This window comes from Streptosporangium sp. CA-115845 (genome assembly GCF_050943795.1).
Classification (GTDB): domain Bacteria; phylum Actinomycetota; class Actinomycetes; order Streptosporangiales; family Streptosporangiaceae; genus Streptosporangium.
In genome coordinates this window covers 8,208,950-8,321,979 of record NZ_CP191988.1, presented here as the reverse complement: position 1 = coordinate 8,321,979, position 113,030 = coordinate 8,208,950, and the positions used below count along the sequence as shown (strand labels likewise).

Genomic DNA, 113,030 nt, shown 5'->3' with positions numbered 1-113,030 from the left:
CGGGGTCTCGACGCGGGCCCTCCAGACGTAGGAGACAGACAGTTGACATCCTTCCCATGCTCACATCCGGTGCTCCGCACGCCGGAGGGATCCAGATGACCGTCGGCCCCGTCGTGCGGCTCGCCGAGGTGACCCGTACGCACGGTGAAGGTCCGCAGGCCGTGACGGCACTGTGCGGGGTGAGCCTCGACGTCGAGGCCGGAGAGCTGGTCGCGGTGATGGGCCCCTCCGGGTCGGGCAAGTCCACCCTGCTCAACCTCGCCGGCGGCCTCGACCTCCCCACCTCCGGATCGGTGACCGTCGAGGGCACGCCGCTGGCGAGCCTGTCGGTACGGGAGCTCGCCGGGCTCCGGCGCAGGCACGTGGGCTACGTCTTCCAGGACCTCAACCTGATCCCCTCGCTCACCGCGCTGGAGAACGTGACCCTCCCCCGAGAGCTGGACGGGGTCGCCTTCAAGGTCGCCCGCCGAGAGGCGCTGGAGGTGCTCGCCGAGGTCGGCGTCGGCGAGGTCGCCGACCGCTTCCCCGACGAGATCTCCGGCGGCCAGCGCCAGCGGGTCGCCATCGCCCGCGCGCTGGTCGGGGAGCGGCGACTGCTGCTGGCCGACGAGCCCACCGGCGCGCTGGACACCCCGACCGGCGACGACATCCTCCGGCTGCTGCGCACCCGCTGCGACGCGGGAGCCGCCGTGCTGCTCGTCACCCACGAACCCCGCTACGCCGCCTGGGCCGACCGGGTGGTCTTCCTGCGCGACGGCGAGATCGCCGACTCCACCGCCGTCCCCCTGGAGAGTGCCCGATGAGCGCGCGGACGGACACCCGGCCGCGAGGCGGGAGGAACACGTGAGCGCCCTGCTCGCCGCGTTACGGATCTCCCGCAGGGACGCCCTGCGGGCCGGCGGCCGCAGCGCGCTGATCATGCTGATGATCGGCCTGCCCGTCCTCGTCATCACGGGTTTCCTGACCCTGGCCGAGACCGCCGACATCAACCCTCGCGAGGGCCTCACCGCGAATCTCGGCACGGCCGATGCCCGGATCTGGGCCACCGGGCTACAGGGGGAGGTGAGGCAGGACATTAGAGGCCGGATGTGGTCGACAGACGGCGAGCTCAATGGCCGTGCGCGGTCCTGGACGCAGGCCGAGCTAGGAAAGCTCCTCGGGCCCGGGGGCCGGTTCCTCCCGGCGAACGAGGGCAGCGTCGACTACCTGGCCGCCGACGGCCGCGACCACGTGAGCGCGCGCGAGGTGGACCTGCGAGACCCGCTGACGACGGGAATGTACCGCCTGGTCGAGGGCCGGTTCCCGGCCTCCGCCCAGGAGATCGCGGTGACCCCGGAGCTACTGGGGCGGGGGGCTCGCCTCGGCGCGACGTTGGAGGTCACCCGGGGCAGGAAACCGATGAGGGTCGTCGGTGTGCTCGAGCACCCGCACCGGACCCGTGCCACGGAGATCGTCGGGCTCCCCGGCACCCTGCTCTTCGCCCAACCCGGCACCCAGGGCACCAACTGGCTGGTCGACACCCCGGGACCGGTCACCGGGGCCGTCGTCCAGCGGTTGAACGCGGTCGGACTCCTGGTCCAGTCCCGCGCCGTCATCGAGAACCCGCCCGACCGCGACTGGTTCACGCCTTCGGGCAATGAGGACCAGCAAGTGGCGATCGGACTCGCCGGGGTCATGATCGTGCTGGAGGTGGTGCTGCTGGCCGGCCCCGCCTTCGCGGTCGGCCTCCGGCGCCGCCGCAGGGAACTCGCGCTGATCGCCGCCCAGGGCGGCTCGCCGAGGCACCTGCGCCTGATCGTCCTCGCCGACGGCGTCGTTCTCGGCGGCGGGGCCGCGGCGCTCGCCCTGGTCCTCGGCGTGGGCCTGGCGTCGCTCTCGGCCGCGCTGGAGGCGGGCCGGCTGATCGGCGCGATCGGTCCCCTGGAGATCCCCTGGCTGCCGATCGCGGGCATCACCCTGCTCGGCGCGGGAAGCGGGCTGGTCGCCGCCCTGGTGCCCGCCGTGCAGGCGGCCCGTCAGGACGTGGCGGCGGTGCTCGGCGAGCGCCGGAGCATGGTGCGCGACCGGGTGGGCCGCCCGGTGCCGGGCCTGATCCTCCTCGCGGCCGGAGCCGCGGCGACCGTCCTGTCCATCAGGTACAACGTGGTCTGGGTCTTCGCCGCCGCGGTCCTCACCCAGTTCGGGCTGGTCGCGCTGGCGCCTAGGCTGGTCAGGAGTGCCGCCGCCCTGGCCGCCCGGCTCCCGCTGCCCTTCCGGCTGGCCGCCCGCGACGCCTCCCGCCACCGGGGCCGCACCGCGTCCGCCGTCGCGGCGGTGATGGCCGCCACGGCCACGGTCGTCGCGGTCGGCATCGCGGTGAACAGTGGCTTCGCCCAGAACCGGGACGCCTTCCAGGCGGCCGTTCCGGCAGGAACCACGACGATCGAGAGCAGCGACCTCGACGATGACCGCTGGGCCAAGGTGAGGGCCGCCGTCGAGCGGAGGCTGCCGGGGGTGCCCCTGATCGAGGGCGTCAAGGTCCGGGGCGCTGGAGACCTGACCCTTTGGGAGACCGGCGAGAGGCGGAGGGCGCCCTTCTACGGAAACCTCCCCGTCGGGGACGAGCGGCTGCTGCTCCTCGTGCAGGGACGGCGGGATCCGGTGGCCTCGGCCGCGTTCGCCTCGGGAAAGGCGGTGGTGTTCGACCCGGAGCTGGTGCGGGACGGGAAGCTCGTCATGAGCCTGTACACGTACCGAGACCAGGCCACGGAGCTCCGCGAGATCACGGTCCCCGCCGTCGTGGCCAAGGCCGCCGATCCCCGGCACGCCGTCGCGGTGCTGCCGATCGCCGCCGTACGGAACGCCGGGCTGAAGACCGAGCCCCGCGCCCTGTACGTCGACCCGGCCGAAAACCGGCTCACCGAACGGCAGGGAGTGGTGCTCGAATGGGAACTCGCGGACGTGGTTCCCGGGGCCAACCTCAACGTCGTGGTCGAGCACGGATTCCTGGGCGACGTCACCTCCCCGATGTGGCTGCTCCTGGGCGCGGCGGTCATCCTGGTGCTGGGCGGCACGTTCGTCGCCACCGGGCTCGCGGCGGCGGACATGCGGCCCGACCTCACCACGATGGCCGCCGTCGGGGCACCGCCAGGCACGCGCAGGCTGGTCGTCGCCGGGCAGGCCGGATTCATCGCGGGGCTCGGCGTGCTGATCGGCGCGGTGGCCGGTGCCGTGACGGGAGTCGCCGCGACCTGGCCCCTGACGGCTCGGACATACGGGGTCTTCCTATCGCGGGCCGGTGAGATCTCACTCCTCCCACCGGGGGTGCCGACGGTCGAGATCCCCTGGCTTCTCCTCGCGGCCGTGGTGATCGGCCTGCCGGTGCTGGCGGCTCTGCTGGCGGGGGCGTTCACCCGTACCGGGGTGACCCTGACCCGCAGGACCGGTTAGCGCCCGCGGCGGTCTCCTTCCGGTCCCGCAGGACCGGAAGGAGACCGCGCGTCTCGCGGCCCCGGCATCAGTCGGTGACGTCGGCGCAGACCACGTGCGCGCCCAACTCGACCATCCGCTGCTCGCTGCGGGCGTCGGCGACCCTGGCCATCAGGATCGGCGCCTCGCTCGCGGCGAGCTGTGGCAACCGGGCGCGCACCCCGCGATGGATGTCCCTGACCACGTCCTCGGCCGCCGACATGTGCACCTTCACGTGCAGCATGATTCCCGGGGCGCCGGAGGAGGTGCTGGCCTGGGAGATCCACACGTGATGGACGAGCGGGTAGTCGACGAGCAGGTGCGAGATCGCGGCGCGCAGCGCGGGCAGGATCGGGTGTTCGCACCGCCGGTAGCCGGGATCCACCATCTGCATCGGCCCCGACAGATGGGGCCGGGGCGCGGGGATCCACGGCTGGGCGGGCGCGGCGGGCACCGGCGTTCGCTGCGGGCGCACCGGCGCGGGACGCGAGACCGTGGCCATCGCCCCGGTCGCGTACGCCGTCGGCGTCGCACTCGACAGCACGGACGCGGAGCCGCTGCGCTTCGAGAGCAGGTAGCGCTGGAGATCCTCGATCGGCACGGCCGCGGCCGCGGGGCCCGCCGCGTCGATCACTATCTCCCGCACGCCGGTGACCCGCTGGATGTCGAGGACCGTGTCGGCGTCGCACGCCGACAGCGAGTGGCCGCCACGGTGCCGCGCGTAGGTGTCCGCCGAGGTGTACCCGAGCAGGACACGCTCACCGGCCTGCGTCGTGCCGAGCACGACGGATCGGTCAGGTCGCACGGCGACCAGGAGTCCCCATTCGGCAAGCGCCGCCAGCAGCCGGTGCGGCTCGCCGTGCTGCGCGAGTACGTTGCCGAGAGCGGGGTTCCCGATGCTCATATGAGGAACGATAGGTAGTGACCCACGGCTTATCAGGGTAATCGCGAAGTTTTCTTAGGATCAAGACCAACTTGAATTTTGGCGCATGGGATGTGTCAGGGGCGGGTACCGGCGTACTGGATCATGGAGGCGGTCGCGTCTCGCATCTCGGGACACTCGTGAATACGTTCACAAGCGCCGATAGACTACGTGAGGTCCGTGCACCCTCACCGCCTAGTAAGGATCCAGCCTGTGAACAAGCCCGTCGTACTGGTCGCCGAGGAACTTTCCGAGGCCGGTCTCGCGGTCCTGGGCGCGGACTTCGAAGTCCGCCACGCCGACGGCGCCGACCGTGCCCAGTTCCTGCCCGCGCTCGCCGACGTGGACGCGCTCATCGTGCGCAGCGCCACGCAGGTCGACGCCGAGGCGATCGCCCACGCGCCCAAGCTCCGCGTCGTCGCCCGCGCCGGTGTCGGTCTGGACAACGTCGACGTGGAGGCCGCCACCAAGGCAGGCGTCATGGTCGTCAACGCGCCGACCTCCAACATCACCAGCGCCGCCGAGCACACCGTCGCGCTGATCCTCGCCTCCGCCCGCAACGTCGCCCAGGCGCACTCCGCGCTCAAGGGCGGCGAGTGGAAGCGCTCGAAGTACACCGGCGTGGAGCTCGACGAGAAGGTCGTCGCCATCCTCGGTCTCGGCAAGATCGGCCAGCTGGTCGCGCAGCGCCTCCAGCCGTTCGGCGTCGAGCTGATCGCCTACGACCCCTACCTGCAGCCGGCCCGCGCCGCGCAGATGGGCGTCCGCCTGGTCACGCTGGAGGAGGCCCTGCGCGAGGCCGACTTCATCACGGTGCACCTGCCCAAGTCCAAGGAGACCATCGGCCTCATCGGCGACCGGGAACTGCACGCGGTCAAGCCGAACGTCCGCCTCGTCAACGTCGCCCGCGGCGGCATCATCGACGAGAACGCCCTCTACTCCGCGATCAAGGAGGGCCGCGTCGCCGGGGCCGGCATCGACGTGTTCCCGAAGGAGCCGGTCACCGACAGCCCGCTCTTCGAGCTCGACCAGGTGGTCGTCACCCCGCACCTGGGCGCCTCCACCCACGAGGCCCAGGAGAAGGCCGGCACCCAGGTGGCGCGTAGCGTGAAGCTCGCCCTGGCCGGGGAGTTCGTGCCCGACGCGGTCAACGTCCAGGGCGGCGCCGTCGCCGAGGACGTCAAGCCGGGTCTGCCGCTGGCCGAGAAGCTCGGCCGGGTGTTCACGGCTCTCGCGGGCGAGGTCGCCACCAAGCTGGACGTCGAGGTGCGCGGCGAGATCGCCGCCCACGACGTCCGCGTGCTGGAGCTGGCCGCGCTCAAGGGGGTCTTCACGGACGTGGTCGAGGACTCCGTCACCTACGTCAACGCCCCGCTGCTGGCCAAGGACCGTGGCGTCTCGGTCGAGCTGGTCACCAGCGCCGAGAGCCCCGACTGGCGCAACGTCGTGACGGTCCGCGGCGTCCTCGCCGACGGCCGCGCGGTCTCGGTCTCCGGCACCCTGTCGGGTCCCCGGCAGGTCACGAAGATCGTCGAGGTCAACGGCTACCAGATGGAGATCGAGCCGACCGACCACCTGTCGTTCTTCACCTACACCGACCGCCCCGGCGTCGTCGGCGTGGTCGGCCGCATCCTCGGCGACCACTCGATCAACATCGCCTCGATGCAGGTGGCCCGGGACGTCAAGGGCGGCAAGGCCCTCATCGCGCTCACCGTCGACACCGCCATCCCGGCCGACGTGATCGACCAGATCGGCGCGGAGATCGGCGCCGACAGCGGCCGCTCGGTCGACCTGGCCGACTAGGCCCTGTCCCGCGGATCTTGCCGTGGCGAGGATCGGCCAGGCGGTGTCTCGCAAGGCGGAGGAGGGAGCCGCAGCCGTGCTGCGGTGACCGACGACAACGCGGCGAGGCGCCGCCTGGCCGTAGTGGGCAAAAGATCCAAGGGACAGGGCCTAGGAGGCTGGTGTTTTTCGCGCGAAGTAATCTTGGTCCCTCCACCAAGCCGTCAAAAACGGTGAGGATCGGGAGCACACACTCCACTTGGAGGCCGAATCTGCCTCCGGAACGGACGCTCTGTGGGTGTGACGCTCCACCATGATCGCTAAGCGGCCGTTTAACACCAGCCTCCTAGGCCCGGTAGGCAAAGGATCCACCGAGGTGGCCGCCGCCCCGCACCGTGGGGCGGCGGCCACCTTTCGTCTCGGTATGTGAGAAGTGTGTACGCCGGGCGAGACGGCGTTCCGGCCGCCAGGTAGCCTGAGATGAAGTGCGCCAGGTCCAAGCCTGCCGCGACGGGGCCTGACAGGGGTGGGCCGGCAATTCTCCGGCGCCACGCCCCAGATCGCCGGTCCGTGATCCGGACCCGTGACACCAGGCCTGGTCGGAGCCCTGATCGGAGTCTCGACCACTGCCCCTGCTCGCATGCGACCGAGACGAGATTCGCCATGTACGACATGTATCCCTGGAACCACGCGGAAGAGGTCAAGGACGAGGCCGCCGAGGCGCTCCAGACCGCCCTGGACCGCCGGGACAACGGTGGTTCTCCCATCCGCTGAACCCGTTCCCGGTGCCGGCGGGGTTCCCGCGGCCGATCAGCCGGCGTGTCTCATCCGCCGGTCGCGATCTCGATCTGCTCGGTCAGCTTGACCCCCTGCGGATCGGGGCGCACCGCGCCGACGAAGGAGGACCGGCGCCAGGCGCTGAGCTTCTCCTCCTTGACCACGTCGCCGCTCCGCGGGGCGTGGACCATGTAACCGGGTCTGGTGATCATGCCGACATGGCCGAGGCCGCTGAAGAAGGCCAGGTCACCGGCCTTGAGGTCCTTCCAGGCGATCTTCTTGGAGAAGGCGGCGTACTGGTCGTTGGTGACGCGGGGCAGCTTGATCCCGGCGGCGCCGTAGGCGCGGAGCATCAGGCCTGAGCAGTCGAAACCGCCGTTGCCGGTGCCACCCCAGACGTAGGGCGTGCCGCGCTTGGACATCGCCCACTTCACGGCCTTCTGCCAGGCGGGCCTGGGGGTCGCGCTCTTCAGTGCGGCCTTCAGCCTGACGGTGCCGAGCGGGGGAGCTTCGGGGGAGGGGAGAGGGGAGGCGGCCAGTGCCGCCGTCGGCGCCATGGCCGAGGCCGCGAACACCGCGGCGCCTGAGACGAGGATGGACAGGACACGGGAGTACATCTTGCCGGACAGGATGATTCCTTCCATAAGGCCGGCCGGGTGAGCTGTCGGGCTCGGGCGTGGAGGCCGCCCTACGGCGCGAGAGCACGCCGATTCGCCCCAAGGAATCCCGTGATGGCGGCCGGGAGCGCGCTCCGGGGCGGAGCGAGGTTCCCGGGGGGCCCGGTGGATTCCGGAAAAAGTGGTTCCCCGGCTCCGTACGGGCCGGTAAGGGGATGGTCCGTACGGATTAGGCATCAATGTGAATGGGGAGGACGATAACGAAACCTCACGAAACGGTCAATAGGGAGCAAAAAAGGACAAAGTGATCACATGGGCGGACGCGCGGACACGTCCGAAGAGTGAGACCGGTGTTCGATCACCGAGACGGACAGGTAAGGTGCCTGCATGGATTCGCGTAACATTCGCCTGGCGGTCATCCCCGGGGACGGGATCGGAGCCGAGGTCGTCACCGAGGGTCTGAAGGTCCTCGAAGCGGTCGGCACCAAGGTGGAGACCACCACGTACGACCTCGGGGCCAAGCGCTACCGCGAGACCGGCGAGACCCTGCCCGACCCGCTGCTCGACGAGCTACGCGGATACGACGCGATCCTGCTCGGCGCGGTCGGCGACCCCAGCGTGCCCCCGGGCATCCTGGAGCGCGACCTGCTGCTCAAGCTCCGCTTCCAGCTCGACCACTATGTGAACCTCCGCCCGGTCAAGCTCTTCCCCGGCGTCGAGACGCCGCTGGGCAAGGCCCGCCCCGAGGACATCGACATGATCGTCATCCGGGAGGGCACCGAGGGCCCCTACGCCGGTGCCGGAGGCGCCATGCGCCGCGGCACGCCGCACGAGATCGCCACCCAGGAGTCGCTGAACACCGCCTACGGTGTCGAGCGTGTGGTGCGCTACGCCTTCGAGAAGGCGGTGACCCGCCCCCGCAAGAAGCTGACGCTGGTCCACAAGACCAACGTGCTCACCTACGCCGGTGACCTCTGGGCCCGTACGTTCGACCGGGTCAGCGTGGAGTACCCCGAGGTTCAGACCGACTACTGCCACGTCGACGCGGCCTCGATGTTCTTCGTCAGCCAGCCGGAGCGCTTCGACGTGATCGTCACCGACAACCTCTTCGGTGACATCCTCACCGACATCGGCGCGGCGATCGCCGGTGGCATCGGCCTGGCGGCCAGCGGCAACGTCAACCCCGACCGCACCGCGCCGAGCATGTTCGAGCCGGTCCACGGCAGCGCCCCCGACATCGCGGGCCAGGGCAAGGCCGACCCGACCGCCACCATCCTGTCGGTCGCCATGCTCCTGGACCACCTGGGGCTGGCCGGCGAGGCGGCCCGGGTCGAGCAGGCCGTCGCCGACGACCTGCTTGAGCGGCTGGCCGGCTGGGCCGGCCGGACCACCCAGGAGATCGGTGACGACATCACCGCACGAGTAGCCGGCTGAGGAAGCCGCCCCCTCGATCCTGACGCGCCTGGCGGCTCCTACGAGCCGCCGGGCGCGTTTTGTTTCCCGCGCACTGCCGGTTTTCGGCATGGATGCAGTAGTTTCCCGTTACCCGGTCCAACGCAGAATGGACCCGAGGGTAAGCCAGACATCAAGATAAGGATCCGCGTCATGACCACCGCTCAGAAGCTCAGCTTCGACGTGCAGCTCTCCGACCACGCTCGCACCGCGGCCGAGCGCGAGCAGGTAATGGTGGCTCCGGGGTTCGGCCAGGTCTTCACCGATCACATGATCTCGATCGACTACACCGAGGGCGAGGGCTGGCGCGACGCCCGGCTCATGCCGTACGGCCCGCTCAGCCTCGACCCCGCGACCGCGGTCTTCCACTACGCGCAGGAGCTCTTCGAGGGCATGAAGGCGTACCGCCAGCAGAACGGCGCGATCGTGACGTTCCGCCCGGAGGCCAACGCCGCCCGCTTCAACACCTCCGCGCTGCGGATGGCCATGCCCGAGTTGCCCGAGGAGACGTTCGTCGAGTCGCTGGAACTGCTCGTCCAGACCGACCGCGAGTGGGTGCCGACCACGCCCGGACACAGCCTCTACCTGCGCCCTTTCATGATCGCCACGCAGCCTGCGCTCGGGGTCAACTACCCCTCCAGGACCTACAAGTACATGGTGATCGCCTCTCCGGCGGCGGCCTACTTCGGCGGCGGGCGGGCGGTCAGCGTCTGGCTCTCCACCGAGTACACCCGCGCGGCCCCCGGCGGCACCGGCTTCGCCAAGTGCGGCGGCAACTACGCGGCGGCCTTCGTGGCCCAGCGCCAGGCCGTCGAGCAGGGCTGTGACCAGGTGGTCTGGCTGGACGCGGGCGAGCACCGCTACGTCGAGGAGATGGGCGGGATGAACCTGTTCTTCGTCTACGGCGACCGCCTGCTGACCCCGGCGCTCACCGGTACGCTGCTGCCGGGCATCACCCGCGACTCGATCCTCGCCCTGGCCGGCGACCTCGGCCTGCGGGCGGAGGAGGGGCGGCTGTCGATCGAGGAGTGGCAGCGGGGCTGCGAGTCGGGCGAGCTCACCGAGGTCTTCGCCTGCGGCACCGCCGCGGTCGTCACCCCGGTCGGCTCGGTCAAGGGCGCCGACCGCGCCTGGACGATCGGCGACGGCACCCAGGGGCCGGTCACCGGGCGGATCCGTGAGGAACTCGTGGGCATCCAGTACGGTTCCCGCCCGGACCCGCACAACTGGGTCCACAAGATCTGCTAGCCCCGCGTTTCGCGTGCGGCCCCGATTGACCCGGGGCGGTTACCTACGGTGTTGGCTCTTACGCGGCATCTGACCCGGGATGATGCCCCACATGCGCGAAGTGGGGCAGCGCGGCGACAGGTGCCGCCAAGGGGCGCGAGGAGACCTGGCCAACACGTCTACGGTCGGTTACCTCGGTGGCAGCCGGAGGAGGCCGGGTCTCCGCCTGGCAGGGCCTCCTCCGTGAGCGGGTCTATCCTTCGATCAGCTTGCCGGTGTCGACCGTGAGGTTCCACGGCGCGGGCAACTCAAGAGGCTTGCCGATCGACTCGGTGATCTCGTCGGCGTAACCCTCCGGGCCCGGTCGGCTGAGCAGCCTGAAACGGTTCGCGAAGGTGTCGATCACCAGGTAGAGCGGGACTCCCGCGAGTGCGCAGGCCCGCGGCTTGACCACATGGTCATCGTGAACGCTGCTCGGGGAGACGACCTCTGCGACCAGCAGCGTGGCGTTCGCGTACACATGGCTGGGATCCCAGAGGCGAGGGTTCGGGGGAACGACGATGAGGTCGGGTTCGAAGCGGTCCGCCTGCACCTGAAGGAGTAGCTTGGCTTCCGGGTAGACGCGCCATCCTTTCTCCATGGAGAACGGTATGAGCTGGGCCATGAGCTGGTAAACGACGTCGGCGTGAGCGATCGTGGGCATCTCCCTCACCACGATCCGGCCATTGATGATTTCGATTCGATGCTTCTCGAACCGCTCGACGAGCTCCAGGTAGAGTTGCTCGAGCTCGCTCTGATCGGTGATCTGGTAGGCGATCGATCTTTCCATGAGTAGTCCCACAGGGTCATCCTTCCCTCCGTGCGGGTGGGCGCAACGTGTTCTGCACATCACTTAAAGTAATCGAAAAGGTTTGCGCCCGTCCCGGATTCGGAAAAGTTCTCGTCAGTGCTTTCGAATCATGGTGAGGCCGTCGGCGATGGGGAGCATGATCGAGGTGACCCGCCCGTCGGCGCTGACCATGTCGTTGAACTCGCGGATGTGCCTGACCGTCTCGTCGTCCCTGCCGGGGTCGGCGACGTGGCCGCTCCACAGCGTGTTGTCGACGAGGATCACCCCGCCGGAGACCAGTCGCGACATCAGGATCTCGTAGTAGACGGGGTAGTTGACCTTGTCGGCGTCGATGAACGCCAGATCCACCCCGGGATGGTCGGGGAGCTCGCGCAGCCGCTCGGCCGCCGGGCCGATCCTCAGCTCGATGCGGTCGGAGACCCGCGTCTTCTCCCAGTATCTCCGGGCCACCGCCGTCCACTCCTCGCTCACGTCGAAGCAGGTGAGCCGGCCGCCGGGGGCGAGCCCGCGGGCGAGGCAGATGGAGGAGTAGCCGGTGAAGGTGCCCACCTCCACCGCGTTCCCGGCGCCGCCGATCTGGGCGATCATGGTGAGGAACCGCCCCTGGTCGGGGGAGATCTGCATTCCCGCGCTGTCGCCGGTCAGCTCGCGGGTCTCGACGGCGAGCGCGTCGAGGACGTCGTCGGGCAGGGTGGTGTGCGCGAGCAGATACTGCCCCACGGCGGGGTCGAGGTAGGTCGCCTTCATGGGCCTCATTCTGGTCGGTACGAGGTGGTCGCGGAGGGTGAACCCGAGCCGTGTCGGCGGGTCGCCGGTCTCAAATCCTAAGATCGATGTGTCAGATGCTGTCAGCGTGTGGCAGACTCCAAAGCATCATGTTCTACGGTCTGCTCATTATCGGCAGGCGCGCTGGCTGAAAAGGGACACCGCCAGCGCGCAGACCTCTCACGTCCGTGAGGGGTCTTTTTGTTTCTCGGAGCCGAATGAGCGCGCGGCGAATCATCGAACCGCGAAGGAGAACGACATGGCCGACGACCGCTTCCACGTGTACGACACGACCCTCCGTGACGGAGCCCAGCAGGAGGGGCTCAACCTCACGGTGGCCGACAAGCTGGCCATCGCGCGCCACCTGGACGGCCTGGGCGTCGGTTTCATCGAGGGTGGCTGGCCGGGGGCCAATCCCAAGGACACAGAGTTCTTCAGGCGAGCTCAAACAGAGCTCGACCTGAAGCACGCGCAGCTCGCCGCGTTCGGCGCGACCCGCCGGGCAGGTGTGAAGGCAGCCGACGACCCGTTGGTGGCCGCGCTGCGCGAATCCGGCGCGCCGGTCGTGACCCTTGTCGCCAAGAGTCACGACCGGCACGTGGAGCTGGCCCTCCGCACGACCCTGGAGGAGAACCTCGCGATGATCCGCGACACGGTCTCCCACCTGCGCGCGGAGGGACAGCGGGTCTTCCTCGACGCCGAGCACTTCTTCGACGGCTACAAGTCCAACCCGGCGTACGCGCTGGAGGTGCTGCGCACCGCCGCCGAGGCGGGAGCCTCGGTCATCGCGCTCTGCGACACCAACGGGGGCATGCTCCCCGACGAGCTGGCCGAGGTCGTGCAGGCCGCCGTCGGCACGTCCGCCAGGATCGGCATCCACTGCCACGACGACACCGGCTGCGCGGTCGCCAACTCCCTGGCCGCGGTGAAGGCGGGCGCGACCCACGTGCAGGGCTGCGCCAACGGTTACGGGGAGCGCTCGGGCAACGCCAACCTGTTCACGGTCGTGGCCAACCTGCAGCTCAAGCGGGGATTCGATCTGGTGCCGAGGGAGGCGCTGGCCGACATGACCAGGATCGCCCATGCGATCACCGAGGTCACCAACGTCACCCCCAACTCCCATGCCCCCTACGTCGGGGTCTCCGCCTTCGCGCACAAGGCCGGGCTGCACGCCAGCGCGATCAAGGTCGATCCCAACCTCTACCAGCACATCGACCCCGCCGAGGTCGGCAACGACATGCGCATGCTCGTCTCCGACATGGCCGGGCGCGCCTCGGTCGAGCTCAAGGGCCGCGAGCTGGGCTACGAGCTGGCCCCCGACACCTCGCGGGAGCTGGTGACGCGGGTCAAGGAGATGGAGTCGAAGGGCTACACCTTCGAGGCCGCCGACGCCTCCTTCGAGCTGCTGCTCCGCGACACCGTCGCGGGCGAGCGCAGGCGTCACTTCCAGGTCGAGTCCTGGCGAGTGATCGTCGAGCGGACCCGCGGTGGCGAGCTGGTCAGCGAGGCCACCGTGAAGCTGCACGCCAAGGGCGAGCGGATCGTCGCCACCGGCGAGGGCAACGGTCCGGTCAACGCCCTCGACCGGGCCGTACGGCAGGGACTTGAGCGGCTCTATCCCGAGCTGGCGGGGGTCGAACTGATCGACTTCAAGGTGCGCATCCTGGAGGGCACGCACGGCACCGACGCCGTCACGCGCGTGCTGATCACCTCCAGCGACGCGGCCGGGGAGTGGTCCACCGTCGGTGTCGACGAGAACATCATCGAGGCGTCCTGGCAGGCGCTGGAGCAGGCCGTCACCTACGGCCTGCTGCGCGCCGGCCACACCGGCTGAGACGACCCCCGAGGGCGCGCACGGAAACGCTCCGGAGGGCGTGGCCGGGCGGCTCGGGAACCGGCAGGGGCAGGTTCGGGGGTCGCCCGGCAGGGCCGCCCCCCTGACCCGGCGGGCGCGAGCGGCCCAGAGCGCCCCCGGCCGGGTCGGTCCTGCCGGGGGCGAGGCCGTCAGGAGAGGTCGGCGCCGCCGACGCGGAAGCTCACCGGGCCCTCGGAGGTCTCCACACTGACCTTGCCCCCTGCGCAGGAGAGCGACGGCGTGCCGGTGCCGGGCACCAGCACGGTCAGCACCGAGTTGCCCGAGGCGGGGGCGACGACCGCGGGCGCGGGGTGCCTCTGCAGGTAGGCGGAGGAGACCCAGCCCTGGTAGGGGTTCTTCTGGCCGCGGATCACCTTGAGCCCGCCGACCGGCTTGCAGGAGGGCATCGAGACCTGCACGAGCGTCGCCTTCCAGCCCGCCTTGTCCTTCACCACGACCTGGCCGCCGCTGTTCGAGACGGTGGACAGTTCGCGGGAGAAGTGCCAGATGTTGCGGACCGAGGAGCCCTTGGGGACCGTGTCCAGCACGGCCATCAGGTCCCGCTCGTGGTTGACGAGCACCGAGCGGGTCCTGGGCACGCCGTAGGCCCTGTCGGTCAGCCGGTAGCTCTGCCGCTCGGACCCGATCGAGGATCTGCTCAGGCTGGTGGCGGTCTTGCCGCGGAACCTGGCCCCGGACACGATCGAGGTGTTGTGCGCCTCGGCCGACATCGTCCAGTGCCGGTAGCCGCTGTTCTCGTACGAGTCGAAGCCGACGTCGACCAGGACGTCGCGGCCCTGGGCGTAGTAGGTCACGCCCAGGTGGTCCTCATGGCCGTGGTACTTCATGCCGGGTCCGAAGCGGATGGAGTAGAACGCCGACTCGGGCTTGTCCCAGGCGGTGCGCCCGTAGACGTAGCCGTTACCGAACACCCGCACCGTCTTCTTCGGGTGGGAGTAGCCGACAGGCCGCACGTCCGCGCCGCCGTCGCCGATCGGGACCATGAACCCGTCGGGCTGGGTGGAGTGGGAGATGAAGTCCTCCATCGACTCCCAGCGGCGTGAGATGTCGGCGGGCACCTTCCGCCCGCACGACGTGATGTTGTCCATCGCGACCTTCAGCCGCTCGTAGACGTAGATCGCGTAGCGGGGGGCCTGCTCGCGCAGCGCGCCCTGGGAGTCGACGTCGAGCTTCACGGTCTCGGTGAGCCGCCTGATCGCGAGGCTGGACCACTGATCCCGGCCATAGCGGCAGCCGATGCCGAGCAGTGCGATGTCCTGGTCGATGCCGTGGTTGTGACCCTTCTCATACAGCTTCGGGTCCGACAGCATCTTGGCGTGCTCGGCCAGGCTGCGGGAGAGCCACGACTCGTTGACGTGCTTGCTGAGGCAGACCAGCGCGGGGGCGCGCAGCGCGATCGGGTGCTCCTGCCAGGCGTACGGGCTGGCCCCCGCGCCGCCGCGGGGGTTGTCGGCCACCCAGTCCTTGGCGATCTCGACGGCCCGCGCCAGGTACGCCTCGTTGCCGTTCGTCTCGTAGTCGGCGACGAGGCGGCCCATCCAGCGCAGCGAGTGGAAGACCATGCTCCAGGAGCGGTTCCGGTAGGGGTCGGTGCGCCAGTCGACGTTCTTGCCGATCTTCACCGGGGCCAGGTCGAGGAAGGCGACCTCGCCGTTCATGATGTCCGCCGCCGTCGGCGTGGCGGGCAACCAGTCACCCTGGCACTCAGCGGTGCGTTTTACCTCCCGCGCCTCCGCGGTACCGGCCGTGGCGCCGCAGGTCGTCAGGAGGACAAGGGAGAGAGCGAGTGCTTGTGTGCGGCGGCGCACGCCAGTTCCTTCCGGGCCGAGCGAGGGGAATGGATCATGCTGTCCGAATCCCACCAAATCGGTCAAGTCGGGATGGGTGCTTCCGGGACATCGTTAGCAACTAGATGCGGGTTTCCCAGGTTTCCCGGCGCGGGTGGCCTGATCCTGCCGGTCGATGTCCCCGCGGCCACTCGCGGGCGTAACCGCGTTTCGGCAGGCTGGGCGACATGAGACTCGCAGACATCGTGATCCCCGACACACCGGCCGCCCGCGGCGCGCTGGAGGTGGCGACCGCCTACTGCTCGCCCGCCCTGCTCAACCACTCCGTGCGCGCCTACCTGTGGGCGGCGGCCTACGGTGCGATGAACGACATCGCCTTCGACGCCGAGCTGCTCTACGTCGCGTCGATGATGCACGACATCGGCCTGGTCAAGGAGTTCGACAGCCACACCGTGCCGTTCGAGGAGGCGGGAGGCCACGTCGCATGGGTCTTCGCCGCCGGGGCCGGATGGCCCGTCGAGCGCCGCGTGCGCGCGTCGGAGATCGTGGTACGCCACATGTGGGACGGCGTGGACCCCGGGTGGGATCCCGAGGGGCACCTGCTCGAACTGTCCACCGGTCTGGACATCTCCGGGCGGCGGTCGGAGGACTTCCCCGCCGGGCTCCGGGCCGAGGTGCTTGAACGTTACCCCAGGCTGGGGATCGGCCCGGAGTTCGCCGGGTGCTTCGCGGACCAGGCCGCGCGCAAGCCGGACAGCCTGGCCGGGCGGTTCGTCCGCTCGGGGATCGCCGAGCAGATCGCCGCCAACCCCCTGGACCGCTGAGCGGGTAGGCCCCGCTCCCGGAAGCGAGGGGAGCGGGGCCTACCCGCTCGGTGCGGACTCGGACGGGATCGTCCGATCGTCTCGGAACCCGGCCGGAGCCGGTCGGGCGCCCTCGGCGAGCGATCAGGCTCCAGGCGCGGGCCCGGTGCTCTGTACGACTTCAAACGACCACAGCTCGGCCCCGGAGGCCGCCGGGCCCTGCCCGTGCCCGTGCCCGTGACCCTGGCCCTGACCGGCCTCGGCGGCGGCCTGGGCGTGGCCCCGCTGGAAGGCCTGGCTCTCGGTCCAGCGCTTGAAGTCCTCATCGGAACGCCAGCGGGTGTAGACCAGGTAGCGGTCGGTGCCGTCCACCGGGCGGAGCAGTTCGAACCACTCGAACCCGTCCGCGGACTCGACCACTCCCGCCCGTCCCGAGAAGCGGCGCTCCAGCTCCTCGCGCATCTCCGCGGACACTGTCAGCACGTTTATCTTCACGACCGAAGGCACATCGTCTCCTCGAAGCGTTGGTTTCCCTGATCACCCTATGATCGGCGCTTCGTCAGGTGACGGTCCTGCGGGGGTGCGGCGCGTCCCCCAGGCTCACCCGGGCGACCGCGGGTATGCGCTCGGTCTCCAGGGTCTGGCGTATGTGCGGGATGACCACCCCGCTCAGCTGCTCGCGGACCGCGCTCATCGGCGCGTCCTCGGCGACCGCCACCCGCATCCGTACGGCGGGGTGCTCGCTCGTGCCGACCATCGCGGCGGTGGCGCCGATGATCGAGGGATGCGAGCCCGCCTCGGCGGCCGCCGCGTCGGTCACGCTGTGCGCGTCCACCTCGGTGATCCCGGCGGGACCGCCGTCCAGGCGGATGCCGCTCAGCCTCCGGCGGCGTCCCTGGACCAGCAGCCAGCGCAGGCCGAACAGCGCGAGCACGATCGCCGCCGCGGCGACCACCCACCACAGCCACGGGTCGTAGCGGGCGAACGCCGCACGCGTCTGGGCGTCCACGAGCGGTCCGTGGGCGGGCGCCACGGCCGGGGAGAACGCCCCCGCGCCGCGCGCCATCGCCAGGGCGCTCAGGGCCATCAGCGCCAGTCCCACGAGCAGCAGCCCCAGCCGGTTGCCCCGGGCGGTCTTGTCGTCCATGGCGCTCACTTCCCTCGCAGGTGCACGTGGACGGGATGGTTCCAGACGGGGGAGAGCGCGGCGATCCGCATGGTCACCGCCTCCCGTACGGCGTCGGCCAGTCCGGTGGTGTCCCGGACGCCGCTGCGGGCGTTCACGCGCACGGTCTTTCCCACCAGCCGTACCTTGGCCTGCTCCACCCCCCGCACCCGCTCGGCCGTGTGGGCCAGCGACCGGGTGAAGCCCCGGCGCTGCATGCCGATGACCAGGTCCTTGTCGCCCGTCCGCACCGGGATCAGCGTGGGCCGCCCCGGGATGAGCGCGAACAGCACCAGCAGCAGGCCCAGCAGGCCGACCAGGCCCGCGCCCGCCATCACCTGCCGGTCGTTCCACGGCGTCGACGACGCCCAGGCGAGCATCCGGTCATAGGGCAGCAGGCGCAGCGGGTGGCCGGCCAGGGCGGAGATGACCTCCAACGCCACCAGGACGCCGATCGCCGTCATCACCACGGCGGTGATGACGGCGGGGACCACCCGGCGCGGGCGGAAGGCCCTGACCGCCGCGCGGTCCGCGGAGGCGTTCCTCGCCACCTCGCCGGGTGCCCGCGGCGCGGACGGCTCCACGAACGCCGCGCCGGGTGCGGCCGGAATCTCCTCGGTCGGCCCCGTCTCGGAGACATGCTCGGAGAAGGGCTCGGCCGGGCCGGGAGTCTGGGAGGTCATTGCCCTTCCTCCCGCGACGGGACGTCGGTCCCGTGGGTCGTCGCGTCCGGTGTCCGGAAGTCGGGCCGGTTCCCGCCCTCGGCCGGCGAGGTCTCATCCGAGGTCTCCCGCGAGACCTCGTAGGAGGTCTCGGGCGGGCTCTCCGGAGCGCGGATCACGTTGGTGACGTCGATGTCGATGTAGCCGACGTCCATGCCGGTCAGCGTCATGACCCGTTCGGCGACGTGGCGCCGGACCTCGTCGGCCACCTCGCGGATCGGGGCCGGATACTCCATGGTCACGTCCAGCTGGAGCGTCGCGAGCGTGCCGTCGACGGCGGCGCGGGTGCCTCCGCGGAAGGACAGCGGCCCCCGCTCGCCGACCTTCCGCACCCGTGCCACCTCCCTGGCCGCACCGGCCGCGATGCGCGACACCACCCGGTTGGATATGTCGGTTCTGCCGCGTAGTTCGGCCGGTACGGCCTGCTGTGACGGCTGGGCGGGTACGGCGGGCGGCGCGGACCGCCCGGTCTCGGCCAGGGCGGAGCCCGTCCGGCCGGCGGGGAGGTCACCCGGGGGCGCGGCCGCTCCCGAGGAGGCGGCGTGGTGCTCGACGGGGGTACTCATCGCCGTCTCGCCGAGATCCGGGACAGGTTGACCTCGCCGACCTCCGCGAAGTGGCCGAGGAGGAATCCGACGGCGCCGAGCACGAGCACCAGCAGGAATGCCCAGAAGCCGCCGAAGGCTCCGGCGAAGCCCAGCAGAACGCCGACGATCGTGCCGAGCACAGACCACACTGGGAACTTGTTCATGTCAAACCTCCGATATGGACATTCACCGGCAGGTCATCCGCCAGCGGGGCGACCGCCGCACGTACCTCGTCGGCGATCTCCGGCAGCGGGCGCCCCAGCCTGACGACCACCGAGATCTCGATCCCGTCCTCATGCAGCGCGACGCCGGGCACCCTCTCGCCGGGCAGGTAGGTCGCCACCGTCCCGAACGGGCCGCCCGACAGGTCGACGACATCGGGGCAGCGCCGTACGGCGTCGGCTATCCCGTGCGCGAGACCCGCCTCCCGGCCGGCCGGTTCCCGCTCAGCGGCCGCGGCCGGTTCCTCCCGAGGCGGACCCGCCGTCTCGCCCGGTGTGGAGGCCGTCGTGCGAGCCGGGGCCCGTGGTCGCTGGGCGGGTACGGCCCCCGCCGGGGCCTGAGTGGCGGGCGGGTGGACCGGGTGCTCCGGCTTGTGCGCGGGCATGGCGGTCGCCGGGGTCGGATGCTCCGGTCCGTGCGCCGGGGTGGGCGGCCGGTGGGCCGGGTCACCCGGGTTGTTCGCGGGCGCGGCCGTCCGGCGGCCGGATCCCGCCGTCACCGGACGCGTCCTCTCCTCGCGGGCCGGGTCCTCAGGCCCGCGCACCGGATCGCTCACTGGACGCGCGGCCCCGGCTCGGACGACTCCTCCGAGGAGTCCTTGTCCTGGCCGGGCATGTGGACGTCGGAGACCTTGATGTTGACCTCGGTGACCTCGAGCCCGCACATGCGCTCGATCGCCGTGATCACGTTGCGGCGTACGGCGGCGGCCAGGTCGGGAATGGCCATGCCGTACTCGACGACCACTTCGAGGTCGGCGGCGGCCTGACGCTCGCCCACCTCGACGGAGACCCCCTGGGTGATGTTCTGGTCGACGCCGACCATGCCGCGTACCGCGCCCAGGGCTCGCGCGGTGCTCGCGCCCATGTTGTGCACGCCGGGAATCTCCCTGGCCGCCAGGCCCGCGATCTTCGCTACGACGCCGCTCTCGATGGTGGTGGTTCCCTTGGGAGTGACCAGGCCACCCTGGGATCCGGGACTGTCGGTGCGCGCCCGGGGCACGGATACCTCGTCACCCTTGGGCCTGTTCACCGTGCTGGCTTCAGTCACGTCCATTCCTTCCCCCGAGGGAAGACCTTCTGGCTCCCCGATGCTGACAGAAACGGTCATACCCCCCACATGAACAGCAATCAGGACATACTTATTTTTAACTCAATCGTGGTCGTATCGGGAAAATAGGTTTTATGGGTATTTTTAGGTGCATATAGCCCAGATGGCTCGGTGATGTGATGGAGGAGGCCGGAGGGGCGGGGGCACGAACCTCCCGGAGACGCGGGCGCGGTCAGCCGAGACCCGGAGCCCGACTAGCCTTGTCGTGTGCGTATAGCGAGGTTCTCCACAGGAGACGGTGTCGGGTTCGGGGTGGTCGAGGGTGGCCCAGGGGAGGAGTTCATCTCCGCGATCTCCGGTCATCCGTTCGGGCCGATCCAGTTCACCGGTGAGCGTCACTCGCTCTCCCAGGTCAAGCTGGTCGCGCCCATGCTGCCCAGCAAGGTCGTCGCGATCGGCAAGAACTACGCCGACCACGCCCACGAGATGGGCGGTGAGGTCCCCGACGAGCCACTGGTCTTCCTCAAGCCGTCGACCTCGGTGATCGGCTCGGGTGAGGCCATCGCCTACCCGACGACCCTCTCCCAGCGGGTCGACTACGAGGGGGAGCTGGCGGTGGTGATCGGCAGGCTCTGCCGGGAGGTGCCCCGAGAACGGGCCCACGAGGTCATCTTCGGCTACACCTGCGCCAACGACGTCACGGCGCGGGATCTGCAGAAGAAGGACGTCCAGTTCACCCGGGCCAAGGGCTTCGACACGTTCTGCCCGCTCGGCCCGTGGATCCAGACCGAGCTCGACCCGGGCGACGTCGGCATCGTCACGTCCGTGAACGGCGAGGTCAAGCAGAGCTCGCGCACCTCCAAGCTCATGTACGACATCCCCGCGCTGATCGCCCACGTGAGCGCGGTCATGACCCTGATCCCCGGCGACGTCATCCTCACCGGGACGCCGGAAGGGGTCGGCCCGCTCAGCGTCGGCGACGAGGTCAGCGTCTTCATCGAAGGAATCGGCACTCTCAGCAACCGGGTGGTCTCCCGTGATTAGGGTTCGTTTCGCCCCCTCGCCGACCGGCATGTTCCATGTCGGCGGCGCTCGCTCCGCGCTGTTCAACTGGGCCCTGGCCGAGAGGTCCGGCGGAAGGTTCGTGCTCCGCATCGAGGACACCGACGCCGCGCGCAACCGGCCGGAATGGACCGAGGGCATCATCTCGGCGCTCGCCTGGATCGGGATCAACGACGGCGCCCCGGCCTTCGAGGGACCCTACTTCCAGTCCTCGTACGAGAAGCAGCACCGCGAGGCCGCGGCCAGGCTGCTGGCCGAGGGCCGGGCCTACCACTGCACGTGCACCCGCGACGAGGTCAAGGCCCGCACCGGGTCCGAGCACCAGGGCTACGACGGCTTCTGCCGCGACCGAGGTCTGACCGAGGGCGCGGTCCGCTTCCGTACCCCCGACGAGGGCGTCACCGTGATCTCCGACCTGGTCCGCGGCACCGTCGAGTTCCCCAACAACGCGATGGAGGACTTCGTCATCGCGCGCGGCGACGGCTCCCCGCTCTTCGTGCTGGCCAACGTCGTCGACGACGTCGAGATGCGGATCAGCCACGTGGTCCGCGCCGAGGAGCACCTGTCCAACACCCCCAAGCAGCAGCTGCTCTGGGAGGCGCTCGGCGTCGCCCCGCCCACCTGGGCGCACGTGCCGGTCATCGTCAACGAGAAGCGCCAGAAGCTGTCCAAGCGCCGGGACAAGGTCGCCCTGGAGTCCTACCGCGAGGAGGGCTACCTGGCCGAGGCGATGGTCAACTACCTGATGCTGCTCGGCTGGGGCCCCGGCGACGACCGGGAGATCATGCCCTGGTCGGAGATGGTGCCGCTGTTCAGGCTGGAGGACGTCAACCCCTCCCCGGCGTTCTTCGACGAGAAGAAACTCCGCGCGTTCAACGGCGAGTACATCAGGGCACTGCCCCTGGCGGAGTTCATCATCCGCTGCGAGCCGTGGCTGGACCCAAGCTGGGACCGCGAGACCTTCGCCAAGGTCGCCGAGCTCGCCCAGACCCGTATCGCGGTCCTGTCCGAGATCACCGCGAACGTGGACTTCCTCTTCCTGGACGAGCCCGTCTTCGACCAGGCGTCGTGGGACAAGGCCATGAAGAGCTCCGCCGTGGAGATCCTCACCGGCTACCTCGACCGGCTTGAGAAGGTCGAGATGGACCCCGAGTCGCTCAAGACGGCGCTGGAGGAGGTCGGCGCCTCCTACGGCCTCAAGCTCGGCAAGGCCCAGGCGCCGGTCCGGGTGGCCGTCACCGGCCGCACCGTCGGCCTGCCGCTGTTCGAGTCGATCGAGGTCCTCGGCCGCGAGCGCTCCATCGAGCGTCTCCGCGCCGCTCTCGCGAGGCTTCAGGCCTGACCCTTCACCCGGACCGCGGCGAGGTTTCAGCCCGACGGCCCGTCCCCGGGTCTCCGCCCGGGGACGGGCCGTCGGTGCGTGTCAGGACGGGGAGCCGGGCCCCGCCCCCGGTCCGGCAAGCTCGTCCCAGAAGGCGAGACGGTGAGCCGCGGCCCGGTCGAACGGCGCGACACCGCCTCGCCCCGGGGCCAGCCCCTGCACGTACGGCGTGCCGTCGGTGGGACGCACCTGCCTCCAGATGGGCAGGCCCGGCCGGTTCGGGTCGCCGACGGCGGCGAACCTGGACCAGTAGTCGATCATCGTGTCGCCGAGCCGCCACTGCTCGGGGGTGAGCGGGGCGGACTGCCAGCCGATGTCGAACAGGAACGACAGCTCAGACCCGTGCGAGGCGAGCGGTCTGACCTCGCTGGGCAGCGGGAAGAGCTGGGGCGCCGTCCGGTCGGTGAACTCGTAGGAGAAGGTCGGCACGTACCGGGCGAACAGCAGGTCCGTGTCGCGCGCCGGCCAGGCCCAGTCCAGGTCGCTCATGACGGCCGCCACCGCCTGAAGGGGTGAGCCGCCGTGGGCGTCCGGCGGATACTCGGCCAGCACGTCCGGTCCCGCGGCGCCGAACTTCTCGTTGACCGCGGACTCGTACTCCTCGGCCGTCATCGGCGGGAACAGCAGCGACGTGAACAGCGTGCCCTCGTCCCTGGTGATGCCCGTCAGGATGGGCACGCGGTGGAAGCGGCCCTCCTCGAACACCTTCGAGGGATCCTCGGGCAGCACCGCGTTACCGTACGCGGGCAACGGGAGCGGCTGCTGGGCCAGCAGGTCGGCCACCGGCTTGTCCCGCAGGCAGGTGAGCGCGGTCTCCGGGTCCGCGCACCCCAGCGCGGTGGCCAGGACCTGTCCGTAGCCGTCGTGGGCGGCCCGGGGCACCCAGAGGGGGATGTCCATGACCGGCCGCAGCGGGGTGCCCTCGAAGGTCCCGGCCCAGCACGGGGTGCTCTGGGCGATCGCCCGGTGGAACAGACCCGCCGCGGAGGGGGAGGCGAGCTGCGCGCACACCGAGTGCGACCCCGCGGACTCGCCGAACAGGGTGACGTTGCGCGGGTCGCCGCCGAACGCCGCCGCGTTGCGCCGCACCCAGCGCAGAGCCGCCTGCTGGTCCTCGATCCCGAACGCTCCCGCGTTCTCCAGCCCGGGATACCCGAAGAACCCGAAGACGCCCAGCCGGTAGTTGACCGTCACCACCACGACATCGCCCCGTACCGCCAGCCTGCGGGCGTCGTAGTCGCTGCCGGCCCCCTTCGTGAGGCTTCCGCCGTGCAGCCACACCATGACCGGCCTGGGCCGCTTCTTGCCCGCCGGAGCGGTCACGTTGAGGTAGAGACAGTCTTCCGCCTCGCTCCCCGGCAGGCCCCAGATGTCGGCGGTCTGCGCGCACCGGCTGCCCGGCGCGGTGGCGTCGCGCACCCCCTGCCACGGGGTGACGGCCCGCGGCGGCCGCCAGCGTAACTCCCCGACAGGTGGCGCGGCGTACGGGATGCCCTGGAAGAGCAGGTGATCCTTACCGGCCCTGCCCCTCACCCAACCGGAGTCGGTACGTACCGTCGCGCCCGCGCCGTCCGTGGCGGCCGTGGCGGCCGGGGTCGTGGCCCCCGGCGGCACGGTGCCGATACGTGCCGTCGTGTCCCCGCCGCCCGCGGCCGCCGGGGCCGCCGTCATCAGCGGCAGGGCGCAGGCCAGGGCGGCGACGAGCACGGCGCTCGCCTTGTTCCATGGTCGTTTCATGGCCTCCATCGTGTTTGAGGGCCGGGTGGAGCGCATTGGGGCCGGGTCCCCATCCGGGGTGTGGTTTCCCGTACCCCGGATGGGGACGGAGGGCTACGCCTCCAGGCCGCGGCGCTTCAGCAGGGGCTCGATGCGCGGGTCGCGGCCGCGGAAGTCGCGGAAGGCGTCCATCACGTCCCGCGAGCCGCCGACCGACAGCAGGGTGGAGCGGAAGTGGTCACCGTTGCCGCGGGTCAGGCCGCCGTTCTCCTCGAACCAGTCGACGCTCTCGGCGTCCAGCACCTCGCTCCAGATGTAGGAGTAGTAGCCGGCGCTGTAGCCGCCCACCCCGCTGACGAAGATGTGCGCGAAGTAGTTGGTCCGATAGCGGGGGCGGACCAGGTCGTAGGCGATCCCGGCGCGTTCCAGGGCCGCGTTCTCGAACGCCTCGGCGTCCTCGACGGTCTCACCCCCGGCCAGCTTGTGCCAGGCCCAGTCCAGCAGTGCCGCCGCGAGATACTCGACGGTGTCGAAGCCCTGGTTGAACTTCTCCGCGGCCCTCATCTTCTCCAGGAGCTCCGCGGGCACCGGCTCGCCGGTCTCGTGGTGCCTGGCGAAGCCCGCGAGGATCGAGGGCCAGGTGGCCCACATCTCGTTGACCTGCGAGGGGTACTCCACGAAGTCGCGCGGCACGTCGGTGCCGGAGACCCGGGGGAAGCGCACGTCGGAGAAGAGGCCGTGCAGGGCGTGGCCGAACTCGTGGAAGGCGGTGTTGACCTCCTCGAACGTCAGGAGCGTCGGTCCCTCGGAGGGCTTGGTGATGTTGAGGTTGTTCATCACCACGGGCAGCTCGCCGAACAGGTGCGACTGGGTGACCAGGTTGTTCATCCAGGCGCCGCCGCGCTTGGTCGGCCGGGCGTACGGGTCGAACAGGAACAGGCCGAGCGGCGAGCCGTCCGCGTCGGACACCTCGAAGACCCGGACGTCCGGGTGGTACCCGGCCAGGTCGTCCCGGTCGGCGAAGGTGATCCCGTACAGCTCGCCGGCGGCGTGGAAGACACCGTCCCGCAGCACCCGGTCCAGCTCGAAGTAGGGGCGGAGGTCGGCGGCGTCGAATTCGTAGCGGGCCTTGCGCACCCGCTCGGCGTAGAAGGACCAGTCCCACGGCTCCAGGGGGAAGCCGGCCTGCTCGCTCAGCGCCTCGGCCTCCCGGCGGGCGTTGGCCACCGCGGGGCCCACCAGCTTGCCGAGCATCTCCTCGACGGCGTCGGTGGTCTTGGCGGTCTGGTCGGCGACGGAGTAGGCGGCGTGGTCGGGAAAGCCGAGCAGGGCCGCCCGCTCGGCGCGGAGCGCCGCCATCCTGGCCGCCAGCTCGAAGTTCTCCGGCGCCCGGCCGACGGACAGCTCGTACAGCCTCCTGCGGGTCTCCCGGTCGGTCAGCTCGGCCAGCGCGGGCTGGTTGGTGTAGTTGAGCAGCGGCAGGACGTACCTGCCGTCCTGCTCGATCGCCTTGATCGTGCTCTCGGCGAGCCCGTCCAGCAGCTTGACGTCCTCGACGACCAGCGCGGAGGCCGTGGAGGCCGTGAGCAGGTTCTGGGAGAAGGTCGTGGCGAGCCTGGTCAGTTCCTCGTTGAGCGCCCTGAGGTGGTCCTGGTCGCCTTCGGACAGGTCCGCGCCGGCCCTGACGAAGTCGACGCGGTACTTCTGCAGCAGCCACGCCTCCTCGGGGTCGTCGGTGGTCACCTGTTCGATCCGGGCGTACAGGGCGCGGTTCAGGCGGATGGAGTCGGCGTGCTGGGTCAGCCTGGGGGAGACCTGGGTCTCGATCTCCTGGATGCCGTCGGTCGTGTCGGAGGCGGAGATGCTGCTGAAGACGGTCACGGTCCGCTTGAGAATCCGGCCCGAGCGCTCCAGGGCCTCGATCGTGTTGGCGAACGTCGCGGGCTCCGGGTTGCCGGCGATCTCCCGCACCTCGCGCAGCTGGTCGGCCATGCCCCGCTCGAAGGCGGGAAGGTAGTGCTCCTCCCTGATCAGGGCGAACGGCGGCAGCCCGTACGGCAGCGTGCTGGGTTCGAAGAACGGGTTCTCGGCCAAGGCTGGAACTCCTCTCAGATGGACGGATCCCTCAGCAGGGTCGCACAGCGGACCTTCGTTGCGGCAGCCCGGTGATACCGCGATTCGGCCGCCGGCAATCGTTTTGGTCTTGACCCCCAACCTGGGCTATTCTTTCGGAGGCGCCAGCGAGTCCCGAAAGGGAGTCCAGCGCGGTGGGGTATGGTGTAATTGGCAACACGGCTGATTCTGGTTCAGTTGTTCTAGGTTCGAGTCCTGGTACCCCAGCTGCATCTTCTTAGGAAGATGCCGCAGATTCGGCTCCCTCCGAATCTGATGACAGTGTGTAGGGTCCCGTCGTCTAGTGGCCCAGGACGCCGCCCTCTCAAGGCGGTAGCGCCGGTTCGAATCCGGTCGGGACTACCACTGTCTCTCGCAAGGCTCCGTCGTCTAGTGGCCTAGGACGCCGCCCTCTCAAGGCGGTAGCGCCGGTTCGAATCCGGTCGGGGCTACCAGTGCGAAACCCCCGGGAGCAACGGTTCCCGGGGGTTCTTGTCGTTTCAGGGGCGGGTGAAGCCCCACCCGGCACGGATCTCTCAGATCGCCTTCCCGCTCGGCGCCGCGGCCGGACGCTCTCTCCCGATCCAGGGGACCAGGCAGGCCGGACGCATGCCTGATCGAGAAGGAACCCCCGCCGTCACCCGATGTACGGCCAGGTGGCCTCTGAACGCTCCCTGCCATGGCGGAACCGGAAAGGGACGGGGCGCCGCCCCGTCCCTTTCCGGTTCCGTTCCTAGTTCTGCCCCGAGCGGGCCTTGAACAGGGCACGCTTGGCGGCCTTGCCCACCTGCTTGTCCGGATGCGCCTTGCCGATCGCCTCCAGCAGCTCCTCCAGGTGCGGGTGCGGCACCTTCCAGATCACTTCGAGCAGGCTGACCAGGTTCGGCACGTTGCCGATGTCGTCCAGGCTGCTGACGAACTCGGGACGGCCCAGGCCGGCGGAGATGGTCAGCATGTCGAGGATCAGCCAGTGGGTGTCGGCCTGGGTGGGCGTGGGAGCGTCCTCGACGCCCAGCTGGGCCAGGTGGGTGGCCGCGTACGGGCGCAGGGACGGCTCGTCGAGGGCCTCCCGCCAGGCGGGTATGGCCACCTCACCGAGCGAGCCGACCATGCTGGCCGCCTGGACCCGGATCAGCGCGTTCGCGTCGTCCTCGGCCGCGGCCTCCAGCAGGTCCCTGGCGGCCTGCTCGGGGGCGCGCAGCTCCATCCAGGCCTCGAACTCGGCGTCCGCCTCCTCCTCGGGCAGCTCGGAGCCGAAGGAGAGCAGGTCCAGGGCCGTCATCGCGTCGATGGCGGGCCGGGCGTCCAGCTCGATGTCGGCCTCGTCCACGAGGTGGACCACGCCCTCCATGCCGAGCGGGGTCAGCCGCACCTGGTCGTGCTCGACCTCGACCATGCCGTACCCGGCCAGCCAGTCGAGCACCGGGTTGAGCGGGTCGCCGTACTGCGCGGTGGCGGCGGCCCAGGCCTCCGTGCCCAGGTCGTCGTACTCGGCGGCGGCCTCGGCCAGCTCGGTGCGGAGCTCGGCCAGCGGCTTGGAACCGGTCGCCAGCAGCACCCGGACCAGCAGCGCCCTGGTCAGCCCGGACAGGGCGATCGTGGCCTCCTCGTCCGCCAGCTCCGGGTCGCCGTAGTCGATGGAGTGCAGACCGGCCATCCACGCGTCGAGGGCGTCGTCGTCCTCCTCGAAGGGCCACTCCGCGGTGTCGGCGTCGATGCTGACCGTGTCCTCCCCCTCGGGCTGGAGGAAGTCGAGGTCGATCGCGAGGTTCCAGATGTTCCAGAGCGCGGGGACGGAGTCGGCCAGCGACTTGTCGCCCCTCTCGGGAAGCGGGATGCCGAGGACGGCCAGGGCCTCGGTGATCTCGGTGTCGTCGAGCAGGTTCGTCTCGCCCACCCGGCGCTCCGAGCCGACCCAGATCGCGAGGTCGCGGGCCTTGGAGATCAGGGGGGTCCTGCGGGTGGCCTCGGCCAGCTCGGAGTCCGGGCGGAGCCTGATCGTCGGCAGCTCGGAGAGCTCGTCGGCGAACGGCTCGAAGTCACCGAGCCCCTCGGACTCCTCCTCGTCGTACTCGTCGTCCTCGTCCTCCTCGACGACGAGATCCTCCATGGCGTCGACGAAGTCGTCCTCAAGGCGGTCGAGCTCGGCGAGCAGGTCCCCCAGCGGGGCGGAGCCCTTGGCCAGGCGGTCGGACTCCGACAGGAAGGTCAGATAGGCGCGGACCGCGGGCACCATGCCGTCGGCGGCGGCGTCCGGGTCCTCGACGACCTGGGGCATCCGATCGAGGAGAACCGTGCGCAGGTCGGACTGCCTCCACCGGCCGACGTCGTCGGAGGCGATCAGCCGGTGCCACAGCGCGACAGAGCCGACCAGGTTGGAATCGCTGCCGGGCGCGTTCTCACGCGCCCACAGGATGAAGTTCTGGAGCAGGGGACGCAGTTCAGCCGCGGCTGCCTCGATGCGATCTGTCACCTGCCCAGCCTAGGGGGCTGCTGGGGTGCTCGCCTCCTCATATCGCCCACAGGTCGATCGGTGTCAGCCGCCGCGGAGGTCAGCTGGCGCGGCGCATCGACTCGGTGATCCGCTCGGCGGCGGTGACCACGGGGGCGGCGTGCAGCCTGCCGGGGGTGCGGGTCAGACGCTCGATCGGGCCGGAGACCGACACCGCGGCGACCACCTTGCCGCCCGCGCCCCTGATCGGCGCCGAGACGCTGGCCACGCCCTGCTCACGCTCGCCGACGCTGTGCGCCCAGCCCCTGCGCCGCACGCTCGCGAGCGTGGCCGCGGTGAACTTGGCCCCGCGCAGGCCCCGGTGCAGGCGGTCGGGCTCCTCCCAGGCGAGCAGGATCTGCGCCGCGGACCCCGCGAGCATCGGCAGGGCCGAGCCGACCGGCACGGTGTCACGCAGTCCGCTGGCACGCTCGGCGGCGGCCACGCAGACCCGCTCGTCACCCTGGCGCCGGTAGAGTTGCGCGCTCTCCCCGGTCAGGTCCCTCAGCTGGGTGAGGACCGGTGAGGCGACGGCCAGCAGCCTGTCCTCGCCGGCGGCGGTGGACAGCTCGGACAGGCGGGGGCCCAGGACGAAACGGCCCTGGGTGTCGCGGGAGACGATGCGATGGTGCTCCAGAGCGACGGCCAGCCGGTGGGCGGTGGGGCGGGCCAGGCCGGTGGCGTGGACGAGCTGTGCGAGGGACGCCGGGCCGGCTTCAAGGGCGTTGAGCACGAGGACGGCCTTGTCCAGTACGCCGACTCCGCTAGAGTTGTCCATACACCGATACTGCCGTCTCGACATATGAGAAAGCAAGTGGGTGCGGGATAGCCGATCGCAAGGAGGCGACATGGGCCGCACGCTCGCGGAGAAGGTCTGGGAGCAGCACGTCGTGCGACGTGCGGAGGGAGAACCCGACCTGCTCTACATCGACCTTCACCTCATTCACGAGGTCACGAGCCCGCAGGCGTTCGACGGTCTGCGCATGGCGGGTCGCCCCATCAGGCGGCCCGACCTCACCATCGCCACCGAGGACCACAACGTCCCGACCGTACGCGGTCCGATCAACGACCTGGTGTCGCGGACGCAGGTGGAGACGCTGCGTAAGAACTGTGCGGAGTTCGGCGTCCGGCTGCACCCGATGGGTGACGCGGGGCAGGGCGTGGTCCACATCATCGGCCCGCAGTTCGGCCTGACCCAGCCCGGCATGACGATCGTGTGTGGTGATTCTCACACCTCCACCCACGGCGCCTTCGGTGGCATCGCGTTCGGCATCGGCACCTCCGAGGTGGAGCACGTGCTGGCCACCCAGACGCTGCCCGCCTACCGGCCGAAGACCATGGCCATCGAGGTCTCCGGCGAGCTGCCCCCCGGCGTCACCGCCAAGGACCTGATCCTGGCGATCATCGCCAAGATCGGCACCGGCGGCGGTCAGGGCTACATCGTCGAGTACCGGGGCGAGGCCATCCGCAAGCTCTCCATGGAGGGCCGGATGACGGTCTGCAACATGTCCATCGAGGCGGGTGCCCGTGCGGGCATGATCGCCCCGGACGAGACCACCTTCGAATATCTCAAGGGCCGTCCCCACGCGCCGTCCGGCGCCGCCTGGGACGCCGCGGTCGAGTACTGGAAGTCGCTGGTCAGCGACGAGGACGCGGTCTTCGACACCATCGTGGAGATCGACGCCACGACGCTGACCCCGTTCGTCACCTGGGGCACCAACCCGGGCCAGGGCGCCCCGCTGGGCACGTCCGTGCCCCGTCCCGAGGACACCGGCGACCCGGCCGCCGCCGCGCGTGCCCTGGAGTACATGGGCCTGACCGCGGGCACCCCGCTCCGCGAGGTCAAGGTCGACACGGTCTTCGTGGGCTCCTGCACCAACGGCAGGCTGGAGGACCTGCGCGCCGCGGCCGAGGTGCTGCGCGGGCGCCAGGTCGTGACGCGCACGCTGATCGTGCCCGGTTCGATGCTGGTCAAGCTCCAGGCCGAGCAGGAGGGGCTGCACGAGGTCTTCAAGGCCGCGGGCGCCGAATGGCGCGAGGCCGGCTGTTCCATGTGCCTGGGGATGAACCCCGACACCCTCGCCCCCGGCGAGCGCAGCGCCTCGACCTCCAACCGCAACTTCGAGGGGCGGCAGGGCAAGGGTGGCCGTACCCACCTCGTGTCCCCGCAGGTCGCCGCCGCGACCGCCGTCACCGGCAAACTCACCGCGCCCGCCGACCTGTAAGGAGTCCTCGCGATGGAAGCGTTCACCACCCACACCGGCCGGGCCGTGCCGCTGCGCCGCAGCAATGTGGACACCGACCAGATCATCCCCGCCGTCTGGCTCAAGCAGGTCAGCAGGACCGGGTTCGAGAAGGGCCTGTTCTCCGCCTGGCGCGAGGACCCCGGCTTCGTCCTGAACAACCCCGTTCACGAGGGCGCCACGATCCTGCTGGCCGGCCCCGACTTCGGCACCGGCTCCTCCCGCGAGCACGCGGTCTGGGCCCTGCAGCAGTACGGCTTCCGCGTCGTGATCGCGGCCCGTTTCGGAGACATCTTCCGTAATAATTCCACCAAGATGGGCCTGCTCCCGGTCGTCCTGCCGGGCGGGATCGTCGAGGCGCTGCAGGCCGCGGTCGAGGCGGACCCGACCCTTGAGATCACCGTTGACCTGGCGGGACGCCAGGTCCGCTGGGGCGCGGAGGCCGTCGTCTTCGAGATCGACGACTACACGCGCTGGCGGCTGATGGAGGGCCTGGACGACATCGGGCTGACCCTGCGCAACGCCGATGCCATCGGGACATACGAGAATGGTCGGCAGCCATGGCTGCCGACGACCGTCTGACGAGTTCAGAGAGCGAGCTGGCGTGGCGGTTGCGCGAGGCGCACCGCCGCGTCCGGTCCCTGCATGTCTCCGTCGAGGAGAGAAAACGTCTCACCAGACGCCTGCTGGCCATCTGCGATATGGCCAAACGCGACCTCGATCACGCCACAGGGCGTCTTGATTTGTTCCTTCTCAGTATTGATGTCTTGGTTTCAGATACGCCGAGCACTGGAAACATTGCGGAAGGTGATTGAGTCATACGGCTCCGTCCCCTAATTTCAAGCGAGCAGGGGGTTTCTCATCGTGATCGTTGATGAGATCTGTGATGAGACCCCTCGCCGTGACAAATCGGGTGAGACGGGTTTTCTGCCCCGTGACCCACTCCCGGACATCGGTAAGCAGGGGGAGCAACCTTATGAACAAAAAGGAACTCGTCGACGCCATCGCGGATCGGGTGGGCGACAAGAAGACGGCCACCGAAGCCGTGAACGCGGTGCTCGACACGATCCAGGCCACCGTCGCGAGTGGCGACAAGGTCTCGATCACGGGGTTCGGTGCCTTTGAGATGGTGCACAAGCCGGCCCGCACCGCCCGCAACCCCTCGACGGGTGCCGAGATCCACGTCGCCGAGAGTTGGGGGCCGAAATTCCGGCCCGGTTCCGACTTCAAGGAACTCGTCAACAACGGCGGCAAGAAGGCATCGAAGAAGAAATAGGCCTCGGCGTAGGCGCCCGGACTCCCGAAGCGGGGGCCCGGGCGTCCGGCTTCCCGACCGGCGCCGCCGGATTCCGATCCCCGGCCGGGGCCACCGAAAGTGCCCTGTGCGGTGTTCGGCCACGTTCACCGGATTCGTCGGCGCGGGCGCCGCGGAGATGATTTCGGCTCGGACCGTCAGGGAAGCCGGTCTCCCGGCCGCCTCACCGGCCGGGTACGGGGAAAGTCGAGAGGGTGATGTAGGAGACGTCGTCGCCGTCCATGACGATGTTGACCCGCTGACCCGCCCTGAGCAGCCGGAGCGGCCCCGCGTCGAACGCCGCCGCGCCGAACGGGATCTCGGTCCCGTCGTCCAGGAAGACCGACCCCGACCGGGTCGCCTCCTCGAAGCTCCGCACCGTCGCCTGCACACGCCCAGGGTAGCCCCCGGACGGGAATCCCGCCCGAATCGGGGCTATCGCTCCCTGTCGCGTTCCTCCGGCTGCGCAGACCCGCCGGACAGCGTGATCCTTTCCACCATGGCCAGCGTGCGGGGGCCGACGCCCAGGATCAGCGCCCGGCGGAGATCGTCCGGGGTGTCCACGTCATGGCGGACCGACCCCACCCCCGCCACGCAGAGCTCCTTGGCACCGCGCCGCAGGTGCCGGTCCCGCGACTCGCCGCCGAACCCCGGTGTGAACGGCATGCCGGGCCGTACGCCGTAGAAGGTCGTGCCGATCTCGGCGGCGTCGGGCAGGAACATCTGGTCGAACTCCGCGGCGGCGGTCAGCACGCGGGCCAGTTCCGCGGAGCGGAGGGCGGGGAGGTCGGCCTGGAGGGCGCCGACGGCGTCGCCGGGCGCCAGCCGTACCGCCTCCAGGGCGCCGTGCCGCAGGGCGGCGTTCAGCCCCGCCTCCGGGTCGCCGACCACGTGCGCGCCGACCCCGCCGAGTGCCTCGGCGGCCACGGGGTCACCCGTCACCACGACCACCCGCGTGACGAGCGCGCACCTCAGCGCCGCCTCGACGGTGTCGCAGGCGATCGCCACGGCCAGCGCGGCCCGGTGTGGGCCCGCCGCCGCGGACAGACGGGTCTTGGCGGCGACCAGCGTTTTGACCGGGACGACAAGGGTCCAGGCGGAACTTTCCTGAGCAGCCATAGCGTTAAGCATCCCGCCTCGACATCCCGGGGAGCCAACCGGGAGACTTGGTGCGCAAACCGCTCATACGGAGGAGCCCATGAGACGCCCCGGCTGGCCCTCGCGATTCTGGGTCGCCTTCGCCGTCGCGATCGTCAAGCCGATCTCATGGCTCCTGGTCAGGAAGGACTGGCGGCGCAGCGACCGGTTGCCCAGGACGGGCGGGATCATCGTGGCGACCAACCACCTGTCGTGGCTGGATCCGATCCTCATCTCGCACTTCCTCTACAACAACGGCCGCTGGCCGGTGATCCTGGCCAAGTCGGGTCTCTTCTCGGTGCCGCTGCTCGGTCCCCTGCTGAGGGCGCTCCAGGTCATTCCCGTCTACCGGGGGAGTTCTGACGCGGGGCGTTCGCTGGAGGAGTCACGGCACCGGTTCGCCGCCGGGGCGTGCGTGATGTTCTATCCGGAGGGCACCTGCACCCGCGACCCGGACCTCTGGCCGATGGAGGGCAAGACCGGCGCGGCCAGGCTGGCTCTGGAGACCGGCGCGACGGTGATCCCCGTCGCGCACTGGGGGGCTCAGGAGATCCTGCCGTACGGTGCCAGAAGGCCCCGCCTGCTGCCACGCAAGACCTTCCGCGTGCTGACCGGGCCACCGGTCGACCTGTCGAAGTACCAGGGGCAGCCGCTCCAGGCCGACGTGCTGCGCTCCGCGACCGCCGACATCATGTCGGCGATCACGGCCCAGCTGGCCGAACTCCGCGGGGAGAAGGCGCCCAAGGCGCCGTTCAAGCGACCTTCCGACAACTGACTTCGGCGTACGGTGTTGACATCCTCCCCTCCCCGAAGGGAGGGGATTCCCACGGTCGCCCGTGAGAGTTCCTGATTCACCACCGGTCGCCCGCCAGGAGAAATCCCTTGAGGTCCTACACCAGCTGCACAGGCGTTTCACCTCTCCGCCAGCCCGGCGGTGAGGACCCAGCCGGTCACACTCGTAGTGGCTTGGTTGTCGCCACCGCCGGACACGGTACCGAACCGTACGGCATCGCGCCGCGTTTTCTCCCCCGCCCGGAGGCGGAGGTTTCCACGCCCAAGGAGAACCGATGACCAAGGCGGCTGTATTCGGCACGGGTTCGTGGGGAACGACCTTCGGCATGATCCTCGCGGGGGCGGGCACCCGGACGATCCTGTGGGGCCGCAGCGCGGAGATCGTCGAGGCGATCGACCGGCGGCACGAGAACCCCGTCTACCTGCCGGGCGCGGTGCTGCCCGAGACGCTGCGCGCCACGACCGACCCGGCCGAGGCTCTCGACGGCGCCGACTTCGTGGTGCTCGCGGTGCCCTCCCAGACCCTGAGGGAGAACCTGACCCGCTGGAAGCCGGACCTGCCGCCGGAGGCGGTGCTGGTCAGCCTGATGAAGGGCATCGAGCTGGGCACCACCAAGCGGATGAGCGAGGTGATCTGCGAGGTCGCCGGGGTGCCCCAGGAGCGGGTCGCGGTGGTGTCGGGGCCCAACCTGGCCGGGGAGATCGTCCGGGGCCAGCCCGCCGCCACCGTGGTCGCCTGCACCGACGAGCGGGCGATGGAGCGCCTCCAGGAGGCCTGCTACCTGCCGCCCTGGTTCCGCCCCTACACCAACCCCGACGTCGTGGGGGTCGAACTCGGCGGGGCGGTCAAGAACGTGATCGCCCTCGCGGTCGGCATCTCGGCGGGGATGGGGCTGGGCGACAACGTCGGGGCGATGCTGATGACGCGCGGGCTGGCCGAGATCTCCAGGCTGGGCACGGCACTCGGCGCGGACCCGCACACCTTCGCGGGGCTGGCGGGCATGGGCGATCTGGTGGCGACCTGTATATCCCCATTGTCGCGGAACCGTACTTTCGGGGAGAATCTGGGGCGGGGTATGACCCTGGCCGAGGTCATCGCCGCCACGAAACAGACCGCCGAGGGGGTCAAATCCTGCGAGTCGGTGCTCGAACTGGCCAGAAAGCACGACGTGGAGATGCCGATCACCGAAGTGGTGGTGGCCGTCGTCCATGACGCAATGCCTCCCAGCGAGGCCGCGGTGCTCCTGATGTCGCGGACTCCCAAGCCGGAACGGTACGGCCTGTGAAGACACGGTGTGGCCCATGAACAGACGGATGCGCAGGCGCAGGGGGGAGAACACCCGGTCGGTGCACCTGCCGGCTCCCGAACCGCCCCCGCAAAGACCCCTCGGCCTTCCCGTGTGGCGCAGCTCCGCCTGGGGTTTCGGCGACTCCGCCGAGTACGCCGAGGTGTTGGAGGTGAAGGGGTCCGGCCACGTCTACGGCCGGATCGACAACCCCACCACCGCCGCGTTCGCCTCGGCGGTGGCCTCCCTGGAGGGGGCCGCGGCGCCCGAGGACGTGGCCGGGCAGGCGTTCGCCTCGGGGATGGCCGCCGTCAACGCCGTCCTGATGGCGTTCCTGCGCGCGGGCGCGCACCTGGTGGCACCCACCCCGCTGTACGGCGGGACCCACTCGCTGATCACCAACGTGCTGTCCAGGTTCGGGGTCGGCGCGGACTTCGTCGGCTACGACGACCTGACCAGGGTGCAGGCGGCGATCAAGCCCAACACGAAGATCATCTATGCGGAGACGCTCTCCAACCCGACCATGGCGGTCTCCGACATCCGCGGCCTCTACCGGATCGCCCGCGCCGCGGGGGCGCTGCTGGTGGTCGACTCCACCTTCGCCACCCCGATCGTGTGCCGTCCCCTGGAACACGGCGCCGACCTGGTGATCCACTCCGCGACCACGTACCTCGGCGGCCATGACGACTGCGCCGGGGGCGTCGCGGTGGGCCGTCCCGGCCTGATCGCCCAGCTGCGCGAGGTCAGGATCGACACCGGGGGCACGCTCTCCCCGGACGACGCCTTCCTGCTCCGCCGGGGGCTCGCGACCCTGCCGCTGCGGGTCCGCCGGATGTGCTCCACCGCGATGGTCTTCGCCGCGGCCGTGGCCAAGCACCCCGCCGTGCGCCGGGTCGACTACCCGGGGCTGCCGGAACACCCCGGACACCAGCTCGCCAGGCACCTGTTCGACTCGGGGCCCGAGGGCACCAGGTACGGCGCCTGTGTGACGATCACTCCGCGCGGCGGCTACGACGCCGGCGTGGCCCTGGCCGACGCCCTCAGGCTCGCCTCGATCGCCCCCTCCGCCGGAGGAATCCATACCAAGGCCGCGCATGTGGCCTCGACCGGCCACCGGCGGCTCGGCGAGGCGGCGGGGATCGATGAGGCGGCCGTCCGGTTCTCCATCGGGCTTGAAGACGCGGAAGATCTCATCATGGATGTGACCAAGGCACTCGACTCACTACCCGCATCGAGTAGATAGGCGCGTCTAACAGCCGGATTGCCCCCTAACAGGGGGTAGATTCGGTCATCATGAGTGAGCAGCACGAACCTCTACCGAGGGTCGCCGTCGTCTTCGGCGGTCGAAATTCCGAGCACGCCGTCTCCGTTCTCGGAGCGGGAAGCGTGCTGGAGGCCATCGACAGGTCCAAGTACGAGGTGGTCCCGATCGGGATCGCCCAGGACGGCCGGTGGGTGCTCGCCTCCGGGGAGCAGCGATACGGGATCGAGAGCGGCGAGCTGCCCGCCGTCGACGCGGCGAGCGCGACGCTGGCGCTGACATCCGGTAGTGGCTCGCTGGTGGCGTACGACCCCGGCAGCATTCCCGTCGAGCTCGGCCACGTCGACGTCGTCTTCCCGGTGATGCACGGCCCCTTCGCCGAGGACGGCACCATCCAGGGGCTGCTGGAGATGGCCGGGGTCCGCTATGTCGGCTCCGGGGTGCTGGCCAGTTCCGTCGGCATGGACAAGGCGTACATGAAGATGGTCCTCGCCGCCTCGGGCCTGCCCGTCGGGCCGTATGTCGCGATCCGCGACCGCGACTGGCGGACCGACCGCGGCCGGGTGCTCAAGGAGGTCCAGGAGCTCGGCTGGCCGGTCTTCGTCAAGCCCGCCCGCGCCGGGTCCAGCCAGGGCATCTCCAAGGCCGCCGACCTGGAGGAGCTTGAGCGGGCCATCGAGCTCGCCCGCGAGCACGACCCCAAGGTGCTGGTCGAGGCCGCGATCACCGGCCGCGAGATCGAGTGCGCCGTGCTGGAGTCGCCGGGCGACGAGGCGCCCCGCGCAAGCGTGCCCGGCGAGGTACTGGTCCACGGAGACCACGAGTTCTTCGACTTCGAGGCCAAGTACATCGGGAACGACATGTCCCTGTCGGTGCCCGCGGACATCCCCGAGGAGACGGCCGAGCAACTGCGGGCGATGGCCGTGCGCGCCTTCGAGGCGCTGGGCTGCGAGGGCCTGTCGCGGGTCGACTTCTTCTACACCACCGACGGGCGACTGGTCGTCAACGAGATCAACACCATGCCCGGCTTCACCGCGATGTCGGTCGCGCCGCAGCTCTGGGCCGCCACCGGGGTGCCCTACCCGGAGCTGGTCGACCGGCTGATCCAGCTCGCGCTGCGCCGCTCACCCGGTCTGCGGTAGTGCCGCCTTGATCGGTGCCGCGAGATCGACCAGCACGCTCTGCGGGGTGTGCTCCCGCGCGACCGTCACCTCGACGTAGGCCGCCCTGCCGATCGACGTGAACAGCGTCGGTCGGGCCGGGTCGGCGTACCACGCCACTTCGTTGATCTCGGGCACCTGGTCGGTGGGCGACATCGTCACCGGCCGTGGCACCCCGCAGCGCAGGGCGATGCGGCCCTGCCCCCACACGGCGACGTAGGGGGAGGCGGGGGTGGACTCGACCCGGTCCGCGCCGTCGAGTCTCCGTGGCAGCCGCTCGGCGAGCGCCTGGCACGCGGCGGCGGCGGGCCCCTCGGGGACGGGCGGCTCGACCCGGACGGCGCCGCCGCATCCCGCCAGGATCAGCAGGGCGCAGGCGCACCCCGCCAGGCGGGTGAACCGCAGTGGCATGTCACGTTCCCGACGGTCAGATACGGACTCAGATGTGGACGATGGGACACGTCAGTGTACGCGTGATCCCCTCCACCGCCTGAATCTGCGCCACCACGAGCTTTCCCAGCTCATCGACGTTGCGGGCCTCCGCCCGCACTATCACGTCGTAGGGCCCGGTGACGTCCTCGGCCTGGGTGACACCAGGGATACCGGAGATCTCCGAGGCCACGTTCGCGGCCTTGCCGACCTCGGTCTGAATAAGGATGTAGGCCTGCACCACAACGACCTCCGGGGCGATTGGATCAGTGCCGAAGGGCCACCGTACCCTGTGATGAACGGGAGGTGTGCCATCACAGTCGGAGATCTCGGCGAATTCGGGGTTGTTGCACGTATTGCCGGACGCTTGCCACAGGGAAGGACCGTATTGCTCGGTCCCGGGGACGACGCCGCGGTGGTGAGCGCTCCCGATGGGCGGGTCGTCGTGACGACTGACCTGTTACTTGAGGGTAGGCACTTCCGCCGTGATTGGTCCAGCGGCTACGACATCGGGCGCAAGGCCGCGGCGCAGAATCTGTCGGATGTCGTGGCGATGGGAGCCGACCCCACCGGCCTCGTGGTCGGCCTCGGGCTGCCCGCCGACGCCGCCACCGGCTGGCTGGACGACCTCACGGACGGCTTCCGCGACGAGTGCGACCTCGTCGGCGCCAGCGTGGTGGGCGGCGACATCACCCGCTGCGACCTCGTCGTGATCGCCGTCACCGCCCTCGGCGACCTGGGCGGCCGGGCGCCGGTCACCAGATCGGGGGCCCGGCCCGGTGACGTGGTCGCGGTCGCGGGCCGCCTCGGGTACGCCGCCGCGGGCCTCGCGCTGCTCCGTGCGGGGCTGGCCGGGCCGGTGGAGCTGATCGACGCCCACCGCCGCCCGTGCCCGCCCTACCCGCGCGGCCCCGAGGCCGCCGCACTGGGTGCCACCGCCATGCTCGACGTGAGCGACGGCCTGCTCCAGGATCTCGGCCACGTGGCGGCCGCGGCCGGAACCGCGCTCGTGCTCGACCCGGAGGCGTTCGACGTCCCGCCGGTGATGCGGGAGGCCGCCCGGCTGCTCGGCACGGACCCGCTGGAGTGGGTGCTCTCCGGCGGCGACGACCACGCCCTCGCCGCGACCTTCCCGGACCGGGTACGGCTCCCGGAGGGCTGGAACGTGCTGGGTCATGTCATCGAGGGTGCGGGAGTGCAGGTCAAAGGCCTGTTGCTGGACCGTGGAGGCTGGGACCACTTCCGGGAGTGACCTTTACCACTCGTTGTTACATCTGCGAAAATTGCGACAAACGGTTATTGAACTGGTATGAAGTTTGGCGGTCGAGATTCCCTCCGAGAAAGGGGCGATATGGGCCGCCATGGTGGAAACGGGGAAGCGGCTTCCCCGGACCGGGGGAAACGCCGGCCGGAGCCCGCTCCGGCACCCGGGTACGGGGACGAGCCGATCGGGCGCCGGCTCCGTCCCGAGGAGTCGATGATCACCGAGACCCAGACGGGTTTCCTGGGTTCGGGATGGACGTCGGAGTCCGAGCCGTCCGTCACGTGGCCCGAGGACGAGGAGAGGTCCGGCGGACGGCTCAAGACGACCTTGCTGATCGTCGCCGCGGTGGCGGTGGTGCTCGGCGGGACCGTGTTCGGGATCCGGGCGCTGACCGGCTCCGAGGGGTCCGCCGCCGACTGCCCGCCCGCCGGTTGTGTCACGGCGGCGTCGAACCAGCCGGAACCGCGGCCCGACCCCGTCGGTGGGACCGAGCTCACCGAGGAACCCGTACCGGCCGACGAGCCCGAGGAGACGGGTGACGAGACGGCGGAGGCCACGCCCACCCCGACTCCCACCTCCACCCGCACGGGAGGCGGGGTCACCTCCACCCCCAAGCCCACCGCGACGAGAAAGGCCACCCGCGCGCCCCTGGCCTCCGACGAGCCGTCGCCCACCGACGAGCCGGAGCCCACGCCCACCTCCGAGCCCCTCATCGTCGGTGACCACCGAACACCCACCCCCGAGCAGTCCCCGAGCACCACGGCGCCCGCCCCCGTGCCCACCGGCACCTTCGAGGCGCCCGTGCCCGCCGCGGGGGGCGCCATGATCATGGTAGGCGCCGCCCTCGTGCGGAGCAGGGCACAGTCGTACACGGTCGAGCTCGTGGTCGCCGCGGACGAGAGCGTCGAGAACCTGAAGGTGAGCGTGCCGGTCAACGGGACGGTCTCCTCGGTGAGCGGAGCCGACTGGGAGCAACTCGACGACAGCCTGGTGATCGACTCGCCGGAGGGCCTGGAGGCAGGTGAGGAGCTCGTCGTCGTCTTCACCGCGAGCGGTGACGCGGAGGTTCCGGAGACCTGTCAGAGCGACAGGGGGGAGTGCGCCGTCGTCTGACCCGGCGCGGCGTCCCGGACCGAGCGGGTTGGCGCGGGGCTGGTTGGATGGGGGCATGACCGTTCTGGCTCCCCCTCGCGTGCTGACCGTCGCCGGCTCCGACTCCGGAGGCGGTGCGGGCATCCAGGCCGACCTGAAGACCATGCTGGCCCTCGGCGTCCACGGCATGAGCGTGATCGCCGCGGTGACCGCCCAGAACTCGGTGGGCGTGCAGGGCTACTGGGAGCTTCCCCCCCAGGCGGTCCGTGCCCAGCTCGACTCGGTACTCGGTGACATCGGTGCCCAGGCGGTCAAGACCGGCATGCTCGCCTCGCCCGTACTGGTGGAGACGGTCGCCGAGGTGCTGGCAGGGCTGGATGTGCCCGTCGTGGTCGATCCGGTGGGAGTCTCCAAGCACGGTGACACGCTCCTCGCCGCCGAGGCGGTGGAGACGGTCAAGTCGAGCCTGCTGCGCACGGCCACGGTGGTCACCCCCAACCTGTGGGAGGTTCTCCAGCTCACCGGAGTGAAGGTCACCGACGAAGCCGACCTGCGCCGGGCCGCCGACGCGGTCCTGGCGCTCGGGCCCGAGTGGGCGCTCATCAAGGGCGGCCACCTTCCTGGAGCTCCCGTCGACCTGCTGACCGACGGCACGCGGGAGTTCCGCTTCACCGCCGAGCGCCACGACAACCGGCACACCCACGGCACGGGCTGCACCCTGGCCTCCGCGATAGCCTCCCACCTGGCCCTCGGCGAGGACGTCCCCGCCGCCGTGGAGAAGGCGAAGGCGTACGTCACCGGCGCGATCGAGCACGGCTTCCCGCTGGGGGCCGGCATCGGCCCGGTGGACCACGCCTGGCGCCTGCGCCCCCGCTGAACGCGGCGGAGCCGTCCTTGGCGGGCCCCGCCAAGGACGGCTCCGCCCGTTGGGAACGGCGAAGCCCGCCGCCCCGTCGAGGGGACGGCGGGCTTCGCCGAAGTCCGACTAGCGGGTGACCTTGCCGGCCTTGATGCAGGAGGTGCAAACGTTCAGCCGCTTCGGCGTGCCGTTCACCACTGCGCGCACGGGCTGGATGTTCGGGTTCCAGCGGCGACGGGTGCGGCGGTGCGAGTGGGAGACGTTGTTGCCGAAGGTCGGCTTCTTAGCGCAAACGTCGCAGACGGAAGCCACGGTTCGCTCCTTAGATCAGTCGAGAGGCTCGATCCGCCGCACTGGCGGGCGGTCATCGGGCATGCCGGGACGACCGGCTGGCCACACGAGGATACCCGATGTTCGGCCCTACAGGCGAACGTGAGCCGCCGTGAACGGTCGAACGGGGATAATCTCCGGAGGCAACCGTAGCGCATCCCGGGACGCGCCATGGCGGGTCGCGTCCGGCGGGCGACGATCAGCCGGTGAGATCGGGACCGGCCGGGCTGTGCGGACGGGGAGCCACCGGTGGCGGCGTGCCGGCCGCGGCGCCGGGACCTGCCCGGGAGATCGACGAGCGCGCCCGGCGGGCGCGAGCAGGAGCAGGAGGGCAGGAATGCTGCAGGTTCTCGACCCGCCCTCGGTGCGGAGGTGGTCGCGGCTGGCCGCGGAGACGCTGGGGAAGGCACGCGAGGAGATCGACGCGCTCAACGTCTTCCCGGTGCCCGACGGCGACACCGGCACCAACCTGCACCTGACCATGCTCTCCGCGGCCGAGGCGCTCGACGGGCTGCCCGCGGACGCGGGGACGGCGGCCACCTGGCAGGCGCTCGCGCAGGGAGCGCTGCTCGGCGCGCGGGGCAACTCCGGGGTGATCGTCAGCCAGGTGCTGCGCGGCCTCGCCGAGGTGTTCAGGGAGGCCGAGGGGCGCGGCACGGACCTCTGCCGTGGCCTGGTCAGAGCCGCCGAGCTGGCCCGTGCCGCGGTGGCCAGGCCGGTCGAGGGCACGATCCTGAGCGTCCTGGCCGCGGTGGCCGCGGCGGTGCGCGACGGCCGGGGAGATCTCGTCTCGATCGCGAGAAGGGCGGCCGAGGAGGCGCGCTCCGCGCTCCGCCGTACCCCCGGGCAGCTCGACGTGCTGGCCCGCAACGGGGTGGTCGACGCGGGCGGCGCGGGCCTGACGATCATTCTGGAGAGCCTCGCCGCGATCGTCACCGACTCCTACACCGAGCGGGTGGACATTCCCGCCCCGGTCCACCGGATCGGCGCGGAGGTCGCGGAGGAGAGCGCGGACGGGCCCGGCTACGAGGTCATGTATCTCCTGGAAGCCGGGGCGGCACAGGTCGCGGCGCTCCGTGCGGAACTCGACGCGCTCGGCGAGTCGCTGGTGATCGTGGGTGGGGACGACCTGTGGAACGTGCACGTCCATGTGGACGACGCGGGTGCGGCGATCGAGGCGGCGGTCCGGCTGGGGCGGCCCCACCGGATCAGGGTGACGTATCTGGTCGGCTCGGGCAGGACCCACCCGGCCGCGCGGGGCAGGGGAGTGGTGGCCGTGGCGGCGGGACCCGCGCTGGCCGCGCTGTTCGAGGAGTCGGGGGCCGTGGTCGTCCGCCGCGAGCCGGGCTCCAGCCCGCCGCTGGCGGCGGTGCTCGCCGCCATTCGCGAGGCCGGCTCGGAGGTCGTGGTCCTGCCCAACGACAGCGGGACGCGTGAGGTCGCCGCCGCCGCCGCGGAGATGGCCAGGGAGGAGGGCCTGGTGGTCGGCGTGATCCCGACCAGGGCCTCGGTGCAGGGCCTGTCGGCGCTGGCCGTGCACGATCGGCTGCGCCGCTTCGACGACGACGTGGTGGCCATGACCGAGGCCGCCGCGCACACCCGCCACGGGCACCTCTGGGTGGCCGACCGCGAGGTCATGACGAGCGCGGGCCTGGCCGGGCCCGGTGACGTCCTGGGAGTGGTCGACGGGGACGCCGCGCTGATCGGCAGGGACCTCGGGGCCACCGCCCTGGAGGTCGTGGGCCGCATGGTGTCCTCCAGCAGCGAGTTGGTGACCGTTCTGGAGGGCGTCAACGCCCCCGAAGGGCTCGCGCGCGCGGTGCTGGACCATCTGGCCGAGACCAGGCCGGACATCGAGGTGGTTCTGTACGAGGGCGGCCAGGGCGGCTACCCGCTGCTCATCGGCGTCGAATGAGCCGGTGGAATGAGGGCGTCGCGGGGTCCGGTGTCAGGCGCGCCCGTCGGTGACGTTCGCGGGCGACGCGGGTGAACCGTTCCGCGGGCCGGGCGATTTCTGTCTCCCGCACACGGTAGAAAGCTGGGGTGACGAGCTTCGACGAGCCGCTGGCGAAGGCACTGGACCCCAAAACCGCCAGGTTGCTGGAGAGCGTTCTCGACCTGCGCACCGTCGGCGACCTGCTGCGGCACTACCCGCGGCGCTACGCCGAGCGGGGTGAGCTGACCGACCTCGACGACCTGCGGGTCGACGAGCACGTCACGGTGGTGGGCGAGGTCACCAGGGCGATGCGCAGGCCGATGCGGAACAAGGGCGGCACCTGGCTGGAGGTCGAGGTCGTCGACGCCCGCCGCAGCAAGATCTACCTGTCGTTCTTCGGGAAGGCGTCCCACATCGCGGAGACGCGGCTGCGGCCGGGCAGGCGCGGCATGTTCGCCGGGAAGGTCGGCGCCTTCGGCCAGGGCGAGAAGCGCAAGTGGCAGCTCTCCCACCCCGAGTTCGAGATGATCGAGGAGAACGAGACGGGGGCCGAGGAGTTCGCCGCCGCGCTCGTGCCGATCTACCCGGCGGGCAAGGACGTGACGCCCTGGGCCATCCGCAGGGCGCTGGGCGTCGTCCTCGACACGATGGGCGAGCTCGACGACCCGCTTCCCGAGGAGTTGCGCGCCCGGCACCGGCTCCCCGGTCTGTCGGACGCGCTGCTGACCGTTCACCGGCCGCGCGACCACGCCGACGTGGCCAGGGCGCGCAAACGGCTCAGGTTCGACGAGGCGTTCCTGCTCCAGGCGGTGCTGCTGCAGCGCCGGATGGCCGCGGCCTCCTGGCCCGCCACCCCCAGGCCCGCGATCCCCGACGGGCTGCTCGCCGACTTCGACAAGCGGCTGCCGTTCGAGCTGACCGAGGGGCAGCGCGAGGTGGGCGAGGAGGTCGCGGCCGATCTGGCCATGGCCCACCCCATGCACCGGCTGCTCCAGGGCGAGGTCGGGGCGGGCAAGACCGTCGTCGCGCTGCGGGCGATGCTCCAGGTGGTCGACGCCGGGGGGCAGGCCGTGCTGCTGGCGCCCACCGAGGTGCTCGCCCAGCAGCACCACCGGTCGATCTCGGCCATGCTCGGCGACCTGGCAGGCGGCGGCATGTTCGGCGGCACCGCGGTCGCCCTGCTGACCGGCTCGCTGGGCGCCGCGGCCCGTCGCTCGGCCATGCTCGACGCGGCCTCGGGCACGGCGGGCATCGTCGTCGGCACCCACGCGGTCCTGCAGGAGCGGGTCCAGTTCGCCGATCTCGGCCTGGTCGTGGTCGACGAGCAGCACAGGTTCGGCGTCGAGCAGCGCGACGCGCTCCGCGAGAAGGCCGGGGGCGGCCGCCCGCACGTGCTCGTCATGACCGCCACCCCCATCCCCCGCACGGTCGCCATGACGGTCTTCGGCGACCTCACGGTCTCCACGCTCTCCCAGCTGCCCTCCGGGCGTGCCCCGATCACCACGCACGTGGTTCCCGCCGCGGAGAAGCCGCACTTCCTCGACCGCGCCTGGACCCGGCTGCGCGAGGAGATCGGGCTGGGCCGCCAGGCCTACGTCGTGTGCCCGCGCATCGGCGACCTGGAGGGCGACGAGGGCGACATGTCGAAGGCCGACGACGAGCGCAGGCCGCCGCTGGCGGTGCTCGACGTGGCCGAGACGCTCTCGCGGGGGCCGCTGCTGGGGCTCCGCACGGAGGTGCTCCACGGCAAGCTCCCTCCCGAGGAGAAGGACGCGGTGATGAAGGCGTTCACCAGGGGAGAGATCGACGTGCTGGTGGCGACCACGGTCATCGAGGTCGGCGTCGACGTCCCCAACTCCTCGGTCATGGTCATCATGGACGCCGACAGGTTCGGCGTCTCGCAGCTCCACCAGCTCCGCGGCCGGGTCGGCCGCGGCGGGCTGCCCGGTCTCTGCCTGCTGGTGAGCGACTCCCCCGGCGGTACGCCCGCCAGGGCGCGGCTCGACGCCGTGGCGGCCACCCTGGACGGCTTTGAGCTGTCCCGTGTCGACCTGGAACAGCGCAGGGAGGGTGATGTGCTCGGGGTGGCCCAGTCGGGGCGCAGGTCGTCGCTGAAGATGCTCAGGCTCCTCCGCGACGAGGACGTCATCCACGCCGCGCGCCTGGACGCCGAGGCGATGCTGGAGGCCGACCCCGAGTTGGCGGGGCACCCCGTGCTCCGCGCGGAGATCGACAGACTCCTGGCGGACGAGCGCGCCGAGTACCTGGAGAAGACCTGACGACCGGCGGAGGCGATGCGCCGCGAGGTTTCGCGGCTCTGGCCGGCGGCCGCGCTGTGCCCAACTGCGGGGACGGCCTCCCCCCGAATGCCGTCCCCGCCTGGGCCCACTCCCGGGTCAGGTGCCGAGAGCACCGGCGTGCGGAAGGGCTCACGATCACGCCGGTCGGCCTCCCCCTGGGTCACTTGGAGGCCGCAGGAATCATCATGCAAGGGACCGGCAGCTGACGGAACGACCCTTACGCTTTCGTCGCCACTCCTTGCCCACTCTTGACCTAGATCACCTACCAGGACCCTTTTGACCTGCGGTTATGTGATGCGTCGCGACACGCCGTGCTGAGCCTGGCGCACCTGGGCGCCTCCGGGGACCGGCGTCGGAACCGGTGTCGGGGACGGGGCGGGCGGTGGCCGACGGCACCGGGCGGCGGCACTGAGAGGATGGCCGGGTGAGCCGAGTCATCGCGGGAAGCGCAGGGGGACGGCGGCTGGCAGTGCCGCCGGGGCGGGGGACCCGCCCCACGAGCGACAGGGCCAGGGAGGGGATCTTCTCCACGGTGGGGTCGCTGATCGGCCCGCTGGAGGGGTGCCGGGTGCTCGACCTCTACGCGGGTTCGGGTGCGCTCGGGCTTGAGGCGCTCTCCCGGGGGGCCGCCCGGGTGCTTCTCGTGGAGTCGGACGCCAGGGCGATCCGGACGATCAGGCAGAACGTCACCTCGCTGGGGCTGCCCGGGGCCGAGGTCGCCGCGGACCGGGTCGAGCGGCTGCTGGCCAGGGGGATCGGGGACACCGGGAAGCCGTACGACCTCGTCCTCGCCGACCCGCCGTACGTGCTGGGCGACGAGGAGGTGGGGACGGTGCTCGAACTGCTGCGCGACCGAGGCTGGCTGGCCGAGGACGCGCTCGTCGCGGTGGAACGGGAGAGCAGGGGAGGAGACCTCCGCTGGCCCGCGGGGTACGAAGAGGAGAGGGTCCGTCGTTACGGTGAAGCGGCCGTTTGGTACGGTCGCGCCGCCGGGAATCCTTAAGAGCAGGGAGTCCACCTTGCGTCGCGTTGTCTGTCCGGGATCCTTCGATCCCGTCACGAACGGTCATCTGGACATCATCGGCCGGGCTTCCCGGCAGTACGACGAGGTCGTCGTAGCCGTACTGATCAACATCGAGAAGAAGAGCCTCTTCACGGTGGACGAACGTATCCAGACCCTTCAGACGGTCACCAAGGAGTACGGGAACGTCCGCGTGGACAAGTTCCACGGCCTCCTGGTCGACTACTGCAGGCAGCAGGAGATCCCCGCCATCGTGAAGGGCCTGCGCGCGATCAGTGATTTCGACTACGAGCTCCAGATGGCGCAGCTCAACTACCGGATGTCAGGGGTGGAGACCCTGTTCATGGCCACCGGGCCCGAGGTCTCCTTCCTGTCCTCCAGCCGCATCAAGGAGATCGTCAAGTATGGTGGGAGTGTGGCCGGGCTAGTGCCCGATCTTGTCCAGGAACTCCTGGTCGAACGGCTCAGGGGCTAGGCCCTGCTATTCTCTTGTTTCGGCCTTGCACGATGGCGATGATGCGCCATGCCTAACGAGAGCGAAATGACTCATCCCAACCTTGACCCCCGAGCCCCATGGGTGATCTCTACCCATGACCTGGGGCGACGACCAGGGTCGATGCGGCGGATGGACCTCGTTCTCCCGGCACCGGCGGACATCGGCGTCGACATGATCGGCGTTCCCAAGGACGCCGAAGTCGAGCTGGACATCCGGCTTGAGGCGGTCATGGAGGGTGTGCTCGTCACGGGCACTGCGCAAGCCCCGCTGCGGGGGGAGTGCGCACGCTGCCTGGAGCCGGTCATCTCGCAAGCCGAGGTGGGCTTCCAGGAGCTGTTCTTCTACTCGGCAGAGGATGCTGCCGAGGGTGACTCGCTTCTCGACGGTGAACTTCTCGACCTCGAACCCGCGTTTCGCGACGCGGTGGTGCTCACACTGCCGTTGAGCCCGGTCTGCAGTGAGGACTGCGCCGGACTCTGCGTGGAGTGCGGGGTCAGGCTGGCAGACGCCGAGCCTGATCACGGCCACGAGGTGATCGACGCCCGCTGGGCGAAGCTGCAGGGTCTGATTCCGGAACATAACAACGATCAGGAGAGCTGACGTGGCTGTCCCCAAGCGCAAGATGTCGCGGAGCAACACTCGCTCCCGCAGGTCGCAGTGGAAGGCCGCCGCGGTTTCGCTCGTGAGCTGCCCCCAGTGCCGCTCGCCGAAGCGTCCGCACGTGGCGTGCCCGACCTGCGGCACCTACAACCGCCGTCAGGTGATCGAGCCCTCCGCCTGATCGCAGTCTGACAGACGGATGCCGACCGGGTCCTTTTGACCCGGTCGGCGTCATCGTCCGCCCACCCTGCGATGGCGGTCCGCCCGCGGTTGTGGTGGACGCCGGGGTTCGCGGTAGAACGCGTGCCCTCCCGGCGCCCACCACGTCTTCGGGCATCTCTCGTTTCTTCGCCATCGCGCATTCGATGAGAGAGCCTGCGAGGAGAAGCCGTGGGTACGAGTGTCAAACCGGTCGCCGTCGAGTTCGTCAGGGACGAGCTTGAGCGCCTTCTATCGGTGCGTCTGGACGTCGCCATCCTGGAGCGTGCGCTGACGCACCGCTCCTACGCGTACGAGAACGGCGGCCTGCCGACCAACGAGCGCCTGGAGTTCCTGGGCGACTCGGTGCTGGGCCTGGTCGTCACCGACACCCTCTACCGTAACCACCCCGACCTGCCCGAGGGGCAGCTGGCCAAGCTCAGGGCCGCGGTGGTGAACATGCGCGCCCTCGCCGACGTGGCCCGCTCGCTGGGCCTGGGCCGCTTCCTGCGGCTCGGCCGGGGTGAGGAGGGCACCGGGGGGCGCGACAAGTCCTCGATCCTCGCGGACACCCTTGAGGCGCTCATTGGCGCGATCTACGTGAACAGGGGCCTGGACGAGGCGTTCCGTGTCGTCCACCTGCTCTTCGACCCCCTCATCACCCGCTCCGCCTCGCTCGGCGCCGGGCTCGACTGGAAGACCTCCCTGCAGGAGCTCACCGCGTCCGAGTCGCTCGGCGTGCCCGAATACCATGTCGAGGAGAGCGGCCCCGACCACGCCAAGTCCTTCACCGCGGTCGTTCGCGTCGGCGGAGAGGGGTACGGTTCGGGATCCGGCCGCTCGAAGAAGGAAGCCGAGCAGCAGGCCGCAGAGGCGGCCTGGAACAGGATCCGCCAGGACCGCGACAGACGCGAGGCCGGCTGACCCGTCGCCCAAGGAGGGGTGCATGCCCGAACTGCCCGAGGTCGAGGTGGTACGCCGTGGCCTGGAGCGGTGGGTTTCCGGCAGGGTCGTCGCCCACGCCGAGGTGCTCCACCCGAGGGCGATCAGACGGCACCTTCCCGGAGCGGAGGAGTTCTCCACCCGGTTGAAGGGCCGCACCGTCGGTGCGGCGGAGCGCAGGGGTAAGTACCTCTGGCTGCCGCTGGACGGCCCCGACGCCATCCTGGCGCATCTCGGGATGAGCGGCCAGCTGCTGGTCGTGGAGCCGGACACGGCGCCGGAGAGGCACCTGCGCGTCCGGATCGGTTTCACCGACGGTGGCCCGGAGCTGCGCTTCGTCGACCAGCGGACCTTCGGCCACGTGCTGGTGACCGCCATGATCCGGGCCGGCGGCCGGACGGTGCCCGAGCCGATCGCGCATATCGCGGCCGACCCGTTCGAGGGGCATTTCGACGACGAGGCCTTCGCCCGCCGGCTGCGTGCCCGGCAGACCGAGGTCAAGCGCGCGCTGCTGGACCAGTCGCTGATCAGCGGTGTCGGCAACATCTACGCCGACGAGGCTCTCTGGCGGGCCAGGCTGCACGGCACCCGGCCCACCGGAGCGCTGACCAAGCCGAAGATCGCCGAGTTGCTGGGCGCCGCCAGGGCGGTGATGTCCGCCGCACTGGCCGAGGGCGGCACATCTTTCGACAGTCTTTACGTGAATGTCAATGGTGAGAGCGGTTACTTCGACCGTTCCCTCGCGGTCTACGGCAGGCGCGACGAGCCCTGCCCGCGGTGCGGTGCCCCGATCGTTCGCGAGTCGTTCATGAACCGTTCCTCCTACAGCTGCCCGCGCTGCCAGCCCAGGCCGAGGAGGGCCGCGGCGTGACGGACGTGCGACTGACCGCCTGGGTCAGGGGCCATGTGCAGGGTGTGGGTTTTCGCTGGTGGACGCGGTCCAGGGCGCTGGGGCTCGGCCTGGCCGGCTGGGCGCGCAACACGGCCGACGGCCGGGTCGAGGTGGTCGCGCAGGGGCCCGAGAGGTCGTGCGCGATGCTGCTTGAGCTGCTCAGGGGCGGTGAGACGCCCGGCAGGGTGGACGGGGTCGTCGAACGTTGGAGCGAGGCCAAAGGCGGTCTTGAGGGTTTTGTCGAGCGCTGACCACTTTCCTAAACCGCCCAAAATACGGTATAGTTGACTGTCGAGAGTGCCTACTGGTGCATCCATTCGGAGCGTTCAGCTTGACCGTCTCCCTCACCGGTGCGACTCTTGACAAAGAACCACGCGCACCCCTCCCGCGGCAAAGAAGTGCGCGAACCAGTCTGGTCACTCAGCGTGGAGGACCCTTTACTATGGCGAAGGCTCTACTAGGCCACGTCGGCGGTCCCGACCCTCGTATGGTCTCGGAAATGCGTCGTCTCCAGCAGCGCATCCGTGATCTCGAGGGAGAGCTCACCCGGCTCCAGGCCCAGAACGACGAACTCGCGGCAAGTGCCCGCGACGAGGAGTTCAACCGTCTGCAGGATCGCGAGCCGGCTCTCACCTAACGGGGTCGGGGCGGAAACACACTGTCCGGGGACGCCTCACCGGGGCGTCCCTTGTCATATATGTTATTTACGTCCTATATGTCCTATGTGTCATATATGTCGTGCGAGGAAGGCCAGCTGCTCGGGTAACACCCTGCGGCGATAGGCCGTGTCCTGGCATCCTTCGCTGATCCCTCCCTCGGCAGTGGCACCCAGTGCCTTCAGTGCCTTCAGCATGGTCTGGGTCTGCCGTGCCCACGCGTCGCGCTCCCCGCACCCCAGCCAGACCGGGATGTTCACCAGTTCGCGCAGCGGCGCCTGCGCCGCGCTCACCGCCGGCGACGCCGCGACGACCGCCCCCACCTGCGCGGGACCCAGCTCCGCGGCCAGCCTCAGCGCCCCCGCGCCGCCCGCCGACCAGCCCATCAGCCCGATCTTCGCGGTGTCCATCCCGTTCATGCTCAGGTAGGGCAGCAGGCTGCCCGGGATGTCGGCGGAGGGCCAGTCGTCGATGGAGGCCAGCGCGAAGCGCCCGCCCCCGGCGGCCAGGTAGCGGTCGATCGCGTAGACGTCGAACGGCGTGCGCGCGTCACCCGCGGCCCCGTGAAGCATGATCACCACAGGCAGCCCGTCCGTCGCCCCCGGCGGCATCCCGACGATGACCCGGTGCCGGTCGACCTGGCTGCGCTGGAGCGTTCCAGGAGAGGTCACCGGGGGCGCGGGGACCGCGCCGCAGACGATCTGGGCGTACGCCCCCCTGATGCCGTCCGGACCGGCCGCCAGCGCGGCGCCGCCGAGGCCCAGCGCGGTCAGCCCGCCGCCCACCAGGAATGCACGCCGCCCGAGACGACCCCTGCCGCTCGATGGGCGTGACGGAGCTCCGTCAGCACCGCGTTCCGCGTTCATGCAGGGCACCATAGGCGGTGTGCGGGCGGGTGCGGGTGAAGAACGGTAGTCTTCCCGCGTTGGCGAAGCCGTGGGGTGACAGGGAAGACGCGTTCATCGGCGCCCGGGGCACGGCGCGGGACACGCGGGCCGGCGCGGTCACACCGTGAATGGGGGGCTCTCTTTGTATCTCAAGACCCTTACCCTGCGCGGTTTCAAGTCCTTCGCCTCGGCCACCACGCTCCGCTTCGAGCCGGGCATCACCGCGGTCGTCGGCCCCAACGGATCCGGAAAGTCCAACGTGGTCGACGCCCTGGCCTGGGTCATGGGGGAGCACAGCGCCAAGTCGTTGCGCGGCGGCAAGATGGAGGACGTCATCTTCGCCGGCACCTCCTCGCGGGCACCGCTGGGCCGCGCCGAGGTCACGCTGACCATCGACAACACCGACGGCATGCTCCCGATCGACTACACCGAGGTGACGATCAGCCGCCTGATGTTCAGGGCCGGCCAGAGCGAGTACGCCATCAACGGCGACACCTGCCGCCTGCTCGACATCCAGGAGCTGCTGTCCGACTCCGGTATCGGCCGCGAGATGCACGTCATCGTCGGACAGGGCCAGCTCGACCAGGTGCTGCACGCGGGACCCGAGGAGCGCCGGGCGTTCATCGAGGAGGCCGCGGGCGTCCTGAAGCACCGCAAGCGCAAGGAGAAGGCGCTGCGGAAGCTCGACGCGATGCAGGCCAACATGACCCGGGTGCAGGATCTCACCACCGAGCTGCGCCGCCAGCTCAAACCGCTGGGCCGCCAGGCCGAGATCGCCCGCAAGGCCGCCGTCATCCAGGCGGACCTCCGCGACGCCAGGCTCCGGCTGCTCGCCGACGACGTGCTCACCCTGCGGACCACCCTGGAACGGGAGATGGCCGACGAGGCGGCGGTCCTCGCCCGCCGCACCGCGGTGGAGACCGAGCTGGAGCAGGGCCAGGCCGCCGAGGCCGAGCTGGAGGCCGCCGAGGCCGAGGCCCAGCCGCGCCTGACCGCCGCGCAGGAGACGTTCTTCCGGCTCTCCTCCCTCCGCGAGCGCCTCAGGGGCCTGGCGGGACTCGCCGCCGAGCGGCACCGGCACGCCACCGACACCGCGGTGGAGCGGCGGGGGCGCGATCCGGAGGACTTCGAACGTGAGGCCGAGGAGGTCCGCGAGCAGGAGCGGGTCCTGGTCGAGCTGCTCGAGGGGGAGCGGGAGTCGCTCGCGGAAACCGTGGCCAGGCGCACCGAGACCGAGACCGCACTCGCCGCGGAGGAGCGGCGGCTGGCCGCGGAGGCCAGGGCCGCCGCCGACCGGCGCGAGAGCCTGGCCAGGCTCAGGGGGCTCCTCGGGGCGGCGCGCAGCCGGGCGGGGGCCGCCGAGGAGGAGATCGGCCGGTTGCGGCGCTCGCTGGAGGAGGCCGAACAGCGCGCCGAGGAGGCCCGCGCCGAGCACGACAGCCAGGAGCTGGCCGAACCGGCCGCCGATCCGGCCCTCGCCGAGGAGCTGGAGATCGCCCTGGAGACGGTCGAGCAGGCCAGGGAGTCCGTCGAGTCGGCCAGGGCCGGGGTCGAGGAGGCCAAGGCGGCCGTCGTGGGCCCGAACGCCGCGCTCGGCGCCGCCCGGGCCGCCCTCGCCGCGGCACGCAAGGCCGACCAGCAGGCGCAGCGCCAGGTGGCCGCACTGGAGGCCAGGTTCGAGGCGCTGGAGATGGGCCTGGCCGGTGGTGCCGACGGCGGCGCCGCGCTGCTCGCCGCGGACCTGGCCGGGGTGCTCGGGCCGGTGGCGACCATGCTGTCGGTGCGGCCCGGCGCCGAGGTGGCCGTCGCCGCCGTGCTCGGGGCCGCCGCCGAGGCCGTCGCCGTCGAGTCGCTGCAGAGCGCGGCCGACGCCATCGAGTTTCTCCGGGGCCGCGACGGCGGCCAGGCCGGCCTCGTCATCGCCGCGGGTGAAGCGGCGGTCCCGCCGGGCCAGGTGCCGCAGGCGGGCGCGGAGTGGGCGATCGACCTGGTCACGGTCTCCACCGAGCTGCGGGCCGCCGCCACCCATCTGCTGGCGGGCGTGCTGGTCGTGGACGATCTCGCGACCGCGAGGAAGACGGTCGAGCAGTATCCCGGGCTGCGGGCCGTCACCCGCTCCGGCGACCTCCTGGGTGCCCACGCCGCCGCCGGCGGCGGTTCGGCGGGCGCCACCTCCGCCATTCAGATGCGGGCCGCGCTCGACGAGGCGACCGCCGACCTGGCCGAGGCCAGGGTCGCCGCCGAGCTCGCGGCGACGGAGCTGGAGGAGACCGCGGAGGCCGAGGGGGCGGCGCAGCTCGCGGTCGAGACCGCCCAGGCGCGGGTCGCCGAGGCACAGACGGGAGTGCAGAACACGCAGGCCGGGGTCAATGCGGCGCAGGCCGCCCTGGACCGGGTCAGGGCGAGGCAGCGCGACGCGGACCAGAAGATCGCCGCGGTGGCCAGACGGCTCGCCCAGCTGGACGCCGCCGCCAGGGCGGCCCGCGACGAGTGCGAGCGCCTGGCAGCGGGCGTACGGGCCGCTGAGGAGGCGCGTGACCGCGACGCGGCCGGTCTCGCCGAGCTGGAGGAGCGGCTCGCCGCGGCCGTGGGTGCCGAGGAGTTGGAGATCGAGCCCAGCACCGACCTGCGTGACGAGCTCGCCGAGATCTGCGCGACGGCCAGGCAGGACGAGATGGAGGCCCGCCTCGCGGTACGGACGGCGGAGGAGCGGGTCAGGGGCATCGACGGCAGGGCGGAGGAGCTGACGCGCGCCGCGGAGCGTGAGCGCGAGGAGAGGTCCAGGGCGGCCGAGCGCAGGGAGCGGCGGCGCGAGCAGGCTCGGACGGCCCAGGCGGTCGTCAGGGGCGCGGAGCTGGCGCTGCGCACGCTGGAGAGCTCCCTGGCCGCCGCAGCGGGAGAGCGCGACGAGGCGGAGCGGGTCCGCGGGCAGGTCGACGCCTCGCTCAAGGCGGTCAGGATCCGGGTCCGTGAGCTCACCGGTGAGCTGGACAAGCTGGTCAACCGGGCACACGGCAGCGAGGTGGCCCGCACCGAGCAGCGGCTCCGCCTGGAGCAGCTCCAGGAGCGGGCGGTGGAGGAGTACGGCGTCGAGGCGGACACTCTCATCGCCGAGTACGGCCCCGGCGAGCCGGTTCCGACGGTGGACGGCGAGCCCGTCCCCTACGACCGCGAGGAGCAGCTCAAACGGGCCAGGGTGGCCGACCGGCAGATGGCCCAGCTCGGCAAGGTCAACCCGCTCGCGCTCGAGGAGTTCGCGGCTCTTGAGGAGCGGCACTCGTTTCTCACCTCGCAGTTGGAAGACCTCAAGAAGACCCGCCGCGACCTGCTGCTCGTGGTCAAGGAGGTCGACGAGCGGGTCGAGCAGATCTTCGGCGCCGCCTTCGCGGACGTGGCCCGCGAGTTCGAGACGATCTTCACGCGAGTGTTCCCCGGTGGTGAGGGCAGGCTGCTGCTCACCGACCCGGAGGACATGCTGACCACCGGTGTCGAGGTCGAGGCCCGGCCGCCGGGCAAGAAGGTCAAGCGGCTGTCGCTGCTGTCCGGTGGCGAGCGGTCGCTGACCGCGGTGGCGTTCCTCGTGTCCATCTTCAAGGCGCGGCCCTCGCCGTTCTACGTGATGGACGAGGTCGAGGCCGCGCTGGACGACACCAACACCCAGCGCCTGCTCACCCTCTTCGAGGAGCTCCGGCAGACCTCGCAGATCATCATCATCACCCACCAGAAGCGCACCATGGAGATCGCCGACGCGCTGTACGGCGTGTCGATGCGTGGGGACGGCGTCACCCAGGTCATCAGCCAGCGCCTGAGGGAGAACGAGCCCGCCTGAATCCTCCGGGTTTCCGGAGGGTCCGTGTGGTGGTCCGGGGCCGCCCTCGGGATGAAGCGGTGGGAGGTCGTGAGCCTGCCCAGGTTTCCGGGGGGTGGTCCCGGAGGGCCGGGAGGTCGTGAGCCCGTTCCGGTGCTCGGAGGCGGTCAGGGGTCGCGGATCCGTCCGGGTTTTCGAGGACGGTCCAGGGCGGTCCGCGCGGTGAGATGGTGACCGACGGTGAGGAACCGCGAACCAGGCCGGACCCCTTGAGGTCGGAGCATCCCGGGGCGTCTGGAAAACTGTGGTCTTGTGGAAGCCTATCTCGGCATAATCGCGATCATCGTCGTCGTCGCCCTGCTGGCGGCCGGCGGCATGCTCCTGCTGTTCAGGAGGGGGGGCACCAGCGCGCCGCCGCGGGTCGAGGCGCCCGAGGCGCCGCCGGCCCCCGAGGAGACGCGGGCCCCCGGCAGGGGCGCGGTCATGGACGACGAGGCGACGACCACCGTGCCGCCGCCGGCCAGGCCGGTCGAGCCCGAGGCCGCCGTCATCCCGGAGATCGAGATCCCGCCGCCGTCCGCCGGCCGGATGGTGCGGCTCCGCGCCCGGCTGGCCCGGTCGCAGAGCACCCTGGGCAAGGGGCTCCTGGAGCTGCTCTCCCGTGACCGTCTCGACGACGACGCCTGGGACGAGATCGAGGAGACCCTGATCACCGCGGACGTCGGCGTGGCGCCGACCCGGGCGATGGTCGACGAGCTGCGTACCCGGGTGAAGGTGCTGGGCAGCCGGACGCCCGAGGAGGCGCGCGCCCTGCTCAGGGAGCAGTTGCTCACCCAGATCGGTACCGACATGGACCGTACGCTGCACGTCAAGCCGCACGGTGAGCGTCCCGCGGTGGTCCTCGTGGTCGGGGTCAACGGCACCGGCAAGACCACCACCACCGGCAAGCTGGCGCGCGTCCTCATCGGCGACGGCGGCAAGGTCGTGCTGGGCGCCGCCGACACCTTCCGTGCCGCCGCCGCCGACCAGCTGCAGACCTGGGGGGACCGGGTCGGAGCCGCGGTGGTACGCGGCCCGGAGGGCGGCGACCCCGCCTCGGTGGCCTTCGACGCCGTCGCCGAGGGCATCGGCGAGAAGGCCGACGTGGTGATCGTCGACACCGCCGGGCGGCTGCACACCAAGACCGGCCTGATGGACGAGCTCGGCAAGGTCAAGCGCGTCATCGAGAAGAAGGCCACCGTCGACGAGGTTCTGCTCGTTCTCGACGCCACCACGGGCCAGAACGGCATGCGCCAGGCCCAGGTGTTCGCCGAGGTGGTCAACATCACCGGCATCGCCCTGACCAAGCTCGACGGCACCGCCAAGGGCGGCATCATCATCTCCGTCCAGCGCGAGCTGGGCGTCCCGGTCAAGCTGGTCGGCCTCGGCGAGGGACCCGACGACCTCGCCCCGTTCGATCCCGAGGTCTTCGTGGACACGCTCCTCGGGGTGTGAGTCCCGCCGGGCCGGTCGGTCTCGGGGGGAGGCCGGTCGGCGTGGCCCGGTTCGATCCCGAAGCGGGTGAGGCCGGACCGAGCCCCGCCGCGCCCGCCCTCAGCGCGGGGCGTGGGACCGGGTGCCGATGGGGACGACCAGCGGGGTGCCGGCCACCGGGTCCTCGATGACCTTGGCGTCCAGCTCGAAGACCTCCGCCAGCAGGGCCTCGGTGAGCACCTCGGACGGGGGTCCGGCGGCGACGACCCTGCCGTCCCGCATGGCCACCAGGCGGTCGGCGTAGCGGGCGGCGAGATTCAGGTCGTGCAGGACCATCACCACGGTGCGGCCCAGCTCGCCGTGGAGCCTGCGTACCAGCTCCAGCACCTCGATCTGGTGGGCGAGGTCGAGAAAGGTCGTCGGCTCGTCGAGCAGCAGCAGGTCGGTGCCCTGGGCGAGGGCCATGGAGATCCAGGCCCGCTGCCGCTGCCCGCCTGACAGCTCGTCCAGCGGGCGGTCGCCCAGGTCGAGCAGGCCGGTCATGGCCAGGGCCGCGCCGACCGCGGACTCGTCGTCGGACGACCACTGCCGGTACCAGGTCTGGTGCGGGTGCCGTCCCCTGGAGACCAGGTCGGCGACGGTCAGCCCCTCGGGTGCCGAGGGGGCCTGGGGCAGCACGCCCAGGATCCTGGCGACCTCCCTGCCGGGCATCCTGTCGATGCGCTTGCCGTCCAGCAGTACCTCGCCGCCGGACGGCTTGAGCAGCCGCCCCATGGCGCGCAGCAGCGTGGACTTGCCGCACCCGTTCGGCCCGATGACGGCGGTCACCGTCTCGGTCTCGATCCCGAGATCGAGGCCGTCGACGACGACGCGGTCCCCGTAGCCCAGCTTGAGGTCAACGGCCTGAAGTCTCACGTACGGGCCTTCCTGCGCACACGGATGAGGAGATAGATCAGGTAGGGGGCGCCGATGACTCCGGTGACCACGCCCACCGGCAGCTCGACGGGGCTGAACGCGGTCCTGGCGACCAGGTCCGCGCCGACGGTGAGGACCGCGCCGGCGAGGGCCGAGACGACCAGCGGGGGCTGTGCCACCCCGGCCAGGCGCAGTGCGATCTGTGGTGCGGCCAGGGCGACGAACGCGATCGGCCCGGCGGAGGCGGTCGCCGCCGCCGCGAGGAGTACGGCCGCGAGGATCATCAGTCCCCTGGTGAGGTTCATCCGCACCCCCAGGCCGGTCACGGTGTCGTCGCCGAAGCGCAGCGCGCCGAGCGAGGCGGTGCCGAGCAACACCGGTGGGACGAGCACGGCCAGCGCGATCATGACCGGCACCACGTGCTCCCAGCCCCGGCCGTTCAGCGAGCCGCTGATCCAGACCATGGCCCGGCTGCTGTCGTTGACGTCGCCGACGGTCAGCAGCCAGAACTTGAGGTTGGTGCAGATCGCCGAGACGCCGATGCCGACCAGGACCAGCCGGTAGCCGTCCATGCCTTTGCGCCAGGCCAGCAGGTAGACGGTCAGCGCGCCGATCAGGCCGCCGAGCAGGGCCGCCGCGGGGACGCCCGCCTCGGCGAGGACGCCGCTCACGCCGCCCCAGGTGTTTCCCGCCGCCACGATGACCGCGACCACGGTCACGCTGGCGCCGGTGGTGACGCCCAGGATGTCCGGGCTGGCCAGCGGGTTGCGGGCGATGGCCTGGACGATCGCCCCGGATAGGGCGAGCGCCGCACCGACTCCGGCGCCGGTCAGCGCGCGGGGAAGCCGGAGTTGCATGACGACGAAATGGTCGGGCCCGTCGCCGGTGATGGCACGGAAGACCTCGGAGACGCTCATCGGAATGTCGCCGAGGCGCATGCTGAGCGCCATGAGCAGCACCGTTGTGCCCAGCAGCACCAGTGCGGCGGCCACGGAGCGCGGCCGGAGCAGCCAGGAGGCGGGACCGATGCGCAGCGCTTGCCTGCTCGCGAGGTCCGGGGGTGCGGTGGAGTTCAGGGGGGAGGTCACAGCCGCACCGGCCTTCTGCGCCGTACCAGGGCTATGAAGAACGGCGCGCCCGCGAGGGCGAGGACCACCCCCACCTCCAGCTCGCCGGGATGGGCCACCACGCGGCCGATGACGTCGGCGAGGAGCAGGGCCGAGGCGCCCGCCAGGCCGGAGTACGGCAACAGCCAGCGGTGGTCGGGGCCGGAGAGCGGCCGGGTGAGGTGCGGGACGATCAGGCCGACGAAGGCCAGCGCGCCGCAGACCGCCACGGAGGCGCCGCTGAGCAGGGTGATGGCGATGATGCCGACGGCGCGGGTCAGGACGACGTTCTGGCCGAGCGCGCGGGCGACGTCCTCGCCCAGGGAGAGCGCGTTGAGACCGGGCGCGTTGACCAGGGCCGCGATCAGGCCGACGGCGATGAAGGGGAGCACCTGCCAGGCCACGTCCGCGCCCCTGGCCGCTATCGACCCCAGTTGCCAGAAGCGGAAGGTGTCCATGGCCTGCTCGTCCAGCAGCACCAGCGCCGAGGTGAGCCCGTAGAGGAAGGCGCTGACGGCGGTGCCCGCGAGGGCCAGGGTCACCGGTGTGGGGCCGCCTCGGCCGCCGGCCATGCCGAGGGCGAACACCCCGGCGCTGGCGATGAGGGCACCGGCGAGGCCGAACCAGATGTAGCCGTACGGGCTGGTGACCCCCAGGACCACGATGCTGAGGACCATGGCGAAGGCGGCGCCCTGGGTGACGCCGAGCAGTCCCGGGTCGGCCAGCGGGTTGCGGGTGTGGCCCTGCATGAGGGCGCCCGCGACGCCGAGGGCGATCCCGGCCATGACGCCGATGGCGGTTCTGGGGATGCGCAGCGACGAGACGATGATGTCGTTCTCGGTGCCGGTGGGGCCGGTGAGCGCGTGCCAGACGTCGGCCGGCGGGATCGGTTTGGCGCCGAACGCGAGGCTCAGCGTGACCGTCGTCGCCAGGAGCGCGAGCAGTCCGCCCAGCACGAGGAGGCGGCGGTTGTGGATTCTCCGGACGGTGCCGGGCGGGGCGGCCCGTGGGACGGACCTCGTATTGATCACCTGACCTCCCCTTTTTTGCGTGATCGAGGTTGAGTATGCCAGTTTAGGTATGGCTAAGCTAAATAAGGCTTGCCTAAACTTTGTGAGGAGATCCAGGAACATGAGAGCACTGCGCGCCCTGGCCGTCGGAGTGGTGGGAGTCGCGCTGTCCGCGGGTCTCGCCGCCTGCGGATCCAGTACCCCGGAGACCTCCGCGGAGACCTCCGGCGCCGCCGGCGCATCCGCGGCCCCCGCGGCGAGCGACACGGCGGCCTTCCCCAGGACCGTGAAGCACGTCATGGGAGAGGCGACGATCCCGGCCCAGCCCAAGCGGGTCGTGGCCCTGGACCAGAGCTTCGTCGACGCGGTGCTGACCCTGGAGACCGAGGTCGTCGGTTTCACCAGCTACCGGGGGATTGAGGGGACGCTCCCCGACTACCTGACCCCGGTCCTCGGCCACGCCAAGGAGGCCACCTCGGTCGGGACCCTGGAACAGCCCAGCCTGGAGCGGATCCTTGCGCTCAAGCCCGACCTGATCGTCTCGGCCAAGGTCCGCCACGAGGCGCTGTACGACAAGCTGTCGCAGATCGCGCCGACGGTGTTCAGCGAGACCACCGGGGCCATCTGGAAGGAGAACCTCAAGCTCGTGGGCCAGGCCCTGGGCAAGGAGGACCTCGCCGAGCAGAAGATCAAGGAATATCAGGACCGCGCCGCCGCGATCGGTGCGTCCATCAAGGCCAAGGAGGGCAGGCTGCCCACCGTCTCCATCACCCGTTTCGCGGGTGAGCCGACGGTCCGGCTGTACGTGGAGAGCTCCTACTCGGGCCTGGTGCTCAAGGACGCCGGGTTCCCGCGTCCCGCCGACCAGCCGACCGTGACCGACACGATCATGGTTCCGATCAGCCAGGAGAACATCTCCCAGCTCGACGCCGACCACATCTTCGTCGCGGCCTACAATGTCCCGGAGGTCGGGCCGGTCAAGGAGAAGTTCGAGGCCAACCCGCTCTGGGGCAAGCTCAAGGGCGCCAAGCACGAGGTCAGTGACACCACCTGGATGACCGCCGTCGGCATCCAGGGCGCGCACGCCATCCTCGACGACCTCGCCAAGATCTTCGAGGTCGACCCGGCCAGGGCCGGCTGACCGGCAGGGAGGGGCGGGACGCCTGTCCCGCCTTCCGATGCCGGGACCGGCACGGGGCCGGCGAGCCGTTCCGGCCCCCGCCTGTCGCGGCCGGCCCGCGGCGGGAGCGCGTCCCCGGGCGGGGCCTTCTCAAATACTGATCGATTTCAGGTACCCGCGCATCCCATACTCAGACGCGACCACGGTACGAGCCGGGTCCGCAGGGGAGAGCGGGTGGTGAACCGCCAGGGGCGCCGGGCCGTCTTCCAAGTGGTGATTAAGTCCCCAACGCGTGGGAAGCGGGGAGACGTGGAGATGGGTCTCGGAACTTCTGCGGGCGCGGGCCCCGGCCCGGGGGCGGGTCCAGGGGGCATGGTGGTTGACATTTTTCCTAACCCGAAAGTTATTGCTACCTGGGGTTATGTGATGATAGACACACCTTCGACTGAATACGGAGAACGATGTTACGATATTGATACTTGTTCGGCTGTAGGGCGTGTCGTACCCGCCGTTGGTGCAGTCAGCGAGCAGTCTCCCGATCGCGCAGGGCTTTTAACGGCCCCCTTACGGGGTGCCTGCGAGCATCGGCTACGCCGTCAGAGAGGGTGCACCACGGTCTTGCCGGGCGGTAGCGGGGGGAAAAGCACGAGGGGGATCCAATGATCACGATGACGGAAGAGCAGCGCCAGGACTGGTTCGAGCGCGATGTCGTGCCGGTCACCAGCCAGCTCTACGCGTCCGCGATGCGCCTGACCCGCAACACCGCCGATGCGGAGGACCTGGTCCAGGAGACCGTCACCAAGGCGTTCACCTCGTACCACCAGTTCCGCGAGGGCACCAACCTCAAGGCGTGGCTGCACCGCATCCTGACCAACAACTTCATCAACGACTACCGCAAGAAGCAGCGCTCGCCCAAGCTCTCGGCCGCCGAGGAGATCGAGGACTGGCAGCTCGCCGCCGCCGAGTCCCACACGTCCAGCGGTCTCAAGTCCGCCGAGACCGAGGCACTGGAGCAGCTGCCGGACAGCGCGGTCATGAACGCCCTGCGTGCCCTGCCCGAGGACTTCCGGGTCGCCGTCTACCTGGCCGACGTCGAGGGCTTCGCCTACAAGGAGATCGCCGAGCGGATGGGCACCCCCATCGGCACGGTCATGTCCCGCCTGCACCGGGGTCGCCGCCAGCTCCGCACCATGCTTGAGGACTACGCCCGCGAGGAGGGCGGCCTCCGCTCGGCCATCGAGCAGGCCCGGGTGGCCTGAGTCGCTCATCCGTCGAGCGGGCCCGGGGGCCTGAGTCGTTGACAGGGCGGACGGGTCAGCCGGATGCGATCAGCGCGACCGCGGCGAGCGTGAAGCCGATGCCCACGGTCTGCACGGTATTGAGCCGTTCCCCCAGCACCTGACGGGCCAGCAGCAGCGTGCTCGCCGGGTAGAGCGAGACCAGGACGCCGACGAGGCTCAGCAGCCCGCGCTGCTGGGCGAGCATGAAGAGCACGTTGGCGACCATGTCGAGCGTCCCGGCCGCGATGATGACGCGTAGCGTGCCCGGCCCGGGACGCAGGCTGCGGCCGGTGGCCAGGGCCAGCAGGGCGATGAGAGTGACCGAGGCCAGGCGCGCCCCGACCAGAGGCCACACGCCGCCTTCCGCCGGGGCCTGGGCGAGCAGGATGAAGAAGCCGCCGAAACCCGCGCCCGCGGCGAGTGAGGCCAGGATCGGGCCGTACCCGCTGCCGCCTTTCCCGCCGGAGGAGTCGCGGCTCACCAGTAGCACCGCCAGCAACGCGAGGACCACGCCCACCAGCGCCATCGGCTCGGGGCGCTCCCCGACGGCCAGCCCGAACAGCACGGGCAGCACCGCCGAGACGGTCGCGGTGATCGGCGCCACCACCGACATCACGCCGGTGGCCAGTGCCCGGTAGAACAGCACCACCGCCGCCGCGCCGCAGAGCCCGGAGGCCGCGCCCCAGGCCAGCGTCACGGGCGCGGGGGTTCCCGGCAGGATCGGCAGCAGCGCGATGGCCACGGCCAGCCCGGCGATCTGGGAGAGAACCACCACGGCGAGCACCCGCGACCGGCGGGTGGCCAGGCCGCCCAGGAAGTCCGCGGTGCCGTAAACCATCGCGCAGGCCGTCGCCAGCACCACAGCGGTCACACGTCACCTCAGTTCAATGGAATGTACTCCTAGTACAATATATGGAGTGCAATGGAGTGTAAAACAAGTTAACTAGACTGAACTTATGGACCCAGAAACGATCACCGCCGCGGTCGCCAACAACGTGCGGGCCCAGCGGGCGCACCGGCAGATGACCCTCGACGAGCTCGCCGCGCGCTCCGGGGTGAGCCGGGGCATGCTGGTCCAGGTCGAGCAGGGCAGGACCAACCCGAGCATCACCACGCTCACCCGCATCGCCGACGCGCTCGGGGTGACCGTCGCGCGGATGGTGGAGGTCTCCGACACGCCCGTGGTCCGGATCGTCCACAGCACGGACATGGTCACCTTCCCGCACGGTGACTCCGGCACCGCGCGCCTGCTGGTCGGCACCGACGCGCCCGCCATCCTGGAGCTGTGGGACTGGCGACTGGCCCCCGGCGACCACCACGACGGCGACGCCCACCCGCCGGGCACGCGCGAGATGCTGGCCGTGCTGGAAGGGCGGCTCACCCTCTCGGTGTACGGCAGGAGCCATATCGCCGAGGAGGGTGACGCGGTCGTGTTCAGCGCCGACCGCCCGCACCGGTACGCCAACGAGGGGGAGGTCCCGCTGCGGTTCGTGATGGTCGTGACCGAGCCCCGCGAGACGCCGGATCGCTGACCGATATGAGATGTTCGCCGGAAGGAGCCCCTTTAAGGCGCTAACTGATCTCATCGGATGAGACGTCGCCCCCGGGTGCGCATCTCATTCAATGTGGCGTCGAAGTGGCGCGTCGGTACGGGCCAATCGGCAGTCTATGTCCCATCCTGGGGGAAGACCCGGCTATGACCTTGCGGGGGACGTGGCCGGGGGCCGCTCGCCGTCCCCGCGTTGCTTTCGGGGGGAAGCATGCGGGTACGGATGGTGTCGATGGCCCTGCTGTTCGCGGTGGCTGGGTGCGCTTCTCCGATCACCACGACAGGCGCTCCCTCGCCTACCGTGACCGGCGCGCCCACCGGGCGGGCCACGCCGATCGGGCCGAACGAGCCGACCGCCCCCATCGTGCCCATCGTGCCCGCCGGGCCGACCGGACCCCCGGGACGTACCGCGCCCGCCGGTGCCCCCGCCGCCGGCGTGCCCTCGGCGACCGCCTCGGGGACGGCGGGCGCGAGGAGGGCCGAGGCCCGGCCGGACTGGCCGGTGGGAAACTTCCCCGTTCCGCGTCCGGCACGCAGGATCAACTGCGAGCGGGTCAGATGCGTGGCGCTGACCTTCGACGACGGTCCGGGGGCCTACACCAATGCCCTGCTCGACATGCTCGCCAGGCACCAGGGCAGGGCGACATTCTTCGTCGTCGGGCAGATGGTGCCCGGGGACGGCGAGCGGATCCTCCGCAGGATGGTGGCCGAGGGGCACGAGCTGGGCAACCACAGCTGGAGCCACCCGGAGCTGCCTGGGCTGTCGGAGGCCGGCATCAGAGAGCAGCTGAACCGTACCCAGTGGATCGTCAAGCGCGCGACGGGGGTGACGATGGACCTCATGCGCCCGCCGTACGGGGCGACCGATGCCCGGGTCGCCGCGGAGAGCCGCCACCTGGGGCTCGCCCAGATCCTGTGGGACGTCGACACGCTCGACTGGCGCGACAGGGACTCCTCGCTCGTCGCCCGCCGCGCGGCCGAGGCGACACCGGGCTCCATCGTGCTGATGCACGACATCCATCCCTCCACCGTCCAGGCCGTTCCGCGGCTGCTGCACCATTTCGCCGCCAAGGGCTACCGGCTGGTCACGCTCTCCGAGCTGTACGGGAGGAGGCGCCTGCTGTCGGGCAGGAAGTACCCCGTCGACAGCGGCTTCTGAGATCTGGTGGGGGCCCGGTGGAGCGTGAACCTCCCGCGCCCGTCTCCCGACTGTTCCGGTTGAGGTGGCGTTCCTGCTCAGGGCCCGCGCCGACCACGCCGCCCTGCTGCGACGCAGGCACGAGCTCGGTGGCTGAGGCCCGTCGCGGCCAGGGCCGCGGCGAGGCAGGCCATCGGGATCGACGGCAGCACGTATCGGTGGTCGAAGTCCAGTGCGGCGATCGGGGCGACGAGCAGGAAGACGGCCGCCGCCCACGGCAGCAGGGCCGGGCGCCGCCGCCCGACGGCTCCGAGGCCGCCCAGCAACAGGAGCGCGCCGAGCAGCGGGCCGTGCAGGACCCCGGGGTAGGAGTAGGCGCCCAGGAGGCTCCCGTAGGGCTCGACCGACGACATCCCCCGGATGTCGCCGTCGTACTCCCGGCGTACCTGGTCGATCAGCGGGAAGGCGGGCAGCTGCCAGGAACCGACGGGGAACGTCAGGGCGGGGGAGACCCGCAGGGGGTGGCGCACCGGGGTCGCCGCGAAGGTGAGCGAGGTGTCGCGGGCGACCTCGCGGAGATAGTCGAGCGGCTGCGCGGCGATGGCGCGCAGCGCGAAGGACCTGGCCAGGTCGTTGTGGGCGAACCGGCCTCCAGGCAACCTGTTGAGCGAGGCGTCGGCGGCCCAGACGTACTCGGACGCGGCGTCGACCACCGTGCCGTTCGGGCAGAGCACCGCCTCCCGGGCCGGTGGCCTGATCACCGAGCAGTCGGCGAACGTCATCGTGCGCGCCCACAGCGCCACACCGTCGGAGCCGCTGAGCGCGAACCGCCCGTGATGCTGCTGATACCAGCCCGCGTAGGCGGCGAGCGGCAGCGTCCCGGCGACGGCCAGCGCGACCACCCGCCTCCAGCCGGCCCGCCGCAGGAGCAGGTGGAGCAGGACCAGGCCGAGCAGCGGCACCGCGACAGTGCGGGTGAGCCCGGCCAGTGCCAGCAGCAGGCCCGCCACGGCGGCGGCCCGCGCCGACGGCCTGGCCCGCCACATCAGAACCGTCAGGGCGGCGGTGATGAGGAAGATGAGCTGGGTGTCGGAGAGCACCGCGTGTTCGAGCCGCAGGAACGCGGGGTTGAACAGGATCGGCAGGGTGGCCAGGGCCGCCCCCCACCCGGGGAGTGCGTGGCGGCGCAGCACCAGATAGATCATCAGGGCCGTGCCGAGGCCCATCAGGTGCTGGAGGCCCGCGATGAGCTGGACGCTGTGGAAGGGCAGCAGCAGCCGGAGCAGGAAGGGGTACCCGGCCGGATGGAACGCGCCGGAGGGCTCCAGATGGACCGCGGTGTTCAGATAGGTGAAGGAGTCGTACCAGTAGAGCTGGGCGGTGTCGTAGCCGAGCATGACGAGGCCGCGGAGCCCCGCCGCCAGCATGATCGCGACGGTGAACGGCAGGTGACCGCCGAGGAGCCGGTCGCGCGGCCCGTTCCGGCCGGGCGCGGCGGGCATGGTCGTGACGCCGCCGGGTGAGGTGAGCATGGATGGTCCCCCGTTTGAGGCCGGGGATTCCCGGCATGGTGGGAGCAGTCCAGCGATCGGCCGATAACCTTGCCGTCACCGAAATCGGTTATGCCCGCGTTATGCCGCCTGTGGCACGCTGGCGCGGTTCGGAGCCGGGGGAGGCGTCTTGCGGGTATTGGTCGTCGAGGACGAGCGGATGCTCGCCGACTCGATCGCGGAGGGGCTGCGTGGGGAGGCGCTCGCCGTCGACGTCGCCTACGACGGGGAGGCGGCGCTGGAACGGCTGCGGATCCACGACTACGACGTGCTCGTCCTGGACCGGGACCTGCCGGGCCTGCACGGCGACGACGTGTGCAGGGCCGTGGTCGCCGAGGGCGGCCTGGTGCGGATCATCATGCTCACCGCGGCGGGTGACGTGCGCTGCCGGGTGGCGGGACTGTCCCTGGGGGCCGACGACTACCTGCCCAAGCCGTTCGCCTTCGAGGAGCTGACGGCCCGCGTCCACGCGCTGGGCCGCCGGGTGCGCCCCGCCGACCCGCCGATGCTGGTGCGGGCCGGCATCAGCCTGGACCGGGCGCACCGGCAGGTGTTCCGCGACGGCCGCTACGTGCCGCTCGCACGCAAGGAGTTCGGTGTGCTGGCCGAGCTGCTCCGCGCCGACGGGGCGGTGGTCTCCAGCGAGACGCTCCTGGAGAAGGTGTGGGACGAGCACACCGACCCGTTCACCAACACGGTGAGGACGACGATGATGAAGTTACGCCGGAAGATCGGCGACCCGCCGGTCATCGAGACCGTCACGGGAGTGGGATACCGCATTCCATGAGGATGAGCGTTCGTTTCCGGTTCGCCGTTGTCTGCGGCACGGTGGTCCTCTACATCGGCGTCGTTCTGGTCGCGGGACTCGCCTTCCTGGTACGGCAGAGCCTGGAGCCCCGCGACGGGTTGCGGCATCCCCAGCACATCCGGGTCGCGGGTTTCTACTACAGGCCGGAGCATCCCGAGTACCGGGTGGCGGAGCAGCGGGTCGCGCAGGTAAGGCGCGTCTACCAGGCCGACACGATCAACAACGTCTTCACCGTGGGCGGCCTCGCGGTGCTCGTGGCCGCCGGGATCGCGACGGCGGCCGGCCGGCGGGCCGCGGGCTGGGCGCTCCGCCCCGTCAGGGAGGTCACCGCGAGCGCGCGGTACATCGCCCAGAGCCATGATCTCACCGGGTGCATCACCTATGCCGGGCGGGACGACGAGGTCAAGGAGCTCGTCGACATCGTCGACACCATTGTCGGCCGCCTGGCCCGCTCCTTCGACGGCCAGCGGCGCTTCGTCGCCAACGCCTCCCACGAGCTGCGCACCCCGCTCACCATCAACCGCACCCTGGTGGACGTGGCGGTCAGGCGGTCCGACGCGACCGAGGATGTCAAGCGGCTCGGCGAGTCCCTGCTGCTGGTCAACGCCCGCCACGAGCGGCTGATCGACGGCCTGCTCGCCCTGGCCGAGGGCGAGCAGGCGGTTCTCGACCGCCGTCCCTTCGACCTGACCGACGTGGTCGAGCATGTGCTCGACCTGGCGGGCAAGGAGGCGGGAGAGCGCGGGGTGACCATCCACCGGCTGCTGGACCCCGCGCAGACCGCCGGTGAGCCGGTGCTGGTCGAGAGGCTCGTGCAGAACCTCGTGGAGAACGCGATCCGGCACAACCACGATGGCGGCCAGGTGTGGGTGACCACCCGGCAGCGCGCCGACCGGGTGGAGCTGGTGGTGGCGAACACCGGGCTGCCCGTACCGCACTACGAGATCGAGACGATCTTCGAGCCGTTCCGGCGGCTGCACGGCGACCGGCTGCGCTCCGATCGCGGCAGCGGTCTTGGACTGTCGATAGTCCGGGTCGTCGCCGAGGCGCACGGCGGCGTCGTGATCGCCGGCTCCAGGGAGGAGGGCGGCCTGACGATCACCGTCGAGCTGCCGTACGAGAGCCCCTGACGGATCCGGTACGGCCTCCGTCCCCCCCCGGGCGGAGGCCGTACCGGGCGTGCTCTCAGGTGAGCAGTAGTACGAGCGCGGTGAAGGCCACCCACGCGAGCAGCAGGGCCAGATGTATCCGGCCGGTCATGACCTGCATGGCGATGATTCCCCTTTCCATGGGGAGATCCTGCCTGGCCGATCTTGGAGGACGGTTGGAAGCCACTGCAGCCTGTCGCGCGGATCCCGCCGTGGCGACCGGCGGCAACGCGGCGGGCAGCGGCTCCTAGTTCCTGGTGATCACGCCGCAGGCGACGCGTCCGCCGGAGTCTCCCGCCTTGAGGGTCTCCGCGTCCGGGCCGCTGCCGCCGGCCGGGTCGCCGGGATCGGCGGGGCGGTAGCGGTCGGGGATGTTGGCGTGGTTGTCGGGCAGCGTGTGGATGACGATGGAGCTGCCGTCGGAGTCGAAGAGCTGGCCCACCCGGAAGCGGTCGGTCACGACCGTGGTCTCGCCGGTGCCGTCCTTGGTGACGAGGAGGTTGGGCAGGTCGCCGGAGTGCTCGCCGTGCCTGGCCGGGTGGATGGTGAAGTGCGCGCCCGCGCTGGAGAAGGGGCTGCCGGTGACCGGGTCGACCGCCTTGGGATCGCAGACGCCCCTGGTGTGGATGTGGAAGCCGTGATAGCCGGCCTTCAGGCCGCTGACGGTGACCGTGAGCCTGGACTTGTTGTACAGCCTGTGGTCGATGCTCAGAAAGCCGACGTTCTTTCCGGCCGTGTCCTTGATGACGGCCTCGGCCGACGGCCAGGGCCGTCGCGGTACGTGTGCGGTCGCCTGGGCGGCCGCGCCGGTGCCGGCCACCGGCGCGCCGAGCGCGACGGCCAGCACGAGACAGGTCCTGCGAAACATGAGAGATCCCCCGTACGGTTCCCGGGCTCCCCCGCTGTGGAGGGGAGCAGCCCCAGCACAGGTTCATATCCCAGGAAGGGCGGGCACCCGCGTCACCACGCCGCACTCCTGCGGGTTCAGCCTTACCGGAGCCCCTGACACCCGGTCGTCGAGCATCGGGCATCGCTTGCTCATGACCGCCCCGGAGCGCCGTGCTCAACGGATACCGGCAAGCACGCGGCCCGCGCCGGATTGGCGGGGTTTCGGAGCCTCGCTGTTCCTGGAACCGAGCTCGGCGCGCCGCCTGTGCGGCTGTCACCGGACCGGGAGGGCGGCGGGTGACGGTGCCGCAGGCCCCGGCCAGGCCCGGCCCGCGTGGTGACGCGGGCCGGGCAGGGCCGGTGCGATCAGTTGGCGCGCTTGGCGCGGGCGGTGGTCCTGGCGCGGGTCGAGGCGTCGAGGACGACCTTGCGGATGCGCACGTTCTCCGGCGTGATCTCCACGCACTCGTCCTCGCGGATGAACTCCAGCGCCTGCTCCAGCGAGAGCTGGCGCGGCGGGATCAGCGTCTCCGTCGTGTCGCTCGTCGAGGAGCGCATGTTGGTGAGCTTCTTCTCCTTGGTGATGTTCACATCCATGTCGTCGGAGCGCGAGTTCTCACCGATGATCATGCCCTCGTAGACCTCGGTGGTCGGCTGGACGAACAGCACGCCGCGCTCCTGCAGGTTCAGCATGGCGAACGGGGTCACCGGGCCCGGCCGGTCGGCCACCAGCGAGCCGTTGCTGCGGGTGCGCAGCTCACCGAACCACGGCTCGTAGTTCTCGAACACGTGGTTCACGATGCCGGTGCCACGGGTCTCGGTCAGGAACTCGGTGCGGAAGCCGATCAGGCCGCGGGCCGGGACCACGAACTCCATCCGGATCCAGCCGGTGCCGTGGTTGGTCATGTGCTCCATGCGGCCCTTGCGGACGGCCAGCAGCTGGGTGATCGCCCCGAGGTACTCCTCCGGGCAGTCGATGGTCACCCGCTCGACCGGCTCGTGGACCTTGCCGTCGATGATCTTGGTGACCACCTGCGGCTTGCCGACGGTCAGCTCGTAGCCCTCGCGGCGCATCTGCTCGACCAGGATGGCCAGCGCCAGCTCGCCACGCCCCTGAACCTCCCAGGCGTCGGGACGCTCGGTGGGCAGGACGCGCAGCGACACGTTGCCGACGAGTTCCTTGTCCAGCCGGTCCTTGACCATGCGGGCGGTGACCTTGGAGCCTTTGACCCTGCCGACCAGCGGCGAGGTGTTGGTGCCGATGGTCATGGAGATCGCGGGCTCGTCGACCGTGATGAGGGGCAGCGGGCGCGGGTCGTCGGGGTCGGCGAGGGTCTCGCCGATCATGATGTCCGGGATGCCGGCGATCGCGATGATGTCGCCGGGACCGGCCTCCTCGGCGGGCTTGCGCTCCAGCGCGTCGGTCATCAGCAGCTCGGTGATCTTCACCCGCTGGATGGTGCCGTCGGTGCGGCACCAGGCGACCTGCTGGCCCTTCTTGATGGTGCCCTGGTGGACCCGGCAGAGCGCGATCCGGCCCAGGTAGGAGGAGGCGTCGAGGTTGGTGACGTGCGCCTGCAGCGGGGCCGTCGGGTCGTACGTCGGCGCCGGGATGGTGTTCTTGATGACCTCGAACAGCGGCTCCAGGTCCTCGGAGTCCGGCATGCTCCCGTCCTCGGGACGGTTCAGCGAGGCGCGGCGGGCCTTGGCCGAGGCGTAGACGATCGGGAAGTCGATCTGCTCCTCGGTGGCGTCCAGGTCGATGAAGAGCTCGTAGACCTCGTCCACGACCTCCTTGATCCGGGCGTCGGGGCGGTCGACCTTGTTGATGCACAGGATGACCGGCATCTTGGCGGCGAAGGCCTTGCGCAGCACGAACCGGGTCTGCGGCAGCGGGCCCTCGGAGGCGTCGACCAGCAGCACCACACCGTCCACCATGGACAGACCCCGCTCGACCTCACCGCCGAAGTCGGCGTGGCCGGGGGTGTCGATGATGTTGAGCGTCATACCGCCGTGCTTGACCGCGGTGTTCTTCGCGAGAATGGTGATGCCCTTCTCGCGTTCGAGGTCGTTGGAGTCCATGACACGGTCGTCCACGTCCTGGTTGACGCGGAATGCGCCCGACTGCCAGAGCATGGCATCCACGAGAGTGGTCTTGCCGTGGTCGACGTGCGCGATGATCGCGATGTTCCGCAGGTCGTCGCGGCTGTTCAAAGGCATGATGGAGTCTCACTCTGTGATCGTGGAGGCGGCCGCGGAACCTGCGGCTCTCCCATTTTAGTTGATCCGGACAATCGCTCTCACGCCTCTGACAGATGAAGTACGGCAATTCACGCTCCGAGCCCCCTGTTCGCGCCGGATGAGGCCGGTCGCGACCGGCTGCGGGACAGGCGATCCCTAAGCTCGGATCCATGCCCTACGCACCGTCGTTCCCCGTGATGCTCATGACCCGGGACAATCTGCGGATCGATGCCGCGCACACCCCGCCGCGCGGGGCGGCCGGCCTCGGGATCGTGCTGGCCCACGGCTTCACCGGATCGCACCGGGAACGCGCCACCCGCCGCATCGCCCACGTGCTCAGCGGGTTCGGCGGGGTGGTGGCGTTCGACTTCCGGGGGCACGGCCGCTCGGGGGGACTGTCGACGGTGGGCGACCTGGAGATCCTCGACCTGGACGCGGCGGTGCGGCACGCGCGGGCGATCGGCTACCACAGGGTGGTGACCGTCGGGTTCTCGCTGGGCGGGGCGGTGGCCCTGCGGCACGCGGGGGTGCTCGGCGGGGTGGACGCGGTGGTGTCGGTGAGCGCGCCGGCGCGGTGGTACTACCGGGGGACCCGGCCGATGCGCCAGGTGCACTGGGCGATCGAGAGGCCGGTCGGGCGGCTGTTCACCCGGCTGGGCAAGAACACCCGGATCATGAGGGGCGTGTGGGACCCGTTGCCGCTGGCGCCGTACGCGGCGGCCGCGAAGATCTCACCGGCGCCGCTGCTCGTCGTGCACGGGGACGCGGACCCGTTCTTCCCCCTCGACCACGCGTACCAGATCTACGGGTACGCGAGCGAGCCGAAGGAGCTGTGGGTCGAGCCCGGGTACGGCCACGCGGAGTCGGCGGCCACCCCGGAGCTGGTCCGCCGCATCGGTGGGTGGGCCGTCGCCCGTTTTCCTCCTACGGAGGGTGTTTACTCCTGTTAAAGGTCGACGGTGCGGGGGAGCGTATGCGGAGCATCTATGTGGCGGGTCTCGGGCGGGGAGACGGCAGGCAGATCGTCGAACTCGGCCTGATGGAGCTGCTCACCCGGAGGGCCGGTCGCACGGGGGTGTTCCGGCCGATCACCGGGAGCGGCGAGGACCGCATCCTGGAACTGCTCAGGAGCAGGTACCGCCCCGCCGCCGCGGTGACGGGGGTGAGCGCCGAGGAGGCCGCGGAGATCTACGCGGAGCGGGGCGTCGAGGAGCTCGTCGGCCGGCTGGTCGCCCGCTTCCACACGCTGGAGCGGGAGTGTGACGCGCTGCTGGTGCTCGGCAGCTACTTCGACACCGACGACCTGCCGCGCGAGCTGGGTTTCAACGCCCGCCTGGCCGCCGAGTTCGGCGCCCCGGTGATCGTGGTGGTGGGCGCGCACGGTGACGCCGCCGAGGAGATCGCGGCCGAGATGCGCACCGGCTACCAGGTCTTCTCCGACCTGGGCTGCACCGTGCTCGCGGTGATCGCCAATCGGGTGCCCGAGGGCACGGTCGTCGACTGTGAGCTCCCGGTCCCCTGCTACGCCATCCCCGAGCGGCCGTCGCTGTCGGCGCCGACCGTCGGGCAGGTCATGCGGGCGGTGGCGGCGGAGCCGATCCAGGGCGACGAGGACGGCCTGCTCCGCGACGTGTTCGGATTCGTGTTCGGCGGTGCGACGCTCCCGGTGTTCCTGGAGCACCTGGCCGACGGCGCGCTGGTGATCGCACCGGGCGACCGCGCGGACCTGCTGCTGGTCTCGCTGGCCGCCGAGGCGGCCGGTACGGTGAGACCGGCCGGGGTCGTGCTCACCGTGGGGGAGCGGCCCACGGCGGCCGTACAGGCGCTCACAGCCCGCCTGGCGCCCAGCATGCCGGTGCTCGCGGCAGACGGGGGCAGTTTCGAGGTGGCGACCGTCCTGGCGGGCCTGGAGGGACGGCTCACCGCGGACAACCCCCGCAAGATCGAGACGGCGCTGGGCCACTTCGAGGCACACGTGGACGCCGCCGCCCTGGCCGACCGGATCGAGCTGACCCGCTCGAAGCGGGTGACCCCGATGATGTTCGAGCACACCCTGCTGGAGCGGGCGCGGGCCGACCGGCGGCACATCGTGCTGCCCGAGGGCGAGGAGGACCGCATCCTGCGGGCGGCGGACATCCTGCTGCGGCGCGGCATCGTCGACATCACCCTGCTGGGCAGGGAGGACGTGGTACGGCGGCGGATCGTCGACCTCGGCCTCGACCTGTCGGGCGTGACCGTCGTCGATCCGCTGACCTCGCCGCTGCGCGAGTCGTTCGCCCAGGAGTACACCGGGTTGCGGGCGCACAAGGGCGTCACCTTCGAGCGGGCCGTGGAGGTGGTCGCCGACGTCAACTTCTTCGGCACGATGATGCTGTACCGGGGCCTCGTGCACGGCATGGTCTCCGGGGCCGCGCACACCACGGCCGCGACGATCCTGCCCGCCTTCCAGATCGTCAGGACGGTCCCCGGCACCTCGATCGTCTCCTCGGTGTTCTTCATGTGCCTGGCCGATCGGGTGCTCGTCTACGGCGACTGCGCGATCAACCCCGACCCGGACGCCGAGCAACTCGCCGACATCGCGATCTCCTCGGCCCGTACCGCGGAGCGCTTCGGCGTCGAGCCGAGGGTCGCGATGCTGTCCTACTCCACCGGCGAGTCGGGCAGCGGCGCCGACGTCGACAAGGTCCGCGCCGCCACCGCCCTGGTCGCCGAGCGCGCGCCGGACCTGCTGGTCGAGGGGCCCATCCAGTACGACGCGGCGGTGGACGCCCGCGTCGCCGCGGCCAAGCTGCCCGGGTCACGGGTAGCGGGCCGGGCGACCGTGCTGATCTTCCCGGACCTGAACACCGGCAACAACACCTACAAGGCGGTGCAGCGCTCGGCCGGGGCCGTCGCGGTCGGGCCGGTTCTGCAGGGACTGCGCCGGCCGGTCAACGACCTGTCACGCGGCGCCCTGGTCGACGACATCGTGAGCACCGTCGCCATCACCGCCATCCAGGCACAGGAGGTCACGCTGTGAGCCGGGTGCTGGTCCTCAACTCCGGGTCGTCCTCGGTGAAGTACCGGCTGCTGAGCGGCGCCGAGCACCTGGCCTCGGGAGTGGTGGAGCGGATCGGCGAACTCGGCTCCCCGGTGCCCGACCACCGGGCGGCCCTGAAGGTGGTCGCCGACCTGCTCGCCGCCGAAGGGCTGGGGCTCGACTCTCCCGAGCTCGTCGCGATCGGGCACCGGGTGGTGCACGGCGGCACGACCTTCGCCGAGCCCACACTGATCACCGACGAGGTGGTCAGGAAGATCGAGGAGCTCATCCCGCTCGCACCCCTGCACAATCCCGCCAACCTGATGGGCATCGAGGTGGCGCGGCGGCTCCGCCCCGATCTGCCGCAGGTGGCCGTCTTCGACACCGCCTTCCACGCGACGATCCCCCCGGCCGCCTCGACGTACGCGATCGACCGGGTGGTGGCCGAGCGGCTGGGGGTGCGGCGCTACGGCTTCCACGGCACCTCACACGCGTACGTCTCCCGCCAGGCCGCGCTCCTCGCGGACCGGCCGGAGGCCAACGTGATCGTCCTGCACCTCGGCAACGGGGCCAGCGCCTCGGCGGTGTCCGCGGGGCGGTGCGTGGACACGTCCATGGGCATGACCCCGCTGGAGGGCCTCGTCATGGGCACCCGCAGCGGCGACCTGGACCCGGCGGTCGTCCTCTACCTGGCGCGTGCCGGAGGCATGTCCCTCGACGAGATCGACGTGCTGCTCAACCGCCACAGCGGGATGCTCGGCCTCTGTGGTGACAACGACATGCGCGCGGTGGCGGAGCGGGTGAGCGAGGGCGACCCGGACGCCGAGCTGGCCGTGTCGGTCTACTGTCACCGGCTCCGCAAGTACGTCGGCGCCTACTACGCGGTCCTCGGCACCGTCGACGTCATCGCCTTCACCGGAGGGGTGGGGGAGAACTCCGCGCTGGTCAGGGAGCGGTCGCTGGCCGGTCTCGGGGCGCTTGGCATCACCGTGGACCCGGCGCGCAACGTGCGGGGCGGCACGATCATCTCCCCGGACGGGGGCGGGGTGAGGGTCGCGGTGATTCCCACGGACGAGGAGTTCGAGATCGCCAGGCAAACTCTGCTGGTGGTTTCGCGAACCAACGGGAGATAAGACACGTCTACCCATGGTGGACGTGTGAAATCCGCCGGGAGTGGTCCAGGGGACACGGACCGTCGTTCGACGACGGCCGTGGGACACATTTCGGGTGGTCAGGCGGTTGCCCAGGGTCGCGGGGGCGTGCTGGGCCGTACGTCCGGAGGGGGGTGCCCGTACGGCTTACGGGCACCCCCGAAGGCTCCGGATCAGCCCAGGCGGGCGATCGACTTGTACTCCAGGAAGGACGACAGCCCCTCGGGGCCCAGCTCACGACCGAGGCCGCTGCTCTTGAAACCGCCGAAGGGCGAGCTGGTCTCGACCATGTAGAGGTTGACGCCGTAGGTGCCGGCGCGCACCTGGCGGGCGACGTCCATGCCGTGCTCGGTGTCGGCGGTCCACACCGTCCCGGCCAGGCCGTAGTCGCTGTCGTTGGCGATCCGGATCGCGTCGGCCTCGTCCTCGTACGGGATCACCGCCAGGACCGGGCCGAAGATCTCCTCACGGGCGATGCGCATCTCGTTGGTCGCTCCGGCGAAGACGGTCGGGGCCACGTACCAGCCGCGGTCGTGGGGGCGGTCGAGGCCGCCGACGACGGCCTTGGCCCCCTCGTCGAGGCCGATCTTGATGTAGCCCTCCACCCGCTCCTGCTGCCGCTTGGCGACCAGCGGGCCGATACCGGTCGCCGGGTCGGACGGGTCGCCGACCGGCATGCCCCGCACCATCGCCGAGACCGCGTCCACCACCTCGTCGTAGCGGTTGCGCGAGGCCAGGATGCGGGTCTGGGCGATGCAGGCCTGGCCGTTGTTCATCAGCGAGGCGATCGACAGGAAGCCCATCGCGGAGGGCAGGTCGCAGTCGTCCAGGATGATCGCCGCGGACTTGCCGCCCAGTTCGAGCGTGCAGCGCTTGAGCTGCTCGCCGCAGATCGCCGCGATGCGGCGCCCGGCGGCGGTGGAGCCGGTGAAGGCGACCTTGTCCACGCCCGGGTGGGAGACCAGGTGCTCGCCCGCCTCGCGTCCGGCGGCGACGATGTTGACGACGCCGTCGGGGATGCCGGCCTCCTTGACCATCTCGGCCAGCGGGTAGGCGTCAAGCGGGGTCTCCGGCGCGGGCTTGACCACGATCGTGCAGCCCGCGAGGAGGGCGGGGGCCAGCTTGATCATGATGACGAACTGCGGGACGTTCCACGGGACCACGGCGGCCACCACGCCGACCGGCTCGCGGCGCACGGTCACGGGGCCGAACGTGCCCGGGCGCTCCTCCTCGACGGGGAAGGTCTTGCCGAGCTCGGCGTAGTACTGGAGCATGCCGAGCGGCTGCGGGGCCTGGGCCATCTGGGAGAAGGTGATCGGGGAGCCCATCTCCAGCGTGATGATCTCGGCCATCTCGTCCTGGCGGGCCGCGTAGAGCTCGGCGAGCCTGGACAGGACGGCGGCGCGCTCGGGCATCGTCATCCGGGGCCACGGGCCGTGGTCGAACGCCTGGCGGGCGGCGGCCACCGCCTGGTCCATGTCGGCGGCGGTGCCGTCGGGGACCCGGCCGACGACCTCCTCGGTGTGCGGGGAGATGACGTCGATGGTGCCGGTCCCGGCGGGGGCCACCCAGTCGCCCCCGATGAAGAGCGTGTCGTGCTGGCGCATGATGTGTTGCCTCCTGGTGGGCGGGCCAGAGTCACAATTTGAGCGAATGCTTGCTTGGATAGTGTCATCCGCAGGGAAGGGCGCCACAAGCCCCACCGCTGCCTGAGACCGAATCATGTTCTGTCGCTGATGGCAAGGGTGGCAGAAGTCTCTGCCGGAGTCTTTGTCGGATGGGTGAGGTGGGGCGCCCTGTGCGAGGATTCATTAGGGTTAAACCAGTGACACGTCAGGAAATGTTTACTCAAATCACCCTAAATGGGCAGATAGTTCGTCAATGGTGCGCGAGTTCCTCCGTTCCGGTGGCGAGCTTCAAGATCGTCTTCTATAGTTTCGCTCCGTCCATGAGGGGGCGCCGGAGGTGAGCGAAGCGTGAGACCGACTCGCTCGGCGATCCTGGCCGCCCTGCTCGCGGCGCTGCTCCTGTCACCGACCGTGGCGGGGGCGGCCCCGCTCCGCGCGGCCAGGCCGAACCCGGAGGCCGAGCTCAAGAGGCTGACCCAGGAGGCAGCCGAGATCAACAAGAACTACCGCGGCCAGGTGCAGAGCCTGGAGGAGAGCCGGGTCCAGGCCGGCAAGGCCACCGTCAACGCCAGAAGCCTCAAACGCGCCCTGGTGGCCGCCGAGGCCGACATCGTGCGCTTCGCCCAGACCACCTACATGGGCGGCGCCCTGGACGACGGCAGCCTGCTGAGTTTCCAGGGCGACCCCACCATGGCCCTCAGCCAGGCCGCCACCATGTCCTACCTGGCCAGCCGCCGCGCCACCCAGCTCAACCGGGTCAAGAGCCTCATCAAGAAGGCCAAGACCGCGGAGAAGACCGCCGACGCGAAGATCGTCGCGCTCAAGAGGGACATCGCCGACCTCAAGCGGCAGCGGGTCAGGATCGAGGGACTGCTGGCCAAGTACGGCTTCCAGACCCCCTCGGGCAACGGCGGCCTGACCCCCCGCACGGTCACCATGCGCAACGTCGTGCTGCAGACCTTCCCCATGCCCTACGGCTACGGCTGCCTGCGCCCCGGCGACCCGGGAGACCACGGCACCGGCCGGGCCTGCGACTTCATGATGAGCACCGGTGGCCGCGTCCCCACCTCCGACGCCCTGGAGCGCGGCAACCGCCTCGCCCAGTGGGCCATCGACAACGGCAACAAGTACGGGGTCATGTACATCATCTGGCAGCAGAAGTACTACGACGTCCGCACCGGCGCCGGCTGGAAGATGATGTCCAACCGAGGCGGCAACACCGCCAACCACATCGACCACGTGCACATCTCGATGTTCTGAGCTGCCAGGCTTCTGACCTGCGGTGATCTCGCTATGTGAGGCTCTCAGGGTAGATCTAGGGCACTTCGGCCCGGCGCTCACACGTCTTCGACGACCTGCCTCGTGCGGTCCTCGCCGGAGGGCATCTGACGGTTCTTCCTTGACCTGCCGCCGTCGTGACCGTGCAGGTCGCCACGTTTGGTACCGCGCACGCTCTGACTGTCGATGACCCCGGCACTTGGCGTGGGATCGCGCCCCTGACCGAGCTGTTCCTGCTCGCGCAGCCCGGCCAGGGCCTCCTCCTACACGCCGGCGATCCGCCGTTGGCGCCATCAGTGATACGGGCTCCACAAATCCGTGCTCACGGAAACCCGCCTTCCCAGTCACCGAAAAGGATCTTTACATAAATCCATAACACATGTGATGATCACTCTGTTTTGATACACCTGTTCGAAAGGCTGGAGTGAACACATCACAATTAGCGTCGGGCTTATCTGCTCGGACGCGCCGCCGCGCTGCCCTGATCACGGCTCTGACACTGCCGCTCTCGCTGATGAGCGCGCCCGCGATCGCCCAGGGCCTCACCCCACTCCCCACCCCCACGCACGTACCCACCCCCACCCCTACTACTCCGACCACCCCCATCGGCAAAGCGCTGGCGCAGTCCAAGAAGGACAACCGGCGCGTCGAGATCGAGTCACTGCGCTCGGAGAGCGCCACGTACTACGCCAACCCCGACGGCAAGACCGTGCGCGTGGAGCTGTCCACCGAGCCCGTGCGCGTCAAGAAGGCCAACGGTGAGGGCTTCACCCCGATCGACACCACACTGGTGCAGCAAGACGGTGTCATCAAACCCAAGGCCATCCAGGGCGACCTGACCCTGTCGGCGGGCGCGGACACCGTCCTGCTGAAGAGCAGGACCGGCCAGGACACCACCGAGATCGAAGCCCCTGGCGGAAAACTGCCCAAGCCCACACTGAAGGGCAACACCGCCACCTACCGGTCCGCCTACGGCAAGGGCCGCGACCTGGTGGTGACCGCGCACCCGACCGGGTTCCGGCAGCAGATCACCATCGCCGAACGGCCCACCGGCCCGGTCTCCTTCCACGTCCCGTTCGACCTGCCCAAGGGCATGTCCTTCGGCAAGAACACCGCAGGCCGGCCCACCATCATGGGCAGGGACGGCAAGACACTGACCGAGGTGCGACCGACACTGCTGCGGGACGCCAAGGCCGCCGACGCGGGCGCCCCGCTCGATGCGGGCAAAACCGGCAAGGCCGCCGTCACCCTCGCCGAAGACGGCAAGACCCTGGTCTTCACGCCGGACGCCGCGTTCCTGGCCGATGCGGCGACGACCTACCCGGTGACGATGACCGCCGCGGCGGATGACTGGTACGAAGGCCACACCGGCGGTGGCATGGACGCCTACATCAACGATGTCGACCTCACCGACAGCTGGGACACCTTCGCCGATTCCGAGATCGTGGTCGGCAAGTCCTACGCCAGCAGCATCGCCAAGCGCTGGCGCGGTTACCTCAAGTTCCCCGACATCCCCGCCGAGTTCGCGGGCAGCACGGTGCAAAACGCCGACCTGCACCTGTGGAACCACCTGTCCAATACCTGCGGTACGTCGGTCGGTTCCGGCATCACAGCGCGGCGGATCACCTCTGCCTGGGATGACATGCTGCTGTACTGGAACAGCCAGCCGTCTGTTATCGGTGCGGGCGCGGACACCGAGTACGGCGCCTACAGCGAGGACTGCAACTACGCCTGGAACCTGACCCACTCACTCAACGGTATTGTCCAGGCATGGATCGACGGTTCCACCAACTACGGCATCCAGCTCACCACAGGTAACGAATCCGAGTTGCGAAACTGGCGGCGCTACGCCTCCGAGGACGCCGGCGGCTGCAGGACCACGCCACTGGAAGACTGCAAGTTCCAACTCCACCCGCCCATCCTCACCGTCGACGTCGAACTACCGCGGCCTCCGGTCATCGACGACTTCTTCTTCACCTCGCCCGACCCGATCACAAGCCTTCCGACGTACGAGCAAGCCCTCACCAGGTCGGTGTACGAACCTGAGGCCGGTGAGCAGATCTCGATCAGCAACGAGTTCGCCGGCCAGATCGCGGGACAGCGCGACGGAGAGGCGTACGAAGTCGGGACGGACCAACTCGACATCAACGATGAGGGCTACGAGGGCAACGGCGAAGACACCCGAGCGCCGCAAGTGGTCTCCGTCGAACCCGCTAACGGTGCCGTCGATGTCCCCCTTGACACGACGCTGAAGGTCACCTTCCACGAGCCGACCGGTGGCGCCGACGTGGTCCTCAAGGACGCCGGCGGTGCCGAGGCAGCAGGGACGGTGACGTATGACGGCACCGAGACGGTGGTGACCTTCACCCCGGCGCAGGCGCTGAAACCGGGAACCACGTACACCGCCGTGGTCTCGGGGGCAAGCGACTTGTGGGACAACATGATGGACCCCTACACCTGGTCCTTCACCACTCCGAGGCAGGCCGCGGGCCGCTGGACGTTCGATGAGGGGGACGGCCGTACGGCTGCCGACTCCTCCGGGAATGATCACGATGCGAGCCTGAACGAGACAGCAGCGTGGATCGCCGGAAAGAACGGGAACGCGGTCTCCAACGTGCCGTCGCAGGCGCGGATCGCCGCCTCCCGCGCGGCGACCAGGCAGGGCAAGGCCGTCGAGGTCACCGACGAGACGACCGCGACCAGCATCACCTACGCTCAGCCTGACGGGAAGACGTTCACAACCGAGGTCACGGCCGGTCCGGTGCGTACCAGGCAGGGCAGCGTGTGGGCGCCGATCAACCCCTCGCTGGCCGAGCAGGGCGGCAAGCTGCGGCCCAAGACCCTCGCCGAGGGAGCGCTGGTGGAGCTGTCCGCCGGTGGCACGGATCCGTTCGTGAAGATGTCCGCCGACGGGAAGTCGTACGCGCTGCGCTGGCCGACGCCGCTGCCCAAGCCGACCGTCAAGGGCAGTGTGGCCACCTACACCGACGCCGCGGGCGTGGGCGCGGACCTGGTGGTGACGGCGTTGCCGGCCGGGTTCCGGCACGAGGTGGTGCTGCGGCAGCGGCCGTCCAAACCGCTGGAGCTGCGGATCGGCGTCGATGACGACGGTCTGACCCTGACCGAGGGCAAGGGCGGCCGACTGTTGCTGAAGGGCAAGGACAAGAAGCTGGTCGCCGCGGGGACCCGGCCGATCGTGTCGGACGGTGGCGGCAAGGGCCGGCTCGCGTCGGCCAAACGCGGCCAGGCCGGGACGGACGTGGTCACCAAGGGCGGTCGTACGGAGCTGGTGGTCAAGCCGGACCAGGCGTTCCTGGCCGATGCCGGCACCACCTACCCGGTGCGTGTGGCCGCGGCGGTCACGCTGCCGCTCGGCGCCGACGTCGAGGTCAGCACGTACGACACGGTCGATTCACCTGCGCTCCCAGACAACCAGTACATGATGGCCGGCACCATGACGAGCGGGATTAAGGCACGGGTGCACCTGCGGTTCGACAGCACAGGCCTGCAGGGCAGCACGGTGACCGCCGCCACGCTGTCGATGAACACCATCGACGCCCACAACTGCGGCGCCGCGCTCGCCAACGGCATCCAGGTCGCCCGCCTGACCGGCGCCTGGGACCCGGACAACGTGTACTGGGCCAACAAGCCCGCCCACACCACCGAGGACGCCTCCACCAACTTCAAGGGCGTCACCTCCGACTGCGCCACCTACCCGGACAGCATGGACTGGAACGTCACCGGCATCGCCCAGGACTGGGCCGCCGGCGCCGCCAACCACGGCCTGGTGCTCAAGTCGCCCGGCGAGACGAACATCAACAACTACCGGGTGTTCACCTCCTCCGAGGACACCGACTTCAACCTGCCACCGAAGCTGACCATCACCACCAGCGGACCGGCCTCGCAACCGGCCGTCTCCGCCCCGGCCATCACCCCGGCGCAGACCGTGAACGGCACCACGGTGACGACCTCGCTCACCCCGCAGCTCGCCGCCACCGTCACCGACCCCGCGAGCGGCAACCTCACCGGCCAGTTCGAGGTCGAGCACGACCCGGCCGCCACCGGGCAGGGCAGCGGCCAGATCTGGGCCGGAGCCTCGCCGGCGGTCACCTCCGGCGGCCAGGCCACCGCCGGCGTCCCCGCCGGGAAGCTGACCGACGGCTGGAAGATCCGCTGGCGGGTCCGCGCGGCCAACGCGGCCGCCTCCACCACCTCGGCGTGGTCGGACTGGCAGACGGCCACGGTCGACGTGCCCAACCCGACGGCCGGCGCCTTCCAGGTCACCCCCTCCCAGACGGTGAACGGCGTCACCGTCACCACGAGCCTGACCCCGGCCCTGCACACCACGGTCACCGACCCGGCCGCCCAACCGGTACGGGCGGAGTTCGAACTCGAACACGACCCGGCCGCCACCGGGCAGGGCACCGGCCAGATCTGGGCCGGCGCCGTCAACGACGTCGCCTCCGGCACCCAGGCATCGGCCACCGTCCCCGACGGGAAGCTGACCGACGGGTGGAAGGTGCGCTGGCGCGTCCGGGCCGTCAACACGGTGAGCTCACCGTGGTCGGACTGGCAGAACCTGACCGTGGATCTGCCGGACCCGGTCTCCGAACCGGCCGTGGGCACGCTGCAGGTCACCCCGTCCCAGCAGGTGGACGGCACCACCGTCACCCCCACCCGCACCCCGGCGCTGCTGGCCCAGGTGAACGACCCAGCCGGGCAGCCGCTGCGCGCGGAGGCCGAGATCGAGCACGACCCGGCCGCACCCGCCGGGCAGGGCAGCGGCCAGATCTGGGCAGGCGGCGCCGACAACGTGCCGGTCGGAACCCAGGCGAGCATCGCCGTCCCGGCGGACACACTGATCGACGGCTGGCAGGTACGCTGGCGGGCCCGCGCGGTCTCGGCCACCGCCGCCTCGGCCTGGTCGGACTGGCAGTCCTTCACCGTCAGTCTGCCCAAGCCCACCGCCACCGCCCTGGCCGTCACCCCGTCGCAGGTGGTGGACGGCGTGACGGTGACCACCACGCTCACCCCCACACTGAAGGCCACCCTCACCCACCCGACCGGCCAGATGCTGCGCGCCGAAGCCGAGATCGAGCACGACCCGGCCGCGACCGGGCAGGGCAGCGGCCAGATCTGGACCGGCGCCGTGGACGACGTGGCCTCCGGCACGCAGGCGAGCATCGCGGTCCCGGCCGACACGCTGACCGACGGGTGGAAGGTGCGCTGGCGCCTGCGCGCCGTCTCCGAGCAGACCGCCTCGGCCTGGTCGGACTGGCAGCAGGTCACCGTCGACGTCACCCAGCCCGGCGAGGAGCCCCTGGCCCAGACCACCGGACCGGTGATCCGCACCGATGAGAGCTTCACCGCCGCCGCCTGGCTGCGCTGGAGCGACAAGGACGGCGACTACACCGTCCTTGAACAGAAGGGCACCCACCAGGCACCCTTCCGGCTCGGCAACACCCCCGACCACGGACTGGTGTTCACCTTCACCAGCGCCGACACCACCGACGCGACGGTCGAGGGCGCGCTGTCCGACGTCGAACCGCCGGTCAACGAGTGGTTCCACCTGGCCGGCGTGTACGACGCGGAAGCCAAGACCGCCACGCTGTACCTCAACGGAACCCTCATCAAGACCGCCCCCGTCAGCTTCACGACGTGGAACGCTGACACCGCCATGGCCCTGGGCAGCAGAATGCAGGGGGACCTCGACGAGATCCAGATCTACCAGCGGTCACTCGACGCCGCTGAGATCGCCGCTCTCCTGACGATCCCGGCCACCCAGGTCACGCAGAGGGGGACGCCCTCGGCATCGCCCGCCGCCTCCACGGCCGCGTCGGTCACCTCCAACTTCAAGTACGAGCATCCGTCGTTGGAAGACTGCCACGCCACCCAAAAGGCGCCCAGATTCACCGACTCCTACTCCCGCATGCAGGAGCGCCCTTACAACGCGTGCTGGACCGCGTGGATCGGGTACGCGGGATGGGAGGAAGAGGACGTTGACGGCGTCAAGAAGCGCAAGCCGGCAGCGTGGACCAACCTGTTCCCCCCGCAACTGCGGATACCGGCGATGCTGGTGAATCAGTTGCACCCCGGCGACGTGTTCTCGTTCCGGGCGACCTGGGTGGCGTCCAGTTATTTGGGGAACAGCACGGGGAAGGGTATCTACAATGGAGGTGCCTCCACCAACGGCTTGAAGCCACAGGACATGAAGTTCTGGCTGAAGCTATCCGATTTCGGAATTTACAATACGGGCGTGCGCCGCACCGAATTGGATGACGAGCTGGACGACATGCAAATCCGATTCGGTCTCGAGACGTCGTCGACATGCAAGATTACGAGCGGAGCGCCGAGCCAGATCAAGACGATTGCGGGCTGGCGCGGGACGTATCTCGAATATGTCATCGCAACAACGGAGCCGACGGCCCCCATAGACAGAGAAGTCTGCTCCATCATGCCCGCGATCACGGCGTACGACGGCAAGGAAGGCAAGCTGCGCCTGTGGGATCAGGAGCTTCTCGGCGGGCGGGGTAAGCGGCTCGGTGTAGTGCGATGGGGGCACGGCACTCCGAGTAACAGCCTGTGGGCCCCCAGCTTCCGCTGCGACTGGAAGTTGAACGGACTATTCGGAGACCAGCACAAGGGCGGCTGCATCTACTGATCAAGAAGTGTGGGCGTGAGGTAACTACCAGGCGCCTGCCAGGTGGTATTTGTCCAGGTGGCAGTCTTGAAGGATGAGGTACTCCGATAGAAGCGGAGGACTGTCCGCGCCAGAGCGGGACCGTCGGCAGAGGCTGCGGTTCCGGGCCGCGGACATGTTCGCCGGGGGAATCACCCCGACCCGGGTCGCCCAACTGCTGGGCATCACGCCCAAGTCCGCCTACGAATGGCACGCCCTGTGGAGTCGTGGAGGCAAGGCCGCGCTGGTCTCCAAAGGCGCCGCGGGCAACGGCTGCAAACTCACCGCCGAGCAGTTGAGGCTGCTGGAGACGCTACTGGGCCAGGGCGCCGCCGTGCACGGCTGGGACGACCAGCGCTGGACCAGCCCGCGTATCGCCCTGCTGATCGCGCGGAAATTCCACGTCTGCTATACCCCGCGTGCGGTGGCCTACCTGCTGCGGCGGCTGGGCTGGTCGTTCCAGGTGCCCGCGCACCGGGCCGGCCAACGCGATGAGGCGCAGGTCGCCACCTGGGGAAAGCGGGCGTGGTCGGCGATAAAAGCACCCGGGCGGCCTGGGGCTCGTGGCTCGTCTTCGCCGACGAGTCCGGCCAGAGCCTAAGACCGCCCAAAGGCAGAACCTGGGCACCCAAGGGCCACACACCGGTCCTTCCGGTGTCCTATCGCGGCTCGGGCCGTACCTCGATCGCCGCGCTGCTGTGCGTCCGGCCCGGCGAGCGGACCCGGCTGATCTACCGCACGCTCACCTATCACCGCCGTAAACACGAGAACAAAGGGTTCAACGAGGTGGCGCTGCAGTCCCTGCTGAACTCCGCGCACGCCCAGCTGGGCGGCCCGATCTCGCTGGTATGGGACAGCCTGCCCGAGCACGTCTCGGCCCGGATGCGCGCCTGGATCGCCAACCAAAAAGACTGGCTGCTGGTCTACCGGTTCCCACCGTATGCCCCCGACCTCAACCCCGCCGAGGGCATCTGGGCGGCGCTGCGCACCAAGCTGTTCAACTTCACCGTGAATGACATCGACCAGCTGACCGCCCTGATCAAGAACCGGCTCAAGCCCATGCAATACCAACCCGAACTCCTGGCCGGATTCATCGCCGAGACCGGCCTCGTCCTGTCCGACGCACCGTAGCAACGCCCAACTTTCAGGCTCAGTACATCAGAGCCGACCGCGTCTTCGTAATGTCGAAGAGCAAGAACAAAAACTTCCTGCCCGTCATCGAACACATCGAGGATGCTCTGGACCAGAGCAAGAACGCCGGCACCTTCCCGCCGTATCGCCCGGGAGACACGACCGAGGGGCGAGAGGATGTCAAGTATCCACCGATCAGGGGGCCGCTGGGGAACGAGCGGAAGAAAATCATCGCAGGAAACTACGCCAAGCCGCCGAACACCGATGAGGGGCAGCCGCTGTGGAGAGGCTCCGACGGGAACGAGAAACTCAACAGACGGGTCTTCTCCTCGCATAGTGTCTACGTACCCCAGGACGAAAATTTCAGCATAGTCGGGACGACGGGAAACTACTGCAAGTATTACTTCAAGGAGCTCTACGCGGCCAATCACCTTGGCGCGCTTGAGTGCGACGAATACCCCTTCGCCTCCACTGAGCAGGGAGCAGCCAAGGACAAGATCAACTATTCCGTTCGAGCGGTCTACACCAGCTACAACCAGAATCACGGAGACGCCCTCCAGGCGTTTTATGGCGAATACCGACTCATCACATACGACCCTGAGAAAACCCCCACCAAGGTCAGCGACAGCCCTTTCTGGGTGAAGATTGTGGATTAAGGGTCGGACGACCGAGTCTTAGTCAGTTTTATCTGTAGGCAGCGGGGTTGCCGGGTGACCGCCCGGTGACCCCGAACTCCATTTGCCCGACAAGGCCACGGCGCGAGGATGGGAAAATGAACAATCCGGAGCGGGCGCTTCCCGCGGAAAACCAGTGGGACCTGCTGGTCGAGCACAATCTTTACTATTACTTCCATGGACTCTGGGTCGAGAGCGACGATCCGGAAGAAGTGTCCCGGCTACTCCGGGTGGATCCGGACACGAAGCTGGAGTGCGACCTCGAAACGCTGATCGAGATGTACCAGGGGCGGCCGGCGGACACCGTCTGGATCGGCCCGCACGCGCCTGGCTGGACACACGTCCTCGCCTTCGGCCTTTATCCGTACCACCCCGCCATCCGCAACCTGGGAAAACGGCGCGTCTTCCAGATCCGTTACGACGACGACCGCTATCTCCTTGAGGGGCTGTACCTCTACTACGACGGCGCACAGCTCGGATACGCCGGTCCGCCGGATGAGGAAGGACACATGGACCTCCCTGACTACAGGCCATATGCGAACGGGCTCGCGCTCAGTGAGGATGAAAGCCACAGGCAACACCTGCACCTCATGTTATGCATGGTAGGCCGAATCACAGGACGCTTCCTCAACCGGGAATGGTTCGCGTCAACCCGAACCCTTTACCGCATCCCCGAGGGAACGTGGGAGGAGGCCTAGTCTCGATCTTGGTGTGGTCGGTTAGAGGTCTCGGCTGAGGGGTGATTTCCCGCCGCCTTTGACCGGGCATCCAGCGGCCGAAAAAAGGCGTAAGCGCAGGCGTTTGGGCTCCCAGCATCGGGCAGGCTGATCCGCAGGGAAGCCCTGGCAAAATCGGTGACACAGCCAGCGCCGCACTTGTCCTCACCCATTTCGAGCACAGCAGACTCATTTAAAAGTCGCTGACGTCGCCGATCTGTTTCCGGAGGAACTTCCGGAACTCGATCACGGTACCTGTACGGTCGACGGAATAGGAGCCAACATCATCGGCCCCATTCCCCCTTCCTGATACTGAGGCGATCATAAGTATTGAGATTTTTGCGACAGCGCATCGAGGACGGCGACGAGACGGCGGGGCGCGCCGTCACCACCGCCCGCCGGCGCGTCCACGATGAGCTCGTACGCGGCGACCCCACCCGTATCGAACGCCCGGAAACGCCGAAGCAGGACCTGGCTTCGCAGGAACAGACGCGCCGACGACCACGGCAGTCCACCCGGCAATGCCGGTAGTGATGGTGACCGGCGGATGAAATGCGGCCTCCGGGAGTTCTACGTGATCATCGTCATGTCGCGTCGTCGTCGTGCCGTCCTGGACGCCCATGCCGGACACTCCGAAGCGCCCCGGGCTCAGCGCTCGCGCCGGCGCCGGGCCTTACCGCTCACCCCGCCGAACAGCGCCAGGCCCCTCACCACGACCACTGGCGCCGACGGGTCGACGTCCGGGCTGCCGTGCACGTCGAAGCCGCCGAAGATGCCGATGCCGTGGCAGCGTACCTCCGTCCCCTCGGGCACGATGATCTCGGCCCCACCGAAGATCGCGTTGACCGTGATCTCGACCTCTTTCGCCTCGAACTCGGCGCCGGTCAGGTCGAACCGCAGGCCGCCGAAGACGGCCAGCGCTCTGGTCCGCCGCCGCACTCGCCAACGGCCCCTGCGGTCGGCACCGCCGAAGATGGCGACGATGTTCTCGGGCTTGGAGCTCGTACCCGGCAGGTGGGACACCGGGTTCGCGGCCGGATGGTGCCGATCGACCTGTAGGTCGCGGGTGAGGACCTCGAGCTCCCCCACGGTCTTGGCCTGGTAGAGCCTGTCCAGGCGCTCGGAGTACTCCTCGTGGCTCAGCTGACCGGTGCTCAGGGCTTCACCGAGCATGGTGCTGACCTGCTCCCTGTTGCTGTCCGAGGCGCGCAGGTGCGACATCTGGGAGTCCCTACGCTGAGGGGGATTTTCCATGCTGGTCACGATAGTTCTCATTCATCCTGACGGGGAGCTTGCCAAGGGGTTCGGTCACGTCCAGCGAAGTGGTGGATGAGTTGATCTCCGGGTGACCCTGTCTCTGCAGGTTAAATGGTAAGTGTCGGTGAAATGGGTTTCTGTTGCGGTGTGTCGCTCATGATGACCCGCGTTCGAGCTTTCGCCAGGACATCCAGCCCCATCTGGCGGCGGGCCTCGGTCCACTCGTCGAGTCCCTTGGATCCCGCTTGTGCCGAACCACCGCCCGGCATCCCCCGCCCGGCGGATGCCTCGCACCTGCCCGCGTTCCTAGCCTGATCACGAAGCCAGGAGGGGACACATGAGACATGGTTGGCAGGACGCGGCGGCGAAGTCGGCGGGGGAGCGACGCTGGGCGGACCTGTGGGATCTGGTCCAGCAGCAGGTCCCCCTCGTCGAGGCGGACCGCGTCCTGCCGCTGTTCGACGAGCGGTGGCGGCCGGCCGGCCCGGCACGCCTCCTGTTCGACCTGCTCGCCGCGACCCCGGCCGGAACCGTGGAGGAGGCGTGCGCCACCCTGACCGCCGCCCCCTTGCTCGAAATCCCCGTCGACGGCTGGATCACCACCGGCTCGCTGTCCCCGGACGGCCGATGGCTGGCGGTCTGCACAAGAGGCTGGACGTCCATTCACCGCCACGAACTCCAGGTGTTCGACCTCGACGACGGACGCCAGGTCGCCCGCCGGGCGGGCGACGCCGACTCCGGGGTGATGCTGAACAAGGGCACGTCCATCTTCAGCATGGACTGGATCCCACCGAACCCCTTCCTCGGTCTCGTGCGCAACGCCGCGGAGAGGACGATGCTGCAGCCCGAGGAGTTCTCCCTGATCGCGGCGCTGACCTGGCTGGACCACGACCGTTTCGCGGTGCTGGCCCGGCACTACCCCCACCTCGGCCGCAATCTGGAGCCCGCCGACTGCCACCTGACCTACTACACCGGCGACGGCGGGCGCATCGAAAAGGTCACCATGGAGGAGGACCTGGTCTGGGGCGAGCAGGGGCTGAACATCCTGCCGTCGCACATGGCCGCCGACCCGTCCTCCGGCCGGCTGGCCGTGGACGGCCGTACGCTGCGCATCATCGAGCCGCCCTGCCACGTCCTGGCGCGCTCACCGGAACAGGAGCACTATCGCGAACTGTGTTTCCTCTCCCCGGACCGCCTGGTCGCGGCGGGCAACGAGTGCCTGGAGATCTGGCAGGCGACCGGCGTGACCCTGGAACGGGTACGAAGCATCGGCCTGCGCCCGCGCCGTGGAGGACACTGCCCGATCCTGATCCCGCAGCGCCACGAGATCATGATCCTGGACGGAACCCCTGACTCCAACAGGGGCGGCGAGGTCCGCTACCTCGACACCGAGACCCTGGCCGACGTCACAGGGTCGCGTGAGCTGTCCGACTCGATCGGCATCGAACTGTGGCGTACCCCCGACGGCTCCCGACACGCACTGGCCACGGAAAGCGCGGTCTACGTGGTACGCGACCCGGCGGCCGGAGCCGTCGCCACCCTGGCCGAGCGCCCCCCAGCCACCCTCCGCTCGGCCGACCTCCCCGTGCTCGACTCCGTACGGCCTGCCACGGGCCCCGTGCGCCACCTGCTGACCCTGCTGCGGACGGCGATGTGTCTTGCCTCGTAGGGCCGGTTCCCCTGCCGCGGGCACTCGGGGCCACGATGATCCTGGCCGGCTCGACCTCGTCCTCCTCGGCGTCGAACCACAGTTCCCCGTAGCCGAGTGGATCCCGGCCTCGATCGGCGAGTTCTCGTGGTTCGGGCGAGGGCGGGTCCTGCATGGTCAGCAGGTCGGAATGATTTGGCGATTGCTCGAGACCTGTCACCAGGTAGGCCCCGAGGCGGGGACCGCCACCTCAAGTTCCACGAGCTACGGGACAACCTCCTGACGGAGGCCCACTCGCGTCTGGAAGAGTGCGCTCGGGTTTGGTGGTGTCAAGGATGTCGTCGGGGCGTATGAGTCCGTGCGTGACGTACGCCGTGGTGATCTCGGCGGCGACGGTGTGCGGATCGGGGATGCCCACCTCCTCCTCGACCGTGCCGATCGTCGCGGGGTCCAGTTCCAGGCCCAGCGCGTCGTAGCAGGCCAGTGCCACTTCGCGGAGGGCGGGGCCGCCGTGGACCTGCACGACGGAGCTGACCAGCCAGGAGCGCCCCCGGATCCGTTGGGCGATACCGGCGATCTTGACTCGGCCCCGGGCGTTGACGCTGTGGTCGCCCGGGCAGTACTCCCGGGGCACGGGACCGACACGGGCATCCAGGCCGAGGGAGGCCAGGGCGGCGCGCAGCGCCTCCGCGACCGCGGTGAAGCGGTGGTGCGGGGACACGACGCCGTCCGGGTCGACGCCGTAGTGATCGAGGACCAGGCTGCCCTGGTGCAGGGGGGCGGCCGATCCGCCGACCGGGCGGACGTGGGCGGCGAAGCCGTGTGCCATGGCCGCCGCGGCGGCGAGCTCGAACCGGGGGTTCCTCGTGTCACGACGGCTGAAGGCGACGACCGGCCGTAACCGACGGATATGGAGGATGGGGAATGTCCGCTCTTCTCGCGAGAACTCCCGCAGGAGACCCGCAACGTGCTGAAACGGGTCTCCTGTCGAGGGATCGGCCAGATCGGCGGGGGGCACGGGAATCAAGGTGTCTCGATCAGGGCGCGCAGTTCGGTGAGGAAGGCGGCGCCCGTCGCGCCGTCGACCGCTCGGTGATCGCAGGTGAGGGTGAAGTCGGCCTGGGGGACCCACGCCTCCACGCCGTCACGACGGACGTACCGCTCTGTGGTCGCGCCGATCGCGAGAATCGCCACCTGTGGCACGTTGAGTATCGCGGTGAACCGGTCGACGCCCTGCATACCGAGGTTGGAGATCGTGAAGGTGCCCCCGGTCACGTCGGCCCTGCCGAGCCGGCCCGCCCGCGCCCGGGAGACGAGATCACGGCGGGCAGCACTGATCTCCGGCAGCGCGAGCCGGTCGGCGCCCTGAACGACGGGAACCATGAGACCCGCGTCGGTCGCGACCGCCACCCCGATATTGACCTGGTCGAACTGCGTGACGGCCAGGTCGTCGTACCATGCGTTGAGCTGCGGGTGCCCCACCAGTGCTCTCGCGCAGCACTCGATCAACCTGTCGGTCACGGTCGCCGCCGCGTCGCGCCGCTTCACCGCGAGCGCGGCCGACATGTCCACGGTGATCGTCAGAGTGAAGGCCGGCGCCTCCCACGCCTTGATCATCTTGCGCGCCGCGGCCCGCCTGATACCGGTCAGCGGCACCGCGTCGCGCACGGCGGGGCCGCTTCCGTCCACGGTCATCGTCCTAGTCCGTCTCGATGACGGCGATGACCGCGCGGACTTCCGCGGTCTCTCCCTCAGCCACAAGGATCTCGGTGAGAACGCCTGTCGCCGGAGACTCCACGGTCTCCTCGACCTTCTCGGCCTCCACGTCGGCGAGTGGTTCGTCTTCGACGACCCGCTCGCCGACCTTCTTGAGCCAGCAGGACACGGTCCCCTCGCTCATGCCCATCCCCCACTGCGGGAGCAGTACCTCAACCCTCATTTTCCAGCTTCCTTTCCTGTGTGTCCGAACATCGTTACGCCGGTAGGAGACCGGTCACCCGCCGGAGCGCGGCGGTGATGCCATCGCGCGTGGGGTACATCTGCTGCTCAAGGCTCGGGCTGAACGGGATCTGCATGTCCGGCGCGGTGAGCCGCACGATGGGTGCCTTGAGCGCGTCGAACACCTCCTCCGCGACGAGGGCGGATATCTCGGCCGCGGCCCCGCAGGTACGGTGGGCCGGTTCGACGACGACGAGCCGCCCGGTCTTCGCGACGGAGGTGAGGATCGCGGTCGTGTCCAGGGGAACGAGCGTGCGCGGGTCGATGACCTCGACCGACACGCCTTCCTCCGCGAGGCGGTCGGCGGCCACGCACGCGTCGGGCACGGAACCGGAGATCGCGACGAGGGTGACGTCGGTCCCCTCCCTGGCCGTCCGCGCGACTCCCAGAGGGATTCGGAAGGCCTCGTCGCTGACCTCGCCCTTCAGCCCCCACAGCTTCACGGCCTCGAATGCCAGCACCGGGTCATCGGAATCGATGGCGGCGCGGAGCAGCCCCTTGGCGTCCGCAGGTGACGCGGGAGCGATGATCTTCAGCCCGGGTACGTTCATGAACATCGGGTACGGCCGGTCCGAGTGATGCGCGCCCGTGTTGAGGCCGTAGAACATCGCCGAGCGGAAGACGACGGGCATGGACGCCTGGCCGCCGAACATGTAGCGGTTCTTCGCGACCTGGTTGACGAACTGGTCCATCGCCATGTAGAGGAAGCTCGAATAGGAGAGGTCGACGATGGGGCGCAGCCCTGTCATCGCGGCACCGGCCGCGATGCCCACGATCCCTTCCTCGGAGATCGGGGTGTTCCTGATGCGGTTACGGCCGAACAACTGCAGGAAGTCGCCTTCGCTGCTTCGCGACTTTCCGCCGCCCGTCGTGCCGTAGACGTTGGCCTCGACGTCCTCACCCAGGATGACGACGCGCTCATCGGCCTCCATCGCCTCGCGCTGCGCGGCGCCGATGGCTCCGAGGTAGCTCATGACGCTCATACGGTGGTCACCTCATCGGTGTACAGGTCCTCGAATGCGACGGACGGCTCGGGATAGGGACTTTCGTTCGCGAACTCGACCGCACGATCGACCTCGTCCATGATTTCCGCGTCGAGCGCCTTGAGTTGTTCGTCGGTGACCCCACGATCGCGGAGCCGCGCGGCGAGGTAGTCCAGCGGATCACGGCGGAGCCACTCACTGATCTGCTCCTTGTCGCGGTAGTCGTCAATGCGCAGACCCTCGGAGTGCTCGTTGAAGCGGTAGGTCATGACCTCCACGAGGCTCGGGCCCTCGCCCGACCTGGCGCGGTCGGCTGCGGTCTTCACGGCGTCGTACACCGCGAGCACGTCCTGTCCGTCGTCGACCCGGACGCCGGGGATGCCGAACCCGGCCGCGCGCTCGAAGATGTTGCCGGAGGTCACGGTGTGCGCCGGCGTGCTGAGCGCGTACTGGTTGTTCTCACACAGGAAGATGGCCGGCAGCTTCCAGACACCCGCCATGTTCATGGCCTCATAGAGGACTCCCTGATTGGCGGCGCCGTCGCCGAAGAACGCGAGTGAGACCCGCGGGCGGCCAAGGATCTTCGACGCGAACGCGGAGCCGGTCGCGATCGGGATGGAGGATCCGACGATGCCGGACTCGCCCAGGCTGCCGACCGAGAAATCGGCCAGGTGCAGCGACCCGCCCTTGCCACGGCACACTCCGGTGGCCTTGCCCACGAGTTCGGCCATCAGCGGGCCGAGAGGGGAGCCCTTGCCAATGGGATGGCCGTGGCTGCGGTGGTTCCCCGTCATGTAGTCGTCGTCGTCGAGCGCCATGCAGGCGCCGACGACCTGAGCCTCCTGGCCGATGCTGGTGTGCACGGCTCCAGGGATCAGGCCGCGTTTGACCATTTTCGCCGCGCGCTCCTCGAAGCGCCGGATGCGCGTCATCCGCCGCTGCATCTCCAGCAGCGTGGACGTTGATATGCCGGTGCGCACAGAACCTCCCTTGCATAGATATTCAATGTCGAATTGCTATTCTCAATAGTACCGTCGAAGGACCGGATGGCACCTTTCGGGTTCTGCGCCGGTTCTTCCGGTCAGCTGTCGGCGACGAGCGCCTGCGCGGTCTCCAGGTCGGTGACGATGACGTCGACCCACCCCCCGCGAAGGGCGCCGCGGATGGCCTCGAATTTGCGCGCGCCACCGGCGATGCCCACACGTCGCGGCGTCTTCAACAGCGCCTCGACGCCGATGCCCACGACCAGGTCGTTGAACTCGGTGTCGACCGGCCGGCCGTCGGCGTCGAAGAAACGCATCGCCACGTCGCCCACCGCGCCGAGTTCGCGCAACGTCCGCATCTGCGCCTCGGACACGGCGTTGCCGGAAACCTGGAGCAGTGGCGACGGCGTGACGCTGCCGATGCCGACGAGAACATCGGTGAGACGTTCCCAGGCCTGCGCCGTCTCGACGACGTTCGGGTCCTGGAAAAGGGCCTCGCGCGCGGACGGCGTCGCGACGATGCCCGGCGTGGGCAGGAACATAGGGGTGCCGCCCGCGATGCGGGCCAGCCGGAACGTGAGCTCTGTCGCCTTGAGCTGCGCCTCCGGTTGTCCCACTCCGCCCATGATCTGCACGATGGATTCAGCGCGCCGATGCTTGAGGGGCACCATCGAGTCGACGGTCGCCAGCAGGGTCTCCGACCATGAGGAAAACCCGACGCGCGCGCCGTTCGCGAGCGTCGCCTCAAGGTAGGTCGCCGCCGCCGCCCCCAGTGCCCACATGGTGGAGCGTTCGTCGCCACTGCTCTCGACGACGAGTGCCTGTCGCAGCCCGTACTTCTGTACGAGTTGCTCCTCCAGTTCCGGATGGACACCCTCGGGCGGCAACACGACCGTGCGGACGATCCCCATCTCCACCGCCTGCTTGAGCCATCGCGACACACGCGACTGGGAGATGCGCAGTTGCTCGGCGATCGCCGGCTGGGTCATGTTCTGCTCGTGGTACATCCGCGCGACCTGCACGATCATGGCTACCGAGTCGCGACTCTCGTTGCCCGCCCTCCCGATCACGCGGCTTCTCCTTTCTGAACCATCGATGTCACCGATCGCTCCGGTCTGCGGTGGCACATGTTCACTGGGTGGCGTACGCCATGACGCGGTCGGCGGTCGCTTCCGCCGCCTCCATGATCCCTTGATTCCGTCCTTGGGCAAGAACCATGATCCGGTGCGCGAGACCGAGCACCTCTTCCAGGTCCGAGGAGACCACGATGATCGCCTTGCCCTGCTGTGCGAGTTCGGAGATGACCTCGTAGATCGACGCGCGTGCGCCGACGTCGATGCCCCGGGTCGGCTCGTCGAGAATGATGACCTTCGGATCCGACGAGAGCCACTTGGAAAGGACGACTTTCTGCTGGTTACCGCCGGACAGGGTCGCCACCGGGTCACCGATGTCGCCCTTGATGCCGAATCGCGCGGCGGCCTTCCGGGCGAATCTGGTGACGCCCGAGGGGGTGACGAAGCCGTACCGCGTTATGGCGGCGAGATTCGGCAGCGCGATGTTGTCCTCGATGGTGTCGGAGAGGATGACGCCCTGTCGTTTGCGGTCTTCGGGAATGAGGACGACTCCCACCGCCTTGGCCGCGATCGGATCGTTCGGCGGGAGCGGCACACCGTCGACCTTGATCTCGCCGCAGCGGAGTGGTTCCAGGGAGGCGATGGACCGCACCAGTTCGGTGCGCCCGGCGCCGACGATGCCCGCGATGCCGAAGACCTCTCCGGCGCGCACGGTGAGTGAGATGTCATCGAAGCGGCCGGCCCGGTCGGAGACGCCCTCGACCGACAGCACGACCTCATCGCGCGGGGCGTCGAACTCCGGAAAGAGCCGGTCGACGCTGCGCCCGACCATCTCCCGCACCAACGTGTCAGGGGCGATGCCCCCACTGTCGTGCTCCGCGACCTTCTCCCCGTCGCGGAGCACGATGACGCGGTCCGCTATCTGCGCGATCTCCGCGAGACGGTGGCTGACATAGATGAACGAAACACCCTGTGCCCTGAGCGAGCGAACGCACTCCAGCAGCGCGGTCGTCTCCGTCTCGCCGAGGGCGGCGGTCGGCTCGTCGAGGATGAGCAGCGAGGCGTCGAGCATGAGCGCCTTGGCGATCTCCACCTGCTGCTGGCCTGCGACGCTCAGCTCCCGGACGGGCTGATTCACCCTGCCGGTGAACCCGACCTTGCGCAACTGCTCCTGCGCCTGCCGGAGCATCGTCTTCCCGCTGAGGAAACCGGCACGGGTGGGCCATCGGCCGACCGCGACGTTCTCGGCCACGGTCAGGTCGGGGAGCAGCCGCATCTCCTGATGAATCATGCCGATACCCCGCGTGATCGAGTCACGTGGCGTCGCCGGTGAGTACGGTCGGCTTTGCCAGGTCATGGTGCCCGTGGAGGGCTGGATCGCACCGGCGATGATACCGGACAGGGTGGATTTTCCGGCGCCGTTCTCACCAAGAAGGGCGATCACCTCACCCGGCCGCACCTCAAGGTCGATTCCCCGCAGTGCGACGGTGCCCGGATACGACTTCGAGATTCCATGAACCGTCAGTATCGGGCTCGGAGCGGGCTCGTTCATCACGGGTGGTTCGCAATGTACTGGTCGACGTTCTCCCCGGTCGTCAAGATGCCCTTCTGCAGCTGCTCGGCGGGCACCTGCTCCTTCTTGATCAGCTTCAACGTCGACTGGACGGCGAGCTTGCCCATGAGCGTCGTCTGCTGGGTGACGGTCGCGGAGAGCAGGCCGCTCTTCACCGCCTCAAGGCCCGAGGGGTCTCCGTCGAATCCGACGACGAGCACGTCCTTGGACCCCGCGTTGCGCGCGGCCTGGGCCGCGCCGAGCGCGAGCCCGTCGGCCCGCCCGAAGATGATGTCGATGTTCGGGTGTGCCTGGAGGAGGTCCGTGGTGATCTGGTAGCCCTCGTCCTGAAGCCATGCCTTGGAAGCCTGGCGTGCGACTTCCTTGATCGCGCTGCCCTCGATGCCCTTCTTGAACCCCTGGTCACGCGCCTCCTCGGGGGTGGTGCCGAGCTGGCCCTGGATGATCGCGAGGTTGCCCTTGTCACCGGCGTTCTGCACGACCCACTCGCCGAGTTCCTGCGCGGCGGCGACGCTGTCGGTGGCGATGAACGTGTCGCCGGGGGCATCCTTGGGGTTGCGGTCGACCGTGACGACCGGGATCTCGGCCGACTTCGCGGCGCGTACCGGAACCGTCGCCGCGGCGGCGCCCGCCGGGATGTAGATGAGCCCGTCGACCCCTCGGGTGATGAAGTCCTGGACCTGGCTGACCTGGTCGTCGGCGTCGTTCTTGGCGTCCGCGACCAGGACCTTCACGTTCTCGCGCTTGGCCTCGTCCTCGACCCACTTGCGGATCGCCACGTAGAAGGGGGACTGCTGGTTGGGCATCGCGAGACCGATCGTGATCTCGCCGTCGTCGGCACCGGTGCTCGACGCGCACGCGCCGAGCGTCGTGGACAGGACGGCCGCGGCCATCAGTCCGACGAACATCTTTACCGGCCGGCGTGTTTTGTACATTCGGGGGTTTCCTTTCCCGGTGATTTCTGTGGGAACGTTCCAGATCTCTTGCCGTTCGGCGGTCATGCGCTTCTTTCCTTACGGCGCCGGAGAACATCGGTGAACACCGCGGCGGCGATGACGACGCCGATGATCACCTGCTGGAGAAACGGCGACACGCCGAGGAGGTTGAGTCCGTTGTGCATGACGCCGACGATGAGCACGCCGACGAGCGTGCCGGTGATCCGGCCGACCCCGCCCGCGAGGCTGGCGCCTCCGATGACGACCGCGGCGATGACGTCAAGTTCGAGCCCTTCTCCCGCACTGGGCTGGGAGGAGTCGAGACGGCTGGCGAGCACGATGGCCGCGAGTCCGGCCGCGAGTCCGGCCACGACGTACACCCAGGTCGTCACGGCCTTGACCTTGATGCCGGCCAGGCGGGCGACTTCCGGGCTGCCACCGACCGCGTAGACCGCACGGCCGCTTGACCGATATTTCAGGATGGCCCACCCGATGACGTAGAGCACGATCAGCGCCATCAACGTGATCGAGAGGAAGCCGCCGTACCTAGTCGATGCCAGTGAGTAGAACCACTCGGGGTAGCCGGTGATCTGACGTCCGTCCGTGGTCATGTTGGCCAGACCTCGGGCGACCGACATCATGGCGAGCGTCGCGATGAACGGAGGCAGTCGCGTCAGTGTGACCGCGAGGCCGTTGACCAGCCCGGCGAGGCCGCCGACCGCCACACAGGCGATCATCGCGATCCACAGTGGCATCCCGCCGTCGTGGGAGAGCCAGCCGAGGACCATCACCGACAGGGCGAACACGGAACCGACCGACAGGTCGATGCCGCCGGTGATGATGACGGCGGTGGCGCCCAGCGCGAGGATCCCGAGTACGGTCACCTGGTCGAGGATGTTGATCAGGTTGATGGGCTTGGCGAAGTTGGGCGCGAAGATCGCCATAATGGCGACAAGCACCACCAGGCCCAGGAACGGGCCGCCCACTCCGTCGAGGATCCACGCTACGCCTTTGACCGCGCCGCGCCGTGACCGCCGGCCGTCATCGGCTCGGGGGCCGGCGCTCGCGGGATTCTGGGTCATGGCCACTTCTGGCTCCAATGCGGCTTACGGATGTTCGGGTGGTCCATGTCAGTCCATCGACATTCCGCCGTCGACGTTGATCGTCTGGCCGGTTATGTAGGAGGCGGCGTCGGAGGCGAGGAAGAGCAGGAGGTTGGCCACATCGGCCTCGGTGGCGGGTCGCTGCAGCGGTATGTCGCGGATCCACTCCGCCACGAGCTCGCCGGGCCGGTAGTCCCCGAGCTTGGACCCCCAGGCACCATCCAGGTAGCCCCACATATCGGTCATCACGATGCCGGGGCAGTACGCGTTCACCCGGATGTTGTCCTTGGCGAGTTCCTTGGCGAGGGACTGTGTCATGCCGACGACCCCGAACTTGCTGGCCGCGTAGTGCGGGGTGAAGACGAACCCCTCCCTCGCCTGGGCGCTCGCGGCGTTGAGGATCACACCGCCGCCACTCTCGCGCAGCAGCGACACGGCCTCTCGCGCCACGATGAAATGGCCGACGGTGTTGACGTCGAGGACGCGCTTGAACTCCTCCGTCGTCAGATCGGTGAGCCGTTCGACGCTGATCACGCCCGCGTTGTTGATGAGGACGTCGATGCGCCCCCACTGCTCGGCCGCCACCGCGACGGCCGCCCTGACGGCCGCGTCGTCGGTGACGTCGGCCGTACAGGCGCGCGTGTCGAGCCCGTCGGCGCGCAGCCGCTTCGCCGTCTCGTGCACCTCGTCATCGCGGTCGACCAGCAGTACCGCGGCTCCCGCCGCCGCGAAGGAGCGGGAGATCGTGCATCCCATGCCCCGGGCGGCGCCTGTCACCAGCACCTTCTTGCCGGCGAAGTGCCCGGCGAAGATGTTCGATGCCTGTTCGTTCATTTATCGCTCTGCTTTCTGGGGATACCGGGCTGGAATCGGGAGCGTTCGATCGCCGATCGCCACGTCTGACGGCGGGCGTCGGCGTTGGGTCTCTCGATCAAGGGGTCGAACGGCGAGCGGTCCCGGGGGAGGCGAAGGCACTCGTCCGCCGTCCACAACCCGCAGCTGACGCCGGCCAGATGGGCGGCACCGGTGGCGGAGAGTTCGGCGATGTTGCTGCGCACCACGCGCCGCTGGCTCAGATCGGCCTGCACCTGCATGAGCCAGTCGTTCTGGCTGGGCCCGCCGTCGGCGAGCACCGTGTCGATCGGTGAGCCGAGACGTTCTTCGACCGCGGAGAACAGGTCCTCGGTCTGCAACGCCACCGACTCGAACGCCGCGCGGGCCAGATGGCCTGGGCCGGTGCCCAGCCCGAAGCCGCTGACCAGTGCCACCGCCGATTCGTCCCACCAGGGCGCGCCCAGACCGGCGAAGGCCGGTACGAGATCGACGCCCTGGGTGTCGGGAACGGACTGCGCGAGCACGCTGAGCTGCGCCGGGTCGACTCCAAGGATCTTCGCGAGCCACAGGAGCGTGGCGCCGGTCGACAGGATCGTCCCCTCGAAGGCGAAGGCCGGAAGGGGGTCGGCCCACGCGATGGTGGTGACCAGACCGTCCAGGACACGGGCGCCGGGCAGGCCACCGCTGACATCGGCGAGGCCCATGATCGAGCTGCCACTGCCGTATGTCGCCTTCACCTGGCCGGGAGCGCGCACCCCGTGGGCGTACAGGGCGGCGTGCGAGTCGCCGAGGATTCCATGGATGCTCGTGCCCCGGGGAACGCCGGGGATGTCGATGAGCGCGGCCGTCGCCTCGGCCGACGCGGAGATGCGCGGCAGGCAGACGTGCGGGATGCGGAACACTTCGAGCAACTCGCTGTCCCAGGTCAGCGTCTCCAGGTTGAGCAGTTGGGTACGGCTGGCGTTGCCGATCTCGATGCGGTGCTCGCCGGTCAGCGTCCAGGTCAGCCAGGAGTCGATCGTGCCGAGCGCGATCTCGCCCCGGCGGGCCGCCTCGCGGTCGGGATCGACCTGGTCCAGCAGCCATTCGTACTTGAGCGCGGAGAACATGGGATCGAGCGGAAGGCCCGTCTTCGCACGGATCCTGGCGGCCCAGCCGGACTCCTCCAGTGGGCGTACCCGATCCGCGGTGCGCCGATCCTGCCATCCGAGGACCGGGCCGAGGGGCTCGCCCGTTCTGCGGTTCCAGATGACGGCGGACTCGCGCTGGTTCGACAGACCGATACCGACGAGTTCGACATCCACCGAGTCCAGGACGGTCACGAGCGCCGCGACAACGCTCTCGCGGATCTCGTTCGCGTCCTGCTCCACCCAGCCCGGAGCGGGGTCGGCCCGGCCGATTCCGACCGAGGACCTGCCGAGGACTCTGCCATCGGCGCCCACCACGACCGCTTTGCTGGAACTCGTCCCCTGATCGATGGCGGCGACCGCGGGGACACCCCTGGGCATGCTGGCGTCAGCCACGATGATCTCTCCTGCCGAATGTCACCCGAACTGTGAGGGAGCAGCGAACGATCGTGTCGCCGCTGTACCGCACAGGCTATTTGCATAAATATTCAGTAATGAATGGCTGGTCAATAGATGGTGGCAGCGAGCGGATGAGTGTGTCAACAGTCCTGCCGTTAAAGACTTCACTCCCGGAATGCGGTGCGGTGAGGAGAGTCGCCCGGTCCGCGCACGCCCTTGACCTGCTGGCTTTGCCGACCGCTGGACGACACGAGGTGTCCGTGGCCGGGCAGAAGCAGCCGCAGCTCGCCTGCGTGTCGTGGGGGAGGGGCGTGCCTCTGAGCGGTGATCGTGACGGTGTCGGCCAGTCACAGGGTCGCCGCTCAGGGAGTCTGCCCGGCCATTGAACGTCATTCCTTCGAGTGACGCGGACACTCCTCGCCTGCCCGCACAATTCTGCGCATGACTCCGATGAGCGTTCTACCGGAAAGAAGGATCGGCCCGGTCCACGTCCTCGACGCGGCGATCGGGATCGGGCTGGCGGTCTGGGCCGTCGGGCAGGCCTGGAGCCGTGACGGGATGATGACGACTCTCCTGCTGCTGGCGACCCTGCCCCTGGCCTTCCGCAGGGTGAACCCGCCCGCGGCGCTGGCCGCGACATTCGTCGGTGGCGTCGGGCTGCTCCTCAGCGGTATCCATCCCCTGTCCAACCTCGCGATCGCCGCGTCCGCAGCCCTCGCCCTCTACACCCTGCTCAGGCTGCTGCCGCAGGCATGGGCCTGGGGGGTGACCGTGCTGGCCCTGACCGGGCTGTTCGTACTGGGCCTGTTGCTGAGCTGGGAAAGCAGGGGTGGGCTCGCCGCCGCCGTGGTCTACGGGGCCATGATCGCGTTCTGTGTCGGCGGCATCGCGCTGCTGGCCGACCTCGCCCGCGCCCGTGGCGAGGTCAAGGAGGTCCGGCAGGAGAGCGTGGAGCAGATGATCGCCGCACAGTGCGAGCAGGCCGCCATGGCCGAGCGGGCCAGGATCGCGCGGGAGATGCACGACATCGTGGCGCACTCCATCTCCAGGATCGCGGTGGAGGCCGAGACCGCTCCGTACACGGTCAAGGATCTCAGCGATCCGGCACGCGAGGGCTTCGAACAGATCGCGACCACCGCCCGCGAGACGCTGGTGGAGATGCGGCGACTGCTCGGCGTGCTGCGCACCGACGGCGGGGCGGGCGGCACCTCGCCGCAACCGGGCCTGGCACGCGTACCCGACCTGCTGGAAGAGCACCGCAGGGCAGGGGGGACGGTCGATCTCGACATCATCGGCGACGCCGTCCCGCTGCCCGCGGCCGTCGACCTGTCGGCGTACCGCATCCTGCAGGAGGCGCTGACCAACGCCCGCTCCCACGCGCCGGACGCGAACGTGCGCATCGAGCTCGCCTACCTGCAGGACACCCTGGCCATCAGGGTGAGCGACGACGGCCCCGGCCCTTCCTCGAACGCGGGCGGCCACGGCCTGATCGGGATGCGGGAGCGGGTGGTCATGCTGGGTGGCTGGCTCAACACCGGTACGGCGCCCGAGGGCGGTTTCCTCATCGAGGCGGGCCTTCCGCTGACGCGGGCGGAGGCGGCGGCGTGATCAGTGTTCTGGTCGCCGACGACCAGAAGAGCGTCAGGCACGGTTTCGCCGCGGCGCTGAACGCCCAGCCGGACATCACCGTCGTGGGCACCGCCGCCGACGGGGCCGAGGCGGTACGGCTGGCCAGGGAATCCCGGCCCGACGTGGCGCTGATGGACATCAGGATGCCGGAGCTGAACGGCATCGAGGCGGTCCGCCGGATCGTCGCCGAGCTGCCCACCCGGGCACTCATGATCACCACTTTCGATCTGGACGACCACGTGTACGACGCGCTCTCCGCGGGGGCGAGCGGGTTCCTGCTCAAGGACGTCAGGGTGAAGGATCTGGTGGAGTCGGTCCGGGTGATCGCGCGCGGGGACGCGTTACTGGCTCCCCAGGTGACCAGGCGGCTGATCGCCGAGTTCGCCAGGCAGCGGCCCCGCTCGTGCCCTCCCGCCGACCTCACCCCTCGCGAGCTCGAGGTGCTGCGGCTGATCGCGAAGGGCCGGTCCAACGCCGAGATCGCCGGAGAGCTGGTCGTCACCGAGCACACCGTCAAGACGCACGTCGCCCGGCTGCTGGCCAAACTCGGCCTGCGCGACCGCGCCCAGGCCATCGTCCACGCCTACGAGTCGGGACTCGTCGTCCCCTACGCCTGAAGCGGCCGGGGACGCCGCCCTTCCCGCCGGGTGGGAGTCTGTGCGTGATCACGGCGGGAGGATGGGGCTGTTCGCCGCCGACGCCGTCGATCCGCTCGCGCAGGGGAACGCGGTCACGACTCTCTCAGCGGCGAAGTACCGTCTGGTCATGGCCGATGATCCGCTGGAGTCGCTGCGCCGGCTCTGCCTCGCGTTCCCCGAGACCACCGAACGACTCAGCCACGGCGAGCCGACCTGGTTCGTCCGCGACAGGAAGACGTTCGTGATGTACGCCGACCACCACCACGACGACCGGCTCGCCTTCTGGTGCGCCGCCCCGCCCGGTGTCCAGGAGGCCCTGGTAGCCGAGGCCCCCGAGCGCTTCTTCCGTCCGCCGTACGTAGGCCACCGCGGCTGGCTCGGCGTCCGTCTCGACGTTCCCCGGGACTGGACCGAGATCGCCGAGATCGTCGCGGACGCCTACCGGACCGTCGCGCCCAAGCGCCTGGTCACCCGCCTGGAGTGAGCAGGGCCTACCCGAAGGCGGCGAACCGGCGGCCACGGAACGACGCGAGTGTGACCGTTGCTTCGCAGGGGGCGAGGGCGCGCATCGACCTGTCGGAACCTGTGAACGCTGAGATCCGCGACGCATCGGCCCCTGGCGAAGTTGACCGTGTCCTCCATGCCCACGCGCAGGTGTCCGCCTGCGGACAGGGCGGCGAGGGCGACCGTGAGGGGCGTCGGTCGAAGGACCGCGCCACCGTGTCCACCTCCTCCCTGTGGCCCTTCAACGCGGCGACCCGATCGGATTTCTGGACGGCCTTGGGATCGAGCCAGGTCGCGAGGTCCCACCGAGCGGGCCAAGGCGGGCTGACCGGTTGGACTTCTTCGACCGCCTCGGGGAGCATCTCTCGGGCGACTGACAAGCGTCTCGCGACCCCCGCTAGCACGGTGCGAATCGCACCGGTCAGAATCTGCCGGTAGTGCCCGCGTTGGGCGTGGGGGATAAGGAGGCGTGTGGACGAGAGCGTGTCGTTGGCTCAACTTGCCCATCGGCTGGAAGAGGTGGTCGGTGAGCTGCGCGGCATCCCCGTCGACGTCGAGCGGCTGGAGGACAGCGAGCTCGTCCGGCAGCAGATCGCGCAGGCCACCCGGTCGGCGGGCGAGCTGCGCGCCATGCACCCGGTGGGCTCGCCGGAGAAGGGCCGTCAGGAGCAGAAGAGCAGGCGCAGCGTGCTCGACGCCCTGCGGCGCGACATGGCGATGCGCACGATCGTCCACGCGAGCGTGTTGGACGATCCGCGCAAGGCGGCCCGGCTCAGGGAGCTGCACGCCGCAGGTGACCTGCACCGTGTCATCGACGAGCCGATCCAGCAACTGCTCGTCTTCGACCGAGCAGTGGCGTTCGTCCGGATCACCCCCGTCGCCTACTCGCCGGGCGCCCTGATGATCAGGCAGCAGAGTCTGATCGCCATCCTCATCGACCTGTTCGAGCAGACCTGGGCCAGGGCCAGGGAGGTCACCGAGCCGACGCGACGGCTGACCCCGCGCGAGCGCGAGGTGCTCGCTCTGATCGCCGAAGGGCGCTCCAACAGCGCCATCGCCCGCGCGCTGTCGATCACGGAGGCGGCCGTCGGTAAGCACGTGGCCGGCGTGTTCGGCAAGCTTGAGCTACCCGCGACTCAGGACGACAACCGGCGGGTGCTGGCGGTGCTCGCCTATCTGCGCGGCGCGGCACAGTAGTGCCAGGCCTACCTGGTTCTCGCCCCAGCCCCAACGCAGCCGGAATCCGGCACGGGTTTCAATGACGTCATGCAACGAATGACTGGATTACTGGTTGGCGCGATCTTTGGCGCGGTCTTCGTCGTCGTCAACGCGCAGAGCCCGCTGAACGCCGTGACCGTGAATTTTCTGCGGGTGGCCGCCTGCCTGGGGGCCGCGAGTGTCATCGCCATGTGGTTCGCCACAGCCCGTAAGGAACAGTCCGCCGCGGGCCCGCGGCGGAACATGTTCGGCCGTGGCTACCTGATCGTCGTCGCCGCCGAGGCGATCCTGCTCTTCGGCGGACTCCGGGTGCTCGCCGCCTGGGAACGTCCTGAACAGACCAACGTGGCCTGGGTGGCGTTCGTGGTCGGTGTGCACTTCATCGCGTTGGCGCCTGTCTGGAAGGACTGGAGCATCGCCGTACCCGGTGTGGTCCTCACCCTGCTCGGCGCCGCCGGTCTCGTTCTGGCGTCGACGGCCGCCGTCGCCTGGGTACCGTTCGTCAGCGGTGTGCTGTCCGGGGTGGCGCTCCTGATCGGCACCGCCTTCTTCGGCCGGCGCGCCATGACGGCTCGGACGGCCTAGCCAGGCCGGATGCTCACCTGGTTGATCGAGGAGGAGCCGGTCGGGGTGAAGCGCGTGTGGACACTAGACCAGGTAAACGGGGGCGAGGTCGACGAAGATGCGGTAGTCCGTGATCAGGCCGTCGTCGCGGGTGCGCCAGATCGACACGGCCACGACGCCGGCATCCTTGCCGTCGAGCCGCCGGTAGGTCACCTCGGTCTCGGCGATGATGTCGGCGCCCACCTGCCAGTTCCTGACGATCCGGTGCCGCAGGCCGCCGATGGTGGAGAAGAACGCCCGCAACCCGGCGGCGATGGCCGCACGTCCCGTCATCGGCTCGGCATTGCCGAATACCAGCGTGGCGTCCTCGGCCAGCAATCGCACGAACTCGCCGGGGTCGAACGAGTCGACTGTCTGGAAAACGTGTCGCACCACATCGTCGGTCATGCCGATCCTTCCTCGTACAGTCGGGATCACTGATGGGGACGATACGGAGCGAAGGGCGACGCGCAACTATCGCCAAGGTGGGTATCTCATCGCCGCGAGGCTCGCCGAAGATCTCCGAACCTGTGACGCGGCATCGCGGTCGGGCCCGGCGCGGTGGCCATTCGGAATCACTCGGACCGAGGAAAGCCCCGCTTTCGCCCCTCGGGGTGTCCTGCGGTCCACGAAGATCCTGGTGACTGTGGTGGCCGTAGTACCGCTTGAGCCCTCCCGCTGACCTCACCCCTCGCGAGCTCGAGGTGCTGCGGCTGATCGCGAAGGGCCGGTCCAACGCCGAGATCGCCGGAGAGCTGGTCGTCACCGAGCACACCGTCAAGACGTACGTCGCCCGGCTGCCGGCCAAACTCGGCCTGCGCGACCGCGCCCAGGCCATCGTCCACGCCTACGAGTCGGGACTCGTCGTTCCCTACGCCTGAGCGGGCAGGTCATCGACCTCTGCCGGGAACGCCCGCTCCGGTGAGCGGCCCCGAGTCCCTCCACCTGCTCTCACCGCGCTCTCCGCCGTGACCGGCTCCCGGCACCGGGGCGACTTCCGTGTGCCGCGGCGTGGCGGCGTCCCTGACGGGACGGTTACCCTGTGAGCCGATCACCTGGAGGTATCGTCATGGTCGATCGTTCCGCCGGTGGGCGGACGGGGCTCGCCCTGGGCTGGCGGACGCGCGACGGGCGGACACTGGTCGCCGGGCCGCTGGAACCGTGGCACGCGGGTCCTCCCGGCCTCGATGAGATCTTCGGCGATGAACCCGCCGACGCGGGCGGTGCGGGTGTCCGCACCTACTACGCGCTGGACCCCTCGGGTGCGGTGGACCGGGTGTACGACACCCGGGTGTTCTCGCTGGAGGACGAGTTGCACGTGACGGCGTACCGGGTCGAGGGGGACGCGCTGTACGTCCACCACTCCAGCTACGACCACCGTTACGCCGAGGCGCGGCACGAACGATCGCTCGAATGCGCGGGGCTGATCCCGCTGGCTCCGGCGCGGGTACCGCCGTTGGAACGGGTCCTGGCCGCGGTCGCCGAGCCGGCCGACCGGAAACGGGCCGAGGCCGCGGTCCGCAGGGGCGGGCTCGACGCGGTACGCGTCTCCTTCGCCTCGGCGCTGCCGGACCACCCGGGGGACGGCGTGCTCCGGCTGGAGCTGACCCTGGAGGGGGAGCGGCCGGTCGTACGGCTGAGCGGCGGGCACGTCCTGTGGCGGGCCACCACGGCGGACCACACCCACCGGGAACTGCTGGCCCTGCTGCGGGCCGTCCTGCCCGCCAGGTACGGCGACGGCCCGGTCGAGCTCGTACCGTCGCCGGACATCGTCGACCACGGCTTCTGGGACCCCTGGAACTGACGACGACCTGCTGGGGCACGGCACTGCCGCATCTCGGACAGGCGTTCACGGCCGAGGAGCTGACTGATCAGGAAGTCGCCGAAGACCTCGGGGCAGGTATCTCTGGGGCGCGGGATCGCGGGGGCGACGAACGACGAACTGAGCGGCCCCGGGAAGCAGCGGATCGGGGAGAGCGAGCGTTCCTAGAGTATGAACGCTGAGATATCGCGGCTGGCGCAGTGGGCGTCCCGGGCGCGGGGTCTGCCCGCCGTCTCGGCCGAGGCTCTACTGACGGCCCTCTACCGCAGCCACAGGCTCGACCTGATACGGCTCGCGGTGCTCCTCGTCGGCGATCGGGAGACAGCCGAGGACATCGTTCAGGACGTGTTCGCCCGGTTGCACGGCCGCCGGCCCGAGACCCTCACGCTCGCCTACGTCAGAACGTGTGTGCTCAACGGCTCCCGGTCGGTGCTCAGACGGCGAGCAGTGGAGTCGCGCCGGGCGGAGAGGGGCAGGGAGGCGCTCAACTCGGCGGAGACGGCCGTGCTGCTCGGGGAGTCGCGCCGGGAGGTGCTGGACGCGCTGGACAGGCTGCCGAAGCGGCAACGAGAGGCTCTGGTGCTGCGCTACTACCTGGACCTGTCCGAGTCGGAGACGGCCCGGACCATGCGCGTCAGGGCGAGCACCGTCCGGTCCACGACCGCCAGGGCACTGGCGAGACTCCACCGCGAGCTGGGAGGCAACGCATGAGCGGGATCATCGAGGACCGGCTGCGCGACGCGATGGCCGCCAGGGCGCGGACCGTGCGGGACGATGGTCCACCCCCGCCTCTCCCCGGACCGCGCCGCCTCCTGTGGGGGAGGTGGACGTTGCCGCTCGCGGTCGCGGTGGTGACCGTTGCCGTAATGGCCGGAATCGGGGTGACCGTACGGGGCGGGGAGAGCGGACGACCGCCGGTGCTCGCGCCCGCGATCGCCCCCGCGCCGCCGTTCTATGTCGCGGCCGTGGTGACCTCCTCCACGGTCAAGACCAAGAACGTAACGCGCATCGACTCCATCCGAGGCCCGCTGGGCGTCTACGACAGCAGGACCGGCGAACGTACGGCGTGGTTGCCCGCGCTTGCCGACAGCCGGGTCGCCGGGCTCGGTGACGGCCGCACCTTCTTCATGGCCGGAAGAGAGCGGAAGGGCGCCCCGCTGCGGTTCCACCGGATCACCCTGACACCGGACGGTGAGATCGGCGAGCGGGTCGCGCTGCCGCTCCCCGCCGATCTGCGAACCGAGACGCTCGATGTGCTGGCCGCCTCACCGGACGGGCGAAAGCTGGCGTACAGCGTCAGCAGGCCGCGGGCCGCCCGGATGACCGAGGTGCGAGTGGCGGATGTCGTGACCGGTGAGGTGCACCGCCGGCGTACGGCCAAATTCGGCCTTATCTACCGGATGGTCTGGGTGGGAGGCGACCGCACGCTGGTGTTCTCCTGGCAGGACGACGATCGGCCGTTCGGCCAGGAGGCGATGCTGCTCGACACCTCCGCTTCGGGCCGCGACCTGCTGTCCGCCAGGCCGGTCGACGGCGACACGACCTTCTTCGCCGCCAGGCCGGGCGGATCGAGCTTCGTCACCCGGGAAGGAGGGAAGAACGTGCAGGTTCCCTCCCTGGTCGAATTCTCAGCGACCACCGGTAGGCGGGTGCGCGCGTGGGTTCCCCAGGAGTGGTTCACACCGGTGGCGTTCGACGCGTCGGGGCGGGTGCTGCTCGGCATCGTCCGGGGTGGGGCTCCCGCCCGGCTGGACGGCCGGCGGGTGACCCGGATCAAGACGCCCGAACTGCCGCAAGGGCAGGACGTACGCCTGGAAACCACCTGGTAAGCGCATGGGGGACGCGCGGCCCACGTCGTACGCTTCCAATCGGGCCGCCCCTGACCAGACCCCGGCCACGGTGACAACCCGCACCTCTCACCGGGTCACACCCACTGCCCGCTGGATGTCAGGCGGTCGGCACCACCATCGGGGTGCCGGTCACCGGGTCGGGGACGACGATGCTCGGCAGGTCGAAGACCTCCTCGATGAGGGCGGCGTCGACGATGTCGGCGGGGGCTCCCTCAGCGACGACGCGGCCGGCCTTCATCGCCACCAGGTGGTCGGCGAACCGGCAGGCCTGGTTGATGTCGTGCAGTACCGCGATGACCGTGCGTCCCTCGTCGCGCAGCCGCGCGAACAGCTTGAGCAGCTGGTACTGGTGGGTGATGTCGAGGAACGTGGTGGGCTCGTCGAGCAGCAGGTAGGGCGTCTCCTGGGCCAGCACCATCGCGACCCAGACGCGCTGGCGCTGGCCTCCGGACAGCTCCTCGACGCCCCGCTCGGCCAGTTCCGCGACGCCGGCCGCGGCCATGGCCTCCCGCACGGCCCGCTCGTCCTCGGCCGACCAGGTGGACAGCATCGACTGGTGTGGATAACGTCCCCGGGCGACGAGCCGCCGCACCACGATGTTCTCCGGGGCGACCAGGCCCTGGGGCAGGAACCCGATCTGTCTGGCGATGGCCTTGGGCCGGTAGCCGTGCACGTCGCGGCCGTCGAAGCCGACCGTACCGGCCGAGGGCTTGAGCAGCCGGACGAAGGAACGCAGCAGCGTCGACTTCCCGCAGGCGTTGGCGCCGACGATGGCGGTGAACGCGCCGTCGGGCACGTCGAGGTTCACATGCGCCGACACCACCCGCTCGCGGTAGCCGAGGGTGATGTCCTGGGCGGTCAGGCGCGCTGCCACGGTCGCCTCACTTCCTTGAAGAGCAGCCAGATGAGATAGCACCCGCCGATCGCGGTCGTCACGACACCGACCGGCAGCGCGACCGGCGCCAGCAGCAGTTGCGCGATGAGATCGGCGGCCAGTAGCAGCACCGCGCCGGTCAGCGCCGCGGGCACCAGGGGCACCCCGGCCGCGCCGGCGAGGCGGCGGCCGATCTGGGGGGCGGCGAGCGCGATGAACACGATCGGCCCGGCGACCGCCGTCACGGTGGCGGTGCAGCCGACGCCGACCAGCACGATCAGCAGCCGGAGGCGGCCCAGGCCCACGCCCGAGGTGACGGCGAGCTCGTCGCCGAGCGCGGCCTGGTGCATCGCCTGCGACAGCGTGCCGAGCAGCAGCGCGAGCACGCCGATGACCAGGAACGGCAGGCGTACCTCGTCCCAGTCGACGCCGTTCAGCGAACCCGCGCTCCACCCGGTCGCGGCGATCGCGACATCGAGCTCGGCACGGAGCACGATCCAGGAGTTGACCGCGGTCAGGATGGCGTTCATCGCGATCCCGATGACGACCAGCCGCAGGCCGCTGAGCCCGGAGTCCAGCGACAGCAGGTAGATGGCCGCCGCGGTCAGCAGGCCGCCCGCCACCGAACTCACGGCGAGCTGCGCGGAGGTCCCGCTCAGCACCGTGAGCGCGGCCAGTGCGCCGGTGTAGGCGCCCGCGTCCAGGCCGATGACGTCCGGGCTGCCGAGCGGGTTGCGGGTGAGGTTCTGGAAGATCGCCCCGGCCAGCCCCAGGGCGGCGCCGAAGACGAGCGCGGCGGCCACCCGGGGCAGCCGCCACTCCCGGATCACCAGGGCCGAGTCCCCATGACCGGCGAGCGCCGCGAACACCTCCGAGGGCGCGGCCCAGGAGGGGCCGTGGCTGAGGCCGAGGAAGGCCAGGGCCGGCGCGATGCCGGCGAGCACGAGCGACATCAGGATCGTCCGGCGTTCGATCCTGACCGAGCGGGAGTCGGCGCGCAGCACGACGGCGTTCACAGCGACGCCGCCCCGTAGCGCCGGACGACCCAGATGAGCACCGGGCCGCCGAGGAAGGCGGTGACGACGGCCACCGGGACCTCGCCCGTCGGCAGCAGCACGCGCGATCCGATGTCGGAGACCAGCAGCAGGATCGGGCCGAGCACCATCGTGTAGGCCATCAGCCACGGAATCGAGCCGGCGGCCGGCCGGCGGGCCAGGTGCGGAATCATGAGCCCCACGAAGGTGATCGGTCCGGCCACGGCCGTGGCGGCGCCGGCGAGCAGGGTGACGAGTACCAGGACGCCGAGCCTGGTCCGTGCGGTGTGACCGCCGAGCGTGTGGGCGACCTGGTCGCCCAGGACCATGGCGTTCAGCGGCCTGGCCATCGCCATGGCACAGACCAGGGCGATGCCGATCGCCAGCAGCGGGACGGTGTGCGACATCTGCTCGCGGCCGGCCAGCGCCCCGACGGACCAGAAGCGGAACCGGTCGAAGACGTCGGGAAGCATCAGGCGCATGCCGAGCGAGAGGCCCGCGAGCACCGAGCTGAGGGCGACGCCGGCCAGCACGAGCCGGAGCGGGGAGGTCCGGCCGACGGAGTAGACCAGCAGCACCGCGAGCACGGAGCCGGCGAACGCGAGCATCAGCTGCGCGGACTGCGACCCCGCGAGGCCGAGCGCGCCGCCCAGGTTGATGGCGAAACCGGCACCGGCGGTCACCCCGAGGATGCCGGGTTCGGCCAGCGGGTTGCGGGTCAGCGTCTGGATCAGCGCGCCCGAGGCGCCG

General features: G+C 69.9%; 101 protein-coding genes, 3 tRNA genes, 1 pseudogene and 1 riboswitch (1 of these 106 cut by a window edge). Of the genes and pseudogenes, 59 read left to right on the top strand and 46 right to left on the bottom strand.

What is annotated here, in order from left to right; all coding sequences use genetic code 11:
• Window positions 1-95 precede the first annotated feature (95 nt).
• Both ACQP0P_RS39750 and ACQP0P_RS39745 read left to right on the top strand, forming a co-directional pair.
• Window positions 96-803 carry an ABC transporter ATP-binding protein gene (locus ACQP0P_RS39750; protein ID WP_433365906.1) on the top strand — a complete coding sequence of 236 codons (708 nt, stop codon included), beginning with the start codon at window positions 96-98 and terminating at the stop codon, window positions 801-803.
• A gap of 40 nt (window positions 804-843) precedes the next feature.
• The gene (locus ACQP0P_RS39745) at window positions 844-3,429 is read left to right on the top strand and encodes an FtsX-like permease family protein (protein ID WP_433365903.1); all 2,586 of its coding nucleotides are present in this window, start codon (window positions 844-846) and stop codon (window positions 3,427-3,429) included.
• Between the two features lie 67 nt (window positions 3,430-3,496).
• On the opposite strand, the gene ACQP0P_RS39740 is transcribed toward ACQP0P_RS39745, so the two are convergent.
• Window positions 3,497-4,351: a hypothetical protein gene (locus ACQP0P_RS39740; RefSeq protein WP_433365900.1), complete on the bottom strand. Its 855-nt coding sequence runs from the start codon at window positions 4,349-4,351 to the stop codon at window positions 3,497-3,499.
• A gap of 231 nt (window positions 4,352-4,582) precedes the next feature.
• On the opposite strand from ACQP0P_RS39740, the gene serA reads away from it, so the two are divergent.
• Window positions 4,583-6,172: a phosphoglycerate dehydrogenase gene (gene serA, locus ACQP0P_RS39735; protein ID WP_433365897.1), complete on the top strand. Its 1,590-nt coding sequence runs from the start codon at window positions 4,583-4,585 to the stop codon at window positions 6,170-6,172.
• Window positions 6,173-6,975: 803 nt separating this feature from the next.
• Here the strand turns inward: serA and ACQP0P_RS39730 are convergent.
• Window positions 6,976-7,572 (bottom strand): C40 family peptidase, encoded by a 597-nt coding sequence (locus ACQP0P_RS39730; RefSeq protein ID WP_433365894.1) that lies wholly within the window; start codon window positions 7,570-7,572, stop codon window positions 6,976-6,978.
• Window positions 7,560-7,791, bottom strand: a riboswitch (cyclic di-AMP (ydaO/yuaA leader). Its footprint overlaps the gene before it by 13 nt.
• Before the next feature lie 141 nt (window positions 7,792-7,932).
• On the opposite strand from ACQP0P_RS39730, the gene ACQP0P_RS39725 reads away from it, so the two are divergent.
• Both ACQP0P_RS39725 and ACQP0P_RS39720 read left to right on the top strand, forming a co-directional pair.
• Window positions 7,933-8,979 (top strand): 3-isopropylmalate dehydrogenase, encoded by a 1,047-nt coding sequence (locus ACQP0P_RS39725; RefSeq protein ID WP_433365891.1) that lies wholly within the window; start codon window positions 7,933-7,935, stop codon window positions 8,977-8,979.
• A gap of 171 nt (window positions 8,980-9,150) precedes the next feature.
• Window positions 9,151-10,245 (top strand): branched-chain amino acid aminotransferase, encoded by a 1,095-nt coding sequence (locus tag ACQP0P_RS39720; RefSeq protein WP_433365888.1) that lies wholly within the window; start codon window positions 9,151-9,153, stop codon window positions 10,243-10,245.
• A gap of 232 nt (window positions 10,246-10,477) precedes the next feature.
• Here the strand turns inward: ACQP0P_RS39720 and ACQP0P_RS39715 are convergent, their stop codons facing one another.
• Window positions 10,478-11,053, bottom strand: coding sequence for a Uma2 family endonuclease (locus tag ACQP0P_RS39715; protein WP_433365885.1), 576 nt, complete (start codon window positions 11,051-11,053; stop codon window positions 10,478-10,480).
• A gap of 114 nt (window positions 11,054-11,167) precedes the next feature.
• Complete coding sequence (locus tag ACQP0P_RS39710) at window positions 11,168-11,821, bottom strand: O-methyltransferase (RefSeq protein ID WP_433365882.1); 654 nt, start codon at window positions 11,819-11,821, stop codon at window positions 11,168-11,170.
• A gap of 277 nt (window positions 11,822-12,098) precedes the next feature.
• Between ACQP0P_RS39710 and cimA the strand changes: the two genes are divergently transcribed.
• Window positions 12,099-13,673 carry a citramalate synthase gene (gene cimA, locus ACQP0P_RS39705; RefSeq protein WP_433365879.1) on the top strand — a complete coding sequence of 525 codons (1,575 nt, stop codon included), beginning with the start codon at window positions 12,099-12,101 and terminating at the stop codon, window positions 13,671-13,673.
• Between the two features lie 170 nt (window positions 13,674-13,843).
• Here cimA and ACQP0P_RS39700 read toward each other — a convergent pair whose 3' ends face one another.
• Window positions 13,844-15,523, bottom strand: coding sequence for a heparinase II/III family protein (locus ACQP0P_RS39700; protein ID WP_433365877.1), 1,680 nt, complete (start codon window positions 15,521-15,523; stop codon window positions 13,844-13,846).
• Between the two features lie 206 nt (window positions 15,524-15,729).
• On the opposite strand from ACQP0P_RS39700, the gene ACQP0P_RS39695 reads away from it, so the two are divergent.
• The gene (locus ACQP0P_RS39695) at window positions 15,730-16,326 is read left to right on the top strand and encodes an HD domain-containing protein (RefSeq protein WP_433365874.1); all 597 of its coding nucleotides are present in this window, start codon (window positions 15,730-15,732) and stop codon (window positions 16,324-16,326) included.
• 123 nt (window positions 16,327-16,449) lie between these two features.
• On the opposite strand, the gene ACQP0P_RS39690 is transcribed toward ACQP0P_RS39695, so the two are convergent.
• The 7 genes from ACQP0P_RS39690 to ACQP0P_RS39660 all read right to left on the bottom strand — a co-directional run bounded on the left by ACQP0P_RS39690 (window position 16,450) and on the right by ACQP0P_RS39660 (window position 20,054).
• Window positions 16,450-16,767 (bottom strand): antibiotic biosynthesis monooxygenase family protein, encoded by a 318-nt coding sequence (locus tag ACQP0P_RS39690; protein ID WP_433382330.1) that lies wholly within the window; start codon window positions 16,765-16,767, stop codon window positions 16,450-16,452.
• 97 nt (window positions 16,768-16,864) lie between these two features.
• On the bottom strand, window positions 16,865-17,452 hold the full coding sequence (locus ACQP0P_RS39685) for an alkaline shock response membrane anchor protein AmaP (RefSeq protein WP_433365872.1): 588 nt from the start codon (window positions 17,450-17,452) through the stop codon (window positions 16,865-16,867).
• Window positions 17,453-17,457: 5 nt separating this feature from the next.
• Window positions 17,458-18,153: a DUF6286 domain-containing protein gene (locus ACQP0P_RS39680; RefSeq protein WP_433365869.1), complete on the bottom strand. Its 696-nt coding sequence runs from the start codon at window positions 18,151-18,153 to the stop codon at window positions 17,458-17,460.
• Entirely contained in the window at window positions 18,150-18,758 is a 609-nt protein-coding gene (locus tag ACQP0P_RS39675; RefSeq protein WP_433365866.1) for an Asp23/Gls24 family envelope stress response protein, read from the bottom strand. Before ACQP0P_RS39675 ends, ACQP0P_RS39680 begins: the two co-directional genes overlap by 4 nt.
• Entirely contained in the window at window positions 18,755-18,943 is a 189-nt protein-coding gene (locus tag ACQP0P_RS39670) for a hypothetical protein (RefSeq protein ID WP_399525317.1), read from the bottom strand. Before ACQP0P_RS39670 ends, ACQP0P_RS39675 begins: the two co-directional genes overlap by 4 nt.
• Window positions 18,940-19,500: a hypothetical protein gene (locus ACQP0P_RS39665; protein WP_433365862.1), complete on the bottom strand. Its 561-nt coding sequence runs from the start codon at window positions 19,498-19,500 to the stop codon at window positions 18,940-18,942. The genes ACQP0P_RS39670 and ACQP0P_RS39665 overlap by 4 nt, the downstream gene beginning before the upstream one ends.
• Before the next feature lie 53 nt (window positions 19,501-19,553).
• On the bottom strand, window positions 19,554-20,054 hold the full coding sequence (locus tag ACQP0P_RS39660; protein WP_433365859.1) for an Asp23/Gls24 family envelope stress response protein: 501 nt from the start codon (window positions 20,052-20,054) through the stop codon (window positions 19,554-19,556).
• A 261-nt stretch (window positions 20,055-20,315) separates the two neighbouring features.
• On the opposite strand from ACQP0P_RS39660, the gene ACQP0P_RS39655 reads away from it, so the two are divergent.
• Entirely contained in the window at window positions 20,316-21,092 is a 777-nt protein-coding gene (locus ACQP0P_RS39655; RefSeq protein ID WP_433365856.1) for a fumarylacetoacetate hydrolase family protein, read from the top strand.
• 28 nt (window positions 21,093-21,120) lie between these two features.
• Entirely contained in the window at window positions 21,121-22,452 is a 1,332-nt protein-coding gene (gltX, locus tag ACQP0P_RS39650) for a glutamate--tRNA ligase (protein ID WP_433382327.1), read from the top strand.
• A gap of 81 nt (window positions 22,453-22,533) precedes the next feature.
• Here gltX and ACQP0P_RS39645 read toward each other — a convergent pair whose 3' ends face one another.
• Together ACQP0P_RS39645 and ACQP0P_RS39640 are read right to left on the bottom strand one after the other, a co-directional pair.
• Window positions 22,534-24,228, bottom strand: a complete 1,695-nt coding sequence (locus ACQP0P_RS39645) for a carboxylesterase/lipase family protein (protein ID WP_433365853.1) — start codon at window positions 24,226-24,228, stop codon at window positions 22,534-22,536.
• Window positions 24,229-24,321: 93 nt separating this feature from the next.
• Complete coding sequence (locus ACQP0P_RS39640) at window positions 24,322-26,301, bottom strand: M3 family metallopeptidase (protein ID WP_433365850.1); 1,980 nt, start codon at window positions 26,299-26,301, stop codon at window positions 24,322-24,324.
• Window positions 26,302-26,475: 174 nt separating this feature from the next.
• Here ACQP0P_RS39640 and ACQP0P_RS39635 point away from each other — a divergent pair.
• The 3 genes from ACQP0P_RS39635 to ACQP0P_RS39625 all read left to right on the top strand — a co-directional run bounded on the left by ACQP0P_RS39635 (window position 26,476) and on the right by ACQP0P_RS39625 (window position 26,774).
• Window positions 26,476-26,547 (top strand) — tRNA-Gln (locus ACQP0P_RS39635).
• Between the two features lie 62 nt (window positions 26,548-26,609).
• A tRNA-Glu gene (locus tag ACQP0P_RS39630) sits at window positions 26,610-26,685 on the top strand.
• 13 nt (window positions 26,686-26,698) lie between these two features.
• A tRNA-Glu gene (locus ACQP0P_RS39625) sits at window positions 26,699-26,774 on the top strand.
• Window positions 26,775-27,052: 278 nt separating this feature from the next.
• On the opposite strand, the gene ACQP0P_RS39620 is transcribed toward ACQP0P_RS39625, so the two are convergent.
• Entirely contained in the window at window positions 27,053-28,792 is a 1,740-nt protein-coding gene (locus ACQP0P_RS39620; protein ID WP_433365847.1) for a hypothetical protein, read from the bottom strand.
• A gap of 79 nt (window positions 28,793-28,871) precedes the next feature.
• Window positions 28,872-29,588, bottom strand: coding sequence for an IclR family transcriptional regulator (locus ACQP0P_RS39615; RefSeq protein WP_433365844.1), 717 nt, complete (start codon window positions 29,586-29,588; stop codon window positions 28,872-28,874).
• A 70-nt stretch (window positions 29,589-29,658) separates the two neighbouring features.
• On the opposite strand from ACQP0P_RS39615, the gene leuC reads away from it, so the two are divergent.
• The 4 genes from leuC (at window position 29,659) to ACQP0P_RS39595 (ending at window position 32,329) form a co-directional block, all read left to right on the top strand.
• Window positions 29,659-31,035, top strand: coding sequence for a 3-isopropylmalate dehydratase large subunit (gene leuC, locus ACQP0P_RS39610; protein WP_433365841.1), 1,377 nt, complete (start codon window positions 29,659-29,661; stop codon window positions 31,033-31,035).
• Window positions 31,036-31,047: 12 nt separating this feature from the next.
• Entirely contained in the window at window positions 31,048-31,635 is a 588-nt protein-coding gene (leuD, locus tag ACQP0P_RS39605) for a 3-isopropylmalate dehydratase small subunit (protein WP_433365838.1), read from the top strand.
• On the top strand, window positions 31,614-31,868 hold the full coding sequence (locus ACQP0P_RS39600) for a hypothetical protein (RefSeq protein WP_433365835.1): 255 nt from the start codon (window positions 31,614-31,616) through the stop codon (window positions 31,866-31,868). Before leuD ends, ACQP0P_RS39600 begins: the two co-directional genes overlap by 22 nt.
• A gap of 161 nt (window positions 31,869-32,029) precedes the next feature.
• Window positions 32,030-32,329: an HU family DNA-binding protein gene (locus ACQP0P_RS39595; RefSeq protein ID WP_433365832.1), complete on the top strand. Its 300-nt coding sequence runs from the start codon at window positions 32,030-32,032 to the stop codon at window positions 32,327-32,329.
• Window positions 32,330-32,531: 202 nt separating this feature from the next.
• Here the strand turns inward: ACQP0P_RS39595 and ACQP0P_RS39590 are convergent, their stop codons facing one another.
• A complete protein-coding gene (locus ACQP0P_RS39590) occupies window positions 32,532-32,738 on the bottom strand; it encodes a hypothetical protein (protein ID WP_355564215.1) in 207 nt (68 codons plus the stop codon).
• 44 nt (window positions 32,739-32,782) lie between these two features.
• A complete protein-coding gene (cofC, locus tag ACQP0P_RS39585; RefSeq protein WP_433365828.1) occupies window positions 32,783-33,466 on the bottom strand; it encodes a 2-phospho-L-lactate guanylyltransferase in 684 nt (227 codons plus the stop codon).
• 79 nt (window positions 33,467-33,545) lie between these two features.
• On the opposite strand from cofC, the gene ACQP0P_RS39580 reads away from it, so the two are divergent.
• From ACQP0P_RS39580 to ACQP0P_RS39565, 4 genes are all read left to right on the top strand, one after another.
• The gene (locus ACQP0P_RS39580; RefSeq protein WP_433365825.1) at window positions 33,546-34,259 is read left to right on the top strand and encodes a lysophospholipid acyltransferase family protein; all 714 of its coding nucleotides are present in this window, start codon (window positions 33,546-33,548) and stop codon (window positions 34,257-34,259) included.
• Between the two features lie 292 nt (window positions 34,260-34,551).
• Complete coding sequence (locus ACQP0P_RS39575) at window positions 34,552-35,562, top strand: NAD(P)H-dependent glycerol-3-phosphate dehydrogenase (RefSeq protein WP_433365822.1); 1,011 nt, start codon at window positions 34,552-34,554, stop codon at window positions 35,560-35,562.
• A 16-nt stretch (window positions 35,563-35,578) separates the two neighbouring features.
• Window positions 35,579-36,805: a trans-sulfuration enzyme family protein gene (locus ACQP0P_RS39570; RefSeq protein WP_433365819.1), complete on the top strand. Its 1,227-nt coding sequence runs from the start codon at window positions 35,579-35,581 to the stop codon at window positions 36,803-36,805.
• 50 nt (window positions 36,806-36,855) lie between these two features.
• The gene (locus ACQP0P_RS39565) at window positions 36,856-37,965 is read left to right on the top strand and encodes a D-alanine--D-alanine ligase family protein (RefSeq protein WP_433365816.1); all 1,110 of its coding nucleotides are present in this window, start codon (window positions 36,856-36,858) and stop codon (window positions 37,963-37,965) included.
• On the opposite strand, the gene ACQP0P_RS39560 is transcribed toward ACQP0P_RS39565, so the two are convergent.
• Both ACQP0P_RS39560 and ACQP0P_RS39555 read right to left on the bottom strand, forming a co-directional pair.
• Window positions 37,948-38,394: a DUF3515 family protein gene (locus tag ACQP0P_RS39560; RefSeq protein WP_433365813.1), complete on the bottom strand. Its 447-nt coding sequence runs from the start codon at window positions 38,392-38,394 to the stop codon at window positions 37,948-37,950. The two genes, ACQP0P_RS39565 and ACQP0P_RS39560, sit on opposite strands and share 18 nt — an antisense overlap.
• 28 nt (window positions 38,395-38,422) lie before the next feature.
• Entirely contained in the window at window positions 38,423-38,656 is a 234-nt protein-coding gene (locus ACQP0P_RS39555; protein ID WP_089213386.1) for an Lrp/AsnC family transcriptional regulator, read from the bottom strand.
• A gap of 51 nt (window positions 38,657-38,707) precedes the next feature.
• Here ACQP0P_RS39555 and ACQP0P_RS39550 point away from each other — a divergent pair, with 51 nt between their 5' ends.
• The 3 genes from ACQP0P_RS39550 to thiD all read left to right on the top strand — a co-directional run bounded on the left by ACQP0P_RS39550 (window position 38,708) and on the right by thiD (window position 41,645).
• On the top strand, window positions 38,708-39,664 hold the full coding sequence (locus ACQP0P_RS39550) for a thiamine-phosphate kinase (RefSeq protein ID WP_433365809.1): 957 nt from the start codon (window positions 38,708-38,710) through the stop codon (window positions 39,662-39,664).
• 225 nt (window positions 39,665-39,889) lie between these two features.
• Window positions 39,890-40,789: a hypothetical protein gene (locus ACQP0P_RS39545; protein WP_433365806.1), complete on the top strand. Its 900-nt coding sequence runs from the start codon at window positions 39,890-39,892 to the stop codon at window positions 40,787-40,789.
• A gap of 55 nt (window positions 40,790-40,844) precedes the next feature.
• Complete coding sequence (gene thiD, locus ACQP0P_RS39540; RefSeq protein WP_433365803.1) at window positions 40,845-41,645, top strand: bifunctional hydroxymethylpyrimidine kinase/phosphomethylpyrimidine kinase; 801 nt, start codon at window positions 40,845-40,847, stop codon at window positions 41,643-41,645.
• Window positions 41,646-41,753: 108 nt separating this feature from the next.
• On the opposite strand, the gene rpmB is transcribed toward thiD, so the two are convergent.
• Window positions 41,754-41,939 carry a 50S ribosomal protein L28 gene (gene rpmB / locus ACQP0P_RS39535; protein ID WP_012894387.1) on the bottom strand — a complete coding sequence of 62 codons (186 nt, stop codon included), beginning with the start codon at window positions 41,937-41,939 and terminating at the stop codon, window positions 41,754-41,756.
• A 355-nt stretch (window positions 41,940-42,294) separates the two neighbouring features.
• Between rpmB and ACQP0P_RS39530 the strand changes: the two genes are divergently transcribed.
• The 10 genes from ACQP0P_RS39530 to ACQP0P_RS39485 all read left to right on the top strand — a co-directional run bounded on the left by ACQP0P_RS39530 (window position 42,295) and on the right by ACQP0P_RS39485 (window position 50,979).
• Window positions 42,295-43,872 (top strand): DAK2 domain-containing protein, encoded by a 1,578-nt coding sequence (locus ACQP0P_RS39530; protein WP_433365800.1) that lies wholly within the window; start codon window positions 42,295-42,297, stop codon window positions 43,870-43,872.
• A gap of 128 nt (window positions 43,873-44,000) precedes the next feature.
• Window positions 44,001-46,172, top strand: coding sequence for an ATP-dependent DNA helicase RecG (gene recG / locus ACQP0P_RS39525; RefSeq protein WP_433365798.1), 2,172 nt, complete (start codon window positions 44,001-44,003; stop codon window positions 46,170-46,172).
• Between the two features lie 445 nt (window positions 46,173-46,617).
• On the top strand, window positions 46,618-47,196 hold the full coding sequence (gene rsmD / locus ACQP0P_RS39520; protein WP_433365795.1) for a 16S rRNA (guanine(966)-N(2))-methyltransferase RsmD: 579 nt from the start codon (window positions 46,618-46,620) through the stop codon (window positions 47,194-47,196).
• Window positions 47,197-47,212: 16 nt separating this feature from the next.
• Window positions 47,213-47,689, top strand: coding sequence for a pantetheine-phosphate adenylyltransferase (gene coaD / locus ACQP0P_RS39515; RefSeq protein ID WP_030913570.1), 477 nt, complete (start codon window positions 47,213-47,215; stop codon window positions 47,687-47,689).
• A 66-nt stretch (window positions 47,690-47,755) separates the two neighbouring features.
• Entirely contained in the window at window positions 47,756-48,310 is a 555-nt protein-coding gene (locus tag ACQP0P_RS39510) for a YceD family protein (protein ID WP_350914817.1), read from the top strand.
• 1 nt (window position 48,311) lies between these two features.
• Window positions 48,312-48,491 (top strand): 50S ribosomal protein L32, encoded by a 180-nt coding sequence (gene rpmF, locus ACQP0P_RS39505; RefSeq protein ID WP_012894381.1) that lies wholly within the window; start codon window positions 48,312-48,314, stop codon window positions 48,489-48,491.
• Between the two features lie 275 nt (window positions 48,492-48,766).
• Window positions 48,767-49,432 carry a ribonuclease III gene (gene rnc / locus ACQP0P_RS39500; protein WP_433382324.1) on the top strand — a complete coding sequence of 222 codons (666 nt, stop codon included), beginning with the start codon at window positions 48,767-48,769 and terminating at the stop codon, window positions 49,430-49,432.
• A gap of 22 nt (window positions 49,433-49,454) precedes the next feature.
• Window positions 49,455-50,321, top strand: coding sequence for a bifunctional DNA-formamidopyrimidine glycosylase/DNA-(apurinic or apyrimidinic site) lyase (mutM, locus tag ACQP0P_RS39495; RefSeq protein WP_433365790.1), 867 nt, complete (start codon window positions 49,455-49,457; stop codon window positions 50,319-50,321).
• Window positions 50,318-50,593 carry an acylphosphatase gene (locus ACQP0P_RS39490; RefSeq protein ID WP_433365787.1) on the top strand — a complete coding sequence of 92 codons (276 nt, stop codon included), beginning with the start codon at window positions 50,318-50,320 and terminating at the stop codon, window positions 50,591-50,593. The genes mutM and ACQP0P_RS39490 overlap by 4 nt, the downstream gene beginning before the upstream one ends.
• A gap of 191 nt (window positions 50,594-50,784) precedes the next feature.
• Window positions 50,785-50,979: a hypothetical protein gene (locus tag ACQP0P_RS39485; RefSeq protein WP_084195478.1), complete on the top strand. Its 195-nt coding sequence runs from the start codon at window positions 50,785-50,787 to the stop codon at window positions 50,977-50,979.
• Window positions 50,980-51,069: 90 nt separating this feature from the next.
• Here ACQP0P_RS39485 and ACQP0P_RS39480 read toward each other — a convergent pair whose 3' ends face one another.
• Entirely contained in the window at window positions 51,070-51,864 is a 795-nt protein-coding gene (locus tag ACQP0P_RS39480) for a dienelactone hydrolase family protein (protein ID WP_433365783.1), read from the bottom strand.
• A 163-nt stretch (window positions 51,865-52,027) separates the two neighbouring features.
• Here ACQP0P_RS39480 and smc point away from each other — a divergent pair, with 163 nt between their 5' ends.
• Entirely contained in the window at window positions 52,028-55,714 is a 3,687-nt protein-coding gene (gene smc / locus ACQP0P_RS39475) for a chromosome segregation protein SMC (RefSeq protein WP_433365780.1), read from the top strand.
• 291 nt (window positions 55,715-56,005) lie between these two features.
• Window positions 56,006-57,187 (top strand): signal recognition particle-docking protein FtsY, encoded by a 1,182-nt coding sequence (ftsY, locus tag ACQP0P_RS39470; protein WP_433365777.1) that lies wholly within the window; start codon window positions 56,006-56,008, stop codon window positions 57,185-57,187.
• 99 nt (window positions 57,188-57,286) lie between these two features.
• Here ftsY and ACQP0P_RS39465 read toward each other — a convergent pair whose 3' ends face one another.
• Genes ACQP0P_RS39465 through ACQP0P_RS39455 form a run of 3 tightly spaced genes read right to left on the bottom strand, consistent with a single transcriptional unit; the run spans window position 57,287 to window position 60,218 of the window.
• Complete coding sequence (locus tag ACQP0P_RS39465; RefSeq protein ID WP_433365774.1) at window positions 57,287-58,081, bottom strand: ABC transporter ATP-binding protein; 795 nt, start codon at window positions 58,079-58,081, stop codon at window positions 57,287-57,289.
• On the bottom strand, window positions 58,078-59,169 hold the full coding sequence (locus tag ACQP0P_RS39460; RefSeq protein ID WP_433365771.1) for a FecCD family ABC transporter permease: 1,092 nt from the start codon (window positions 59,167-59,169) through the stop codon (window positions 58,078-58,080). Before ACQP0P_RS39460 ends, ACQP0P_RS39465 begins: the two co-directional genes overlap by 4 nt.
• Window positions 59,166-60,218 (bottom strand): FecCD family ABC transporter permease, encoded by a 1,053-nt coding sequence (locus tag ACQP0P_RS39455; protein ID WP_433365768.1) that lies wholly within the window; start codon window positions 60,216-60,218, stop codon window positions 59,166-59,168. The genes ACQP0P_RS39460 and ACQP0P_RS39455 overlap by 4 nt, the downstream gene beginning before the upstream one ends.
• Window positions 60,219-60,318: 100 nt before the next feature.
• On the opposite strand from ACQP0P_RS39455, the gene ACQP0P_RS39450 reads away from it, so the two are divergent.
• Together ACQP0P_RS39450 and ACQP0P_RS39445 are read left to right on the top strand one after the other, a co-directional pair.
• Entirely contained in the window at window positions 60,319-61,338 is a 1,020-nt protein-coding gene (locus ACQP0P_RS39450) for an ABC transporter substrate-binding protein (RefSeq protein WP_433365765.1), read from the top strand.
• A 638-nt stretch (window positions 61,339-61,976) separates the two neighbouring features.
• Window positions 61,977-62,576 (top strand): sigma-70 family RNA polymerase sigma factor, encoded by a 600-nt coding sequence (locus ACQP0P_RS39445; RefSeq protein WP_433365762.1) that lies wholly within the window; start codon window positions 61,977-61,979, stop codon window positions 62,574-62,576.
• Window positions 62,577-62,631: 55 nt separating this feature from the next.
• Here the strand turns inward: ACQP0P_RS39445 and ACQP0P_RS39440 are convergent, their stop codons facing one another.
• Complete coding sequence (locus tag ACQP0P_RS39440) at window positions 62,632-63,468, bottom strand: EamA family transporter (RefSeq protein WP_433365759.1); 837 nt, start codon at window positions 63,466-63,468, stop codon at window positions 62,632-62,634.
• 85 nt (window positions 63,469-63,553) lie between these two features.
• On the opposite strand from ACQP0P_RS39440, the gene ACQP0P_RS39435 reads away from it, so the two are divergent.
• Complete coding sequence (locus tag ACQP0P_RS39435) at window positions 63,554-64,129, top strand: helix-turn-helix domain-containing protein (RefSeq protein WP_433365756.1); 576 nt, start codon at window positions 63,554-63,556, stop codon at window positions 64,127-64,129.
• Between the two features lie 228 nt (window positions 64,130-64,357).
• On the top strand, window positions 64,358-65,305 hold the full coding sequence (locus ACQP0P_RS39430) for a polysaccharide deacetylase family protein (protein WP_433365754.1): 948 nt from the start codon (window positions 64,358-64,360) through the stop codon (window positions 65,303-65,305).
• A gap of 77 nt (window positions 65,306-65,382) precedes the next feature.
• On the opposite strand, the gene ACQP0P_RS39425 is transcribed toward ACQP0P_RS39430, so the two are convergent.
• The gene (locus tag ACQP0P_RS39425) at window positions 65,383-66,816 is read right to left on the bottom strand and encodes a hypothetical protein (RefSeq protein ID WP_433365751.1); all 1,434 of its coding nucleotides are present in this window, start codon (window positions 66,814-66,816) and stop codon (window positions 65,383-65,385) included.
• Window positions 66,817-66,964: 148 nt separating this feature from the next.
• Here ACQP0P_RS39425 and ACQP0P_RS39420 point away from each other — a divergent pair, with 148 nt between their 5' ends.
• Window positions 66,965-67,621, top strand: coding sequence for a response regulator transcription factor (locus tag ACQP0P_RS39420; protein WP_350914853.1), 657 nt, complete (start codon window positions 66,965-66,967; stop codon window positions 67,619-67,621).
• Between the two features lie 2 nt (window positions 67,622-67,623).
• Window positions 67,624-68,772: a sensor histidine kinase gene (locus tag ACQP0P_RS39415; RefSeq protein WP_433365747.1), complete on the top strand. Its 1,149-nt coding sequence runs from the start codon at window positions 67,624-67,626 to the stop codon at window positions 68,770-68,772.
• A gap of 265 nt (window positions 68,773-69,037) precedes the next feature.
• Here the strand turns inward: ACQP0P_RS39415 and ACQP0P_RS39410 are convergent, their stop codons facing one another.
• Both ACQP0P_RS39410 and typA read right to left on the bottom strand, forming a co-directional pair.
• Window positions 69,038-69,658: a superoxide dismutase family protein gene (locus ACQP0P_RS39410; RefSeq protein ID WP_433365744.1), complete on the bottom strand. Its 621-nt coding sequence runs from the start codon at window positions 69,656-69,658 to the stop codon at window positions 69,038-69,040.
• Between the two features lie 386 nt (window positions 69,659-70,044).
• Complete coding sequence (typA, locus tag ACQP0P_RS39405; protein ID WP_433365741.1) at window positions 70,045-71,898, bottom strand: translational GTPase TypA; 1,854 nt, start codon at window positions 71,896-71,898, stop codon at window positions 70,045-70,047.
• A 191-nt stretch (window positions 71,899-72,089) separates the two neighbouring features.
• Here typA and ACQP0P_RS39400 point away from each other — a divergent pair, with 191 nt between their 5' ends.
• The 3 genes from ACQP0P_RS39400 to ACQP0P_RS39390 are packed head-to-tail and all read left to right on the top strand — an operon-like array spanning window position 72,090 to window position 76,071.
• Window positions 72,090-72,869, top strand: a complete 780-nt coding sequence (locus ACQP0P_RS39400) for an alpha/beta hydrolase (protein ID WP_433365738.1) — start codon at window positions 72,090-72,092, stop codon at window positions 72,867-72,869.
• 23 nt (window positions 72,870-72,892) lie between these two features.
• Window positions 72,893-74,938, top strand: a complete 2,046-nt coding sequence (gene pta, locus ACQP0P_RS39395; RefSeq protein WP_433365736.1) for a phosphate acetyltransferase — start codon at window positions 72,893-72,895, stop codon at window positions 74,936-74,938.
• Window positions 74,935-76,071 carry an acetate/propionate family kinase gene (locus ACQP0P_RS39390; RefSeq protein ID WP_433365733.1) on the top strand — a complete coding sequence of 379 codons (1,137 nt, stop codon included), beginning with the start codon at window positions 74,935-74,937 and terminating at the stop codon, window positions 76,069-76,071. The genes pta and ACQP0P_RS39390 overlap by 4 nt, the downstream gene beginning before the upstream one ends.
• 191 nt (window positions 76,072-76,262) lie before the next feature.
• On the opposite strand, the gene ACQP0P_RS39385 is transcribed toward ACQP0P_RS39390, so the two are convergent.
• Complete coding sequence (locus tag ACQP0P_RS39385; protein WP_433365730.1) at window positions 76,263-77,696, bottom strand: aldehyde dehydrogenase; 1,434 nt, start codon at window positions 77,694-77,696, stop codon at window positions 76,263-76,265.
• Between the two features lie 369 nt (window positions 77,697-78,065).
• Between ACQP0P_RS39385 and ACQP0P_RS39380 the strand changes: the two genes are divergently transcribed.
• The 5 genes from ACQP0P_RS39380 to ACQP0P_RS39360 all read left to right on the top strand — a co-directional run bounded on the left by ACQP0P_RS39380 (window position 78,066) and on the right by ACQP0P_RS39360 (window position 88,177).
• Window positions 78,066-78,977 (top strand): coiled-coil domain-containing protein, encoded by a 912-nt coding sequence (locus tag ACQP0P_RS39380; RefSeq protein WP_433365723.1) that lies wholly within the window; start codon window positions 78,066-78,068, stop codon window positions 78,975-78,977.
• A 532-nt stretch (window positions 78,978-79,509) separates the two neighbouring features.
• Complete coding sequence (locus tag ACQP0P_RS39375) at window positions 79,510-85,656, top strand: DNRLRE domain-containing protein (protein WP_433365720.1); 6,147 nt, start codon at window positions 79,510-79,512, stop codon at window positions 85,654-85,656.
• A gap of 73 nt (window positions 85,657-85,729) precedes the next feature.
• A protein-coding gene (locus ACQP0P_RS39370) for an IS630 family transposase (RefSeq protein ID WP_433365717.1) occupies window positions 85,730-86,805 on the top strand; the annotation gives its coding sequence in 2 pieces (ribosomal slippage) (window positions 85,730-86,273 and window positions 86,273-86,805; 1,077 coding nt in all).
• 50 nt (window positions 86,806-86,855) lie between these two features.
• The gene (locus ACQP0P_RS39365; RefSeq protein WP_433365714.1) at window positions 86,856-87,461 is read left to right on the top strand and encodes a NucA/NucB deoxyribonuclease domain-containing protein; all 606 of its coding nucleotides are present in this window, start codon (window positions 86,856-86,858) and stop codon (window positions 87,459-87,461) included.
• Between the two features lie 116 nt (window positions 87,462-87,577).
• On the top strand, window positions 87,578-88,177 hold the full coding sequence (locus tag ACQP0P_RS39360) for a hypothetical protein (protein WP_433365711.1): 600 nt from the start codon (window positions 87,578-87,580) through the stop codon (window positions 88,175-88,177).
• Window positions 88,178-88,843: 666 nt separating this feature from the next.
• Here ACQP0P_RS39360 and ACQP0P_RS39355 read toward each other — a convergent pair.
• Window positions 88,844-89,449 carry a DUF1707 SHOCT-like domain-containing protein gene (locus tag ACQP0P_RS39355; protein ID WP_433365708.1) on the bottom strand — a complete coding sequence of 202 codons (606 nt, stop codon included), beginning with the start codon at window positions 89,447-89,449 and terminating at the stop codon, window positions 88,844-88,846.
• A gap of 340 nt (window positions 89,450-89,789) precedes the next feature.
• On the opposite strand from ACQP0P_RS39355, the gene ACQP0P_RS39350 reads away from it, so the two are divergent.
• Complete coding sequence (locus ACQP0P_RS39350) at window positions 89,790-91,121, top strand: hypothetical protein (protein ID WP_433365705.1); 1,332 nt, start codon at window positions 89,790-89,792, stop codon at window positions 91,119-91,121.
• A 229-nt stretch (window positions 91,122-91,350) separates the two neighbouring features.
• On the opposite strand, the gene ACQP0P_RS39345 is transcribed toward ACQP0P_RS39350, so the two are convergent.
• The 11 genes from ACQP0P_RS39345 to ACQP0P_RS39295 form a co-directional block, all read right to left on the bottom strand.
• On the bottom strand, window positions 91,351-92,118 hold the full coding sequence (locus ACQP0P_RS39345) for a lipoyl protein ligase domain-containing protein (protein ID WP_433365702.1): 768 nt from the start codon (window positions 92,116-92,118) through the stop codon (window positions 91,351-91,353).
• Window positions 92,119-92,123: 5 nt separating this feature from the next.
• Window positions 92,124-92,795 carry a dihydrolipoamide acetyltransferase family protein gene (locus tag ACQP0P_RS39340; RefSeq protein WP_433365699.1) on the bottom strand — a complete coding sequence of 224 codons (672 nt, stop codon included), beginning with the start codon at window positions 92,793-92,795 and terminating at the stop codon, window positions 92,124-92,126.
• 4 nt (window positions 92,796-92,799) lie between these two features.
• Window positions 92,800-93,039, bottom strand: coding sequence for a biotin/lipoyl-containing protein (locus ACQP0P_RS39335; RefSeq protein ID WP_433365696.1), 240 nt, complete (start codon window positions 93,037-93,039; stop codon window positions 92,800-92,802).
• Window positions 93,040-93,073: 34 nt separating this feature from the next.
• Window positions 93,074-94,081, bottom strand: a complete 1,008-nt coding sequence (locus ACQP0P_RS39330) for an alpha-ketoacid dehydrogenase subunit beta (protein ID WP_433365693.1) — start codon at window positions 94,079-94,081, stop codon at window positions 93,074-93,076.
• Entirely contained in the window at window positions 94,078-95,061 is a 984-nt protein-coding gene (locus tag ACQP0P_RS39325; RefSeq protein WP_433365690.1) for a thiamine pyrophosphate-dependent dehydrogenase E1 component subunit alpha, read from the bottom strand. Before ACQP0P_RS39325 ends, ACQP0P_RS39330 begins: the two co-directional genes overlap by 4 nt.
• 101 nt (window positions 95,062-95,162) lie before the next feature.
• Window positions 95,163-96,092: a sugar-binding transcriptional regulator gene (locus tag ACQP0P_RS39320; protein ID WP_433365688.1), complete on the bottom strand. Its 930-nt coding sequence runs from the start codon at window positions 96,090-96,092 to the stop codon at window positions 95,163-95,165.
• A 103-nt stretch (window positions 96,093-96,195) separates the two neighbouring features.
• The gene (locus ACQP0P_RS39315) at window positions 96,196-97,689 is read right to left on the bottom strand and encodes a sugar ABC transporter ATP-binding protein (RefSeq protein ID WP_433365685.1); all 1,494 of its coding nucleotides are present in this window, start codon (window positions 97,687-97,689) and stop codon (window positions 96,196-96,198) included.
• Entirely contained in the window at window positions 97,689-98,645 is a 957-nt protein-coding gene (locus ACQP0P_RS39310; RefSeq protein ID WP_433365682.1) for a substrate-binding domain-containing protein, read from the bottom strand. Before ACQP0P_RS39310 ends, ACQP0P_RS39315 begins: the two co-directional genes overlap by 1 nt.
• A 62-nt stretch (window positions 98,646-98,707) precedes the next feature.
• Window positions 98,708-99,727, bottom strand: coding sequence for an ABC transporter permease (locus tag ACQP0P_RS39305; protein ID WP_433365680.1), 1,020 nt, complete (start codon window positions 99,725-99,727; stop codon window positions 98,708-98,710).
• A 48-nt stretch (window positions 99,728-99,775) separates the two neighbouring features.
• Window positions 99,776-100,582, bottom strand: a complete 807-nt coding sequence (locus ACQP0P_RS39300; RefSeq protein WP_433365677.1) for an SDR family NAD(P)-dependent oxidoreductase — start codon at window positions 100,580-100,582, stop codon at window positions 99,776-99,778.
• Entirely contained in the window at window positions 100,579-102,105 is a 1,527-nt protein-coding gene (locus tag ACQP0P_RS39295) for an FGGY family carbohydrate kinase (protein WP_433365674.1), read from the bottom strand. Before ACQP0P_RS39295 ends, ACQP0P_RS39300 begins: the two co-directional genes overlap by 4 nt.
• A gap of 444 nt (window positions 102,106-102,549) precedes the next feature.
• On the opposite strand from ACQP0P_RS39295, the gene ACQP0P_RS39290 reads away from it, so the two are divergent.
• From ACQP0P_RS39290 to ACQP0P_RS39270, 5 genes are all read left to right on the top strand, one after another.
• The gene (locus ACQP0P_RS39290) at window positions 102,550-103,716 is read left to right on the top strand and encodes a sensor histidine kinase (RefSeq protein WP_433365671.1); all 1,167 of its coding nucleotides are present in this window, start codon (window positions 102,550-102,552) and stop codon (window positions 103,714-103,716) included.
• The gene (locus ACQP0P_RS39285; RefSeq protein ID WP_433365668.1) at window positions 103,713-104,354 is read left to right on the top strand and encodes a response regulator; all 642 of its coding nucleotides are present in this window, start codon (window positions 103,713-103,715) and stop codon (window positions 104,352-104,354) included. The genes ACQP0P_RS39290 and ACQP0P_RS39285 overlap by 4 nt, the downstream gene beginning before the upstream one ends.
• A 40-nt stretch (window positions 104,355-104,394) precedes the next feature.
• Window positions 104,395-104,859 carry an MmcQ/YjbR family DNA-binding protein gene (locus tag ACQP0P_RS39280; protein WP_433365665.1) on the top strand — a complete coding sequence of 155 codons (465 nt, stop codon included), beginning with the start codon at window positions 104,395-104,397 and terminating at the stop codon, window positions 104,857-104,859.
• 491 nt (window positions 104,860-105,350) lie between these two features.
• Window positions 105,351-106,076 (top strand): LuxR C-terminal-related transcriptional regulator, encoded by a 726-nt coding sequence (locus ACQP0P_RS39275; protein ID WP_433365662.1) that lies wholly within the window; start codon window positions 105,351-105,353, stop codon window positions 106,074-106,076.
• 69 nt (window positions 106,077-106,145) lie between these two features.
• Complete coding sequence (locus ACQP0P_RS39270) at window positions 106,146-106,682, top strand: hypothetical protein (protein ID WP_433365659.1); 537 nt, start codon at window positions 106,146-106,148, stop codon at window positions 106,680-106,682.
• A gap of 63 nt (window positions 106,683-106,745) precedes the next feature.
• Here the strand turns inward: ACQP0P_RS39270 and ACQP0P_RS39265 are convergent, their stop codons facing one another.
• Window positions 106,746-107,108, bottom strand: coding sequence for a nuclear transport factor 2 family protein (locus ACQP0P_RS39265; protein WP_433365656.1), 363 nt, complete (start codon window positions 107,106-107,108; stop codon window positions 106,746-106,748).
• 269 nt (window positions 107,109-107,377) lie between these two features.
• Here ACQP0P_RS39265 and ACQP0P_RS39260 point away from each other — a divergent pair.
• From ACQP0P_RS39260 to ACQP0P_RS39245, 4 genes and pseudogenes are all read left to right on the top strand, one after another.
• Window positions 107,378-107,581, top strand: a pseudogene (locus ACQP0P_RS39260) (response regulator transcription factor); the annotation flags it as partial.
• A 188-nt stretch (window positions 107,582-107,769) separates the two neighbouring features.
• Window positions 107,770-108,504: a hypothetical protein gene (locus ACQP0P_RS39255; RefSeq protein ID WP_433365653.1), complete on the top strand. Its 735-nt coding sequence runs from the start codon at window positions 107,770-107,772 to the stop codon at window positions 108,502-108,504.
• Between the two features lie 189 nt (window positions 108,505-108,693).
• A complete protein-coding gene (locus tag ACQP0P_RS39250; protein ID WP_433365650.1) occupies window positions 108,694-109,233 on the top strand; it encodes a sigma-70 family RNA polymerase sigma factor in 540 nt (179 codons plus the stop codon).
• Complete coding sequence (locus tag ACQP0P_RS39245) at window positions 109,230-110,351, top strand: hypothetical protein (RefSeq protein WP_433365647.1); 1,122 nt, start codon at window positions 109,230-109,232, stop codon at window positions 110,349-110,351. Before ACQP0P_RS39250 ends, ACQP0P_RS39245 begins: the two co-directional genes overlap by 4 nt.
• A 118-nt stretch (window positions 110,352-110,469) precedes the next feature.
• On the opposite strand, the gene ACQP0P_RS39240 is transcribed toward ACQP0P_RS39245, so the two are convergent.
• The 3 genes in view from ACQP0P_RS39240 to ACQP0P_RS39230 are tightly spaced (each overlapping or abutting the next) and all read right to left on the bottom strand, a layout consistent with a single transcriptional unit that may run on beyond the window.
• Window positions 110,470-111,246: an ABC transporter ATP-binding protein gene (locus ACQP0P_RS39240; RefSeq protein ID WP_433365644.1), complete on the bottom strand. Its 777-nt coding sequence runs from the start codon at window positions 111,244-111,246 to the stop codon at window positions 110,470-110,472.
• Entirely contained in the window at window positions 111,231-112,262 is a 1,032-nt protein-coding gene (locus ACQP0P_RS39235; protein ID WP_433365642.1) for a FecCD family ABC transporter permease, read from the bottom strand. The genes ACQP0P_RS39240 and ACQP0P_RS39235 overlap by 16 nt, the downstream gene beginning before the upstream one ends.
• Window positions 112,259-113,030, bottom strand: partial view of a FecCD family ABC transporter permease gene (locus tag ACQP0P_RS39230; protein ID WP_433365640.1) — the 3' portion only. The gene runs 218 nt beyond the window's last position; only the last 772 of its 990 coding nucleotides appear in the window; the start codon falls outside the window, past its right edge; its stop codon occupies window positions 112,259-112,261. Before ACQP0P_RS39230 ends, ACQP0P_RS39235 begins: the two co-directional genes overlap by 4 nt.

Excerpts from the sequence above, each read along its gene's own strand:
- ACQP0P_RS39750 (WP_433365906.1), top strand. The coding sequence starts at position 96 with ATGACCGTCGGCCCCGTCGTGCGGCTCGCCGAGGTGACCCGTACGCAC.
- ACQP0P_RS39740 (WP_433365900.1), bottom strand. The coding sequence starts at position 4,351 with ATGAGCATCGGGAACCCCGCTCTCGGCAACGTACTCGCGCAGCACGGC.
- ACQP0P_RS39730 (WP_433365894.1), bottom strand. The coding sequence starts at position 7,572 with ATGGAAGGAATCATCCTGTCCGGCAAGATGTACTCCCGTGTCCTGTCC.
- ACQP0P_RS39725 (WP_433365891.1), top strand. The coding sequence starts at position 7,933 with ATGGATTCGCGTAACATTCGCCTGGCGGTCATCCCCGGGGACGGGATC.
- ACQP0P_RS39720 (WP_433365888.1), top strand. The coding sequence starts at position 9,151 with ATGACCACCGCTCAGAAGCTCAGCTTCGACGTGCAGCTCTCCGACCAC.
- ACQP0P_RS39715 (WP_433365885.1), bottom strand. The coding sequence starts at position 11,053 with ATGGAAAGATCGATCGCCTACCAGATCACCGATCAGAGCGAGCTCGAG.
- ACQP0P_RS39710 (WP_433365882.1), bottom strand. The coding sequence starts at position 11,821 with ATGAAGGCGACCTACCTCGACCCCGCCGTGGGGCAGTATCTGCTCGCG.
- cimA (WP_433365879.1), top strand. The coding sequence starts at position 12,099 with ATGGCCGACGACCGCTTCCACGTGTACGACACGACCCTCCGTGACGGA.
- ACQP0P_RS39695 (WP_433365874.1), top strand. The coding sequence starts at position 15,730 with ATGAGACTCGCAGACATCGTGATCCCCGACACACCGGCCGCCCGCGGC.
- ACQP0P_RS39690 (WP_433382330.1), bottom strand. The coding sequence starts at position 16,767 with ATGCGCGAGGAGCTGGAGCGCCGCTTCTCGGGACGGGCGGGAGTGGTC.
- ACQP0P_RS39685 (WP_433365872.1), bottom strand. The coding sequence starts at position 17,452 with ATGGACGACAAGACCGCCCGGGGCAACCGGCTGGGGCTGCTGCTCGTG.
- ACQP0P_RS39680 (WP_433365869.1), bottom strand. The coding sequence starts at position 18,153 with ATGACCTCCCAGACTCCCGGCCCGGCCGAGCCCTTCTCCGAGCATGTC.
- ACQP0P_RS39675 (WP_433365866.1), bottom strand. The coding sequence starts at position 18,758 with ATGAGTACCCCCGTCGAGCACCACGCCGCCTCCTCGGGAGCGGCCGCG.
- ACQP0P_RS39670 (WP_399525317.1), bottom strand. The coding sequence starts at position 18,943 with ATGAACAAGTTCCCAGTGTGGTCTGTGCTCGGCACGATCGTCGGCGTT.
- ACQP0P_RS39660 (WP_433365859.1), bottom strand. The coding sequence starts at position 20,054 with ATGGACGTGACTGAAGCCAGCACGGTGAACAGGCCCAAGGGTGACGAG.
- gltX (WP_433382327.1), top strand. The coding sequence starts at position 21,121 with ATGTTCCATGTCGGCGGCGCTCGCTCCGCGCTGTTCAACTGGGCCCTG.
- ACQP0P_RS39645 (WP_433365853.1), bottom strand. The coding sequence starts at position 24,228 with ATGAAACGACCATGGAACAAGGCGAGCGCCGTGCTCGTCGCCGCCCTG.
- ACQP0P_RS39615 (WP_433365844.1), bottom strand. The coding sequence starts at position 29,588 with ATGGACAACTCTAGCGGAGTCGGCGTACTGGACAAGGCCGTCCTCGTG.
- leuC (WP_433365841.1), top strand. The coding sequence starts at position 29,659 with ATGGGCCGCACGCTCGCGGAGAAGGTCTGGGAGCAGCACGTCGTGCGA.
- leuD (WP_433365838.1), top strand. The coding sequence starts at position 31,048 with ATGGAAGCGTTCACCACCCACACCGGCCGGGCCGTGCCGCTGCGCCGC.
- ACQP0P_RS39600 (WP_433365835.1), top strand. The coding sequence starts at position 31,614 with ATGGCTGCCGACGACCGTCTGACGAGTTCAGAGAGCGAGCTGGCGTGG.
- ACQP0P_RS39595 (WP_433365832.1), top strand. The coding sequence starts at position 32,030 with ATGAACAAAAAGGAACTCGTCGACGCCATCGCGGATCGGGTGGGCGAC.
- cofC (WP_433365828.1), bottom strand. The coding sequence starts at position 33,466 with ATGGCTGCTCAGGAAAGTTCCGCCTGGACCCTTGTCGTCCCGGTCAAA.
- ACQP0P_RS39580 (WP_433365825.1), top strand. The coding sequence starts at position 33,546 with ATGAGACGCCCCGGCTGGCCCTCGCGATTCTGGGTCGCCTTCGCCGTC.
- ACQP0P_RS39575 (WP_433365822.1), top strand. The coding sequence starts at position 34,552 with ATGACCAAGGCGGCTGTATTCGGCACGGGTTCGTGGGGAACGACCTTC.
- ACQP0P_RS39570 (WP_433365819.1), top strand. The coding sequence starts at position 35,579 with ATGAACAGACGGATGCGCAGGCGCAGGGGGGAGAACACCCGGTCGGTG.
- ACQP0P_RS39565 (WP_433365816.1), top strand. The coding sequence starts at position 36,856 with ATGAGTGAGCAGCACGAACCTCTACCGAGGGTCGCCGTCGTCTTCGGC.
- ACQP0P_RS39560 (WP_433365813.1), bottom strand. The coding sequence starts at position 38,394 with ATGCCACTGCGGTTCACCCGCCTGGCGGGGTGCGCCTGCGCCCTGCTG.
- ACQP0P_RS39550 (WP_433365809.1), top strand. The coding sequence starts at position 38,708 with ATGAACGGGAGGTGTGCCATCACAGTCGGAGATCTCGGCGAATTCGGG.
- ACQP0P_RS39545 (WP_433365806.1), top strand. The coding sequence starts at position 39,890 with ATGATCACCGAGACCCAGACGGGTTTCCTGGGTTCGGGATGGACGTCG.
- thiD (WP_433365803.1), top strand. The coding sequence starts at position 40,845 with ATGACCGTTCTGGCTCCCCCTCGCGTGCTGACCGTCGCCGGCTCCGAC.
- ACQP0P_RS39530 (WP_433365800.1), top strand. The coding sequence starts at position 42,295 with ATGCTGCAGGTTCTCGACCCGCCCTCGGTGCGGAGGTGGTCGCGGCTG.
- ACQP0P_RS39510 (WP_350914817.1), top strand. The coding sequence starts at position 47,756 with ATGACTCATCCCAACCTTGACCCCCGAGCCCCATGGGTGATCTCTACC.
- mutM (WP_433365790.1), top strand. The coding sequence starts at position 49,455 with ATGCCCGAACTGCCCGAGGTCGAGGTGGTACGCCGTGGCCTGGAGCGG.
- ACQP0P_RS39485 (WP_084195478.1), top strand. The coding sequence starts at position 50,785 with ATGGCGAAGGCTCTACTAGGCCACGTCGGCGGTCCCGACCCTCGTATG.
- ACQP0P_RS39480 (WP_433365783.1), bottom strand. The coding sequence starts at position 51,864 with ATGAACGCGGAACGCGGTGCTGACGGAGCTCCGTCACGCCCATCGAGC.
- ACQP0P_RS39450 (WP_433365765.1), top strand. The coding sequence starts at position 60,319 with ATGAGAGCACTGCGCGCCCTGGCCGTCGGAGTGGTGGGAGTCGCGCTG.
- ACQP0P_RS39445 (WP_433365762.1), top strand. The coding sequence starts at position 61,977 with ATGATCACGATGACGGAAGAGCAGCGCCAGGACTGGTTCGAGCGCGAT.
- ACQP0P_RS39435 (WP_433365756.1), top strand. The coding sequence starts at position 63,554 with ATGGACCCAGAAACGATCACCGCCGCGGTCGCCAACAACGTGCGGGCC.
- ACQP0P_RS39430 (WP_433365754.1), top strand. The coding sequence starts at position 64,358 with ATGCGGGTACGGATGGTGTCGATGGCCCTGCTGTTCGCGGTGGCTGGG.
- ACQP0P_RS39425 (WP_433365751.1), bottom strand. The coding sequence starts at position 66,816 with ATGCTCACCTCACCCGGCGGCGTCACGACCATGCCCGCCGCGCCCGGC.
- ACQP0P_RS39415 (WP_433365747.1), top strand. The coding sequence starts at position 67,624 with ATGAGCGTTCGTTTCCGGTTCGCCGTTGTCTGCGGCACGGTGGTCCTC.
- ACQP0P_RS39410 (WP_433365744.1), bottom strand. The coding sequence starts at position 69,658 with ATGTTTCGCAGGACCTGTCTCGTGCTGGCCGTCGCGCTCGGCGCGCCG.
- typA (WP_433365741.1), bottom strand. The coding sequence starts at position 71,898 with ATGCCTTTGAACAGCCGCGACGACCTGCGGAACATCGCGATCATCGCG.
- ACQP0P_RS39400 (WP_433365738.1), top strand. The coding sequence starts at position 72,090 with ATGCCCTACGCACCGTCGTTCCCCGTGATGCTCATGACCCGGGACAAT.
- pta (WP_433365736.1), top strand. The coding sequence starts at position 72,893 with ATGCGGAGCATCTATGTGGCGGGTCTCGGGCGGGGAGACGGCAGGCAG.
- ACQP0P_RS39385 (WP_433365730.1), bottom strand. The coding sequence starts at position 77,696 with ATGCGCCAGCACGACACGCTCTTCATCGGGGGCGACTGGGTGGCCCCC.
- ACQP0P_RS39375 (WP_433365720.1), top strand. The coding sequence starts at position 79,510 with ATGAGCGCGCCCGCGATCGCCCAGGGCCTCACCCCACTCCCCACCCCC.
- ACQP0P_RS39365 (WP_433365714.1), top strand. The coding sequence starts at position 86,856 with ATGTCGAAGAGCAAGAACAAAAACTTCCTGCCCGTCATCGAACACATC.
- ACQP0P_RS39360 (WP_433365711.1), top strand. The coding sequence starts at position 87,578 with ATGAACAATCCGGAGCGGGCGCTTCCCGCGGAAAACCAGTGGGACCTG.
- ACQP0P_RS39355 (WP_433365708.1), bottom strand. The coding sequence starts at position 89,449 with ATGGAAAATCCCCCTCAGCGTAGGGACTCCCAGATGTCGCACCTGCGC.
- ACQP0P_RS39350 (WP_433365705.1), top strand. The coding sequence starts at position 89,790 with ATGAGACATGGTTGGCAGGACGCGGCGGCGAAGTCGGCGGGGGAGCGA.
- ACQP0P_RS39340 (WP_433365699.1), bottom strand. The coding sequence starts at position 92,795 with ATGACCGTGGACGGAAGCGGCCCCGCCGTGCGCGACGCGGTGCCGCTG.
- ACQP0P_RS39335 (WP_433365696.1), bottom strand. The coding sequence starts at position 93,039 with ATGAGGGTTGAGGTACTGCTCCCGCAGTGGGGGATGGGCATGAGCGAG.
- ACQP0P_RS39330 (WP_433365693.1), bottom strand. The coding sequence starts at position 94,081 with ATGAGCGTCATGAGCTACCTCGGAGCCATCGGCGCCGCGCAGCGCGAG.
- ACQP0P_RS39320 (WP_433365688.1), bottom strand. The coding sequence starts at position 96,092 with ATGATCGTGCAGGTCGCGCGGATGTACCACGAGCAGAACATGACCCAG.
- ACQP0P_RS39315 (WP_433365685.1), bottom strand. The coding sequence starts at position 97,689 with ATGAACGAGCCCGCTCCGAGCCCGATACTGACGGTTCATGGAATCTCG.
- ACQP0P_RS39310 (WP_433365682.1), bottom strand. The coding sequence starts at position 98,645 with ATGTACAAAACACGCCGGCCGGTAAAGATGTTCGTCGGACTGATGGCC.
- ACQP0P_RS39305 (WP_433365680.1), bottom strand. The coding sequence starts at position 99,727 with ATGACCCAGAATCCCGCGAGCGCCGGCCCCCGAGCCGATGACGGCCGG.
- ACQP0P_RS39300 (WP_433365677.1), bottom strand. The coding sequence starts at position 100,582 with ATGAACGAACAGGCATCGAACATCTTCGCCGGGCACTTCGCCGGCAAG.
- ACQP0P_RS39290 (WP_433365671.1), top strand. The coding sequence starts at position 102,550 with ATGACTCCGATGAGCGTTCTACCGGAAAGAAGGATCGGCCCGGTCCAC.
- ACQP0P_RS39270 (WP_433365659.1), top strand. The coding sequence starts at position 106,146 with ATGCAACGAATGACTGGATTACTGGTTGGCGCGATCTTTGGCGCGGTC.
- ACQP0P_RS39265 (WP_433365656.1), bottom strand. The coding sequence starts at position 107,108 with ATGACCGACGATGTGGTGCGACACGTTTTCCAGACAGTCGACTCGTTC.
- ACQP0P_RS39255 (WP_433365653.1), top strand. The coding sequence starts at position 107,770 with ATGGTCGATCGTTCCGCCGGTGGGCGGACGGGGCTCGCCCTGGGCTGG.
- ACQP0P_RS39250 (WP_433365650.1), top strand. The coding sequence starts at position 108,694 with ATGAACGCTGAGATATCGCGGCTGGCGCAGTGGGCGTCCCGGGCGCGG.
- ACQP0P_RS39245 (WP_433365647.1), top strand. The coding sequence starts at position 109,230 with ATGAGCGGGATCATCGAGGACCGGCTGCGCGACGCGATGGCCGCCAGG.